Raw genomic sequence first — 90,375 nt, forward strand, 5'->3', positions numbered from 1 at the left:
TGAGGCGCCGGCCGTGGCCCGGGCGGCGGCGGTCGTGCCGGCCGCCGGGCCCCGGCCGGGACCGGAGCCGGCGGAGCCGGTCAGCGGTCCACCGCTGCGCCGGGCCGCCGAGGAGGACGCGGCCGAGGAGGCCGCCGGCCCGGGTGGGCTGCGCGGCGCGCGTTCGGAGCTGCGCCAGCGGGTACGGGAGCGTCGCCGGCTACGGCTCGGCATCCTGGTGCTGGTCAGCGTGGTGCTGCTCGGCGCGATCCCGCTCTTCTTCGGCATCCGTACGCTCAGCCGCGACCCGGTCTTCGACGCCCTCGACCAGCTGGACGTGCCGGGCTGGGCGACGGCGGAGACGGTGGACAACGTCAGCGGCAGCCGCTGGTGTCTGCAGGACTGCCGGCTGCGCGAACGCACCGCGGAGTCGGAGCGGGCGCCGGAGGAGACCGCCCGGGTCTACGAGCGGGCGCTGGCCGCCGACGGCTGGCAGCCGTGGAAGGTGACCCGCTGCCCGGAACGGCCGGCCAAGGGCAGCTACACCTGCTGGCGCCGCGACGAGCTCACCCTCGACCTGTGGGTGCGGGAGCCGACCTGCGTACCGCCGCCGGTCGACGGGGAGCCGGCCGTCCCACCGTCCCGGGCCGCTTCGGCCGCCCCGCCCGCTGCGGGAGAGTGCGCCGGATCGTTGGTGTCGGTGAAGGTGCGCAACGCGATCGACGACGAGCGGACCCGACCACAGCCGAGCACCGACCCGTCACTGACCGGTGAGGATCCGTACCCGACGTTCAGCGGTGACCCGCTCGGCGAGTTGACACGCTCACCGTCCTGAGCCGGTTTCCATCACGGACGGTAGGGTCTGGGGCTGGCGGGCCCGCCCGCGCCCGCTGACCGCCGGCGGGTCGGCGGGTGCCGGAGTGGGCGGGACGGTCGCGCGTTCCGGGGCATCGGGCCCCGGAACGCCTGCTTGAGGAGGACATGCGCGTGGATGGTGGACAGATCGCTGCGCTGATCGCGGCCGGCGCGTTCCTGATGCTGGTGCTCGTGCTGGCGGTGCCGATCCTGCGGCTGCGGCACACCGTGGACGCCACGACCCGGATGATCAACGACCTGAACGAGCAGACCACCCCGCTGCTGGGCGACGTCAACATCACCGTCAGGAACGTCAACACGGCGCTGGAGCAGGTGCAGACCTCGCTGGACGGGGTGAACCTCCAGCTCGCCAAGGTCGACACCATGACCAGCCACGCGCAGAACGTCACCGCGAACGTGGCGAACCTGGCGACCGTCGTCTCCGCCGCCGCGGCCAACCCGTTGGTCAAGGTGGCCGCCTTCGGCTACGGCGTCCGCCGGGCCGCCTCGGCCCGCCGGCACGCCGAGACCGAGCGCGAGGTGCGCGACACCATCAAGCAGCAGCGTCGCGCCGCCAAGCGCGGCAACCGCTGAGCCGGCCGGCGACGAGCGGGAGGAACTGAGACATGAGGCGACTGTTCTGGCTGGGCATCGGCCTGGCCGTGGGCGTGGTGGTGGTCCGCAAGGCCACCCGCACCGCGCAGGCGTACACGCCGGCCGGGATCGCGAGCGGGCTGTCCGAATCCGCTGGCAGCCTGGTCGAGTCGCTGCGTAGTTTCGTGGAGGACGTACGGGCCGGGATGGCCGAGCGCGAGCAGGAGATCCACGAGGCGTTCGCCCGGGGCGAAGCGTTCGACGACCAGTTCGCCGAGCTGCGGGAGGACCCGCGCATCGGTGACCGAGAGATCTTTCCGGAGGAACACCAGCGATGAAGACGGCGGAGATCAAGCGGCGGTACCTCGCCCATTTCGAGGCGAACGGCCACGCCGTGGTGCCGTCCGCTCCGCTGCCCGCCATCAGCGACCCGAACCTGCTGTTCGTCAACGCCGGCATGGTGCAGTTCGTTCCCTACTTCCTCGGGCAGCAGACCCCGCCGTACCGGCGCGCGGTCAGCGTCCAGAAGTGCATCCGCACCCCGGACATCGACGAGGTCGGCAAGACCAGCCGGCACGGCACGTTCTTCCAGATGAACGGCAACTTCTCCTTCGGTGACTACTTCAAGGACGGGGCGATCCCGCTCGCCTGGGACCTGGTCACCAAGCCGGTCGCCGAGGGCGGCTACGGGTTGGACCCGGAGCGGATCTGGCCGACGGTCTACCTCGACGACGACGAGGCGTTCCAGATCTGGCGCTCGGTCGGCGTCCCCGCCGAGCGGATCGTGCGGCGCGGCAAGGCCGACAACTTCTGGTCGATGGGCATCCCCGGTCCGTGCGGCCCCTGCTCGGAGCTCTTCTACGACCGTGGCCCCGAGTACGGCCGCGAGGGCGGTCCGGCGGTCGACGAGGACCGCTACATGGAGTTCTGGAACCTCGTCTTCATGCAGTTCGAGCGGGGTCCGGGCACCGGCAAGGAGAACTTCCCGATCCTGGGCGACCTGCCGGCGAAGAACATCGACACCGGCATGGGCCTGGAGCGGATGGCCTCCATCCTCCAGGGCGTCGACAACCTGTACGAGATCGACGAGGTCCGGCCGATCCTGGACCGGGCCGCCGAGCTGACCGGCAAGCGGTACGGCGCGCACTCCGGGCACGTGGCCAGCGAGTCGCACCCGGACGACGTACGGCTGCGGGTGGTCGCCGACCACGTCCGCACCGCGCTGATGCTGATCGGCGACGGGGTCACCCCGTCGAACGAGGGCCGCGGCTACGTGCTGCGCCGGATCATGCGCCGCGCCATCCGGGCGGTGCGGCTGCTGGGCTGGCAGGAGCGGGCGCTGCCCGAGCTGCTGCCGGTGGCCCGGGACTGCATGGCCCCCTCGTACCCGGAGCTGGCCGAGGAGTTCGACCGGATCTCGCAGTACGCGTACGCCGAGGAGGACGCCTTCCTCTCCACGCTGCGGGCCGGCACCACGATCCTGGACACCGCGATCGCCGAGACCAAGTCGGCCGGCCGGCCGGCGCTCTCCGGTGACAAGGCGTTCCAGCTGCACGACACCTACGGCTTCCCGATCGACCTGACCCTGGAGATCGCGGCCGAGCAGGGCCTGAAGGTCGACGACGAGGGCTTCCGCCGCCTGATGGCCGACCAGCGCAACCGGGCCAAGGCCGACGCGCAGGCGCGCAAGACCGGGCACACCGACGTGTCGGCGTACCGGTCGGTGCTGGACGCGGGCGGGGCCGTCGAGTTCACCGGCTACACCGAGCTGAACCGGGAGTCCCGGGTGCGCGCGGTGCTCGCCGACGGCGCCCAGGTCGGCGCGGCGGTCGAGGGCGACACGATCGAGCTGGTGCTGGACACCACCCCGTTCTACGCCGAGGGCGGCGGCCAGCAGCCCGACCAGGGTCTGATCACCGTGGGCGGCGGCCAGGTCGAGGTCTTCGACGTGCAGCAGCCGGTGCCCGGGCTGATCGTGCACCGGGCCAAGGTGCTCCGCGGCGAGGTCCGCGCCGGCGAGACCGGGTACGCCGAGATCGACGTGACCCGGCGCCGGGCCATCTCCCGCTCGCACACGGCGACGCACCTGGTGCACCAGACGATGCGCAACTTCCTCGGTGAGTCGGCGACCCAGGCGGGTTCGCTGAACGCGCCGGGCCGGTTGCGGTTCGACTTCAACACCCCCACCGGGGTGGCGGCGAGCGTGCTGCACGACGTGGAGCAGCAGGTCAACGAGGTGCTCCTGGCCGACCTCGAGGTGCACGCCTTCATCACCACGCAGGAGGAGGCGCGTCGGATCGGCGCGATGGCGCTCTTCGGCGAGAAGTACGGCGAGCGGGTCCGGGTCGTCGAGGTCGGCGACTACGCCCGCGAGCTGTGCGGCGGCACCCACGTGGCCCGGTCGGCCCAGCTCGGCCTGGTGAAGATCCTCTCCGAGGCGTCGGTGGGTTCGGGGGTACGCCGGATCGAGGCGCTGGTCGGCATGGACGCCTTCGGCTTCCTGGCCCGCGAGCACCTGCTGGTCTCCCGCCTCGCCGAGCTGTTCCGGGTGCCCGGCGACCAGGTCGCCGACCGGGTCGAGCAGACCGTGACCCAGCTGCGGGACGCGGAGAAGGAGCTGGAGAAGCTCCGCGCGCAGCTGGTGCTGGGCGGCGCGGCGGCGCTGGCCGGGCAGGCGAAGGACGTCCGGGGCGTCGCGTACGTCGGCACCGAGGCGCCGGAGGGCGCGGCCGGCAACGACGTGCGTACCCTCGCGCAGGAGATCCGCGGCAAGATCGACCCGGCGCGGCCGGCGGTGGTCGCCGTGGCGGCCCGGTCGAACGGCAAGGCGTCCCTGGTGGTGGCCGTGAACGGGGCGGCCCGGGCTCGTGGCCTCGCGGCGAACGACCTGGTGAAGGCCGCCTTCTCCGGCCGAGGCGGGGGTAGCCCCGACGTAGCCCAGGGTGGTGGCCTGCCGGCGGCGGAGGCTCCGAACCTGCTGCTGACGGTCGAGAAGGCGATCGCCGAGGCGTGATCACGCATCTTGGCAGGCAGGGCGGACCGACCCGGTCCGCCCTGGCCCGTCATGCCCGGGGAGTGCCCGGTGGCGGGTGAGTCGAGCAGGGGCGTCCGCCTGGGGGTGGACGTCGGGCAGGTCCGGGTCGGGGTGGCCCGGTCGGACCCGCACGGCGTGCTCGCCACCCCGCTGGTCACCCTCGCCCGGGATCTGACGGCGGCGCCGGACGAGGTGCCGAGCGACATGGCCGAACTCGCGCACCTGGTCGCCGAGCACGAGGCGGTGGAGGTTGTCGTCGGCCTTCCGGTCAATCTCGCCGGCAAGCACGGACCGGCGGCCCAACACGTGACGGTGTACGCGAACCGTTTGGCCGATGTAATAGCGCCAGTTCCGGTAGCGCTCACCGACGAGAGGATGTCGACCGTCGTCGCGTCTCGTAGGCTGGCGGAGCGAGGCGTCCGGGGAAAGCGCCAACGCGCGGTGGTCGACCAGGCCGCCGCGGTCGAGATCCTGCAGAGCTGGCTAGACGCGCAGCGGAGGCGGACACAATGATCGACGATCTGGACCTGGGGTTCGACGAGCCGGAGAGGGGTGAGAAGGGCCGGCACCGGCGCGGTTTCATGAATCGGCGCAACGGCGGCGGTTCGGGCGGCCGGGGCAAGACGGTCTTCGCCCTGCTGATGGCCCTGGTCCTGTTGGGTGGCATCGGTGGCGGGGCCTTCTACGGCTTCGACCGGGTCCAGAACTATTTCGTCACCCCCGACTACGACGGCGCCGGCACCGGCGAGGCGATGGTCGAGGTGAAGCAGGGCGCGCTGATCGCCGACATCGGCGACGCGCTGGTCGCCGCCGACGTGGTGAAGAGCACCAAGGCCTTCATCGAGGCGGCCGAGGAGAACGCGCTCAGCAAGAACATCCAGCCCGGGCTGTACAAGGTCCGCAAGCAGATGAGCGCGGAGAAGGCGCTCACCATGCTGCTGGACCGGAAGAACAAGGTCACCAACCAGGTGACCATCCCCGAGGGCCGCACCGCCAAGGACAGCTACAAGCTGCTCTCCGAAAAGACCAAGATCCCGGTCAAGGAGTTCGAGACCGCGGCGAAGAACCCGAAGGCGCTCGGGGTGCCGGATTCCTGGTTCGTCCGCAAGGACGGCAAGAAGGTGACCAGGTCCATCGAGGGTTTCCTCTACCCGGACACCTACGAGATCGCGCCGAACGCGACCGCCGAGGGCCTGCTCAAGAACATGGTCGGCAACTTCCTCAGCGTCACCGAGGAGATGAAGTTCGCCGAGCAGGTGGCGGAGAAGCGGGGCGGGATCAGCCCGTACGAGGCGTTGATCGTCGCCTCGATGGCGCAGGCGGAGGCCGGCAACGCCGACGACCTCGGCAAGATCGCCCGGGTCGCCTACAACCGTGCCTACTCGGGCAAGTTCCCGTGCAGCTGCCTGGAGTTCGACGTGTCGGTCAACTACTACTGGCAGCTCACCGGCAAGAAGACGAAGGCGTCGAAGGACATGACCACCGCGGACATCCGCGACCCGGACAACCCGTACAGCACGCACGCCCACCCCGGCCTGACGCCGACCCCGATCAACAACCCCGGCAAGCAGGCGTTGCAGGGGGCGATGGACCCGCCGGAGGGCGGCTGGCTCTTCTTCGTCGCGATCGACAAGGAGGGGCACTCGGCGTTCGCCGAGACCAACGCCCAGCACGAGCGCAACATCGAGAAGGCCAAGCAGAACGGCGTCCTCTGAGTCGCTACGCTGCCCTGGTCCGAGCGTGTCCGCCGACGGGGGAGTGACGTGACGGTGCACCGAGCCGCGGTGGTCGGCAAGCCGATTGCGCACTCCCTCTCCCCGGTGATCCACAACGCCGGCTACGCCGCCGCCGGGCTCACCGGGTGGTCGTACACCCGGATCGAGTGCGCGGCGGCGGAGCTGCCGGACCTGGTCGGCGGCCTCGGCCCGGAGTGGGCCGGGCTGTCGGTGACCATGCCCGGCAAGGAGGCGGCGCTCGCGGTGGCCGACGAGGCCGCGCCGGTCGCCGCCGCCGTCGGCGCGGCGAACACCCTGGTACGCCGCCCCGACGGCTCCTGGTACGCCGACAACACCGACGTCGCCGGCATGGTCGAGGTGCTCACCGCGGCCGGGGTGACGCCCGGCGCCACGGTGACCGTGCTCGGCGCCGGTGGCACCGCCCGCGCGGCCCTGGCCGCCGCCGCCCGGCTAGGCGCGACCTCGGTGGCCGTGGTGGCCCGGCGGGCGGTGGCGGTCGACGAGCTGCGGCCGGTGGCGACGGCGGTCGGGGTGGAGCTGACTCCGGTGGCCTGGGAGCACGCGACCGCGTGGACCGGCGCCGACGTCGTGGTCTCGACCGTGCCGAAGGGCGTCGCCGACCCGCTCGCCGGCACGGTCCACTGGCGACCGTCCACCGTGCTCTTCGACGCGCTCTACGACCCGTGGCCGACACCGCTGGCCGCGTCGGCGCTCGCCGCCGGCTGCCGGGTGGTGTCCGGGCTCGACCTGCTGCTCGCCCAGGCGGTGGGCCAGTTCGAACGGTTCACCGGGGTGCCCGCGCCGGTCGAGGCGATGCGGGCGGCGCTCGCCGCGGCCCGGCGCTGAGGTGGGCGGCGCCGTCCGGGTCCGCCGACCGGGTGGGCGTAACCGGCGCCCCGCCAGGTCGTTTGCCGGCTCCACGGCCCCGTACCGGGCCTCTCTTATCCTTTGGTTAAGTCGGGTCGTAGGTCTGGTTTCCTGCCGGCCACGAATGTCGCCGGTCGATACGCTGCTGCCGGTAATCGCCGCCTAGACAGGGAGTGTTCCTTGAGCAGGCACGGAATTCACCGCGCCGCACCGGGTGCAGGAAAGCGACGCAAGGCCGTCGTCCTCAGTGTCCTGAGTGCCGGCGTGGTCGCCGGCGTGGTCGCCACGATGATGCCGCTGACGGCGGCCGAGGTGCCACCGATCGTGCTGAGCGCGGCGGCGGACACCACCGCCACGCAGGTCCCGCAGGACGGCGACAACGGTGTCAAGACGACGCTGGCCAGCTGCCCGCGACTCTGCGACGGGAACCGCAACGGCCAGCGCGACGCGCTGCTGGAGTTCGCGGTGGGCGGCCTGCCCGCCGACGCCGTGAACGTCCGGGCCACCCTGCGGGTGTACGCCTGGCAGCAGTTCGCCTCCCGGGTGCGGGCGCACCCGGCGCAGGGCAGCGCCGCCGGGGCGGGGGCCTGGGCCGAGCGGCCTCCGATCGGCGCGCCGCTGGCCACCGTCGACCAGGTCCGGCAGGGCTTCAACGAGTGGGACGTGTCCCGGTCGGTGACCGGCAACGGCCCGGTCTCCTTCGCGCTGACCCAGGAGAACTGGAACACGCGCATCTACTGGGCGTCGCGGGAGAACAGCCGGGCGGCCATCCGGCCGCAGCTGCTGCTGACCTACGAGCGGAGCGGTAAGCCGCCGGCGCGGCCCTCGACCCCGCCGCCGCCCCCGCCGACCACCACCGCGCCGGCGCCGGTGCCGTCGCCGACCCGTACCGCGTCGCCGACCCCGACCCGGACCGTCACCACGGCCCCGCCGACCACCACCCCGCCCGCCCCCTCGCCGACGCCGACCGTGCCCCCCGGCACGCAGGTCCCGGGTTGGCGGCTGGTCTGGGCGGACGAGTTCGACGGACCGTCGGTCGACCTGTCCCGGTGGAACCTGCGCGACAACGAGGGCCGCAGCATCGACCGCGGCTGCAACGTCGACGACGCGGAGAACACCTTCGTCTCCAGCGGCGTGCTCACCCTGCGCGCCCTGCGGGAGACCGCGGTGTGCAGCTCGCAGACCCGGCAGTACACGCAGAGCTACCTGGACACCATCGGAAAGAAGTCGTTCCAGTACGGCCGCTTCGAGATGCGGGCCCAGTCGCCCAACGGACCGACCGACTCCCGCGGGCTGTGGCCGGCGTTCTGGCTGCGCCCGGACGACGGCGGCAAGGGTGAGATCGACGTGGTGGAACTGCCCGGCGGCAGCCAGTACCACCACGCGGCCACCCAGGCGATCTTCTACGACTACAGCCCGGTCAAGCAGGACCAGCGCTGGGATCTGCCGACCGGCTACCCGGGGGACGGCTTCCACACGTACACCACCGAGTGGGAGCCGGGCGTGATCCGCTGGTACATCGACGGGCGGCAGGTCTGGCAGCGCGACCGGAGCACCACGCCCTGGTTCGACGAGGCGTTCAACAAGCCCTACAACCTGCGGCTGAACTTCCAGGTCGGTGGCTGGTTGGGTGACCCGGACGCGGCCACCCGCTTCCCGGCCGACTTCCGGGTCGACTACGTCCGCGTCTGGCAGCGCTGACCCGTCCCGCGCCGACGAAACGCCCGGCGGGCCTCGGCCCGCCGGGCGTTTCCTTGCCCGCTGCCCCTATCGTGTCCGCCAGCGCGCGCGGGCGGATGGGGGCGGCATGACGGTGGCGGATCCACGGGAACGCCAGGACGGGCTGGGCTGGGTGAGCCGGGCGATCTTCGGCGACCCCCGGCTGTGGTTGCACGTCGGCGCCGGGCCCGCCGCGGTGCCGCCGGGTCACCGCCCCGCCGCCCGGTACGCCGTGGTGCCCTCGGTGGAGCGGGCGAAGTTCCTGCTGCCGTTGGCGTCGCGCCGGGTGGGGGCCGCGTCGACGCTGGCGTACAACGCGCTGCGCCCGCCCCGGGTGCGGGTCAACCGGCTCGCCGTCGGCCTGCTGGCCGGTCTGGGCGCCACCGGCCGGGTCCGGATGCCGGTGCTGACCGTCGCCGTGCCGGACGGCGTCGAGCCGGAGGAGCTGCTCCTCGCCGAGCACCTCGGCCGGGTCGAGGGACGCCGGTTGCACGCCGCGATCGGCATCCGCCCGCCGGACCCGCACCACAAGCCGACGTTGCAGCTCTTCGACGACCGGGGCGTCGCCCGGGCGTACGCGAAGATCGGGTGGAACGACGCGACCCGGGCGATGGTCGCGGCGGAGGCCGACGCGCTACGGGAGCTGCCCCGCGACGGCGGCGACTTTCCCGACGTGCCGCGGCTGCTGCGCCGGCTGCGCTGGGGTGACCTGGCGGTGACGCTGGTGGAGCCGATGCCGGCCCGGGTGCGCCGACTGCCCCGGCCGGACCGGCCGCGGGTGGCGGCGATGCTGGCGGTGGCCCGCCGCGGCGGCCCGGCCCGGCCGCCGCGCCCGCTGGCCGGTTCGCCCTTCCTGGCCGACCTGACCGACCGGGCCGAGCGGGCCGGCGGCCCGGTGGTCGCGGCGGTGGCGGCGTTGACCGCGCGGGACGGCGCCACGGAGCTGGAGTTCGGCCACTGGCACGGCGACTGGGTGCCGTGGAACCTGGGCACCCACCGCGGTCGGCTGGTCGCCTGGGACTGGGAGAACAGCGGCACCGACCGTCCGGTCGGCTTCGACCTCGCCCACCAGGGCTTCCAGAGCGCGCTGTCGCTGCGCGGGCGGCCGGTGCCGGAGGCGACCGGTGAGCTGGTCGCGGCGCTGGACCGGCACGGCGAGGCGTTCGGCCTGGACGCGGCCCGGCGGCGGCTCCTCGCCGACGCCTACCTCGTCGAGCTGTGGCTGCGCACCGCGGAGCTGGCCGCCGGGGGCGGCGGCTGGAGCGCGAAGCTGCATCCCGCCCTGCTGCACGTGCTCGCCGACCGGCTGCCATCGGCCTGATCCCGCCCCGCCGACCGCCCCGCAGTGGGGTGACGTGTCGGGGTGCCGACCGGGAAAAGCGGGGAAAAGCGGCAGGCCAGACACGGCCGCTACCGCCGTGGCCTGCCCTTCCACTAAGGTTTCCCCACTCAATCACCAGCCGCCGGCGGCGGCGGGATCGAGCCGGTCCGGGGACGGCGTGTGGCGCCTCCGGGCCGAGGCGGTGGGCAGCTCCGGCCGGTGGCCGGCGGGTCAGGGGGAACGATGACATCGTCAGGCAGCACCGTGCGGCCGACCGCCGGGCGGGACCGGGCCATCCGGCGCCGTGACCTCGGTGGCCGCCGGTGACCCTCATCTACGCGCTCGGCGCGCTCGCGGTGCTGCTGCCGGCCGTCCTGGTGCCCGTGGCGGCGACCCGCTGGGTGCCCCGGCTCCGGACCGGCCGGGCGGCCGAGCGGCTCCGCGCGGCCGTCGCCGGCCTCACCGCCGCCCTCGGCCGGGTGGGCGCCGCGCTCGTGGTGCTGCTCGCCGGGTCCGCGGCCGTGGTCGCGATCTGCTGGCCGCTCGGCGAGGCGCTGTCCCGGCTCGAACCGTCCGTGGACCACCCGATCTTCGACTACGTCCACGCCCGACGCGTCGAGGCCTGGGCCGACCTCAACTCGTTCTACACCGCGATCGGTGACCGGTACCCGCTCAAGTGGGTCACCGTGGTCGCCGCCTGCTTCTTCGCCGTCCTCTGGCGGCGGCGCCAGTGGTGGATCCCGCTGGCCGCGATGCCCCTGCAGTTCGTCATCGAGCAGTACACCCAGGCGATCCTCGCGACCATGGTGGACCGCGGCCACCCCCCCACCGACCTCGGCACCTACCCCTCCGGCGGCTGCGCCCGGGTGCTGCTGACCTTCGGCACCATCGCCGTGCTCGCCGCGCTGACCTGGCGGATCCCGCGGCCCGGCCGGATCGCGATGGCGACCGTGGTCGCGCTCATGGTGTCGCTGGAGGGCTACACCCGCATCTACGCGGAGAAGCACTGGTTCACCGACGTGATCGGTGGATGGATCTTCGGCCCGCTGCTCTTCGGGGTGCTGGCGCTGACCGTGCTGGTCGCGGCCGGCCGGGTCCGACCGCCGATCGGGTCGGCCGCCGCGCCGGCCGACGACCGGGTGCTGACCCGCACCTGAACCCCTCCCGGGCGCGGTGCCCGCCGCGGCGGACCCCGACCGGCCGCTCCTCGAACGGAAGTAGGCAACGACGTGACCACCCTGCTCGTCGCCTCCACCGGCGGACACCTCGCCGAGCTGCACGACCTGGTCCCGCGGCTGGGCGTGCAGGACGACTGCGTCTGGGTCACCTTCGACTCGCCGCAGAGCCGGTCCCTACTGGACGGGCAGGAGGTCATCCACGTACCGCCGGCCACCACCCGGGACGCGGTGGGCGCGCTGCGCGACCTGGTCGCCGCCCGGCGGGTGCTGCGCGGCGGGCGGTTCCGGCAGGTCGTCAGCACCGGCGCCAGCGTGGCCATGTCGTTCTTCCTGCCGGCGGCGCGGCACGGACTGAGCTGCCACTACATCGAGAGCGCCACCCGCACCGAGGGGCCCTCGCTGACCGGCCGGCTGGTCGCCCGGGTGCCCCGGACCCGGCTCTACACCCAGTACCCGGGCTGGGCCCGCGGCCGGTGGCGCTACGGCGGCTCCATCTTCGACGGATACCGCGCCACCCGGCTGCCGGCGCCCCCGCCGGTGACCCGGATCGTCGTGGCCCTCGGCACCCACGAGCGGTTCGGCTTCCCCCGCCTGCTGGCCCGCCTGGTGGCTGTCCTGCCGCCGACGGCGGAGATCCTCTGGCAGGTCGGCTCGACCGAGATCCCCCGGATGCCGCCCGGCGCCCGACGGCAGGTGCCGTACGCGGAGATGCAGCAGGCGATGCGGGAGGCCGACGTCGTCGTGACGCACGCCGGGGTCGGCTCCGCGCTGGCCGCGATGCGGGCCGGCCGGCGGGCCATCTACGTGCCGCGCCGCAGCGGGCACGGCGAGCACGTCGACGACCACCAGGTCGAGATGGCCAGGGAACTGGACCGGCGGGGGCTGGTGCTGGCCCGCGAGGCCGACGCGGTCACCGCCGAGGACCTGACCGAGGCGGCATCGTGGACGGTCACCGGTACCGGTACCGTCACCCCGTTCCAATGGGGGACCTGACCCCGGACCCGGCGGATCCGTCCACCGGACGATGCGCCATCCTCATCCTCCACGGGCCGTCCGGATGCGACCGTACGGCCGGACCGGACCGAGGCGCCGACCGAGCGGACCGGTCGGTCGATGGTGCGAAATGTCCGCACGCAGCAAGCTACGCCTGATTCCACTTCTCCTTGGGGGCGCCAGTGCTTCACAGAACGTCGTCTCGACCGGTGTGGAGGCGGTGGTCCGCCGCGCTCGCCGCGTCGGTGCTCGCCGTCGGCCTCCTCGCCGCGCCCGCCCGCGCGGTGAACCCTCCGCCGGTCACCAGCACCCTGACCTCGCCGAACCCGGCCGACACCATCCCGCACGCGCAGAACGGCGACACCAAGGCGTTCGCGGAGATCGGGAACACGGTCTACGTCGGCGGCAGCTTCACCTCCGTCAAGGCCGCCGGCGCCGCGAGCTGGACCCCCCGCAACTACCTCTTCGCGTACGACAAGACCAGCGGCGCGTTGAAGACCGGCTTCACCCCCGTCGTCGACGGCGTGGTGCACGCCCTCGCGGTCAGCCCGGACGGCAAGCTCATCGTCGGCGGCGCCTTCGTCAACGTGAACGGGGTGAGCCGCAAGAACCTGGTGCAGCTCGACCCGGCCACCGGCGCGACGGTGGGAGGCTGGGTCGGCCGCAGCGACGGCGGCCTGGTCCGGCGGACCGTCGTGGTGGGCAACAAGCTCTACATCGCGGGCGCCTTCCACTGGGTCAACGGCACCCAGCACAGCCTGCTCGCCCGCCTCGACGCCACCACCGGCGCGATCGACCCGACCTTCCAGATCGACGCCAGCGTCGCCCGGGCCAGCAGCGAGCTGGTCTGGGGCCTGGCGGTCTCGCCGGACGGCAGGACGCTGGTCGCGGTCGGCAACTTCACCCAGGTGAACGGGCAGCCCCGCAACCAGGTCGTGGTCGTCGACCTCGCCGGCACGCCGGCGGTCGCCAACTGGAGCACCCAGCGCTACGTGGCGCCCTGCTACAACTGGTCCTTTCCGTTCTACGCCCGCGACGTCGACTTCTCCGACGACGGCAGCTACTTCGTCATCATCGCCGACGGGGGCCGGGGCGACGGAGCGTACTGCGACGCGATCGCCCGGTTCGAGACCGCGACCCGCGGCGCCGGCCTCGACGCCACCTGGGTCAACTACACCGGCAGCGACTCGGTGACCTCCGTCGAGGTGGCCGACAACGTGGTCTACGTCGGCGGCCACTTCCGCTGGCTGAGCAACACCAACGGCAACGACTCCGCCGGCGCGGGCGCGATCAACCGGTTCGGCCTGGGCGCGCTCGACCCGATCAACGGCATGCCGCTGAACTGGAACCCGACCCGCTCGGGCGCCCCGGCGGGCACCACCAGCTGGGGCCCGATCATGTGGGAGCTGTGGCGCGGCAGCACCGGCCTGCTGGCCGGCTTCGACTCCGACGGCCTCGGCAACGAGTACCACGGCCGGATGGGCCTGTTCCCGCTCGCCGGCGGCCGTACGGTCCCGGCGGTCAACGCGCCGTCGGCCGCCTCCGGCTACCTCTACCTGGGCACCGCCAACGGGCAGGCGACCAAGGTGCCGTTCAACGGCACCACGCTGGGCACCCCGGTGGCCAGCAGCCAGCCGAACCTCACCTCCGCCGGCGCGTCGTTCTCCATCGGCAACAAGCTCTACTGGTCCAAGACCGACGCGACCGCGCCGAGCGGCAGCTACCTCGACGTGTCGATCTTCTCGGGCGGCTCGGTGGGCGCGCCCTGGGTCAGCAGCGGCTACAACAACTGGTTCAACGCCGCGTCGATGAGCGGGGCGTTCTACCTCAACGGTCGGATGTACTACACCAGGGCCGGCACGAACGAGCTCTTCTACCGCTACCTGGAGCCGGACGGCTACCTCGTCGGCTGCACCGAGTTCACGCTCCCCAGCCAGGGGATCGCCTGGGGCAGCGTGCGGGGCATGGCCTGGGTGAACGGCAAGATCGTGTACGGGCACACGGACGGGGCGCTGCGCGCGGTCCCGTTCGACGAGGCCGCCGTCGACGGCGCGGCCGTGGTCCGGGTCGCGGCGGCCAGTGCCGGCGCCACCTGGTCGAGCCGGACGCTCTTCTTCGCCACCTCCTGATCCGCACCCTCGTCCGGGCGGTCCGCCGGTGTTCCCGTGACACCGGCGGACCGCCCGTACGCAGGGGGCCGGTCGGCTGTCGACCGCAGGTCAACGGTCGGCGACAATGGGACCACCACCCGGGGTGTCCCGGCCGTCGTCCGGCCCGCGCCGTCCCGCCGAGCCCGCATCGCAAGAGGACCTGACTGATGGACGTGACCGACGTCGCTTCCGCCCGGCAACGCCCGGTCGGCCTGGCCGAGCTGGCCCGCATTCCGCTGCGGCGGTGGCGCACGGTGCTCGCCAGCACGGGGCTCGTGCTGCTCGCGGTGGTCGGCTACCTGGTGCTGCTGCCGGCCACCTACACGGCGACGACCGCCGTGGTGGTCCGCGCCGTGGTCACCGACCCCTTCTCGGTGCCCTCCGGCGGCGCCGACCGGGCGGTCAACATGACCGCCGAGAGCGGCATCGCGACCAGCAACGACGTCATCGACAAGGTCGCCGCGATCACCGGGCGGGACACCGAGGACGTGGCGGAGGCGCTCGAGGTGGAGACGCCGGTCGGCGGCCAGTTGATGCGCTTCAGCTATGCCGGGCAGAGCGAGGGCGAAGCGGTGGACGGCGCGAACGGGGGCGCCCAGGCGTACCTCGACCTGCGCCGCGGAATCTACGAGAACCAGCGGGCCGGGGTGCTCAAGTCGTATGACGACACGATCGCCCTGGTGACCACCCAGCGCGCGACGACCCAGAAGTCGCTGCCCGCCAATCAGAGTTCGAGTAACCCGTCGCCGCGTACCAGCGCGCTGCTGGACCAGCTGCGGGCACTCAACGACCAGCTCGCCACCCTCGCCGAGCAGCGTTCCAAGATCGCCTCGGCGGACCTGAGCCCCGGCTCGGTGACCAGCGCCGCCCGCGCGCCGGTGCCCTCCAGCCGCGACGCGGCGCCGCTGATCCTCGCCGCGGGGCTGCTCGGCGGCCTGCTGCTCGGCGGGCTGGTGGCCTTCGTCCGGGAGTCCCTGGACCGCCGGGTCCGCACCGCCGAGGAGGCCAGCTCGCTGGTGGGCGCCCCGCTGCTCGGGACGGTCGGTTGGGAGCGGGCCGGCCGGCCCGCCGAGTCGGACCTGCGCTACCTCGTGCTGGCTCTCGGCAAGTGGGTCGACGGGCCGCAGCGCGCCCCGCTGGTGCTGCTCTCCACCGCCGCCGACGAGGGACGCGAACAGCTCACCGCCGGTCTCGCCGCGGTGCTGGCGCAGGCCGGCCACGACGTACGCCTCGGCACCACCCCGGAGAGCCGGGACCGGATCCGCCCGCTGCTGCAGGACGCCCAGCGCCGGCATCCCGCCGTCGAGCCGGCCCGCGCCCCGGTGCCGCGACCCCGGCCGCTGCCGAACACCGCTGCCACGCCCGACCGGGCGACCACCGCCAGCCCCGACGAGACCATGGTCATCCAGGCGGTGCGCAAGCCCCGCCCGTTCCCCACCCAGGATGCGAAGAACGGCGCGGTGTACCGGTCCACCACCACCGAGGCCGACAAGACCGAGGTGATCCCGCGTGCGATGCCGTCGGCGCCCGGCAACTCCGCCTCCGGCGGGGAGCAGTTGCGGATCGGCTCCGGGTCGGTGCGCCTGGTCGAGCTGGACGCGCCGGCCGTCGGACTCACCGTCCTCGACGCGCCCCCCGCGCTGCACGACGAGCGCGGCGTCCGGGCCGCCCGCGAGGGCCGGGCGGTGCTGGTGACGGCCCGGGACCGCACCCACACAGGTCGGCTGGGCCAGCTGGTGGAGCGGCTGCGCGCCGTCGGGGTGGAGCCGGTCGGTCTCGTGGTGACGGGGGAGAAGCGTGACTGACCGGGGCCGGCCGGAGCACCCGCCGGTGACCGTCGTGGTGGCCACCCGGGACCGGCCCGGGCTGCTGGAGCGGGCCGTCCGGGCGGTGCTCGACCAGGACTATCCCGGGCCGGTCGAGTGCGTGGTGGTGTACGACCACACCGACATCCGGCCGCTCGACCTCGAGGTGCCCGCCGGCCGTACCCTGCGCTACGTCAACAACACCCACCGGCGTGGCCTGCCGGGGGGCCGCAACACCGGGGCGGACGAGGCGACCGCCGACCTGATCGCGTTCTGCGACGACGACGACTTCTGGCTGCCGGCGAAGCTGCGCCGCCAGGTGGAGCTGCTGGCCTCCCGCCCCGACGCGGCGGCCGCGAGCTGCGGCATCCGGTTGGAGGGCCCGGGCATCGCCAAGGAGCGCCGCCTCGACCGGGCCGAGGTGGGCCTGCCCGACTTCGTCGAGGACCGGGTCATGGAGGTGCACTCCAGCACCGTCCTGGTCCGGCGCTCCACCTGGGACGCGGTCGGCCCGGTCGACGAGGAGCTGCCCGGCGGCTACGGCGAGGACTACGAGTGGCTGCTGCGGGTGGCGGCGCACGGCCCCGTGGTGATCGTGCCCGAGGTGCTGGTCGTGGTGGACTGGCACGGCGGATCGTTCTTCTTCGGCCGCTGGGCGATGATCGTCGAGGCGACCCGCTACCTGCTGGACAAGCATCCCGAGCTGGCGGGCAGCCGGACGGGGCTGGCCCGGCTGCACGGCCAGATCGCCTTCGCGCTCGCCTCCGGCCGCCGACGCCGGGAGGCGGTGCGCGAGCTGGGCCGGGTGCTTCGGCTCAACCCGCGCGAGAAGCGGGTGCTGGTCACCGTGCCGGTGGTGCTGGGGCTGCTCTCCGGGGAGCGCGTGCTGCGCCTGGCCCAGCGCCGGGGGCGGGGTGTCTGACCGGCGGCCCGGGGTGCGCGCCGCGCCGCCCGGGCCGCCGCCGCTGCCCACCTGGCCGCTGCTGGCCATGTTCGGCCTGGTGCCGCTCTGGTGGGCGCTCGGCGCGTTCTATCTCGGCTGGACGGTCTTCGGAGTCGTGCTGCTGGCGCTGCTGGTCACCCGGGGACGGGTGGCGTTGCCGGCGGGCACCGCGACGTGGCTGGTCTTCCTCGCCCTGGTGCTGCTCAGCGTCACCCGGCTGGACCGGGTCACCGCCTACCTCACCTTCGGCCTGCGCTTCGGCTTCCTGCTCACCGCCCTGATCGTCTGCGTGTACGTGTACACCCTGGTCCGCGAGGGTGTCCCGTGGGACAAGGTGCTGCGCCCGCTGGGCTGCTACTGGCTGGCGGTGGTCGCGCTTGGCTGGCTGGGCGTGCTGATGCCCACGTTCGCCCTGACCACGCCGGTGGAGATGCTGCTGCCGGGGAACATCTCCGGGGAGCGGTTCATCCAGGCGCTCACCCACGTCCGGGCCAACGAGTTCAACCCGGTGTCCCGGAACCCGATCTACCGGACGGCGGCGCCCTACCCGTACACCAACAACTGGGGAACGGCGTACGCGCTGCTGGTGCCCTGCGTCCTGGCGTACCTGACCTCGGTGCGGACCGGGCGGTTCCGGGTGGCGCTGATCGTGTCCCTGCCGCTGTCGCTGGTGCCGGCGTTCATGACCCTCAACCGGGGGATGTTCCTCGGCCTCGGCCTCGGCCTGTGCTACCTGGGCCTGCGCGCCCTGGTCCGGGGCAACGCCCGGCTGATCGCCTCGATCGTCGGGCTGGTGCTGCTGGTCTGGGTGGTCAGCCTGGTGGTGCCGGTGCAGGAGCTGATCGACGCCCGGGTCAGCACCACCGACACCAACGTCGACCGGATGGACCTCTACGTCCGTACCTGGCAGGCGGTGGAGCGCTCGCCGCTGCTCGGGTACGGCGCACCGAACAGCGTCGACACCACCCTCGCCGAGGAGCCGCTGGGCACCCAGGGCATGGTCTGGCAGGTGCTGTACAGCCACGGCATCCCGGCGCTGCTGGCGTTCCTGCTCTGGATGGTGCTGGTCGCGAAGCGGCTCGCCGCCGCGGTCTCCCCGGCCGGCCAGTGGCTGAGCACCATCCCGGTGATCGCCCTGGTGGTGATCCCGGTCTACGCCTACATCGATCCGAACATGTCGATTATTTTCTTCGCGGCGGGGGCGGGGCTGGCGGCGGTCAGCGGGCCGGTCAACCGGCCGGGCTCGGCGCCGGCCGCCGGTGCCACCCCACCGGTGGCGGCACCCACGGCCCCGCCGGTCCGCGCCACCGGGGCGGCCGCCGTCCCGGCGCGGGCCACCGCCGCCGTCCCGCCGCCCGCCCCGGCCGAACCGCTGGTCGCCCGCGCTGCCGTGCCGGCCCCGAGGGTTGACCCGGAGCGGACCGGTGCGCCGGTGACCGCGTCGGCGTCCGTGCCGAGACCGGCGGGCCCGGTCGATGCGGAGACGACCCGTCCCTCCGGGCCCGGTCCGGTGCCGGAGCGGACCGGTGCGCCGGTGACCGCGTCGGCGTCCGTGCCGAGACCGGCGGGCCCGGTCGATGCGGAGACGACCCGTCCCTCCGGGCCCGGTCCGGTGCCGCAGCGGACCGGTGCGCCGGTGACCGCGTCGGCGTCCGTGCCGAGACCGGCGGGCCCGGTCGATGCGGAGACGACCCGTCCCTCCGGGCCCGGTCCGGTGCCGCAGCGGACCGGTGCGCCGGTGACCGCGTCGGCGTCCGTGCCGAGACCGGCGGGCCCGGTCGATGCGGAGACGACCCGTCCCTCCGGGCCCGGTCCGGTGCCGCAGCGGACCGGTGCGCCGGTGACCGCGTCGGCGTCCGTGCCGAGACCGGCGGGCCCGGTCGATGCGGAGACGACCCGTCCCTCCGGGCCCGGTCCGGTGCCGGAGCGGACCGGTGCGCCGGTGACCGCGTCGGCGTCCGTGCCGAGACCGGCGGGCCCGGTCGATGCGGAGACGACCCGTCCCTCCGGGCCCGGTCCGGTGCCGGAGCGGACCGGTGCGCCGGTGACCGCGTCGGCGTCCGTGCCGAGACCGGCGGGCCCGGTCGAGCCGGGCAGGACCGGCCCGGTGGAGCCGGCGCGGGCCCCGGCGCCCGGGGCCCCCGGCGCACCGGCGCCGACGCCCGCGCCGTCCGGGGCGACACCGTCCGGTGTGCCGTCGAGCCGGCCCACGCCGCCCGCGGCGCAGCCGGTCGCCGGGCGTGCGGTGGTCGCGCCGACCGCCGTGCGACCCGAGGCGGCCGTGGGCCACGCGCCGCAGCCGGCCGCCGCGCGGGGCGTGGACGCGCCGACCGTGATCCAGCCGGTACGTCGGGACCCGGCGGCGGGCCGGGCCGATCCCGGCGCCGGGGCGCGACCGCTGGTCCGCGAGCAGTCGCCCCCTGCGCAGCAGCCGGCGGCCCGGGTGCCCCGGCAGATCGGACCTCCCGAACCGGCGCGGCCCGAACCGGCGCGGCAGGAGGTGGCCACCCCGCCGATGCGGGTGCCGGCCGGGCGGCCGGAGGAACCGGTCGCGGGCGGCGAGGGGGAGCGGGCATGAGTCAGCCGGGCACCGGGACGTCGCCGGCGACGGCGGTCGCGCCGCCGGTCCACCGGGACGCGAACGTCTCCGCCGTGACCTGGGGCGGGCCGGGGGAGTCGACCGGGCCGGGCGAGGTTCGGCGCAGCGCCCGCAGCGGCGCGGTCGGGCTGGCCGGCGCGGCCGTAAACGGCGCGCTGGGTTTCGTGCTGACCGTGGTGATCGTGCGCGGCTTCGGCGCCGCCGGCTCCGGCGCGCTCTTCACCGCGATCGGGGTGGTCTCCATCCTCGGTGCGGTCTGCTGCGCGGGCGCCGACACCGCCCTGGTCTGGGCGATGCCGCGTCGGCGCGCCGGGGCCGGCGGCGCCGCCGCGCGGCTACTGCCGGTGGCGCTGCTGCCCGTGCTGCTGCTCAGCGCCATCGTCGCCGTGGCGGGCGCGCTCGCCGTGGACCGGCTCGCCCCGGTCCTGTTCGACAGCCCCGACGGGCCGGCGCTGCTGCGGCTGGCCTTCCTGGCCCTGCCGGCGACCGTCGCGATGACGGTGCTGCTCGCGGCCGTACGGGCGGTCCGACCGGTGGCCGCCGTGGTCGGCATCCAGTACGTCGGGGTGCCGCTGGCCCGGCCGGCCCTGCTGCTCGCGGCGGTGGCGGCGGGAGCCGGCGTCGCGGTCGGCTTCGCCGGCTGGCTGCTGCCGGTGATCGCCGCCGTGGTGGCCGCCGCCGTGCTGCTGGTCCGCCCGCTCGGCCTGCTCGGCGGCGCGCGGCTGCGCCCGGATCGGGCGGACTGGCGTACCCTCTGGGGTTTCGCGCTGCCCCGCGCGGTGTCGGCGGCGATCGACGCGAGCAGCATGTGGGTCGGGGTGCTGCTCACCGCCGCGCTGGCCGGTGCGACGCAGTCCGGCGTCTTCGGCGCCGTGGGCCGCTACGCGCTGGCCGGACTGCTGATCATGCAGGGGCTGCGGGTGGCGGTCGCGCCGCAGCTGTCCCGCCTGCTCGGGCAGGGCCGTTCCGCGGACGCGGCGCTGGTCTACCGGCGGGTCACCATGGTGATCATCATGCTCTCCTGGCCGGCCTACCTGCTGCTCGCCGTCTTCGCGCCGGCCTTCCTGAGCCTCTTCGGCGACGGCTTCGCCGCCGGCGCCACCCCGCTGGCGGTGCTGGCCGGCGCCATGATGGTCAACTCCGGGGTCGGCATCGTGCAGACGATGCTGCTGATGAGCGGCAACAGTCGCCGCCACCTCCAGGCCACCCTGGTGGGCCTGACCCTCACCGTGGGCCTGGGCGTGGTGCTGATCCCCGACCACGGCGCGCTCGGCGCCGCGTACGCGTGGACCGCCGGCATCGTCGCGGAGAACGTGCTGGCCGCGCTGGCCGCCCGGGTCGCCGTCGGGGAGCCGCTGCTGACCCGCTCGGTGGGGCGGACCGCCGCCGCGGTGGGCGGGGGCGCCGCCGTGATCGCGCTGCTCAGCGCCCTGCTGGCCGGGCGCGGTGTCGCCGGCCTCGCGCTGGCCCTGGCGGTGCTGGCGGTCACCGTCGCGGGGCTGCTGACGAACCGGCGGGTCCGCCGGACGGTGCGCGCCGCCGTGACGATGCTCCGGCCTCGACCGGCGTGAGGAGAGGGGAACGATGACGATCCGCGACCGGCTCAAGGGTGCGGTGCCGCGCCAGGTCACCCACCAGGTGCGCAGCTCGCTGGTGCGCTACGGCGAACGGACCGCCGACCGGCGGCCGCTGCCGGACTTCCTGATCACGGGAACCAAGCGCGGCGGCACCACCTCGCTCTGGCGCTACCTGCTGGAGCACCCCCTCGTGCCTCGGCTCTTCCCGGCCTGGAACACCAAGACCTCGCACTACTTCGAGGAGAACTGGGGACGCGGCGAGACCTGGTACCGGTCGCACTTCCCGACCGAGCGCCAGCGCCGGGCGCTGGAGAAGCGGCACGGCGGGCCGGTCCGGGTCGGTGAGGCCGCCCCGCTGTACATGTTCCACCCCCTCGTCCCGCAGCGGGTGGCCGACCTGCTGCCCGACGTGCGGCTGATCTTCCTGCTCCGCGACCCGGTGGAGCGGGCGTACTCGCACTGGAAGGAGCGGCGCACCGAGGGCAGGGAGCCGCTGGACTTCGCCGAGGCGCTGGCCCGCGAGGAGGAGCGGACGGCGGGGGAGCGGGAGAAGCTGATCGCCGACCCGACCTACTTCAGCGAGGCGTACGACTGGTACACCTACCGGGCCCGGGGCCGCTACCTGGAGCATCTGGAGCCGTGGCTGGCCCGCTTCGACGCCGGGCAGCTGCTCATCCTGCCCAGCGAGACGCTCTACGCCGAACCGGCCGCCACCCACGCCCGGGTGCTGGACTTCCTCGGCCTGCCGCCGCACCGGCTGGCGACGTACGAGGCGCACAACCACCGGCGCAGCAGCAAGATGGACGAGGGCGTGCGGGCGGAGCTGAGCGAGTACTTCGCGCCGTACAACGCGGCGCTGTCGGAGCGCCTCGGGATGCGTTTCGACTGGTCCTGACCGACGCCGGTGACCTGCCCCGCGGACGTCCGCGTCCGCAGGGCGGGACGCGCCGGGCACGGCGTCGCGGCGGGTACCGGGCGTGACAGACTGACCGCTGTGTTGCGCTGGCTGACTGCAGGTGAATCGCACGGTCCCGCCCTGGTGGCGTTGCTGGAGGGCGTCCCCGCCGGGGTGACGGTGACCTCCACCGACATCGCCGGTGAGCTGGCCCGGCGCCGGCTCGGCTACGGCCGCGGCGCGCGGATGTCGTTCGAGCAGGACGAGGTCGAGATCATCGGCGGGGTACGGCACGGCCGCACCCTCGGCAGCCCGGTGGCGATCCGGGTCGGCAACTCCGAGTGGCCGAAGTGGCGGACGGTGATGGCCGCCGACCCGGTCGACGCCGACGAGCTGGCCCGGCAGGCCCGCAACGCGCCGCTGACCCGCCCCCGGCCCGGCCACGCCGACCTGGCCGGCATGCAGAAGTACGGCCACACGGACGCCCGGCCGATCCTGGAGCGGGCCAGCGCCCGGGAGACCGCGGCGCGGGTCGCCGTCGGCACGGTCGCCAAGGCCCTCGTCCGGCAGGCGCTCGGCATCGAGATCGTGTCGCACGTGGTGGAGCTGGGCCCCGTCGCCGCCAAGCCGGGCCTGCGGCCCCGGCCGGAGGACGCCGAGCGGATCGACGCCGACCCGCTGCGCTGCCTCGACCCGGAGGCCAGCGCCCGGATGGTCGCCGAGGTCGACGCCGCGAAGAAGGCCGCCGACACCCTCGGCGGCGTGGTCGAGGTGCTGGCGTACGGGGTGCCGCCGGGCCTGGGCAGCCACGTCCAGTGGGACCGCAAGCTCGACGCCCGGCTGGCCACCGCGCTGATGTCGATCCAGGCCATCAAGGGCGTGGAGATCGGCGACGGCTGGCAGCAGGCCCGCTCCCGTGGCTCGGAGGCGCACGACGAGATCATGCCGACCGCCACCGGTGTCCGCCGGGTCACCGACCGGGCCGGCGGCCTGGAGGGCGGCATCACCACCGGTGAGCCGCTGCGGGTCAAGGCGGCGATGAAGCCGATCTCGTCGCTGAACCGGGCCCTGGCCACCGTCGACGTGACCACCGGCGAGCCGGCCACCGCGATCAACCAGCGCTCCGACGTCTGTGCCGTTCCGGCGGCGGCGGTGGTCGCCGAGGCGATGGTCGCCCTGGTGCTCGCCGAGGCGGCCACCGAGAAGTTCGGCGGCGACTCGGTGGCCGAGATCCGCCGCAACCTCGACGGCTACCTCGACGCGCTGGTGATCCGGTGATCGGCCGGGCGACGCCGGGGCGGAGCGTGGTCCGGTGACGAAGCCGCTCTGCGTGCTGGTCGGGGCGCCCGGCTCCGGAAAGACCACCATCGGTGAGAAGCTGGCGGCGCTGCTGGGCGTCGAGTTCCGCGACACCGACACCGACATCGAGCGGCTCGCCGGCAAGCCGATCCCGGAGATCTTCATCGACGAGGGGGAGGCGCACTTCCGTACCCTCGAACGGGCCGCGGTGGCGGCGGCGCTGGCCTCGCACGGCGGTGTGCTCGCGCTCGGCGGCGGCGCGGTCCTCGCCGAGGAGAACCGCGCCGCGCTGGTCGGGCACACGGTGGTGCACCTGTCGGTGGAGCTGTCCGACGCGGTGAAGCGGGTCGGGCTGGGCGCCGGCCGGCCGCTGCTCGCCATCAACCCCCGGGCCACCCTGAAGTACCTGATGGACCAGCGCCGTCCGCTCTACGCCGAGGTGGCCACCGCGACCGTGGTCACCGACGGGCGCACCCCGGCGGAGCTCGCCGGCGAGATCGCCGCCCTGCTCAGGCCCTGATCCGGGCGGGTCAGCCCCGGGCGATGGTGTCGAGCAGGTCCGCGAGGGCCTTCGGCTCGCTCAGCATGGGCCAGTGACCGGTCGGCAGCCCGTGCAGCTCGGCGCCGGCGAGCCCGGCGAAGAACGGGTGACCGTCGTCGATCATCGCGCCGACCACCTCCAGCGGGAAGGTGCACGCCACCAGCGCGGTCGGCACCGGCCGCCCGCCGGTGCGCCGCACCGGACCGGTCGCCGCGCCCAGCGGATGCCCGGTGGACCGGCGGCGCAGCAGCGCCAGCGCGGCGTCGTCCAGACCGGCCAGGTTCTGTGGGTCCTCGGCGGGTTCCCAGGCCGGCGGCGGCAGCAGGTGCCCGTCGCTGATCAGCGCGCGCAGCCGCTCCTGCTCCTCCGGCGGGTTGCAGTCGAACTGGGACACTCCGTCGGGCAGCGGTCCGCTGTCCACGTAGACCATTCGGGCGATCCGGTCCGGCAGCCGGTCGGCCGCCTGGGTCACCGGCATCCCGCCGCCGGAGTGCCCGACCAGCACCACCTCGCGCAGCTCCTCCGCCTCGATCAGTGCGGTGAGGTCGGTGGTGTGCGTCTCCAGGTCCACCTGCGGGCCGGCCAGGTGCGCCCGCTCGGCCACCCCGGTCAACGTCACCGGGTACACGTCGTGGCCGCGCCGGCGCAGGTCGGCGGTCACCTCCCGCCATGCCCAACCGCCCAGCCAGAACCCCGGCACCAGCACGAACGTCGCCATCTCGGATCTCCCTTTCTCGATGTCCCCGGACACCGTAGGCTCGAATCCGGACGAGTTCCGCCCGGTATCGTGAGGTGGCCCGTGTCACATCCCGCCGGTCGGGTGCTGGCGATGCTCGAACTGCTCCAGAGCCACCACCGACTCACCGGCGCCGAGCTGGCCGACCGGCTGCGCGTCGACGAGCGGACGGTGCGCCGCTACGCCACCACCCTGGCCGACCTCGGCATCCCGGTCACCGCCGCACGCGGCCGGTACGGCGGCTACCGGCTGCGCCCCGGGTACAAGCTCCCGCCGCTCATGCTCACCGACGACGAGGCGGTGGCGGTGCTGCTCGGCCTGGTCGCGGCGGAACGGCTCGGGCTGGGCACCGAGGAGCCGGCCACCGTCACCGCCCTGGCGAAGATCCGGCGGGTGCTGCCGGCGCCCCTCGCGGAGCGGCTCGCCGCCGTCCAGGACCACCTCGGCTTCACCCTGCGCCGCACCGACCCGGCGCTCCGACCGGCTGCCGGAACGCTGCTCACCCTCGGCGCGGCCACCCGGCAGCGGCGCCGGGTGACGCTGGACTACCGCTCCTGGAGGGGGGAGCCGTCGCGGCGGCAGGTCGACCCGTACGGGCTGGTCTTCCACGCCGGCCGCTGGTACGTCACCGGCCACGACCACCTCCGGGAGGAGGTCCGCACCTTCCGGCTGGACCGGATCGGCGCGGTCACCACCGGCCCGGAGACCTACGCCGTGCCGGACGGCTTCGACCCGGTGGCCCAGGTGACCCGGTCGCTGGCCGGGGTGCCGTACGCGCACACCGTCGAGGTGCTGTTGGAGACCGACCTGGCCGCCGCCCGTCGCCGCGTCCCGCCCAGCGTCGCCGAGCTGACCGAGGTCGCCGACGGGGTGCTGCTGCGGGCCCGCGCCGAGCACCTCGACGGGATGGCGCAGCTGCTCGCCGGGCTGGGCTGGCCGTTCACCGTGCTCGCTCCCGACGCGCTGCGCGACGCCGTCCGCGCCCACGCGACCCGGCTGGCCGGCTGGGCCGACCGGGCCGCCCCCAGCAGCGGAGCGGCTCGGTGAGGTGATCCCTTCCAGCACCAGTTCGGCCCCGGCGCCCTCCGACCGACGGCTCCCGACCAGGCCGGGGCCGAACGGCCGCTACCCGCCGTCACTGGGGCGGGCACCGGACACCCCAACGAGCCTGATACCTCAGAGGCATATTGATGCCTCTGAGGTATCACGCTTACTCAGCCAACCGCCTTCCGGCGCCGCCGACGACACGCACCCAGCCGATCATGAATCGCTCACGCCGGCCGGGATCGGGGGCGGCGGGACGGGCGCGCCGGGGCGCTGGGCGCCAGGTGGCCAGCAGGGCCAGGGCGAGCAGGAGTTCGGCCAGGTCGCCGCCGTAGTACATCAGCGTCGCCGCCGCCCGGAGCTGCTCCGCCGGCGCGGCGGTGTCGACCAGGCCGGCGTACATCAGTTGGGCGAGGGTGGCGTGCGCGGCCACCGACAGCCCCAGCACCACCAGGCGGACGGGCACCCCGGGCCGGTGCGGGCCCGGGTCGGGGCCGGCGATCGCCCAGCAGAAGAGGTATCCGCTGGCCAGAAAGTGCAGCAGCACCAGCGCGTGCAGGCCCGGGTTGCTCTGGACGGTGCGGTGCAGCGGGGTCAGGTGCAGCAGGTAGAGCCCACCGGCGGTGAGCAGCAGGCCGGTGACCGGGTGGGCGAGGGTCCGCGCCACCGGGTGGCGCAGCAGCCGCAGCGCCGCGCGTCCGGTGCGCCGGCGTACCGTGCGCAGCGCCAGGGTGCCCGGCGCGCCGAGCACCAGTCCGAGCGGCGCGACCATCCCGACCAGCAGGTGCTGCCACATGTGCCCGACCAGGTCGTGGCCGGGGACCACCACGGCCACCGCGAGCAGCGCGGCGCCCGCGCCGAAGCTCGCGGTACGCCAGTGGCTCCACCCGCCGTGGTCGCGCTGCCGCAAGGCGGCGGCCAGGTAGACCCAGAACAGCACCGGCGGTACGAGCAGCAGCGGGCCGACGACGGTCGGCGCGTGTGCGGTCATCGCCGGTCGGCGCAGGTGTCCACCACCGTGGCCCGCCGCTGCACCGCCCAGCCCACCGCGATCAGCGCCACGCCGAGCAGCAGGAAACCGATGTCCCAGGCGGTCTGGTGCGGTCCGCCGCGGACGTGGTGGATGCCGAGCAGGTGGTGGTCGACCACCCCCTCGACCAGGTTGAACGATCCCCAGCCGACCAGCGCCCAGCCCCACAGGGCGGGGGAGCGCCAGAGCCGGCCCCGGGACCGGGTGACCCGGGCGTACAGCAGGGCCAGGCCGGTGAGCACCGCGATCCAGGTGACGACGTGGAAGAGCCCGTCCCAGAGGGTGTTCATCTCCAGGCCGGGCACGGTGTCCACCGGATACGCCCGGAGCCCGAGGTTGTCGCTGCCGGTGCTGCTGAGCAGGTGGTGCCACTGGAGCACCTGGTGCAGCAGGATCCCGTCGACGAGCCCGCCGAGCCCGACGCCGAGGATGGTGGCGGGCAGCCGGATGTCCGCGCCGTCGATCGTGCCGGCCATGGGCCACCTCCGCCGTCGTGGGTCGGTCGTTCCGCCGGTGCCCCCGCTGCGCCCGGCTAAACGTCGGTCCCGGCCGGCGCGTCCCCGGCGCCATCAGGTGGACAGCGCCCGTCCGGGGCCCGCAACTGCACTAGGCTGCGCTGCGATGGACGAGGTGACCCGGATTCCGGTCGGCGGCGACCAGCCGTACGACGTACTGGTCGGACGTGACCTGCTCGCGCCGCCGCCGCGGCTGCTGCCCGGCGCGGATCGGGTGGCGGTGCTGTACGCCGCCCCGCTCAAGGGGCTGGTCGACGCGTTCGGCGAGCAGTTGCGCGCCGTGGGTGTCGCCCCGCTGCCGATCGAGGTGCCCGACGCCGAGGCGGGCAAGCGGATCGAGGTGGCCGCGCACTGCTGGGACCGGTTGGGCGAGGCCGGCTTCACCCGTACCGATGCGGTGGTCGGGGTGGGCGGCGGCGCGGTGACCGACCTGGCCGGCTTCGTCGCGGCCTGCTGGCTGCGCGGGGTGCGCTGGGTGCCGGTGGCGACGTCGCTGCTCGGCATGGTCGACGCCGCGGTCGGCGGCAAGACCGGCGTCAACACCGCCGCGGGCAAGAACCTGGTGGGCGCGTTCCACCCCCCGGCCGGGGTGATCTGCGATCTGGCCACGCTGGACAGTCTGCCGCCGGCGGATCTGGCCGCCGGGCTGGCCGAGGTGGTCAAGTGCGGCTTCATCGCCGACCCGGTGATCCTCGACCTGGTCGAGCGGGACCCGGCCGCCGCCACCGATCCCCGCGGTCCGGTGGCCCGGGAGCTGATCGAGCGGGCGATCCGGGTGAAGGCCGACGTGGTCTCCGGTGACCTGCGCGAGTCGGGGGTGCGGGAGGTGCTCAACTACGGGCACACCCTGGCGCACGCCATCGAGAAGGTGGAGGGCTACCGCTGGCGGCACGGGCACGCCGTCGCCGTCGGCACCGTCTACGCGGGCGCCCTGGCCCGGCTGGCCGGACGCCTCGACGCGGCCACCGCGCAGCGGCACCGCACCGTGCTGGCCGCGCTGGGCCTGCCCACCAGCTATCCGGCCGAGGCGTGGCCCCAGCTGCTGGCCACCATGCGGGTCGACAAGAAGGCGCGGGGGAGCACGCTGCGCTTCGTGGTGCTGGACGGCCTGGCCCGGCCGGCGATCCTGGAGGGCCCGGACGACGAGCTGCTGCACGCCGCCTACCGGGAGATCTCCTCGTGAGGGTGTACGTGCTCAACGGCCCGAACCTGGGCCGGCTGGGCTCCCGGCAGGTGGACGTGTACGGGGTCACCAGCTACTCGGACCTGGTGACGCTCTGCGTCGACACCGGCCGCGAGCTGGGTCTGGACGTCACCGTCCGGCAGACCGACGCCGAGCACGAGCTGCTCGGCTGGCTGCACGAGGCCGCCGACGAGGGTGCGGCGGTGGTGCTGAACCCGGCCGCCTGGTCGCACTACTCGATCGCGGTACGGGACGCCTGCGCGATGCTGCGCGCCCCGCTGGTCGAGGTGCACATCTCCAACATCCACGCCCGGGAGGAGTTCCGGCACCACTCGGTGGTCTCCGCCGTGGCGACCGGGGTGATCTGCGGCCTGGGCGTTGACGGCTACCGGCTCGCCCTGCGCCACCTGGCGACCCGCCTCGACGCGGGGGGCGGCGGGTCGGCCGGCGGCCAGTGGCCGAGTGGACGCAGCTAGTAGACTTGTCAGGTCTGTCCGCCAATTGATGATCAAGGCAGGAAATGGCATCCACCAACGACCTCAAGAACGGCCTGGTACTCAACCTCGACGGGGAGCTCTGGGCCGTCGTCGAGTTCCAGCACGTCAAGCCCGGTAAGGGTGGGGCGTTCGTCCGCACGACGCTGAAGAACGTGCTGTCCGGCAAGGTCGTCGACAAGACCTTCAACGCGGGCACCAAGGTCGAGACCGCGACCGTGGACAAGCGCACCATGCAGTACCTCTACGCCGACGGCGAGGACTACGTCTTCATGGATCTGGAGACGTTCGACCAGATCACCGTCCCCGGCGGCACCGTCGGCGAGGCCGCCAACTACCTCCTCCCGGAGGCCGAGGCGACCGTCGCCACGCACGAGGGTGTCCCGCTCTACATCGAGCTGCCCACCTCCGTCGTGCTGGAGGTCACCTACACCGAGCCGGGTCTGCAGGGCGACCGTTCGACCGGCGGCAACAAGCCGGCGACCGTCGAGACCGGCGCGACCGTGCAGGTGCCGCTCTTCATCACCACCGGCGAGAAGATCAAGGTCGACACCCGCGACGGCCGTTACCTCGGCCGCTCCTGATGGCCGAGGGTCCCAAGCAGCAGATGCCGTCGCGCCGCAAGGCGCGCAAGCGGGCGCTGGACGTGCTCTACGAGGCCGACCTGCGTAAGCGGCCCCCGGTCGAGGTGCTCGCCGGCTACGTCGAGCGGATCGAGAAGCCCCGCCCGGAGCACCTCGGCTACGCGGTCAGCCTGGTCGAGGGGGTCGCCGCCCACCTCGACCGGATCGACGAGCTGATCGCCAGCTACGCCGAGGGTTGGACCCTGGACCGGATGCCGGTGGTCGACCGCAACCTCGCCCGGATCGCCGTGTACGAGCTGCTCCACGTCGACGAGATCGACGACGCGGTGGCGATCAGCGAGGCGGTGGAGCTGGCCCGGCAGATGTCCACCGACGACTCGCCGCGCTTCCTCAACGGCATCCTCGGCCGGATCGCCGAGTACGCCACCCGCTGACCGGCGCTGCCGCATCCCGTACGAACGAAAGGGCCCGTGCCTGGCGGCACGGGCCCTTTCGGTGCGACAGCGTGGATCAGGACGCGAAGAACGCCCGCGGGTCGGCGACGAGCACGCCGTGCTCGGTGAGCCGCTCGATCAGGCCGGACGGCGAGGCGTCGTAGACGATCGCCAGGGCGCGCAGGTCGTCGGCGCGGATGGAGAGCACCCGGCCGTTGTAGTCGCCGCGCTGCTGCTGGATGGCCCGGGCGTAGCGGGCGACGTACGCGAGGTCCTCGGAGGCCTCGTCGTAGAGCCGCTCCAGGTCCAGGACGATCTTGCTGGTGGGCTCGTGCCGCACCCCGCTGCCGTCGGGCAGCAGCTCCGAGACGGGTACGCGGTAGAAGTCGGCCAGCTCCGCCAGGCGGGACACGGTGACGGCCCGGTCGCCGCGCTCGTACGAGCCGACCACCACGGCCTTCCACCGCCCGTTCGACTTCTCCTCCACCCCTTGCAGGGACAGACCCTGCTGCTGGCGGATGGAGCGCAGGCGGGCGCCCAGCGACTTGGCGTATTCAGAGGGCATTCGGACACTCCCAGTGCTGTGCTTTGGGGTTCTCCCAGCGATCGCTACGGAGCGTGACGGTACGGGGATTGCGACACCGGGTCAAGTGGTCGTGACCTTACCGTTGGGGAGCGCGGGGGGACTTATCCCCTTTTCACCGACCTGATCAGGGGATCAGTGGGTGCCGACGATCGACCTGGTGACCGCTGGTAACGTGGCGTGAAGCTCCGACCCGGGCCGCCCGCGGCCCGGCCGGAGACCCCAGACGTCCTTTAACGACCCGTCCCGTGAGGCGGGGAAGGAGGTCCGCCGTGGCCTGCCCACCGGCTGCCCAGTCATCGCCCCCGCGACAACCCTCGGTGAAGGTGATCCTCGCCAGCGCCGACGTGCAGCGCGTCGTCGACCGGATCGCCCACCAGATCCTGGAGAAGACCCAGGGCGCCGCGGACGCCGTCCTGCTCGGCATACCCACTCGCGGAGCTCCGCTCGCGAGGCGCCTCGCCGCCCGGATCAGCACCTTCGAGGACGTCGACGTCCCGGTCGGTGTGCTGGACATCACCCTCTACCGCGACGACCTGCGTCGGCACGCCACCCGCGCGGTCGGACCGACCCAGCTCCCGCCGGGCGGCATCGACGGCAAGCGGGTCATCCTCGTCGACGACGTGCTCTTCTCCGGCCGCACCGTGCGGGCCGCGCTCGACGCGCTCAACGACGTCGGCCGCCCGGCCACCGTGCAGCTCGCCGTCCTGGTCGACCGCGGCCACCGCGAGCTGCCGATCCGCGCCGACTACGTCGGCAAGAACATCCCGACCTCCCTCGCCGAGAGCGTCAAGGTCACCCTCGCCGAGACCGACGGCGCCGACGAGGTCAAGTTGTACGGGGGTACTCCTTCATGATCCGGCACCTGCTCTCCGGGGCCGACCTGGACGCGGCCACCGCCACCCAGATCCTGGACACCGCCGCCGAGATGGCCACCGTCGCCGGCCGGGAGGTCAAGAAGCTTCCCGCGCTGCGCGGCCGGACCGTGGTGAACCTCTTCTACGAGGACTCCACCCGGACCCGGATCTCCTTCGAGGCGGCCGCCAAGCGGCTCAGCGCCGATGTGATCAACTTTTCCGCCAAGGGCTCCAGCGTGACCAAGGGGGAGAGCCTGAAGGACACCGCGCTCACCCTCCAGGCGATGGGGGCCGACGCGGTGGTCGTGCGGCACCCCGCCTCCGGCGCCCCGCACCGGCTGGCCAACTGGGTGGACGGGTCGGTGGTCAACGCCGGCGACGGCACCCACGAGCACCCCACCCAGGCGCTGCTCGACGCGTACACGATGCGCTCCCGGCTGGGCCGGCTCGCCGGCCTGCACGTCGCGGTGGTCGGGGACGTGCTGCACTCCCGGGTGGCCCGCTCCAACGTGCTGCTGCTCTCCACCCTCGGCGCCAAGGTCACCCTGGTCGGCCCGCCCACCCTCATCCCGGTGGACATCTCCGCCGCGCTCGCCCCCGGCACCGATGTCTCCTACGACCTCGACGCCGTTCTCCCTGATGTGGACGTGGTGATGATGCTGCGGGTGCAGCGCGAGCGGATGGGCGACTCCTACTTCCCCTCCGCCCGCGAGTACGCCCGCCGCTACGGCCTCGACGGCCCGCGCATGCGGCGACTGCCGGAGCACGCGATCGTCATGCACCCCGGCCCGATGAACCGGGGCATGGAGATCACTCCCGAGGTCGCCGACTCACCCCGCTCCACCATCGTCGAACAGGTCGCCAACGGGGTCTCCGTGCGGATGGCCGTGCTCTACCTGCTGCTCGGAGGGAACAACCGGTGACCGCGTACCTGATCAAGAACGTGAGCGTCGTCGGCGCCGCGCCGACCGACCTGCTGATCCGCGACGGCGTCGTCGCCGAGACCGGCGCGGGCCTGACCGCGCCGGACGCCACCGTCCTCGACGGGACCGGGCTGGTCGCCCTGCCCGGCCTGGTCGACCTGCACACCCACCTGCGTGAGCCGGGCCGGGAGGACGCCGAGACCGTCGAGTCCGGCTCCCGCGCGGCGGCGCTGGGCGGCTACACCGCCGTCTGCGCCATGGCCAACACCTCTCCGGTCGCCGACACCGCCGGCGTGGTCGAGCAGGTGTGGCGGCTCGGCCGGGAGGCCGGGCTGGTCGACGTGCAGCCGATCGGCGCGGTCACCGTCGGGCTGGCCGGCGAACGGCTGGCCGAGCTGGGCGCGATGGCCGACTCCGCCGCCCGGGTGCGGATCTTCTCCGACGACGGGCACTGCGTCGCCGACCCGAAGCTGATGCGCCGGGCGCTGGAGTACGTCAAGGCGTTCGACGGGGTCATCGCCCAGCACGCCGAGGAGCCGCGGCTCACCGAGGGCGCGCAGATGCACGAGGGCGAGGTCTCCACCCGGCTCGGGCTCACCGGCTGGCCGGCGGTCGCCGAGGAGGCGATCATCGCCCGCGACGTGCTGCTGGCCGAGCACGTCGGCAGCCGGTTGCACGTCTGCCACGTCTCCACCGCCGGCAGCGTCGAGGTGCTCCGGCACGCCAAGGCGCGCGGGGTGCGGGTCACCGCCGAGGTGACCCCGCACCACCTGCTGCTCACCGACGCCCGGGCCGAGACCTACGACCCGGTCTACAAGGTCAACCCGCCGCTGCGCACCGAGGCCGACATCGCCGCGCTGCGCGCCGCGCTGGCCGAGGGCGTCATCGACATCATCGCCACCGACCACGCCCCGCACGCCGTGGAGGACAAGGAGTGCGAGTGGGCGTACGCCCGGCCGGGCATGCTCGGCCTGGAGACGGCGCTCTCCATCGCGCTGGAGGTGCTCGGCCCCGAGTGGGACCTGATCGCCGAGCGGATGTCGCGCGCCCCGGCCCGCATCGCCGGTCTCGACGGGCACGGCCTCGACCCGGCGCCCGGCGTGCCGGCCAACCTCACCCTGGTCGACCCGGCCGCCCGCCGGGTCATCGAGCCCGCGGAGCTGGCCAGCCGCAGTCGCAACACCCCGTACGCCCGCATGACGCTGCCGGGTCGCATCGTGGCGACCTTCCTGCGCGGCGAGCCGACGGTCCTGGACGGAAAGGCAGTCAAGTGATCCGAGCGAGGAGTGCAGCGAAGCGGAGCCCCGCAGTCCGGATCGGAGGTGCAGCATGACCCGCAGACGTTCCGCGATCCTCGTCCTGGAGGACGGCCGGACCTTCCACGGCGAGGCGTACGGCAGCGTCGGGGAGACCTTCGGTGAGGCGGTCTTCAACACCGGCATGACCGGCTACCAGGAGACCCTCACCGACCCGTCGTACCACCGGCAGGTGGTGGTGCAGACCGCGCCGCACATCGGCAACACCGGCGTCAACGGCGAGGACGACGAGTCCGGCCGGATCTGGGTCGCCGGTTACGTGGTGCGCGACCCGGCCCGGATCGGCTCCAACTGGCGCGCCACCGGCGGGTTGGAGGACCGGCTCGCCGCCGAGGGCGTGGTCGGGATCAGCGGTGTCGACACCCGGGCGCTCACCCGCCACCTGCGTGAGCGCGGCGCGATGCGGGTCGGCGTCTCCAGCGTCGAGGACGACCCGCGCGCCCTGCTGGCCCGGGTCCGCCAGTCACCGCAGATGGTCGGCGCGGACCTCTCCGCGCAGGTCACCACCGAGAAGCCGTACGTGGTCGAGGCGGTCGGCGCGCACCGGTTCACCGTGGCCGCCCTCGACCTGGGCATCAAGCGCAACGTGCCGCGCCGGCTCGCCGCGCGGGGGGTCACCACCCACGTGCTGCCCGCCTCGTCCGGCATCGACGACCTGCTCGCCACCGGCGCGGACGCGGTCTTCTTCTCGCCCGGCCCGGGCGACCCGGCCACCGCGGACGGTCCGGTCGCGCTCGCCCGGGAGGTGCTCCGCCGTCAGGTGCCGCTCTTCGGCATCTGCTTCGGCAGCCAGATCCTCGGCCGGGCGCTCGGCTTCGGCACCTACAAGCTCGGCTACGGCCACCGGGGCATCAACCAGCCGGTGCTCGACCGGTCCACCGGCAAGGTCGAGGTGACCAGCCACAACCACGGCTTCGCCGTCCAGGTGCCGGGCGCCGGGCCGGGCGTGGTCGTCCCCGACCAGGTGATCGAGACCGACTTCGGCGGCGTCCAGGTGTCGCACGTCTGCCTCAATGACAACGTGGTCGAGGGGCTGCGGGCCCGGGACGTGCCCGCCTTCACCGTCCAGTACCACCCGGAGGCAGCGGCCGGTCCGCACGACGCGGACTACCTCTTCGACCGCTTCGCCGAGCTCATCGAAGGCGGTAGGAATGCCTAAGCGCAACGACCTCAAGCACATCCTGGTGATCGGCTCCGGGCCGATCGTGATCGGGCAGGCCTGCGAGTTCGACTACTCCGGCACCCAGGCCTGCCGGGTGCTGCGCAGTGAGGGGATCCGGGTCAGCCTGGTCAACTCCAACCCGGCGACGATCATGACGGACCCGGAGTTCGCCGACGCCACCTACGTCGAGCCGATCACCCCGGAGTTCGTCGAGCTGGTCATCGCCAAGGAACGCCCGGACGCGATCCTGCCCACCCTCGGCGGGCAGACCGCGCTGAACACCGCGGTCGCCCTGCACGAGGCCGGCGTCCTCGACAAGTACGGCGTGGAGCTGATCGGCGCCAACATCGACGCGATCAACCGCGGCGAGGACCGGCAGCTGTTCAAGGACATCGTGGCCAAGGCCGGCGCCCGGCTCGGTGTCGAGGACCCGGCCGCCCTGGTGCCCCGCTCCCGGGTCTGCCACTCGATGGACGAGGTCGAGGCCACCGTCGCCGAGCTGGGCCTGCCGGTGGTGATCCGACCGTCGTTCACCATGGGCGGCCTCGGCTCCGGCATGGCGCACACGCCGGAGGACCTGGCCCGGATCGCCGGCGACGGCCTGACCGCCAGCCCGGTGCACGAGGTGCTCATCGAGGAGAGCGTGCTCGGTTGGAAGGAGTACGAGCTCGAGCTGATGCGCGACCGCCACGACAACGTGGTGGTGGTCTGCTCCATCGAGAACGTCGACCCGATGGGCGTGCACACCGGCGACAGCGTCACCGTCGCCCCGGCCATGACGCTCACCGACCGGGAGTACCAGCGCCTGCGCGACCTGGGCATCGCGGTGCTCCGCGAGGTCGGGGTGGACACCGGCGGCTGCAACATCCAGTTCGCGGTCAACCCGGCCGACGGCCGGATCGTCGTGATCGAGATGAACCCCCGGGTGTCCCGCTCCTCGGCGCTGGCCTCGAAGGCCACCGGCTTCCCGATCGCCAAGATCGCCGCCAAGCTGGCCATCGGCTACACCCTGGACGAGATCCCCAACGACATCACCCTGAAGACCCCGGCGGCGTTCGAGCCGACCCTGGACTACGTGGTGGTGAAGATCCCCCGGTTCGCCTTCGAGAAGTTCCCCGGCGCCGACCCGGAGCTGACCACCACGATGAAGTCCGTCGGCGAGGCGATGAGCCTGGGCCGCAACTTCACCGAGGCGCTCAACAAGGCGATGCGCTCGATGGAAACCACCTCATCGGGTTTCTGGACCACCCCGGACCCGGCGGGGGCGACGAAGGAGAACACCCTCGCCGCGCTGCGGATGCCGCACGACGGCCGGCTCTACACCGTCGAGCGGGCGCTGCGCCTCGGCGCGTCCATCGCCGAGGTGGCGACGGCCTCCGGCGGGATCGACCCCTGGTTCCTGGACCAGATCGCCGGCCTGGTCGAGCTGCGCGCGGAGATCGTGGACGCCCCGGTGCTCGACGGGGAGCTGCTGCGCCGGGCCAAGCGGGCCGGCCTGTCCGACCGGCAGCTGGCCGCGCTGCGCCCGGAGCTGGCCGCCGAGGACGGCGTCCGTACCCTGCGGCACCGCCTCGACGTGCGGCCGGTCTACAAGACCGTGGACACCTGCGCGGCCGAGTTCGAGGCCACCACGCCGTACCACTACTCGACGTACGACCAGGAGACCGAGGTCGTCGCCTCGGACCGGCCCAAGGTGCTCATCCTCGGCTCGGGCCCGAACCGGATCGGCCAGGGCATCGAGTTCGACTACTCCTGCGTGCACGCGGTGATGGCCCTCCGTGCGGTGGGCTACGAGACCGTGATGGTCAACTGCAACCCGGAGACGGTCTCCACCGACTACGACACCGCCGACCGGCTCTACTTCGAGCCGCTGACCTTCGAGGACGTGCTGGAGGTCTGGCACGCCGAGGACTCGTCGGGCAGGGCGGCCGGCGGGCCGGGCGTGGTCGGCGTGATCGTGCAGCTCGGTGGGCAGACCCCGCTGGGGCTGGCCCAGCGGCTCAAGAACGCCGGTGTGCCGGTGGTCGGCACCTCGCCGGAGTCGATCCACCTCGCCGAGGAGCGGGGCGCGTTCGGCGCGGTGCTCGCCCGGGCCGGGCTGCGCGCCCCGGCGCACGGCATGGCCACCTCGTACGACGAGGCGAAGGAGATCGCCGACGAGATCGGCTACCCGGTGCTGGTCCGGCCGTCGTACGTGCTCGGTGGGCGGGGCATGGAGATCGTCTACGACGACGCCACGCTGCGCGACTACATCGGCCGGGCCACCGACATCTCCCCGAACCACCCGGTGCTGGTGGACCGCTTCCTCGACGACGCCATCGAGATCGACGTGGACGCGCTCTGCGACGCCGACGGCGAGGTCTACCTCGGTGGCGTGATGGAGCACATCGAGGAGGCCGGCATCCACTCCGGCGACTCGTCCTGCGCGCTGCCGCCGATCACCCTGGCCGGCTCGCACCTGGCCCAGGTGCGTCGCTACACCGAGGCGATCGCCCGGGGCGTCGGCGTGCGCGGGCTGCTCAACGTCCAGTACGCCCTCAAGGACGACATGCTGTACGTGCTGGAGGCGAACCCGCGGGCGTCCCGGACGGTCCCGTTCGTCTCCAAGGCCACCGCGGTGCCGCTGGCGAAGGCGGCGGCCCGGATCGCGCTCGGCGCCACCATCGCCGAGCTGCGCGCCGAGGGGCTGCTCCCGCCCACCGGGGACGGCGGCGTGATGCCGGCGGACGCCCCGATCGCGGTGAAGGAGGCGGTGCTGCCGTTCAAGCGGTTCCGCACCCCGTCGGGCAAGGGGATCGACTCGCTGCTCGGCCCGGAGATGAAGTCCACCGGCGAGGTGATGGGCATCGACACCAACTTCGGGCACGCCTTCGCCAAGTCCCAGTCCGCCGCGTACGGCTCGCTGCCCACCAGTGGCAAGATCTTCGTCTCGGTGGCGAACCGGGACAAGCGCGGCATGATCTTCCCGATCAAGCGCCTGGCCGACCTGGGCTTCGAGATCGTCGCCACCACGGGCACGGCCGAGGTGCTGCGCCGGCACGGCATCGCCTGCGAGCAGATCCGCAAGCACTACGAGGCCGGCGAGGGCGAGGACGCGGTGTCGATGATCCTCGGCGGGGACGTCGCCCTGGTGGTCAACACCCCGCAGGGCTCGGGTGCCAGCGCCCGCTCCGACGGCTACGAGATCCGCAGCGCGGCGGTCACGGCGGACATCCCCTGCATCACCACGGTCCCCGGCGCGGCGGCCGCCGTCATGGGCATCGAGGCGAGGATCCGCGGCGACATGCAGGTCCGCCCCCTCCAGGAGCTGCACGCCGCCCTGCGAGCGGCCGAGTGACCGCCCCCGTCACCGCGGTGATCATGAAGTTGGCGGCAGTCGAGGAGATCGACTTCGCCGTCAACTTCATGATCACCGAGCCGGGGGGAGCCGGGGCGTGATCTTCGGAAAGGTGGTGCGGCCGGCGTTGTTCCGCATCGGGGGCGGGGACGCGGAGGCGGCGCACGAGTGGACGTTGCGGCGGCTCGCCGGGGTGTCCCGGCGGCCGGCCGTGCTGCGGGCGCTGCGGGCCCGGTACGCGGTGCGGGCGCCGCGGACGGTCTTCGGGGTCGAGTTCCCGAACCCGGTCGGGCTGGCCGCCGGCATGGACAAGGACGGCGCGGCGCTGCCGGCCTGGCCGGCGCTGGGGTTCGGCTTCGTCGAGGTCGGCACGGTGACCGCGCACGCCCAGCCCGGCAACCCCCGTCCTCGGCTGTTCCGGCTGCGCGACAGCGAGGCCGTGGTCAACCGGATGGGCTTCAACAACGCCGGCGCCGAGGCCCTCGCGGCCCGGCTGGCGGCGCTGCCCCGCCCGATCGGGGTGCCGCTGGGCATCTCGCTCGGCAAGTCCAAGGTGACCCCGCTGGACGAGGCGGTCGAGGACTACCTCGCCTCCTACCGGGCGCTGCGCGGGCACGGCGACTACTTCGCGGTGAACGTCTCCTCGCCGAACACCCCGGGCCTGCGGTCCCTTCAGGACAGGGCCCACCTGGACGCCTTGCTGGCGGCGCTGGTGGGGGAGAAGCCGGTGCTGGTGAAGATCGCCCCGGACCTGACCGAGCCGGCCGTCGCCGAGCTGCTGGAGGTCTGTCTGGCCCGGGGAGCGGCCGGGGTGATCGCCACCAACACCACGCTGGCCCGCGACGGGCTCGCCCCGGCCGACCGGGAGCGCGGCGCGGAGACCGGCGGCCTCTCCGGCCGGCCGCTGGCCGCCCGGGCCCGCGAGGTGGTCGCCTTCGTGCACCGGGAGACCGGCGGCCGGCTGCCGGTGATCGGGGTCGGCGGCATCGTCGACCCCGACGACGCCACCCGCATGTTCGACGCCGGCGCCACCCTGGTCCAGCTCTACACCGGCTTCATCTACCGGGGTCCCGCCCTGGTCCGCGCCGCCGCCGGCGCGTCGGCGGGCGCCACCGCGCCGGTGCCGGCCGGGTGAGGCGTCCCGGCCGGGCCACCCCAGAGGGTACGAAGGAGAGCGTGTGACGCCCGAGGAGATCCTGGCCGCTGACCGGGCGCACGTGTGGCACCCGTACGCGGCGTCGCCGCCGGCGGCGACGCCGTACGTGGTCCAGAGCGCCCGGGGGGTGCGGCTGCGGCTGGCCGACGGCCGGGAGCTGGTTGACGGGATGTCGTCCTGGTGGGCGGCGATCCACGGCTACCGGCACCCGGTCCTCGACGCGGCGGTCACCGACCAGCTCGGCCGGATGAGCCACGTGATGTTCGGCGGGCTCACCCACGAGCCGGCCGTCCGGCTGGCGCGGACCCTGGTCGAGCTGGCGCCGGAGGGGCTGGAGCACGTCTTCCTGGCCGACTCGGGCTCGGTGGCCGTCGAGGTCGCGATCAAGATGTGCCTGCAGTACCAGCGGGCCACCGGCCGGCCCGGCCGCCGCCGGCTGGGCACCTGGCGGGGCGGCTACCACGGCGACACGTTCCACCCGATGAGCGTCTGCGACCCGGTGGGCGGCATGCACCACCTCTGGGGTGACGTGCTGCCCCGGCAGGTCTTCGCCCCGCCGCCGCCCGGCGGCTTCGACGACCCGCCGGACCCGGCGTACGTCGCCGCGCTGACCGACGAGGTGGCCCGGCACGCCGACGAGCTGGCGGCGGTGATCGTGGAGCCGGTGGTGCAGGGCGCCGGCGGGATGCGCTTCCACCACCCGGGGTACCTGCGCGCGCTGCGCGAGGTGACCCGGGAGCACGGGGTGCTGCTGATCTTCGACGAGATCGCCACCGGGTTCGGCCGGACCGGGACGATGTTCGCCGCCGAGCACGCCGGGGTGAGCCCGGACGTGCTCTGCGTCGGCAAGGCGCTCACCGGCGGCTACCTGACCCTGGCCGCCGCGCTCTGCACCGCGGAGATCGCCCGGGGCATCTCCGCCGACGGGGTGCTGGCGCACGGGCCGACCTTCATGGGCAACCCGCTGGCCTGCGCGGTCGCCAACGCCTCCCTGGGGCTGCTGCGCGCCGGCGACTGGGCCGCCGAGGTGTCGAGGGTGGGTGCCGGGCTGCGGGCCGGCCTGGAGCCGCTGCGCGGTGCTCCCGGGGTCGCCGACGTGCGGGTGCTGGGCGCGATCGGGGTGGTGCAGCTCGATCACGAGGTGGACCTGGGCGCGGCGACCGCGGCGGCGGTGGCGCAGGGGGTCTGGCTGCGCCCGTTCCGCGACCTGGTCTACACCATGCCGCCGTACGTGACCGACGACGTGGACCTGGCGCGGATCACGGCCGGGATCGCCGCGGCGGTCAAGGCCGGCTGAGGACGGCCGGGGGTACGGCCGGCTCGGGGCCGGCCGGGGTGCGGCCGACGACGGGTACGGCCGCTGTCGGGCGCCCCCGCGCGGGCGTGTCCGAGCGGTGGCGGGTTCCCCGGGCGACGGAGAGGACGGGCCGGCGGTCGCCGGTGTCGAGCGAGGAGAGAGGTACGCCGATGGAGAGCTTCGGGACCCGGCTGCACCGGGCCATGGCGGAGCGTGGGCCGCTCTGTGTGGGCATCGACCCGCACCCGGGGCTGCTGGCCCGCTGGGGGCTGCCGGACGACGTCGACGGGCTGGAGCGGTTCGCCCGGATTGTCGTGGAAGCCGTCGGTGACCGGGTTGCGGTCGTCAAGCCCCAGTCGGCCTTTTTCGAGCGCTTCGGTGCCCGAGGTGTCGGGATTCTTGAGTCAACTATCCGACAGTTACGAGAATGTGGCTCGCTCGTTCTGCTCGACGTCAAGCGCGGCGACATCGGTTCGACGGTCGCCGCGTACGCCGCGGCGTACCTCGATCCATCCAGCCCGCTGTATGTCGACGCGGTGACGGCGAGCCCCTACCTCGGGGTCGGATCGCTGGCGCCGATGTTCGAGCTGGCGCGGACCCACGGCGGCGGAGTCTTCGTGCTGGCGCTCACCTCCAACCCCGAGGGGGCGCAGGTCCAGCGCGCCGTCGCGGCCGACGGGCGGACCGTCGCGCAGACCGTGATCGACGAGATTTCCCAGCTCAACGCGGGTGCCGAACCCCTCGGCAGTTTCGGGCTGGTGGTCGGGGCGACCATCGGTGAGACCGGTCACGACCTCTCCGGCGTGAACGGTCCGCTGCTCGCCCCGGGGCTCGGCGCGCAGGGCGCGACGGCGGCGGACCTGCGTACCGTCTTCGGCTCCAGCCTGCCCGCGGTCCTCCCGTCGTACTCCCGGGAGGTGCTCAACGCCGGTCCCGATCCGGCCGCCCTGCGGGCCGCCGCGGACCGCGCGCAGGCCGAGTGTCGGGCTGTTCTGGCGGTTTCGTGACTGACTGAGGGGTCGGTCATTTTTTGTTGATCTTCGCGCGCCCACGTTGCCGAAAGTGCCCGCGACCGCTAGTTTTCCCCGCGCTGGGAACCACGGACCCCTTTGGTTGCCAGCGACACCACGTTTCACAGAGCGGTGGTGCGCCCCGCCCGCCGCGATAGGGACCTGAGGAGAACTGGTGCCGCTCCCGTCACTGACCCCCGAGCAGCGCGCTGCCGCGCTGGAGAAGGCCGCGGAGATCCGCAAGGCCCGTGCTGAGCTGAAGGAGCAGCTCAAGCAGGGCAAGACCACCCTCGCCGCCGTCCTCGAGCGGGCCGAGGCCGACGACGTCGTCGGCAAGCTCAAGGTTTCGGCCGTGCTGCAGGCGATGCCGGGCATCGGCAAGATCCGGGCCACCCAGATCATGGAGAAGCTCAAGATCGCCGACAGCCGTCGTCTGCGTGGCCTGGGCGAGCAGCAGCGCAAGGCTCTGCTTGGAGAGTTCGCCGCCAACTGAACGCCGCAACGTGTAGAAACAAGCGGTGAGCACGGATGACGAGGCGCGCCCGGCGGCTCGGCTCACCGTCCTGACCGCACCTTCGGGTGCCGGCCTGGGCGGTGTCGTCGAGCTCGTCCGGGCGCGTTCTCCGTCCGTGTGGGTGCCGGTGCCGGCCACCACCCGGCCGCGCCGCCCCGGCGAGCGGCACGGTGTCGACCGGCTCTTCTGCGCCCCGGCCGAGTTCGACCGGATGATTGCCGCCGAGGAGCTGCTGGAGTGGTCGCGGATCGGCGCGTACCGGCGGGGCACGCCGCGCGCGCCGCTGCGGGCCCGGCTGGCTCAGGGCCGGCCGGTGCTGCTCCCGCTGGACCTGCCCGGAGCGCTCGCGGTCCGGGTCGGCTGGCCCGACGTACCACTGGTGCTGCTCGTCCCGTCGCGGCACCGCCCGGACCCGGCCGTCGTCGCGGCGGTCGGACACACCGTGGCACATGACCTCACCGAGCGCGCCGCCGACGAACTGGTAGGCTTGCTCGGTTCTTCCTATCTGGCTCCCGCCCAGCCGCGACTGCGCGGTTGAGCGACCAGCCGCGCTCGCGCGGACACTCTAGACGCAGAGGGTTATTTCGTGGGATCCATCGCCAACCCCGAGGGCATCACCAACCCGCCGATCGACGAACTGCTCGAGAAGACCACCTCGAAGTACGCCCTGGTGATCTTCGCCGCCAAGCGGGCGCGCCAGGTGAACGCCTACTACAGCCAGCTCGGCGAGGGCCTGCTCGAGTACGTCGGCCCGCTCGTGGAGACCACTCCGCAGGAGAAGCCGCTCTCGATCGCCATGCGCGAGATCAACGGGGGCCTGCTCACCGCAGAGCCGACCGACCAGCCGTAACAGTCGTCCGCCCCGATGTCCGCCGAGATCGTTCTCGGGGTCGGTGGCGGCATCGCCGCCTACAAGGCGTGTGAGCTGCTGCGGCTCTTCACCGAGTCGGGCCACCGGGTCCGGGTCGTGCCGACCGCGTCGGCGCTCCGCTTCGTCGGGGCGCCGACCTGGGCGGCCCTCTCCGGCCACCCGGTCGCCGAGGACGTCTGGTCCGACGTGCACGAGGTGCCCCACGTCCGGCTCGGCCAGCGGGCCGACCTGGTGGTCGTCGCCCCCGCCACGGCGGACCTGCTCGCCAAGGCCGCCCACGGGCTCGCCGACGACCTGCTCACCAACACCCTGCTCACCGCCCGGTGCCCGGTGGTGCTCGCCCCGGCGATGCACACCGAGATGTGGGAGAACCCGGCCACCGTCGCCAACGTCGCCACGCTCCGCTCCCGGGGCGTCCGGGTGATCGAGCCGGCCGTCGGCCGGCTCACCGGCGCCGACACCGGCAAGGGGCGGCTGCCCGACCCGGCGGAGATCTTCGCCGTCGCCCGGCGCGCCCTCGCCCGCGGCGTCGACGCCCCCGCCGACCTGGCCGGCCGGCACGTGGTGGTCACCGCCGGCGGCACCCGCGAGCCGCTGGACCCGGTCCGCTTCCTCGGCAACCGCTCCTCCGGCAAGCAGGGGTACGCCTTCGCCCGCGCGGCCGTCGCCCGGGGCGCCCGGGTCACCCTGATCGCGGCGAACGTGTCGCTGGCCGACCCGGCCGGGGTGGACCAGGTCCGGGTCGGCACCACCGAAGAGCTGCGCGAGGCGACCGTCGAGGCGGCCGCCGACGCCGACGCGGTGGTGATGGCGGCGGCTCCGGCCGATTTCCGGCCGGCGACCTACGCGCCTGGCAAAATCAAGAAGTCGGACGACGGCAGCGCGCCCACCATCGCGCTCGTCACCAACCCGGACATCGCCGCCGAGCTGGGGCGACGCCGTCGTCCGGAGCAGGTGCTGGTGGTGTTCGCCGCCGAGACCGGCGACGCCGAGGCCAACGGTCGGGCCAAACTCGCCCGCAAGCGGGCGGACCTCGTCGTGATCAACGAGGTCGGCGTCGACAAGGTCTTCGGCGCCGAGACCAACGCGGCGACCGTCATCGGAGCGGACGGCGCGGTGCACCCCATGCCCGAGCAGTCCAAAGAGGATCTGGCCGACGGCGTCTGGGACCTGGTCGTGGCGCGGTGGGCCGCTCGATCCTGAGCAGTGAGCAGAGACTCGCCCGATCGAGTGGTCCGTGCCGTGGTGACTAGACTGCCGCGGAACAACTTTTCAAAGAGCTTAGGAGTGCCGTGACACGCCGCCTCTTCACTTCCGAATCGGTCACGGAAGGCCACCCCGACAAGATCGCCGACCAGATCAGCGACGGCATCCTCGACGCCCTGCTCAGCCAGGACCCGCACAGCCGGGTGGCGGTGGAAACCATGATCACCACGGGCCAGGTGCACATCGCCGGGGAGGTGACCACCAAGGCGTACGCCGACATCCCGACCATCGTCCGGGAGACCATCCTGGGGATCGGGTACGACTCGTCGAAGAAGGGGTTCGACGGCGCCTCGTGCGGCGTCAGCGTCTCCATCGGCCAGCAGTCCTCCGACATCGCCCAGGGTGTCGACAACGCCTTCGAGCTGCGTACCGGGGCGTCGGAGAGCGCGCTGGACGCCCAGGGCGCCGGCGACCAGGGCATGATGTTCGGCTTCGCCTGCTCGGAGACCCCGGAGCTGATGCCGCTGCCGATCGCCCTGGCGCACCGGCTGGCCCGCCGGCTCGCCGCGGTCCGCAAGGACGGCACGATCCCCTACCTGCGCCCGGACGGCAAGACCCAGGTCACCATCGAGTACGAGGGCCTGCGCCCGGTCCGGCTCAACACGGTGGTCGTCTCCAGCCAGCACGCCGCGGACATCTCGCTGGAGTCGCTGCTCACCCCGGACGTGCGCGAGCACGTCATCGCCCCGGAGCTGGAGAGCCTCGGCCTGGACACCGACGGCTACCGGCTGCTGGTCAACCCGACCGGCCGGTTCGAGATCGGTGGCCCGATGGGTGACGCCGGCCTGACCGGCCGCAAGATCATCGTCGACACCTACGGCGGGTACGCCCGGCACGGCGGCGGCGCCTTCTCCGGCAAGGACCCGTCCAAGGTGGACCGCTCGGCCGCGTACGCGATGCGCTGGGTGGCCAAGAACGTCGTCGCCGCCGGCCTGGCCGAGCGGTGCGAGGCGCAGGTCGCGTACGCGATCGGCAAGGCCCACCCGGTCAGCCTCTTCATCGAGACCTTCGGCACCGAGACCGTGCCGGTCGCCTCGATCGAGAAGGCCGTCACCGAGGTCTTCGACCTGCGCCCGGCCGCCATCATCCGGGACCTCAACCTGCTCCGCCCGATCTACCAGCAGACCGCCGCGTACGGCCACTTCGGCCGCGAGCTGCCGGACCTGACCTGGGAGAGCACCGACCGGGCCGCCGACCTCAAGTCGGCCGCGGGAGCCTGACCGGCACCAGGCGCAGCGACCGGCGACCCGCTGACGGGTCGCCGGTCGCTCGTGTCTGCGTGGACGTGCCCCTGCCGCACCTGGACCGCCCCTTCGACTACCTCGTCCCGGCCGAGCTGGACCCGGCAGCGGTGCCCGGGAGCCGGGTCAAGGTGCGTTTCGCCGGCCAGCTGGTCGACGGCTGGCTGCTGGAGCGGGTCGACTCCTCCGACCACCCCCGGCTGGCCTACCTGGAGAAGGTCGTCTCACCGGAGCCGGTGCTGGCGCCGGAGATCGCCCGGCTGGCCCGGGTCGTCGCCGACCGGTACGCCGGCAACCTCGCCGACGTGCTCCGGCTCGCCGTCCCGCCCCGGCACGCCCGGATCGAGAAGGAACTCCGCGCCGCCGGGGACCAGCCGACCGCCGCCGCTCCGGCCGCCGCCGCTCCGGACCAGCCGGTCGCCGCTCCGACGGCCGCTGTGCCGGACCAGCCGCTGGCCGCTCCGGCGGCCGTCGACCCGGCCGTCGATCCGCGTGGCTGGCGGGACTATCCCACCGGGCCGGCCCTGCTCCGGGCGCTCACCGACGGCCGGGCGCCCCGCGCCGTCTGGTCGGCGCTGGCCGGGGAGGACTGGGCGGCCCGGTACGCCGACGCGGTCGCCGCGACCGTGGCCGGTGGGCGGGGCGCCGTGGTCGTGGTCGCCGACGCCCGGGACCTGGACCGCCTCGACGCCGCGTTGACCCAGCTCCTCGGCCCGGGACGGCACGCCTGCCTCTCCGCCGCGCTCGGCCCGGCCCGGCGCTACCGGGCCTTCCTCGCCGCCCGGCGCGGCGACGTGCCCGTGGTGATCGGGACGCGGGCGGCGATGTTCGCCCCGGTCGAGCGGCTCGGCCTGGTGGCGATCTGGGACGACGGCGACGACCTGCACGCCGAGCCGCGCGCGCCGTACCCGCACGCCCGGGAGGTGCTGCTCACCCGGGCCCAGCTCGCCGGGGCCGGCGCCCTGGTCGGCGGGTACGCCCGTACCGCCGAGGCGCAGTTGCTGCTGGAGACCGGCTGGGCGCGCGAGGTCGTCGCGGACCGGGCCACCCTGCGGGCGCGTACCCCGGCCATCGCGCCGACCGGCGACGACCCGCAGCTGGCCCGCGACCCCGGCGCCGCGACCGCCCGGCTGCCCAGCCTGGCCTGGACCACCGCCCGGGACACCCTGCGCGCCGACGCGCCCGTGCTGGTGCAGGTGCCCCGCCGCGGCTACCTCCCCTCGGTCTCCTGCGCGGACTGCCGCACCCCGGCGCGCTGCCCGCACTGCGCCGGCCCGCTGGCGCTGCGCTCCGCCGACGCCCCGCCCGCCTGCCGCTGGTGCGGCCGGATCGCCGCCGGGTACGCCTGCCCGGAGTGCGGCGGGCGCCGGCTGCGCGCGGCCGTCACCGGCGCCCGGCGCACCGCCGAGGAGCTGGGCCGGGCCTTTCCCGGGGTGCCGGTACGCACCTCCGGTCGGGAGGAGGTGCTGACCACCGTGCCCGGCGGCGCCGGCCTGGTGATCGCCACGCCGGGGGCCGAACCGGTCGCCGAGGGCGGCTACGGGGCGGTCCTGCTGCTGGACTCCTGGGCCCTGCTCACCCGGGCCGACCTGCGGGCCGGTGAGGAGACGCTACGGCGCTGGCTGAGCGCCGCCGCGCTCGCCCGGCCGGCCCCCGCCGGCGGGCGGGTGGTCGTGGTGGCCGACGGCGCGCTCGCCCCGGTGCAGGCGCTGCTGCGCTGGGACGCCGCCTGGTTCGCGGCCCGGGAGCTGGCCGAGCGGCGGGAGCTGGGCTTCCCGCCGGCGATGAAGATGGCCAGCCTCACCGGTCCGGCCGACGCGGTGGCCGACCTCCTCGCCGCCGCCCGGCTACCCGAGGACGCCGAGGTGCTCGGCCCGGTCCCGGCCGACGAGGACCGGGAGCGGATGCTGGTCCGGGTGCCGCGTGCCCGGGCCGGCGCCCTGGCCGAGGCGCTGCACTCGGCGGCCGGGCAGCGCAGCGCCCGCAAGGCGGCCGTCCCGGTCCGCCTCCAGGTCGACCCGCTCAGCCTGTTCTGACCGCGCACCAGGGTGATTCCGGCCACGATCCGGCCCGCCCGGCCCGCGGCGGCGGGGTGGCGTCGCACACCGCGTGCGGCAAATCGCTGGCGGCGGGGTGATAGCATCGCCCGTCATGCCCGGGCGCCCGGATGGCGCGACGATGGCGGGGAACGCGTCGATCCGACGCAGATCGATGATGTCAATCAGCCGGTGAGCAGGGGTGGACCAGTCGTGACCGTTCGTCAATCGATCGTCTTCAACGGTGACCTCGGCAGCGGCAAGAGCACCGTCTCCGTCGAGATCGCCAAGCGGCTCGGGCTGCGCCGGGTGAGCGTCGGCGACCTCTACCGGCAGATGGCGCAGGAGCGGCAGATGACCGCGCTCCAGCTCAACCTGCACGCCGAGCTGGACCAGGCCGTCGACGGCTACGTCGACCAGCTCCAGCGGGACATCGCCGCCTCCGGCGAGTCGCTGGTGATGGACTCCCGGCTGGCCTGGCACTTCTTCACCGACGCGCTCAAGGTGCACATGATCACCGAGCCCGGCGAGGCGGCCCGGCGGGTGCTGCTGCGCCCCTCCGGCCCGGCCGAGAGCTACACCTCGCTGGAGGAGGCGGAGGCCAAGCTGCGGGAGCGCAGCGAGAGCGAGCGGAACCGGTTCATCCTCCGCTACGGCGTCGACAAGGCCCGGCTGCGCAACTACGACCTGGTCTGCGACACCACCCGGGCCTCCGCGTCCGAGGTGATCGAGCACATCGTCGACGCGTACGAGGGCCGGCTCGGCGCCGAGGTGCTGCGCGACGCCCCGCCGCTGCTGCTGCTCGACCCGGCCCGGATCTACCCCACCGAGGACATCGCCGCGCTGCGCGGACTCTGGGACTCCGAGTTCGTCGGTGAGGTGGCCGAGGCCGGCGACGAGGCCCTGGAGCCGCTGCGGATCGGCTACACCGGGGAGTACTTCTTCGTGGTCGACGGCCACCGCCGGCTCAGCGCCGCCCTGCAGAGCGGCTTCCCGCTGGTGCCCGCCCAGCTGGTGGCCGAGGTGGAGGAGCCCGTCGTCGGTGGGCTGAACGCGATCGACTACTTCGCCGCCAACGTCCGGCCGAGCATGATCTACGACTGGGCGGCGGCGCACGGCACCGCCCTGCCGCTGCCCGAGCACGCCCTGCTCGGCGGGGACACCGTGCTCGCCGGCGAGCCCGGCAGCGGCGCCTGACCGAAGGGCCCCGGCGGTCGGGGTCGCCCGCCGGCGGGCCGGCGCGCATGATGGAGCCTTCCGACGCATCGACGCGGGAGGCCGGTTATGGACGCCGCCGAGGCACTGACCCTGCTCATGTCACCGCAGGGGCGGGTGGATCCCTACCCCACCTACGACCGGCTGCGCGGGTACGGGCCGGTGGTGCGCTCCGGCCCGGCCTTCTTCGTGGTGACCGGCTACGCCGAGGCCGACGAGATCCTCCGCGATCCCCGGTTCGGTGTGCTCGACGACGTCCTGCGTGACCAGTTCCTACCCGGCTGGCGGGACAGCCCCGCCGTCGTGTCGATCTCCCGGTCGATGCTGCGCACCAACCCGCCCGACCACAGCCGGATGCGCCGGCTCGCGGCCGGCGCGTTCACCCCACGCCGGATCGCCGCCCTGCGCGACGTGGTCGAGGTCCAGGCCGACGCGCTCGTCGACGACATGCTCGCCCGGGCCTGGGCGGGGGAGCCGGTCGACTTCATGGCCGAGTTCGCGTACCCGTTGCCGGTGGGGGTGATCTGCGCGTTGCTCGGCGTCCCGGCGGCGGACCGGCCGCTCTTCCGGCGCTGGGCGGCCGACCTGACCGGGGTGCTGGAGCCGGAGATCACCCGGCAGGAGCTGGCCGTCGCCGACCGGGGCGCGACGGAGCTGCGCGACTACTTCACCGCGCTGGTCGAGGCCCGTCGCCGCGCGCCGGCCGACGACCTGACCACCGCCCTGGTGCAGGTGCACGACGCCGACGGCGACCGGCTCTCCGGCGACGAGCTGCTGGCCAACCTCGTGGTGCTGCTGGTGGCCGGCTTCGAGACCACCACCAACCTGCTCGGCAACGGACTGGTGGTGCTGCTGGCGCACCCCCGGGAGGCCGACGCGCTGCGCGGCCGGCCCGACCTCGCCCCCGCGTACGTCGAGGAGCTGTTGCGTCACGACTCGCCGGTGCAGCTCACCTCCCGGGTGAGCAGCGCACCGGTGACCTGCGCTGGCGTCGACATGCCGGCGGGGAGCTGGGTGCTGCTGCTGCTCGGGGCGGCCAACCGGGACCCCCGCCGCTACCCGGAGCCCGCCCGCTTCGACCCCGGGCGGGCGCAGCCCCACCCGCTCTCCTTCGGGGCCGGGCCGCACTACTGCCTCGGCGCCGGCCTGGCCCGGCTGGAGGCCCAGGTCGCCTTCCCGCTGCTGCTGCGCCGGCTGCCAGGGCTCGCCCTGGCCGCCCCGCCGCGGCACCGCACCCGGCTGACCCTGCGCGGGTACGAGCGCCTCCCGGTGACCATCGACACGGAGGCGGCGGCCGCGCGTCCCGGTACGCCGGCCGGCGCGGCCATGGGCACTCCGTAGACTGGTACCGCACCATCCGTCCAGCCGAAGGAGCCACACCGAGTGACCGTCCAGCCCATCCGTCTGTTCGGGGATCCGGTGCTGCGCACGCCGGCCGATCCGGTCGTCGACTTCGACGCCGAGCTGCGTAGGCTCATCGCCGACCTCACCGACACCATGCGGGAGCAGAACGGCGCCGGCCTCGCCGCGCCGCAGCTCGGCGTGGGCCTGCGGGTGTTCACCTTCGACGTGGACGACGTGCTCGGCCACCTGGTCAACCCGGTGCTGGAGTTCCCGGACGCCGAGGAGCAGGACGGCCCGGAGGGCTGCCTCTCCATCCCCGGCCTCTACTTCGACACCAAGCGTCGGCAGAACGTGATCGCCAAGGGGTTCAGCGCCTTCGGTGACCCGGTGCAGATCGTGGGCAGCGGCCTGATGGCGCGCTGCGTCCAGCACGAGACCGACCACCTCGACGGCGTGCTCTTCGTCGACCGGCTGGATCCCGAGGGGCGCAAGGAGGCCATGAAGGCGATCCGCCAGGCCGAGTGGTACGACCAGGCCGCCCCGCCGGTGGTCAAGCTCAGCCCGCACCTGACCAATCCGTTCGGGCTGGGTCGGTGAGCCGCCGGTGCGCCTGATCTTCGCCGGTACGCCGGCCGTCGCCGTCCCCGCCCTGGCCGCCGTGGCCGCCTCCGGGCACGAGCTGCTGGCCGTGGTCACCCGCCCCGACGCCCCGGCCGGGCGCGGTCGTGGCCTGGTCCGCTCGCCCGTCGGCGCCTGGGCCGACGAGCACGGCATCGAGGTGCTCACCCCGGCGAAGCCGCGCGAGCCGGAGTTCCTCGACCGGCTGCGCGAGCTCGCCCCGGACTGCGTGCCCGTGGTCGCGTACGGCGCGCTGGTGCCGCCGGTCGCCCTGGAGATCCCCCGGCACGGCTGGGTCAACCTGCACTTCTCGCTGCTGCCCGCCTGGCGCGGCGCGGCGCCGGTGCAGCACGCCGTGCTGCACGGCGACGAGCTGACCGGCGCCAGCGTCTTCCAGCTGGAGCAGGGGCTGGACACCGGCCCGGTCTACGGCACGCTGACCGACGAGATCCGCCCGACGGACACCTCCGGGGACCTGCTGGAGCGGCTCGCCCACTCCGGCGCGGGCCTGCTGGTGGCCGTCCTCGACGCGATCGGGGCGGGCACCGCCCGGGCCGAGCCGCAGCCGGCCGACGGGGTCTCCCTGGCGCCGAAGCTGACCGTCGAGGACGCCCGGGTGCGCTGGACCGACCCGGCGTTCGCCGTCGACCGGCGGATCCGCGCCTGCACGCCGGCCCCCGGGCCGTGGACGACCTTCCGGGACGACCGGGTCAAGCTCGGCCCGGTGACCCCGGTCGGCAACGGCCCCGAGTTGAAGCCCGGAGAGCTGCTGGTGGAGAAGTCCCGGGTGCTGGCCGGCACCGCGACCGTGCCGGTGCAGCTCGGTGAGGTGCGCGCGGCGGGCAAGAAGGCGATGGCGGCGACCGACTGGGCGCGCGGCGTCCGGGTCGGCGCCGGCGAGGTGCTCGCGTGAGCGCCCCCTCGGACCGTCCCGACAGCTCCCGTGCCGACCGGCCTCGCGACGACCGGCCCGCCGACGGCTCCCGTGGTGACCGGTTCGACCGGTCCGCGCCACGACGCTCCGACGCGCCGCGCGGCGACCGCCCGGCCGGCGGCGGCTTCCGCGGCGACCGGTCGGCCGGCGGCCGACCCGGCTTCGACCGGCGCGGCGGTCGTCCCGCCCGCCCGGCCGTGGACCTGCCCCGACACGTCGCCTACCAGGCGGTCGCGGCGGTGCACCGCGACGACGCGTACGCCAACCTGGTGCTCCCGTCGATCCTGCGGGACGAGGGGCTGACCGGTCGGGACGCCGCCTTCGCCACCGAGCTGACCTACGGCACGCTGCGTCACACCGGCACCCTCGACGCGATCATCACCGACGCCGCCGGCCGGGACGTCGGGCGGATCGACCCGCCGGTGCGCGACGCCCTGCGGCTCGGCGCGTACCAGCTGCTGCACACCCGGGTGCCGGCGCACGCGGCGGTCTCCTCGACCGTGGACCTGGTCCGCTCGGTGGCGCCGGGGGCGACCGGCTTCGCCAACGCGGTGCTGCGCGAGGTCGCCGGCCGGGACGCTGACGCCTGGGTGGCGAAGCTCGCCCCGCCGATGGAGACCGACCCGATCGGGCATCTGGCGCTGGCGTACAGCCATCCGCAGTGGATCGTGCGGGCCTTCTCCGAGGCGCTCGGCGGCGACCTGGGCGAGACCACCCGGCTGCTGATCGAGGACAACGTCCGCCCGCCGGTGCACCTGTGCGCCCGGCCGGGCCGGGCCGATCCGGTGGAGCTGGCCGACGAGGTCGGTGGCGCCCCCGGCGCGTTCTCCCCGTACGCCGTCTACCTCGGCGGCGGCGCTCCCGGTGACCTGCCGGCGCTGGCCGAGGGGCGGGCGCACGTGCAGGACGAGGGTTCGCAGCTGGTCGCCGACGCCCTGGCGGTGGCGCCACTGGACGGCCCGGACGGCCGCTGGCTCGACCTGTGCGCCGGTCCCGGTGGCAAGTCGGGGCTGCTCGGCGCGCTCGCCGCGCAGCGCGGCGCGCGGCTGACCGCCGTGGAGGTCTCCGAGCACCGGGCCCGGCTGGTCGAGCAGGCCACCCGGGGCCTGCCGGTGACCGTGCTGCACACCGACGGCCGGACGGTCGGCGCCGACCCGAAGCTGCCGGAGGGGCACTTCGACCGGGTGCTGGTGGACGCCCCGTGCACCGGGCTGGGCTCGCTGCGCCGCCGGCCCGAGTCGCGCTGGCGCAAGCAGCCCTCGGACCTGCCGCCGCTGACCCGCCTGCAGCGGGAGTTGCTCACCGCGGCGTTGCGGGCGACCCGGCCGGGTGGCCTGGTCGCCTACGTCACCTGCTCTCCGCACACGGTGGAGACGCACGTGACGGTGACCGAGGCGGCCCGGCGCGCCGAGGTGCCGGCGGACTTCGTCGACGCCCGTACGCTGCTGCCGGCCGGTATGCCGGGGCTGGGGGACGGCCCGACCGTGCAGCTCTGGCCGCACCGGCACGGCACGGACGCGATGTTCCTCGCGGTGCTGCGCCGCGGCTGACGGACGCGGGGTCGGGCCGCCGGGCCCGGCCCTGCCGCGTCCGGCGCACGCCGGGCATCGGCGGCCGGGGCTCAGCGGATCGGCAGGCCCTTCGGGCCGACGCCCTTGACTGACCGGGTGAGGGTGCGGTCGGCGACCCAGACGAAGCACTGCACCCCGCGGTTGCCGCTGCGCCACTCCCGCTCCAGCGGATGGTAGAAGATCGATCCGGCCCGGAACCGCAGGTTGCCGTCGTTGGGCACGCCGGTGTACCGCGCCACCAGCGCCGCGCAGCCCCGGTGTACCCGGGTGCCGCCGCGGGCCAGCTCGGACCAGCTCAGCTCGGGGGCCTGCCACACGCCGACGAACTCGGCGTGATGTCTCGCCGCGCAGGACGCCGGGACCATCGCCTCGACGTCGTCGCCCCTGACCTTCGGGTTGAAGCAGCGCAGCCGCAGGTCGGTGTCGCCGGTCAGGGCGCCCCGCAGGGAGCCGGTGCGGGTGCGCGCCCCCGGCTCGTCGATGCTCCTGATCTCGGTCAGGTCGCAGCGGAACCAGCGCGCCCCGCCGGTCCAGGCCGGCGGGGAGGGGAAGACGACGGCGAGGCCGAGCCGCGCGGAGCGCCAGTCGCCGCCGACCGCCCGGCGGATCTCCCGGTCGCACTCGCCGCGGGCGGCCAGCATCCCGGCCGAGCCGACGGGCGGGGGAGCGGCACCCGCGGCGGCGGCGCCGGTCAGGGTGCCGACGTGGAGGGTCTCGGCGCGGTGCGGGCCGGCGCAGTCGACCGGGTTCCAGCCGCCGAGCCAGCCGACGTCCTGCACGCCGGGGTGGCAGGCACCGACGGCGGGGACGAAGCCGGCCGGGGCGGCCAGGGCCGGCCAGTCGTCGGTGAGGTCACCGTCCCCGCCGGCCGGGGTGTCGCAGCCGGTCAGCGCCAGGGCCGCCAGGCCGCTCACGGCCACCGCCCGCCACCACCGCCGCAGCACACCCGACCTCCCGCCGACCGTGACCCCGGACGCGCCGCCCGACGGGCGGCACGGTGCGGGAGCATACGGCACCCGGGGTCAGATGGCGGGTAGTCCCTCGGGGCCGGCGCCGCGCATGGACCGGGTCAGCTTCCGGTCGTCGCTCCACAGAAAACAGCGGATGCCGCGGTCGCCCTCCTCCCACTCCCGCTGTGAGGGCGGATAGAAGATCGACCCGGCCCGGTACGGCAGGTCGCTGTTGTTGGGCACCGCGGCGAAGGCGGCGATCAGCGCCATGCACCGGCGGTGCACCTGCTGGTTGGCCCGGTTGAACTGGGCCCAGGTCATGTCCCGTTCCAGGTAGACGCCGACGAACTCGGCGCGGTGCGGCTCCGAGCAGAGCACCGGCGCCATGTAGTTCAGGTTGTTGCCGATCAGCTTCGGGTCGAAGCAGCGGTGGGTGAGCGGGTTGTCCCCGATCAGCGCGCCGCGCAGGCTGCCGGTGCGGTTCACCGGCCGGGTGTTGTCGATGCTGTCGGTCTCGCTGAGGTCGCAGCGGAACCAGCGGGCGCCGCTGTTCCACGCCGACGTGGAGGGCAGGGAGATGTTCAGGGTGAGCCGGGCGGCGTGCCAGTCGCCGCCGAGCACCTCGCGGGCCCGCTGGTCGCATTCGGAACGGGCGGTGCCCAGCGCGGGGGAGCCCGGCTGGGGCCGGGCCGGGCCGGCGGCGGCGCCCCGGAAGGCGCCGACGTGGATCGCCTCGGCCAGGTGGCTGCGGGCGCAGTCCACGGTCTCGTAGGTGCCGGCCTGCACCACCGCGGTGATCCGGGGCAGGCAGGCGTCCGTGGCGGGCACGAAGAGCTGCGGCACGGGCAGCGCCGGCCAGTCGTCGGTCAGGTCGCCGTCGGCCCTGTGCTGTTGGAGGCAGCCGCTCAGCGCCACCGTCGTCGTGCCGGCCAGCGCCAGCGCCACGAGCCACCGTCGCATCGTCCGCCCTTTCCGGGAATGACGGTCGGTCGCCGCGACCCGCGTGGCCTTGCCCCGCCGCCGGGCGTACGGCACCTGAAACCGTCCCTGATGGAGTGTCGCCGTGTTTCCGTCGAACGGCTAGTCGCCGCTGGCCTTTCGTCCGGTTTACCGTTCCGAGAGGGCCAATTCTGCACCACCGGTCACGCCTGGGTCACAGCGCGTTCCCGGTGGAGCCGCGATGTCCGCGGTGGGTCGCCACGTTCGTACACTGGCCCCGTGACCGTACCGCCGCCGATCGTCGCGCCCAGCATCCTCGCCGCCGATTTCGCCCACCTCGCCGATGAGGTCCGTGCCGTGGAGAACGCCGCGGACTGGCTGCACGTCGACGTGATGGACAACCACTTCGTACCGAACCTGACCATCGGGCTGCCGGTGGTGCAGAGCCTGCGGGCGGTGACCCAGATCCCGTTCGACGTGCATCTCATGATCACCGATCCGCGCCGCTGGGCCCCCGGCTACGCCGACGCGGGCGCCTACAACGTCACCTTCCACGCGGAGGCCTGCGACGATCCGGTGGCCCTGGCCAAGGATCTGCGCTCGGCCGGCGCCAAGGCGGGGCTGGCGATCGACCGGGACACCCCGATCGAGCCGTACCTGGAGCTGCTGCCGAGCTTCGACACCCTGCTGATCATGACGATCAAGGCCGGGTTCGGCGGGCAGCGGTTCATCCCGCAGTTGCTGGACAAGGTCCGCGCCGCCCGCCGGCACGTCGACAGCGGTCACCTGGAGCTGCGGATCGAGGTCGACGGCGGGATCGCCGCCGACACCATCGAGCAGGCCGCGGCGGCCGGCGCCGACGCGTTCGTGGCCGGCACCGCCGTCTACGGCGCGGCCGACCCGGCGGAGGCGGTCCGCCGCCTGCGAGGGCTCGCGGAACGCGCGGTCACCGGGGCCTGAGGTGGACCCGGCCGGCGACCGACCCGACGTCATCCTGGTCGTCGACGACGATGAGGACATCGCCCGCTTCGTCGAGTTCAACCTGCGGTTGCACGGCTTCGAGGTGATCCACGCCGGCGACGGCCAGGAGGCGCTCGAGATGATCGAGCAGCACCGGCCGGACCTGGCCGTGGTGGACCTGATGATGCCGCGGATCGACGGGCTGGAGCTGACCCGCCGGTTGCGCGCCGACCCGATGACCTCCGCCCTGCCGGTGATCATGCTCACCGCCAAGGGGATGACCGTGGACAAGGTGCACGGCCTCAGTGCCGGCGCCGACGACTACCTGGTCAAACCCTTCGACACCGCCGAGCTGGTGGCCCGGGTCAGCTCCACGCTGCGCCGCAACAAGGAGTTCCGCGAGGTCTCCCCGCTGACCGGGCTGCCCGGCAACAGCCGGATCCGCCGGGAGATCAGCGACCGGGTGCGCAGCGGGGTCGACTACGCGGTCGGCTACATCGACATCGACCGGTTCAAGAGCGTCAACGACCGGTACGGCTTCGTCCGTGGCGACGAGTTCATCTCCGCGCTCGCCCGCAGCCTGCACCGGGCGGTGGTCGCGATCGGGCTGCCGCCGGCCTTCCTCGGTCACGTGGGCGGGGACGACTTCGTGATCGTCTGCACCCCGGAGCAGATCCGCCCGCTCACCTCCCGCGCGGTGGTCGACTTCGAGAAGTCCGCCGACACCCTCTACGACCCGACCGACCGGGAGCGCGGCTTCGTCGAGCTCAAGGACCGGCGCGGCAACATCCGCCGGGCCGCTCTGGTCACCCTCTCGATCGGCGTCTCGCTCTCCGACGCCACGAAGCGCTTCACCGACCCGCTCGCCGCCATCGCGGTGGCCTCGGAGATGAAGACGGTCGCCAAGAGCCAACCCGGGTCGTACGTCGCGGTCGACCGGCGCCGCGCCGACGGGGTGTGAGGTACCTCGCGCGGGTGGCGCAACGGCGCCCGGAACGTGTAAGACTTCGCTTGTACCCACCACGCGCTGGCGGGGCTCGGTGAAATTCCGAACCGGCGGTGATCCACGGTCAGACCGTGGTAAGCCCGCGACCCGGACGGCTCAGGCCGCCCGGTGGACCTGGTGAGAATCCGGGGCCGACGGTTGGGAGCGGGAGGTTTTCCGCACCCAGAAAGTCCGGATGGGAGACAGCGCGCGGGACGGGGCGACCCTGCGCGCTTGTCGCTGTCATCCAGCCGTGCGTGGGTTCCCCGGGGCCGGCTGTGCCGTTCCCGGCTCTCGCCGCCGCCTGCCCACTGCTCCTCCCGTCACCGCCACGCGCGTGAACCGGCGAGTGAGAGGGCAAGGTCATGGCCGCGGACCACGTCGACGAGGCGATGCGTCGCGCCATCGTGCTCGCCGCCCGCGGGCTCGGCGCCACCAGCCCCAACCCGGTCGTCGGCTGCGTCCTGCTCGATCCGGACGGCACGGTCGTCGGGGAGGGTTTCCACGCGTACGCGGGCGGACCGCACGCCGAGATCGTCGCGCTGGCCCAGGCCGGAGAGCGCGCCCGCGGCGGCACCGCGGTGGTCACCCTCGAACCCTGCGACCACACCGGCCGCACCGGCCCGTGCAGCCTCGCGCTGATCCAGGCCGGGGTCGCCCACGTGGTGATCGCCGTGCCGGACCCCAACCCGGTCGCCTCCGGCGGGGCCGCCACCCTGCGCGCCGCCGGGATCCAGGTCGAGTTCGGGGTACGCGCCGACGAGGCGGAGGCCGGCAACGTCGCCTGGCTGACCTCGATGCGTCGCGGCTGGCCGTACGTGATCTGGAAGTACGCCGCCACCCTCGACGGCCGGTCGGCGGCGGCCGACGGCACCAGCATGTGGATCACCTCGGAGGCGGCCCGGATCGACGTGCACGCCCTGCGCGGCACGGTCGACGCGGTGATCGCCGGGGTGGGCACCGTGCTGGCCGACGACCCCCGGCTCACCGCCCGTAACCTGCGCGACGGCAGCCTCGCCATCCGGCAGCCGCTGCGGGTGGTGGTGGACAGCTCCGGGCGTACCCCGGTCGGGGCCCGGGTCCGCGACGGCGCCGCCCGCACCTGGATCGCCACCGCGGCGGAGGTCGGGGCCGGCCCGGACGGCCGGGTCGACCTGCCGGCGCTCCTGGCCGAGCTGCACCGCCGCGGGGTACGGGCCGCGCTGCTGGAGGGCGGCCCCCGGCTGGCCGGCGCGTTCCTCGCCGCCGGGCTGGTCGACAAGGTGGTCGGCTACGTCGCGCCGAAGCTGCTCGGCGCCGGCCCGACCGCGCTGCTCGACGCCGGCGTGACGACCATCGCCGACGCCATCGAATTGCAACTCACCGATGTTACGCAGGTCGGTCCCGACCTGCGGATCACCGCGCTGCCCCGGAAGAGGGAGGCCTGACATGTTCACCGGCATCGTCGAGGAGTTGGGCGAGATCGTCCGGATCGCCGACACCGGGGGTGACTCCGCGCTGGTCGCGATCCGCGGCCCGCTGGTCACCTCCGACGCCCGGCACGGCGACTCCATCTCCGTCAACGGGGTCTGTCTCACCGTGGTCGACGTCGACGGCGGGGTCTTCACCGCCGACGTGATGGGGGAGACGCTGCGCCGCTCGGCGCTCGGCGCGCTGCGCCCGGGCGACGCGGTCAACCTGGAGCGGGCCGCCGCGCTGGGCAGCCGCCTCGGCGGCCACCTGGTGCAGGGGCACGTCGACGGGGTCGGCGAGATCGTCGGGCGGGAGCCCGCCGAGCAGTGGGAGACGGTCCGCTTCCGGCTCCCCGCCGCCCTGGCCCGGTACGTGGTGGAGAAGGGCTCCATCACCATCGACGGCGTCTCGCTGACCGTGGCGGCGGTCGGCGACGACTGGTTCGCCGTCGGGCTGATCCCCACCACCCTGAAGCTGACCACGCTCGGCGCCAAGGGCGTCGGCGACCCGGTCAACCTGGAGGTCGACGTGCTGGCCAAGTACGTGGAGCGGCTGCTCGGCGACCGTCTCGCCGGCGGCGCCGGGCTCGCGGGCGGTGAGCGCTGATGGGCCCGCTCGGCTGGCTGCTCGAGGCCCAGGTCCAGATCGCCGGCTCGCCGGTGCTGGTCCGGGAGATCGTCGGCAACGTCTTCGGCCTGGCCTCCGCGCTGCTCGGCCTGCGCCGGCTGGTCTGGGCCTGGCCGGTCGGCATGATCGGCAACGCGCTGCTGTTCACCGTCTTCCTCGGCGGCGTCTTCCTCACCCCGCAGGCGCACGACCTCTACGGCCAGGCCGGCCGCCAGGTCTTCTTCTTCGCGGTCAGCGTGTACGGCTGGTGGCGCTGGTCGCGCAACCGCCGGGCGGGCGCGGACGGCGAGGGGGCCGCGGTGACGCCGCGCTGGGCCACCGGCCGGGAACGGCTCGGCCTGCTGCTGGCCGCGGTGCTCGGCACCGCCGCCGCGTACCCCGTGCTCGCCGCGCTCGGCTCGTGGGGTCCGCTGCCGGACGCCTGGATCCTCACCGGCAGCCTGCTCGCCACCTACGGGATGGCCCGCGGCTGGGTGGAGTTCTGGCTCATCTGGATCGCCGTCGACGCCGTCGGCGTGCCGCTGCTGCTGCGCGGCGGGTTCTACCCGTCGGCCGCCATGTACCTGCTCTACGGGGCCTTCTGCGTCTGGGGGATGGTCGCCTGGTGGCGCAGCTCGCGGGCCCCCCGGCCGGCGTCCCGGCCGGTTCCGTCCACCTACTCGGAGGTCGTCGCATGACCACGTTCGCCAGCATCGAGGACGCGGTGGCCGACATCGCCGCCGGCCGGCCCGTCGTCGTGGTCGACGACGAGGACCGGGAGAACGAGGGAGACCTGATCTTCGCGGCCGAACTGGCCACCCCGGAGCTGGTCGCGTTCATGGTCCGCTACACCTCCGGCTACATCTGCGCGCCGCTCACCGAGAGCGAGTGCGACCGGCTGGACCTGCCGCCGATGCACCACACCAACCAGGACCGGCGCGGCACCGCCTACGCGGTGACCGTGGACGCCCGGGAGGGGATCAGCACCGGCATCTCCGCCGCCGACCGGGCGCACACCATCCGACTGCTCGCCGACCCGTCCACCGGCCCGACCGACCTGGCCCGCCCCGGCCACGTGGTGCCGCTGCGCGCCCGCGCCGGTGGGGTGCTGCGTCGGCCCGGGCACACCGAGGCGGCCATCGACCTGACCCGGATGGCCGGGCTGCGCCCGGCCGGCGTGCTCTGCGAGATGGTCAACGACGACGGCACCATGATGCGCCTGCCGGACCTGGAGAAGTTCTGCGCGGAGCACTCGCTGACCCTGATCACCATCGCCGACCTGGTGGCGTACCGGCGGCGGCACGAGAAGCAGGTCGAGCAGGTCGCCGACGCCCGGATGCCCACCCCGTACGGGGTGTTCCGGGCGCTGGGCTACCGCGCCGAGCACGACACGGCCGAGCACGTCGCGATGGTCTACGGCGAGATCGGCGACGGGCGGGACGTGCTGGTGCGGGTGCACTCGGAGTGCCTGACCGGGGACGTCTTCGGCTCGCTGCGCTGCGACTGCGGCCCGCAGTTGCAGGCCTCCCTGGCCCGGGTGGCCCGCGAGGGGCGGGGGGTGGTGCTCTACGTGCGCGGCCACGAGGGTCGCGGCATCGGGCTGCTGCACAAGCTCCAGGCGTACCAGCTCCAGGACCAGGGGCGGGACACCGTGGACGCGAACCTCGACCTGGGGCTGCCCGCCGACGCCCGGGACTACGGCACCGGCGCGCAGATCCTCTACGACCTGGGGGTGCGGTCGATGCGGCTGCTGACCAACAACCCGGCCAAGCGGGCCGGGCTGGAGGGGTACGGGCTGACCATCACCGGCCGCGAGGGGCTGCCGGTCCGGCCGCACCCGGAGAACGTGCGTTACCTGCGTACCAAGCGGGACCGGATGGGTCACCTGCTGGACGAGTTGGACGAGGTGACCGAGGCCCCGATGGGCCGGCCGGTCGCCGGTGGTGAGATCGACGAGATCGGAGCGTAGCGATGGCGGGATTCGGTGAACCCGGGGTGACCACGGTGGACGCCGCCGGGCTGACCGTCGGGGTGGTGGCGGCGCGCTGGCACGCCGACCTGACCGACCACATGCTCGACCGGGCGGTGGCGGCGGCGGAGGCGTGCGGCGCGCGGGCGGTCGTCGCCCGGGTGGCCGGTTCGGTGGAGCTGCCGGTGGTGGCCCAGGCGCTGGCCCGCCGCTGCGACGTGGTGGTCGCCCTCGGGGTGGTGGTCCGCGGCGCGACCGCGCACTTCGACTACGTCTGCCGGTCGGTGACCGACGGCCTCACCCGGGTGGCGCTGGACGAGGGGAAGCCGGTGGCCCACGGGGTGCTCACCGTGGAGAACATCGAGCAGGCCCGGGACCGGGCCGGGCTGCCCGGCTCGGCGGAGGACAAGGGCTGGGCGGCGACCGTCGCCGCCCTCGACGCGGCGCTGGCCATCCGGGACGCGGTCGCGGCGAACGGCCACCGGGTCGGCTTCGGCCGCTGACCCCGACCGGTCGTCGACCGGCCTCATTCACGGCGTGTCGCGCTGTCCCCCGTCGGGGACACCGCGACACGCCGTAAATGTGTGGGTGGGGCTCGACCTTCCGGTGGGAAACGCCGACACGGCCGGACCCGGAGCGCGCGTCGCCGCACGGTGACTGGAAGAATCGCCTCCCGTGAAGACGTTCGAGGAGTTGTTCGCCGAGCTGCAGGCCAAGGCCGCCGCCGGCACCCCGGGCTCGGGCACGGTCGCCGCCCTGGACAAGGGTGTGCACTTCATCGGCAAGAAGGTCGTCGAGGAGGCGGCCGAGTCGTGGATGGCCGCCGAGCACGAGGGGCCGGAGCGGACCGCCGAGGAGATCTCCCAGCTGCTCTACCAGGTCCAGGTGCTGATGCTCGCCAGCGGTCTCGAGCTCAAGGACGTCTACCGACATCTCTGAGTGCGCCCCGTCGTTGATCACCTGATCGAAGGAGCACTCCCGTCATGCTGCGTGTCGCCGTACCGAACAAGGGCGCCCTGGCCGAGAAGGCCGCCGAGATGCTGCGCGAGGCGGGCTACCGCCAGCGCAGCGACCCGAAGGACCTGGTCTGCCGGGACGAGTCCAACGACATCGAGTTCTTCTACCTGCGCCCCAAGGACATCGCCACCTACGTCGGCTCCGGCGACCTCGACGTCGGGATCACCGGCCGGGACCTGCTGATCGACTCCGGCGCGCCGGCGGAGGAGGTGATGGACCTGGCCTTCGGCCGGGCCACCTTCCGCTTCGCCGCCCGCCCCGACGACGTCCACTCGGTGCAGGAGCTGGGCGGGCACCGGATCGCCACCGCGTACCCGGGGCTGGTCGAGCGGTACCTCGGCGACGTGGGCGTCAAGGCCGACGTGATCCGCCTGGACGGCGCGGTGGAGAACGCCATTCGGCTCGGCGTCGCCGACGTCGTCGCCGACGTGGTGGAGACCGGCGCCACCCTGCGCCAGGCCGGCCTGGTCGTCTTCGGCGACCCGCTGCTGCGCTCGTCGGCGGTGCTGGTCCGGCGCACCGGGGCCCCGAACCACCCGCAGGCCGAGCAGTTGGTGCGCCGGCTGCACGGGGTGCTGGTCGCCCGCCGCTACGTGATGCTCGCCTACGACGTGCCGGCCGGCCTGTTGGACCGGGCCAGCTCGCTGACCCCGGGCATCGAGTCGCCGACCGTCTCCCCGCTGCACCGGGAGGGTTGGGTCGCCGTCCAGGCGATGGTGCTCAGCGAGGACGTGCACCGGATCATGGACGAGCTGTACGACCTCGGCGCCCGCGCCATCCTGGTCACCAACATCCACGCCTGCCGGCTGTGAGACCGCCGCCGTCCGGGGTGGCCCTGGCCCTGGTCGCCCTGGGCGGGGTGGCCGGGGCCGCGCAGGGCGTGGTCAACGCCGAGCTGGGCGAGCGGGTCGGCAACGCCACCCTCGGCGCGGTGGTCAACAACCTCGGCGGGGTCCTGCTGGTCCTGGTGGGGCTGGCGCTGCCGTCCATGCGGGCCGGCCTGGTGGCGCTGCGCCGGGCCCGGCCCCCGTGGTGGTCGTACCTCGGTGGGTTGGGCGGCGCGGCCATTGTGCTGCTCGGCGCCTACGTCGTGCCGGTGCTCGGGGTGGCGCTCTTCACGATCGCCCAGGTCGCCGGGGGCAGCGTCGGCGGGTTGGCGGTGGACCGGGCCGGGCTCGCCCCGGTCGGCCGGCTGCCGCTGACCGGTCCGCGGCTGGCCGGCGCGCTGCTCGGGGTGGTGGCGGTCGCCCTGGCCCAGGCCGGCCAGCCCCTGGGCGACCTGGCCGTCGGTCTGGTGCTGCTCGCCGTCCTCGGCGGCGTCGCCGTCGCGCTCCAGTCCGCCCTCAACGGCCGGATCTCCGCGGCTGGCTCGCCCGCCGCCGGGGTGGCGGTCAACTTCGCCACCGCCACCCCGGTCGTGCTGCTCGTCGCCGCGCTGGCGGGTGCGTTCAGCGGACCGGGGACGACCTGGCCGGACGACTGGTACCTCTACGTCGGGGGACTGCTCGGCGTCGGCATCGTGGCCAGCCTGGTGATCGGCGTCCGCGCGGTCGGGGTGCTGCGGACCGGCCTGGCGCTGGTCGCCGGTCAGCTCGGCGGTGGGCTGCTGCTGGACCTGCTGCCCGGCGGCCCGGGGCTGCGCTGGCCGGTGCTGGCCGGCGCGGTGCTCACGCTGGTCGCGGCGGTGGTGGCGGGTCGGGGTGCGCCCGGCGCCCGGACCGCGCCGGCGCCGGTCGAGCCCGCCGAACGGCCGGCCGCGCTGCGCCGGTGACCGCCTTCCGCGCCCGGCCGCCGGCAGGCCGACGACGTGGCCCGGGGTCGGGTCGTCGGCGGGCCGACGAGGTGGCGGGGGTGCCGGCCGGCGGACGCGGGCCCGTGTGGCGGCGGAACGCCGGCCCGCAGCGGGTGGCAGACTGGTGGGGTGAGCGACACCGAGCTGATCCGCCTCAAGCCCCGCCGCGTGCGGGTGGTCTGCTGGGCCTCGGCCGCCGCGCTGCTGGTGGTCTTCAGCCTGGTCGCCACCTCGTTGACCGGCCCGACCGGTAACGGCTACGGCAGCTTCCAGCGCGGCGACCAGCTCGCCATGATCGGCCTCGGTGTGCTCGGCGCGCTGGGCATCCTGCTCTTCACCCGCCCGCGGGTGGAGGCGGACGCCCGGGGTGTGCGGGTACGCAACGTGGTCGGCTCCTACGAGCTGCCCTGGGAGGTCGTCCGCGGGGTGCGCTTCGACCGGGGCGCCCCCTGGGCCAGCCTGGAGCTGCACGACGACGACCTGCTGCCGATGGTCGCCCTGCAGGCCGCCGACAAGGAGATCGCGGTCGAGGGGGTCCGCGCGCTGCGTCGGCTGCACCAGGCGCACCTGGCGGCGCTCGCCGGCGACTCGACCCCCCGCTGAGCTGCGAGCCCGGTTTGGGGCTGACCGCGGTGAGGGTGTAGTGTTGCCGAGTCGACCAGACTGCCCCCGTTCCGACGTGCGGGCGGTCTCGAAGCGGAGCGCCTGCTCCCACCCGAGTTGCCCCTGACGGCGGCCGGGTCCGGTCACCGGTTCCGGGGACATCCCGGTTCCGGATGCGCGATCATGTGATCGTGCCGACCGGTCGAGCGGGCCCTGGCATGCGCCGGGGCCTTCTGCTTTCCGGGCGGCTCCCACCCGGGAGCCCACGGGGTCGCCGCACGCAGGAGAACCGACTCGAGGAGGCCCCATCAGCGTCGAACCACGCGTGAACGAGCAGATCCGGGCACGTGAGGTCCGACTGGTCGGCCCTGAGGGTGAGCAGGTGGGCATCGTCCCGCTGGAGCGCGCCCTGCAGCTGGCCGCGGACGTCGACCTGGACCTGGTCGAGGTTGCGCCGATGGCGCGCCCGCCGGTGTGCAAGCTCATGGACTTCGGCAAGTTCAAGTACGAGAGCGCACTCAAGGCGCGCGAAGCGCGGCGTAACCAGCAGCAGACCGTCATCAAGGAGATGAAGCTCCGGCCGAAGATCGACCCGCACGACTACGAGACCAAGAAGGGTCACGTGGTGCGGTTCCTCAAGGCCGGCGACAAGGTCAAGGTGACGATCATGTTCCGCGGTCGCGAGCAGAGCCGCCCGGAGCTGGGTTACCGGCTCCTGCGTCGGCTCGAGTCCGAGATCACGGAGCTGGGATACGTCGAGGCCGCACCGAAGCAGGACGGCCGAAACATGATCATGGTTCTCGCTCCGCACCGGGCCGTCAAGGCCTCCGCGGTCGCCGCGACGGCGTCCCGCGGTGCTCCCCGGGACCGGGCCGCGGAGGAGTCCGCCGCCCCGGCAGCTGGCGAGACCCCGGCGGCCGGCGAGACCGCAGCAGCCGGTGAGACCGGCACGACCGCCGACACCAGCGGTCAGTAACAGGGGAGAGACGTTCCACATGCCGAAGATGAAGAGCCACACGGGTATGGGCAAGCGGGTCAAGGTGACCGGCAAGGGCAAGATCGTTGCCCAGCAGGCCGGCCTTCGCCACAACCTGGAGAAGAAGCCCTCCCGGCAGACCCGGCGGCTGACCGGCACGATCGAGCTGGCCAAGGTCGACGTCAAGCGCATCAAGAAGCTGCTCGGCCGCTGACGCGCGCCACCTGAACCGAAGAAGGAGTTGAGATGGCACGCGTCAAGCGGGCTGTGAACGCCCAGAAGAAGCGTCGTACCCTGCTGGAGACCGCGAGCGGTTACCGCGGTCAGCGCTCCCGGCTGTACCGCAAGGCCAAGGAGCAGGTGCTGCACTCGATGCAGTACGCCTACCGGGACCGTCGCGACCGCAAGGGCGACTTCCGGCAGCTCTGGATCCAGCGCATCAACGCTGGCGCCCGGGCCAACGGCATGACCTACAACCGGCTGATCCAGGGCCTGCGCCTGGCCGGCATCGAGGTCGACCGCAAGATCCTGGCCGACCTGGCCGTCAACGACGCCGCGGCGTTCGCCGCGATCGTCGAGCTGGCCCGCGCCGCCGTGGCGGCCGAGGGCACCGGTGGCGCCGCGGCTCAGGCCGCCTGATCCACCCGCAGCAGATCGAGGCGTCTCCCATGCAGTCACCATCGCGCGGGAGGCGCCTCGACGCTGTCTCCGGCCCGTTCACCCCGCGTACCCCGCGGGTCGTCGCCGCCCGCCGGCTCCAGCGCCGCCGGGACCGCGACGCCGCCGGCCGGTTCCTGGCCGAGGGACCGCAGGCCGTCCGGGAGGCCCTGGCCCGCCCCGACACGGTCACCGAACTCTTCGGTACGCCGGCCGCCCTCGACCGGTACGCCGACCTCGCGGCCGAGGCCGCCCGGGCCGACGTGCCCGTCTCCGAGGTGACCGACGAGGGGCTCGCCGCGCTCGCCGAGACCGTCGCCCCGCAGGGCCTGGTCGCGGTCTGCCGGCACCTCGACGTACCCCTGGACGCGGCCCTGGCCCGGGAGCCCCGGCTGGTCGCGGTGCTCGCCGGGATCCGCGACCCGGGCAACGCCGGCACGGTGCTGCGCACCGCCGACGCGGCGGGCGCGGGCGCGGTGGTCTTCGCCGGCGACGCGGTCGACCCCTACAACGGCAAGTGCGTGCGCTCCTCCGCCGGCAGCCTCTTCCACGTCGACGTGGTCCGCGCCCCGGACCCCCGCGCGGTGGTCGACGCGCTCCGCGCGGCCGGCCTCTCCGTCTTCGCGACCACCGGGTACGGCGACAGCGACCTCGACGATCTCATCGACTACGGGCGGCTCGCCGCCCCCACCGCCTGGCTCTTCGGCTCCGAGGCGCACGGGCTGCCGGAGGAGTTGACCGCCGCCGCCGACGCCCGGGTCCGGGTGCCGCTGCACGGGCGCGCGGAGAGCCTCAACCTGGCTGCGGCCGCCGCGGTCTGCCTGTACGCTTCAGCCAGAGCACTGCGCTGACCTTCGTCGCGCACCCGCGCCAGACAGGGGAGTCGTCCCGATGATGAACGCGCCACGGCGTTCGTTTAGCCAGCCCGCCGGTGTCGGCGGGCGGCGGGCCTGACCCTTCCTCCTGCGCAACTCCCACCGGCGGGCAGCGGCACAGCCGCGCGTCCGTAGACTCGCCTAGCCGCCCGTGAGGGCCGGCGCCGCCGTGAGGGAGTGCCCGTACGCCATGAGCTACCGCAACGATCCGTACGACCCGAAGCAGGTCGCCCTGCTGGACCCGGCCGCCCTGGCCGAGGCCGTGGCCGACGCCGAGAAGGCGTTCGCCGGGGCCGCCGATCCCGACGCGCTGACCGCGCTGCGTCCCGCGCACCTGGGTGACCGGGCGCCGGTCTCCCTCGCGCGCCGGGAGATCGGCGCGCTGCCGCCGGCCGCGAAGTCCGACGCGGGCAAGCGGGTCAACGAGGCCCGCCGGTCGATCGAATCCGCGTACGCCGCCCGCCAGGAGGTCCTGGAGCGGGAGCAGGCCGCCCGGGTGCTGGTCGAGGAGCGGGTCGACGTGACCCTGCCGTACGACCGCCGTCCCCGGGGCGCCCGCCACCCGCTGGCCACCCTGATGGAGCAGATCAGCGACCTCTTCGTCGGGATGGGCTACGAGGTGGCCGAGGGCCCCGAGGTCGAGCTGGAGTGGACCAACTTCGACGCGCTGAACATCCCCGCCGACCATCCGGCGCGCGGGCTGATGGACACCTTCCACATCGCACCCGCCGACGGCTCCGGCCTGGTCCTGCGCACCCACACCTCCACCGTGCAGGCGCGCACCATGCTCAGCCGCAAGCCGCCGATCTACGTGATCTGCCCGGGGCGGGTCTACCGCACCGACGAGGTGGACGCCACCCACAGCCCGGTGTTCCACCAGGCCGAGGGGCTGGTGGTCGACAAGGGCATCACGATGGCGCACCTGCGCGGCACCCTGGACCACTTCGCCCGGGCGATCTTCGGGCCGGAGGCGAAGACCCGGTGGCGGCCGCACTACTTCCCCTTCACCGAGCCGTCGGCCGAGTTCGACGTCTGGTTCCCGGAGCACCGGGACGGGCCGCGATGGGTCGAGTGGGGCGGTTGCGGCATGGTGAACCCGCGGGTGCTGCGCGCCTGCGGGATCGACCCGGAGGTCTACTCCGGATTCGCCTTCGGCATGGGCATCGACCGGACCCTGATGGTCCGGCACGGGGCCGGTGACATCCGGGACCTGTTCGAGGGCGACGTGCGGTTCACCCGCGCGCTCGGCACCGGGGCGGCGTAGGCGATGCGGGTACGAGTCATGGAGACGGTGGTCTGAGTCATGCGAGTTTCTGTCAGTTGGCTGCGGGAGTACGTCGACCTCCCGGCCGACCTGCCCACCGAGGACCTGGAGCAGTCCCTGGTCGACCTCGGCATCGAGGTCGAGTCGATGGTGGACCTGCGGCGGACCGTCACCGGTCAGCTGGTGGTCGGTGAGGTCCGCGAGATCGAGGAGCTCACCGGCTTCAAGAAGCCGATCCGCTACTGCCTGGTCGACGTCGGCGCCGCCAACGGCACCGGCGAGCCGCAGCAGATCGTCTGCGGGGCGCGCAACTTCGCCCCCGGCGACAAGGTCGTGGTGATCCTCCCCGGCGGCGTGCTCCCGGGGAACTTCACCATCGGCGCGCGCAAGACGTACGGGCGCATGTCCGCGGGCATGATCTGCTCGGCGAAGGAGCTGGGCCTCGGCGACGACCACTCCGGCATCATCGTGCTGCCGGCCGACAGCCCGGCCAAGCCGGGCGACGACGCGCGCCCCGTGGTCGGGCTCGACGACGTCGTGGCCGAGCTGGAGATCACCCCGGACCGGGGGTACGCGTCGAGCGTGCGCGGCATCGCCCGCGAGCTGGCGCACGCCCTCGGCCTGTCGTTCCGCGACCCGGGCCTGGCGCCCGCCCCGGCCGGCACCGACGCGCCGGCGTACCCGGTCGAGGTGCGCGACACTGTCGGCTGTGACCGGTACGCGGCCCGGATGGTCCGCGGCGTCGATCCCACCGCGCGGACCCCCGGCTGGATGGCGCAGCGGCTCACCGTGGCCGGCATCCGCAGCATCTCGCTGCCGGTCGACATCACCAACTACGTGATGCTCGAACTGGGCCAGCCGATGCACGCCTTCGACGCCGCCCGGATCACCGGCCCGCTGGTGGTCCGCCGCGCCGAGGCGGGGGAGAAGCTGACCACCCTGGACGGTGTCGCCCGCACGCTCACCGCCGAGGACATGGTCATCTGCGACGACACCGGGCCGATCTCGCTGGCCGCGGTGATGGGCGGCGAGACGAGCGAGGTCGTCGCCGGCACCACCGACGTGCTCTTCGAGGCCGCGCACTGGGACCCGGTGATGGTGGGCCGGACCGCCCGGCGGCACAAGCTGTTCAGCGAGGCGGCGAAGCGGTGGGAGCGGGGTGTCGACCCGGCGCTGCCGCTGGTCGCCCTGGAACGTGCTGTCGGCCTGCTCATCGAGCACGGCGGCGGCGTGGCCGGCGACGAGATCCTCGACATCGACCACGTGCGGCCGATGCGGCCGGTCGTCCTCCCGGTCGACCTGCCGTCGCGGCGGATCGGGGTCGACTACCCGGCGCAGCGGGTGGTCGACCTGCTGGAGCAGGTCGGCTGCACCGTCGTGCGGGGCGCCGACCGGCTGGGCGAGGACCCGGGCGAGGTGGGTGTCGCCGCGGGCACCGGTGACGTGCTCACCGTGACCCCGCCGACCTGGCGGCCCGACCTGACCGACCCGGCCGACCTGGTCGAGGAGGTGGTCCGCCTCGACGGGTACGACCGGGTGCCGTCGGTGCTGCCGACCGCGCCGGCCGGCCGCGGCCTGACCGCCGCGCAGCGCCGCCGCCGCGCGGTGGCCCGGGCGCTGGCCGAGCGGGGCTACGTGGAGGTGCTCGCGCACCCGTTCGCCGCGCCGGAGCTCGCCGACCAGCTCGGCCTGCCCGCCGACGACCCGCGGCGGTCGGCGGTGCGGCTGGCCAACCCGCTGTCGGAGGAGGAGCCGCTGCTGCGCACCACGCTGCTCGGCCCGCTGCTCGGCATCCTGAAGCGCAACCTCGGCCGTGGTCACCGCGACCTCGCGCTCTTCGAGGTCGGGGCGGTCTTCCACCCGCGTCCCGGCGTCGGCAGCCCGCCGGCGATGGGCGTGGACCGGCGTCCCACCGACGCCGAGTTCGCCGCCGCCGACGCGGTGGTGCCCGACCAGCCCCGGCACGTCGCGGTCGTGCTGGCCGGCGACATCGAGCCGGCCGGCTGGTGGGGCGCCGGCCGGGCGGCCGGCTGGGCGGACGCCGTGGAGGCCGGCCGGGACGTGCTGGCCGCCGCCGACCTTCCGGCCGACCGGATCGAGGTCCGCGCCGCCGAGTACGCGCCCTGGCACCCGGGCCGCTGCGCCGCGCTGCTGGTCGACGGCGTCGTCGTCGGTCACGCCGGCGAGCTGCACCCGTCGGTCGTGGCGGGGCTGGAGCTGCCGCGGCGGACCTGCGCGATGGAGCTGAACCTGGACGCGCTGGCGGCCGCGCCGGTGGCGCCCGCGCCGACCGTCTCCGGCTTCCCGCCGGCGCTGATCGACGTGGCGCTGGTGCTGGACGCCTCGGTGCCGGCGGAGCAGGTGCAGCAGGCCCTCGTGGACGGCGCCGGGGACCTGCTGGAGGGGGTCCGGCTCTTCGACGTGTACGCCTCGGAGCAGCTCGGCGCGGGACGCCGGTCGCTGGCGTACAAGCTCACCTTCCGGGCGCCGGACCGCACCCTGACGGTGGAGGAGGCGGTGGCCGCCCGGGACGCCGCGGTCGCGGTGGTCACGGAGCGCTTCGGCGCCACCCTGCGGGGCGCCTGACCGGCGGGGGGACGGGCCCCTTCCCGACGCCTCGGGCGCGGGGGAGGGGCCCGTCCCGACCTCCCGGTCGGTCGCCGGGTCACCGCCGCCGGGGAGGCTCGTCCCGACTCCTCGTCGCGCCAGCGTGAGCGGGTGGCGACGGGCGGTGACGCATCGGCCGAAAGGCCACCGGCGACGACTCGTTCGGCTACCCACGGGTCACATGGGAGGGGTTAGCCTGCTTGGACTCCGGCTACCGCCCGGATCGCCCCACCCCGCCACCCCCCACGGGAGTTCAGTCATGTCCGAGGAAACGGGCCGCCCGCCCATCTCCGTCGACGTCTGCATCGTCGGCGGCTGCGGTCGGGTGGGCCTGCCGCTGGGCATCGCCTTCGCCTCCCGCGGCCTCTCCGTCGTCCTGTACGACATCAACGCCGACGCCGTCGCCACGGTCAACGCCGGCACGCTGCCCTTCGCCGAGCCGGGCGCGGCCGAGGTGCTGGCCGAGGCGGTCGCCGCCGGCCGGCTGCGGGCCACCACCGACCCGGTCGCGGTGGGCGCCTCCGAGCACCTGGTGGTGGTGGTCGGCACCCCGGTCGACGAGCACCTCAACCCGGATCTGGGCGCGGTGCCGCGGGCCCTGGAGCGCTGTGCCGAGCATCTGCGCGACGGGCAGCTGGTGGTGCTGCGCAGCACCGTCTACCCGGGGGTGACGGCGCTGACCGAGAAGCTCCTCGCCGGCAAGGGCATCCGCGCGGACGTGGCGTTCTGCCCGGAGCGCATCGCCGAGGGCCGGGCGATGACGGAGCTGTTCACCCTGCCGCAGATCGTCGCCGCGCGGACGCCGCACGCGCTGGCCCGGGCGGAGAAGCTGTTCCGGCACCTCACCGAGCAGATCGTCCCGCTAGAGCCGGAGGAGGCGGAGCTGGCGAAGCTGTTCACCAACACCTGGCGCTACATCAAGTTCGCCACCGCCAACCAGTTCTGGATGATGGCCAACGACTTCGGGCTGGACTTCGCCCGGATCCGGCACGCGGTGGCCCACGACTACCCGCGGGCGGCGGACCTGCCGATGCCCGGTTTCGCCGCCGGGCCGTGCCTGTTCAAGGACACCATGCAGCTGGCCGCGTTCAACCGGAACAACTTCGTGCTCGGCCACTCCGCGATGCTGATCAACGAGGGGCTGCCGCTGTACCTGGTGTCCCGGCTGGAGGACCGGTTCGACCTGTCCGAGCTGACCGTGGGGATCCTCGGGATGGCCTTCAAGGGCGGCTCGGACGACCCGCGGGAGAGCCTGGCGTACAAGCTGCGCAAGATCCTGGCGTTGAAGACCCGGGAGACCCTCTGCACGGACCCGTACGTCGCCGACGAGCGCCTGGTCGGCCTGGACGAGGTGCTGCGCCGCGCCGATCTCCTGGTCATCGCCGCCCCGCACGAGCAGTACGCCCGCCTCGACACCGACAAACCGGTGATCGACATGTGGGGCCTGACCGGGACGGGGGTCCGGGTGTGAAGCCCCGGGTCTCGGTGATCGTGCCGGTCTACAACGAGGGCGAGGCGATCCTGCGCTGCCTGGAGCGGATGCTGCGGGAGATGCTGCTTCCGGCCGAGGTGCTGATCGTGCACGACATGCCGGAGGACACCACCGTCCCGTACGTGGAGCGGATCGCCCGGGTCGACCCGCGGGTGCGGGCGGTGCTCAACACGTACGGCCGGGGCCCGGCGAACGCGATCCGGTTCGGCATCGACGCCGCGCTCGCCCCGGTCGTGGTGGTGACGATGGCCGACGGCTGCGACGACCCGCGCCAGATCGACGAGCTGGCCCGGCTGGTGGACCGGGGCGTGGTGGTCGCCGCGGCCTCCCGCTACATGCCCGGCGGTCAGCAGGTGGGTGGCCCCCGGCTGAAGCGGATGATGTCGCGTTGGGCCGGGCGCAGCCTCTACACCCTGGCCCGGGTCGGCACCCGGGACGCCACGAACAGCTTCAAGGCGTACGACACGGCCTTCGTGCGGGAGGTCGGGATCGAGTCGCGCACCGGCTTCGAGATCGGGCTGGAGCTGACCGCGAAGGCGACCCGGCTGCGCCTGCCGGTCGCCGAGATCCCCACCATCTGGCTGGACCGGCCGCTGGGGGAGTCCCACTTCGACCTGGGCCGGTTCCTCCCCGGCTACCTGCGGTGGTACTTCTTCGCCTACGGTCGACGGCTGAGCCGGGAGAAGCTCGCCGCCCGCGGCGCCGCGGTGGCCGTGCCGGCCCCGCGTCACCCGCAGGGCGACAGCACCGAGTACGAGAAGACCGTTTAGGAGCGCACGTGGCGAAGGTCCTGGTAACTGGTTCGGCCGGCTTCATCGGCGGTTACCTGGTGCAGGAGTTGCTGGACCGGGGCCACGAGGTGGTCGGGATCGACAACTTCTCGAAGTACGGCCCGGTCACCCACAGCTACGACGACCACCCGCGGTTCCACTTCACCGAGGGCGACGCCCGCGACGTCGACCTGCTCACCGAGCTGCTGGACGGCTGCGACCACCTGGTCGCCGGCGCGGCGATGATCGGCGGCATCTCCTACTTCCACGCCTACGCCTACGACCTGCTCGCCACCAACGAGCGGATCATGGCGGCGACCTGCGACGCGGCGATCCGCGCCCACCGCGAGGGCAGCCTGGCGAAGGTCACCTACCTCTCCTCCTCGATGGTCTTCGAGTCCACCGAGCACTGGCCCAGCAAGGAGGGCGACGAGCGGCGCATCCCGCCGCCGCTGTCGTCGTACGGCTTCCAGAAGCTGGCCGTGGAGTACTACGCCCGGGCGGCCTGGGAGCAGTACCAGCTCCCGTACACGATCGTCCGGCCGTTCAACTGCGTCGGGGTGGGGGAGGGGCGGGCGCTCGGCCAGGCCGAGGTGCTCTCCGGCAACGTCAAGCTGGCCATGTCGCACGTGGTGCCCGACCTGGTGCAGAAGATCGTCAAGGGGCAGGACCCGCTGCACATCCTCGGCGAGGGCCACCAGGTGCGGCACTACACCTACGGTGGGGACCTGGCCCGGGGCATCGCGACCGCGGTGGAGCACCCGGCGGCCCGCAACGAGGACTTCAACCTCTCCACCGCCGAGTCGACCAGCGTGCTGGAGCTGGCCGAGCTGATCTGGCACAAGATCAAGGGCCCGGACGTGCCGTTCCGGCACGTCTCCGACGAGCCCTTCCGGTACGACGTGCAGAAGCGGGTGCCGGACGTGACGAAGGCCCGCGAGGTGCTCGGCTTCACCGCCACCACCTCGTTGGACGAGATGCTCGACGAGGTCGTTCCGTGGGTGACCCGGGCGGTCGAGGAGGGACGTCTCTAGCCTCCCGCGCCGTTCGTCCCGGCCCGGCCCGGTTCGCCCCCCGCGAACCCGGCCGGGCTCTTTCGTGTCGGTTGACCGGCGTTATGGCTTCATGCTCATGCGGAGTGATGTATGAACTTGCAGTAGAGGGGTTACGTCGCTAGCCTTTCTGCATAGTCATGCGGAGGTGAGTATGGGCATTCGAGTCGCGATCGCCGGAGCGAGCGGGTACGCCGGTGGCGAGCTGCTGCGTCTGGTCGCCGGGCACCCGGACTTCGACCTGGTCGCCGCCACCGCGCACCGGCAGGCCGGCCAGCCCGTCACCGCCGTACACCCGCAGCTCGTGGGCCTGGACCTGGTCCTCGGGGCGACCGACCCGGCCGCCCTGGCCGACGCGGACCTGGTCTTCCTGGCCCTGCCGCACGGCGAGTCGGCGGCCCTCGCAGCCGCCCTGCCCGAGACGGTCCGGGTGGTCGACCTCGGTGCCGACCACCGGCTCGCCGACGCCGACGCCTGGGCCCGCTACTACGGTGGCCCGCACGCCGGCACCTGGACCTACGGCCTGCCCGAGCTGCCCGGCCAGCGGGCGGCCATCGCCGCCGCCACCCGGGTGGCGAACACCGGCTGCTACGCCGTGGCGACCACCCTGGCCCTGGCCCCGCTGATCGCCGCCGGCGCCGTCTTCCCCACCGACGTGGTGGTGGTCGCCGCCTCCGGCACCTCCGGCGCCGGCCGGGCCGCCAAGGCCCACCTGCTCGGCAGCGAGGTGATGGGCGACCTGTCGCCCTACAAGGTCGGCGCCCACCAGCACGTGCCGGAGATCAAGCAGGCCACCGGCGCGACCACCCTCTCCTTCACCCCGGTGCTCGCGCCGATGCCGCGCGGCATCCTGGCCACCGTCACCGCCGTGCCCACCGGCGACGTCGACCCGCGCGCGGTCCTCGCCGCGGCGTACGCCGACGCCCCGTTCGTGCACCTGCTGCCCGAGGGCGCCTGGCCGCACACCGCCGCGACGGCCGGCGGCAACTCCTGCCACCTGCAGGCCACGCTGGACGTCGACTCCGGCCGGGTGATCGTGGTCAGCGCGATCGACAACCTCGGCAAGGGCGCCGCCGGGCAGGCCGTGCAGAACGCCAACCTCCTGCTCGGCCTGCCCGAGACCACCGGCCTTTCTGCCTTCGGAGTCGCGCCATGACAGTCACCACCCCCCGGGGCTTCCGGGCGGCCGGGATCGCCGCCGGCCTCAAATCCAGCGGCGCCGCCGACGTCGCCCTGCTCGTCAACGACGGCCCCGACGCCACGGTCGCCGGTGTCTTCACCACCAACCGGGTGAAGGCGGCGCCGGTGCTCTGGACCCAGCAGGTCGTCCGCGGCGGCGTGGTACGGGCCGTCGTGCTCAACTCCGGCGGCGCCAACGCCTGCACCGGCCCGGCCGGCTTCCAGGACACCCACGCCACCGCCGAGCACACCGCCGCCGCGCTGACCTCGGTCAGCCCCCGGCTGATGCTCGGCGCCGGCGAGGTCGCCGTCTGCTCCACCGGGCTGATCGGCGAGCGGCTCCCGATGGACAAGCTCCTGCCCGGGGTGCGGACCGCCGTCCGGGGGCTCGCCCGGGACGGCGGCGCCGCCGCGGCCGAGGCGATCATGACCACCGACACCCGGCCGAAGAGCACCGTCGCCCGGGGCAGCGGCTGGACCGTCGGCGGCATGGCCAAGGGCGCCGGCATGCTCGCCCCGGCCATGGCGACCATGCTCTGCGTCCTGACCACCGACGCGGTGGCCGGGCCGGAGGCGCTCGACGCGGCGCTGCGGGCGGCGACCCGGCTCACCTTCGACCGGATCGACTCCGACGGCTGCATGTCGACCAACGACACGGTGCTGCTGCTGGCCAGCGGCGCCTCCGGCGTCGAGCCCACCGGGGCCGAGCTGACCGCGGCGGTCACCGCCGCGTGCCACGACCTGGCCCAGCAGCTCATCGCCGACGCCGAGGGCGCCACCAAGCAGATAGCCATCGAGGTCATCGGCGCCGCCACCGAGGACGACGCCGTCGAGGTGGGCCGCAGCGTGGCCCGCAACAACCTGGTCAAGACCGCCCTGTTCGGCAACGATCCCAACTGGGGCCGGATCCTCGCCGCCATCGGCACCACCACGGCCGCCTTCGAGCCGGACGGCGTGGACGTCGCGGTCAACGGGGTCTGGGTGTGCCGCTTCGGCGCCGCCGCCGAGGACCGGAGCAAGGTCGACCTCACCGGACGGGACGTCACCATCCGGATCGACCTGCACGCCGGCTCCGCCGCGGCGACGGTCTGGACCAACGACCTGTCGCACGCGTACGTGCACGAGAACTCGGCCTATTCCTCATGAGCCTCTCCGCCGACCTCACCCGGGCCCAGGTCAAGGCCGAGACGCTGATCGAGGCGCTGCCCTGGCTGGCCCGCTTCTCCGGCGCCACCGTCGTGGTCAAGTACGGCGGCAACGCCATGGTCGACCCCGCCCTCCAGCGGGCCTTCGCCGCCGACATGGTCTTCCTCCGGTACGCCGGCCTGCGGCCGGTCGTCGTGCACGGCGGCGGGCCGCAGATCTCCGCGATGCTCGGCCGGCTCGGCATCGCCAGCGAGTTCCGGGGCGGCCTGCGGGTCACCACGCCGGAGGCGATGGACGTCGTGCGGATGGTGCTCGTCGGTCAGGTCGGGCGGGAGCTGGTGGGGCTGATCAACGCGCACGGCCCGTTCGCGGTCGGCCTCTCCGGCGAGGACGCCCGGCTCTTCACCGCCGTGCGCCGCCCGGCGTACGTCGACGGCGAGCCGGTCGACGTCGGGCAAGTCGGCGACGTGGAGTCGGTCGACGTCTCCGCGGTCACCGACCTGATCGCGGCCGGCCGCATCCCGGTCATCTCCACCGTCGCGCCGGACGCCGACGGGGTGCTGCACAACCTCAACGCCGACACCGCTGCGGCGGCGCTCGCCGTCGCCCTGGGCGCCCGCAAGCTGGTCGTCCTCACCGACGTCCCCGGCCTGTACGCCGACTGGCCCGACACCGACAGCCTGGTCAGCGAGATCGACGCCGAGCACCTGGCGAAGCTGCTGCCGTCGCTGGAGTCGGGGATGGTCCCGAAGATGGAGGCCTGCCTGCGGGCGGTGCGTGGGGGAGTGCCCGCCGCGCACGTCGTCGACGGCCGGGTCGCCCACTCCACGCTGCTCGAGGTCTTCACCTCGGAAGGATTCGGAACGATGGTGATCGACTCATGAGCACCCTGGTGGAGCGCTGGAACGCGGCCATGATGGACAACTACGGCACCCCGCCGCTGGCGCTCGTCTCCGGCTCCGGCGCCGTCGTGGTCGACGAGGCCGGCCGCGAGTACGTCGACCTGCTCGGCGGCATCGCGGTCAACGCCCTCGGCCACGCCCACCCCGCCGTGGTGGCCGCCGTCGCCCGGCAGGTCGCCACCCTCGGGCACGTCTCCAACCTCTTCGTCGCCGAGCCGCCGGTCGCCCTCGCCGAGCTGCTGCTGGCCCTGGCCGGCCGCACCGGCCGGGTCTTCTTCGCCAACTCCGGCGCCGAGGCCAACGAGACGGCGTTCAAGCTCTCCCGGCTGACCGGCCGGTCGCACGTGGTCGCGGCGCACGGCGGCTTCCACGGCCGGACCATGGGCGCGCTGGCGCTCACCGGCCAGCCGGCCAAGGTCGACCCGTTCCGCCCGCTGCCCGGCGACGTCACCCACGTCCCCTACGGCGACGCCGCCGCGCTGGCGGCGGCGGTGACCGACCGGACCGCGATGGTGATCCTCGAGCCGATCCAGGGGGAGAACGGTGTGGTCGTGCCGCCCGCCGGCTACCTGGCCGAGGCGCGGCGGGTCACCACCCGGCACGGCGCCCTGCTGGTCCTCGACGAGGTGCAGACCGGGATCGGCCGGACCGGACACTGGTTCGCCCACCAGGCCGACGGCGTCGAACCGGACGTGGTGACCCTGGCCAAGGGGCTCGGCGGTGGGCTGCCCATCGGCGCCTGCCTCGCCTTCGGCCGGGCCGCCGAGCTGCTGCGCCCCGGATCGCACGGCACCACCTTCGGCGGCAACCCGGTCAGCTGCGCCGCCGCGCTCGCGGTGGTCGCCACCATCGCCAACGAGGGGCTGCTCGACCACGTCAAGCGGGTCGGCGAGCGGCTGCGCCGCGGCGTCGAGGCGCTCGGCCACCCGCTGGTCGCCCGGGTGCGCGGCGCCGGCCTGCTGATCGGGATCGCGCTCACCGCGCCGGCCTCCGGCCCGGTGACCGCCGCGCTGCGCGACGCCGGCTTCCTGGTCAACCCGGTGCAGCCCGGCGTGGTACGGCTCGCCCCGCCGCTGATCCTCACCGCCGCCCAGGTCGACGCCTTCCTGGCCGCCCTGCCCGGCGCGCTGGACGCGGCCGCGCCCCGCGCCGCGGAACCGGCGGCGCCCCTGACGGATTCCATCCGCACCACGATCCCGCCGACGAGCCCGACCACGACGGAGACGAAGGCATGATCCGGCACTTCCTGCGCGACGACGACCTGACGCCCGCCGAGCAGTCCGCCGTGCTCGACCTCGCCGCGCGGATGAAGGCCGACCGGTTCACGTTCACGCCGCTGGCCGGGCCGCGGTCGGTCGCGGTGCTCTTCGACAAGCAGAGCCTGCGCACCCGGATCTCCTTCGACGCCGGCATCGCCGAACTCGGCGGCCACCCGCTCGTGGTGGACACCCAGGTCACCCACTTCGGCCGCGGCGAGACGCTCGCCGACGCCGGCCGGGTGCTGTCCCGCTACGTCGCGGCGATCGTGCTGCGCACCCACGGCGACGACCGGATCGCCGAGGTGGCCCACGGCGCCACCGTGCCGGTGGTCAACGCCCTCACCGACGACTACCACCCCTGCCAGCTCCTCGCCGACCTGCTCACCGTCCGGGAGCGGTTCGGCGCCACCGCCGGCCGGACCCTGGCCTACGTCGGGGACGCGGCGAACAACATGGCCCACTCCTACCTGCTCGCCGGGGCGACCGCCGGGATGCACGTCCGGGTCGCCGGGCCGCTCGGTTTCCACCCCGACCCCGAGGTGCTGGCCCGGGCGGAGAAGATCGCCACCGGCACCGGCGGCTCGGTCCGCGCCCTCGTCGACCCGGTGGCGGCGGTCTGCGGCGCGGACGTGGTGGCCACCGACACCTGGACCTCGATGGGGCAGGAGAGCGACGGGCTGGACCGCATTACCCCGTTCCTGCCGTACCAGGTCAACGAAGCGCTGCTGGCCCACGCCGCCGAGGCGGCGATCGTGCTGCACTGCCTGCCGGCGCACCGGGGTGAGGAGATCACCGACGAGGTGCTGGACGGGCCGCGCAGCGCGGTCTTCGACCAGGCGGAGAATCGCCTGCACGCCCAGAAGGCGCTGCTGACGTTTCTCCTGGAGGCATCCACATCATGACCGCCCCGCTGACCCGTGCCGCCCGGCACGCCCGCATCGTCGAGCTGATCCGCGACAAGACCATCCGCTCGCAGACCGAGCTGGCCGACCTGCTCGCCGGTGACGGCGTCCAGGTCACCCAGGCCACCCTGTCGCGGGACCTGGAGGAGCTGGGCGCGGTCAAGGCCCGCGGCGGTGACGGGCGGGCCGTCTACCTGATCCCCGAGGACGGCCACCGGCCGCTGCGCGACGCCGAGGCGGCCCCCGCCCGGCTGGTGCGGCTGCTGCGCGAGCTGCTCAACGGGGTCGACTCCAGCGGCAACATCGCCGTACTGCGCACCCCGCCGGGCGCGGCCCAATACCTGGCCAGCGCGTTGGACCGAGCGGGCCTGCCCGACGTCGTCGGCACCATCGCCGGCGACGACACCATTCTCGTCGTGGCCCGCGAGGCCGTCGGCGGGGCCGCGCTCGGCGACAAGCTCGCCGGGTGGGCCCGCCGGGAAGAACATATCGAAGGGAGCAGCACATCATGACCGAGCGGGTCGTCCTTGCCTACTCCGGAGGTCTCGACACCTCCGTCGCCATTCCGTACCTCGCCGAGCAGACCGGCGCCGAGATCATCGCGGTGGCCGTCGACGTCGGACAGGGCGGAGAGGACCTCGACGCCATCCGGCAGCGCGCGCTGGACTGCGGCGCCGTCGAGTCGGAGGTGGTCGACGCGCGCGACGAGTTCGCCGCCGACTACTGCCTGCCGGCGATGCGGGCCAACGCCCTCTACATGGACCGCTATCCGCTGGTCTCCGCGCTGTCCCGGCCGCTGATCGTCAAGCACCTGGTCGCCGCGGCCCGCAAGCACGGCGGCACGATCGTCTCGCACGGCTGCACCGGCAAGGGCAACGACCAGGTCCGCTTCGAGGTCGGCCTGGGCGCGCTCGCCCCCGACCTGAAGATCATCGCGCCGGCTCGGGACTTCGCCTGGACCCGGGACAAGGCGATCGCCTTCGCCGAGGAGAAGGGGCTGCCGATCGACGTGTCGGCCAAGTCCCCGTACTCGATCGACCAGAACCTCTGGGGCCGGGCCGTGGAGACCGGCTTCCTGGAGGACATCTGGAACGCGCCCATCGAGGACCTGTACTCGTACACCGCCGACCCGGCCGAGCCGCGCGACGCCGACGAGGTCGTGATCACCTTTGACGCTGGCAACCCGGTGGCGATCGACGGCGAGACGGTCACCCCGTACCAGGCGATCCTGGAGCTCAACCGGCGCGCCGGCGCCCAGGGCGTCGGCCGGCTCGACATGGTCGAGGACCGGCTCGTCGGCATCAAGAGCCGCGAGGTGTACGAGGCCCCCGGCGCGATCGCGCTGATCACCGCCCACCAGGAGCTGGAGGCGGTCACCGTCGAGCGGGACCTGGCCCGGTTCAAGAAGGGCGTGGACCAGCGCTGGGGCGAGCTGGTCTACGACGGTCTCTGGTTCTCCCCGCTGAAGGACTCCCTGGACGCCTTCATCGACGACGCGCAGCGGCACGTCTCCGGCGAGGTGCGGCTCGTCCTGCACGGTGGTCGGGCGACCGTCACCGGCCGGCGCTCCGAGGCCAGCCTCTACGACTTCGGCATGGCCACCTACGACACCGGCGACACCTTCGACCAGTCCCTGGCCAAGGGCTTCGTGCAGCTGTGGGGCCTGCCCAGCAAGATGGCCGCCGAGCGGGACGCCCGGATGGGTGGCTCCTGATCGTGGGTGCGAGCGTGAGCACTGCCACAATGGGCCGGGTGGACGACAAGAGCCTGACCGAGAACAGCGCCCCCGCCAACCGGACGAGCCTGTGGGGTGGCCGGTTCGCCGGTGGTCCCGCCGAGGCCCTCGCGCGGCTGTCGGTGAGCGTCCAGTTCGACTGGCGCCTCGCCCCGTACGACATCGCCGGCTCCCGGGCGCACGCCCGGGTGCTGGCCGGCGCCGGCCTGCTCGACCCGGAGGAGCTGGGCCGGATCCTCGCCGCGCTGGACGACCTGGAGGCGGCCTGCGCGTCCGGGCAGTTCCGCCCGACCATCGACGACGAGGACGTGCACACCGCGCTGGAACGCGGCCTGCTGGAGCGGCTCGGCAGCCTCGGCGGCAAGCTGCGCGCCGGCCGGTCCCGCAACGACCAGGTCGCCACCGACCTGCGGCTCTACCTGCGCGACCACGCCCGCGGCGTGGCCGGCCGGCTGGTCGAGCTGGCCGAGGCGCTGGTGGAGCAAGCCGAGCGGCACGTCGACACGGCCGCGCCCGGGATGACCCACCTCCAGCACGCCCAGCCGGTCACCTTCGGGCACTGGCTGCTCGCGCACGTGCAGCCGCTGCTGCGCGACCTGGAGCGGCTGCGCGACTGGGACCACCGGACGGCGGTCAGCCCTCTCGGCGCCGGTGCCCTCGCCGGCTCCGGCCTGCCGCTGGACCCGGTGGCCGTGGCCAAGGAGCTGGGCTTCCGGACGTCCTTCGCCAACTCGATGGACGCCGTGGCCGACCGGGACTTCGTCGCCGAGTTCCTCTTCACCACCGCGCTGATCGGCGTGCACCTGTCCCGGCTCGGCGAGGAGGTGGTGCTCTGGACCTCGCACGAGTTCGGCTGGGTCGAGCTGGACGACGCCTTCGCCACCGGCTCGTCGATCATGCCGCAGAAGAAGAACGCGGACATCGCCGAGCTGGCCCGGGGCAAGTCCGGCCGCCTGGTGGGCGGGCTGATGAGCGTGCTCACCATGCTCAAGGGCCTGCCCATGACGTACGACCGGGACATGCAGGAGGACAAGGAGCCGGCCTTCGACGCGGTCGACACCCTGGAGCTGCTGCTGCCCGCGCTGGCCGGGATGATCTCCACGATGACGGTCCGGGTCGACCGCCTGGTGGCCGCCGCGCCGGTGGGCTACTCGCTCGCCACCGAGGTCGCCGACTGGCTGGTCCGCAAGGGCGTGCCGTTCCGCGACGCGCACGAGATCACCGGCCGGCTCGTCGCGCTCTGCGCCGCCCGCGACTGCGCCCTGGACGAGGTCTCCGACGACGACCTGACCACGGTCAGCGAGCACCTCGACCCGAGCGTGCGCGACGTGCTCTCGGTCCGCTCGGCGCTCGCCGCCCGGACCACCCCCGGCTCCACCGGCCCCGGGCCGGTCGCCGACCAGCTCGCCGCCGCCGCGGACCGGCTGGCCGGCTGGCGGGAGTGGGCCGCCGAGCGGGTCGTACCCCGCTGAGGTGACCGGTCGCGGCGCGCGGGCAGGTCCGCCCGCGCGCCGCGCGCCGTCACCGCCGTCGTGTCTCCCAGGCGCGCTCGCCGCAGAGCGCCAGCGCCGCCGGCTGGCCACCACGCCGGCGCTGCGCCCGACGCCGTCCACGATGGCCTGCCCGGCGCTTCGTCACCACCGCGTCGCGCGACAACCAGTGCCCCCACCGGGGTCGCGCCGACGCCTATTCTCGGCAGGTGCGGGATCGACGGGTGGTGCTGTCGTGGGCGGGGTTCACGCTGACGGCGATGGTGTCCGTCGCTCTCGTCTGGCGACGTGAGGATCGCCTCTCCGACCTGCACATCTACGTCGGGGCCCTGACCGACCTGCGGGCCGGGCGCCCGCTCTACGAGTACGTCGCGGACAACGGCGGCCCCTTCACCTACCCACCGTTCGCGGCGCTCGTGCTCTGGCCGGTCACCGCCGCGTCCGAGTCGGTGGTGCAGGTGATCTGGCTGGTGATGACCTGCGCGGCGGTGGCCGCCATCGCTGTGCCGGTCGGTCGCGTGCTGGTCTCCGAGCGGTCCCGGCGGCCACTGGTCACGGCGGCCGTGGCCACCGCGCTGATGCTCTCCGCGCCGGTGCAGAGCAACCTGCGGTTCGGTCAGGTCAGCATCTTCATCGTGCTCCTGGCACTCCTCGACGGCATGGGCGTCCTGCCGCCGCGACTGCGGGGCGTGCTCGTCGGAGTGGCGGCGGCGATCAAACTGACCCCTCTGCTGTTCGTGGTGTACTTCCTGGCGACCGGTCGCTTCCGGGACGCGGGCCGCGCTGCTGGCACCTTCCTGGCCTGCGCGGGGCTCGCCGCGGCCGTGCTGCCCACGGAGAGTTGGACCTACTGGACCGCCGCCGTGCGGCAGACCTCCCGGATCGGCAACCTCGCGTCGCTGGGCAACCAGTCGCTGCACGGAATGCTGCTCCGGATCGGGGTGGACGCGACGTCCCTACCGCTGATCTGGGCCGGCCTGGTGGCCGTCATCTGTACGGTCGCGCTGCTGCGCGCGCGCCAGCTCGCGGCACACGGCCGTCCCGGGCACGCCGCCGTACTCGTCGGGTGCGCCACCGTGACCGCGTCCCCGGTCTCCTGGACCCATCACCAGGTCTGGCCGGTGCTGGCCGCGATGCTGCTGATCGGCGCGTCCGGGGTGGCTCGCAGGGTGGCCGGTGTCGTGCTGCTGGTGGCCATGGTGGTGTCGTTGGGGGCGGTGCTGGCGCCGGTGTCGATGAGGCCGGGGGTCCAGTTCCTTTTCGAGAACGCCCGCGCGCTCGGCGTCTGCGTGCTCTGCCTGGCCGGATTCGGTGGGATGGCGGTGCTGGCGACGCGGACGGACCGGCGACCGCCGCCGCGGCGGGTGTGGCTGCGCGGGGGCGTGGCGGCCACGGCGGCTCTGGCTCTCCTCGCCGCGCAGCCGCTCCCGGCGGGGGCCGATCCCACGTTCAAGGCCTACACCCTGGACGACCTCGACAACCCGCGCTACTTTTTCGCCTGCCGGGGGCCGGTGCAGTGCGCCTCCTACGGCACCGACGCCCCGGTGACCTTCGCCATGCGGAGCGAGAAGACCAAGGTACGGGTCAACGGAGTGGTGTCCCCACGGGTGACGCGCCTGGAGTACCACTCCGCCCCCGGCGGCGCGCCCCGGGTCATACCGCTGCTGGCCGCCTACCCCGGTTCCCGGACGTTCTCGTTCCGATCGGCGACCATGGTGCACGGCCGGCTCGTCGCCTACGGGGCCGATGGCCGTCCGGTCGCCACGTACGAGGAGGAACTCGCCGCCGTGCTCCCCGGCGACCGCCCGTAGCGTCGGGTCGCGTCACGAGCCCGTGGGGCGCTCCCGCTTCGGCAGCTTCGCCACCACCGCGTCGTACGAGCCGTCGACCGCCTCGACCAGCTCGTCGTCGGGGATCTCCCCGTCGAGCCGCAGCGAGTTCCAGCCCGACCGCCCGATGTACGGCGACGCCTTCGCGTCGTCGGGGAAGCGGTGCAGCCACTCGTCGGCCACCTCCCGGGACGGACCGCACTTCACCCCCACCCGGGGGTCGCCGTCCGGGGCGCCGAGGAAGGCGAAGATCCGGCTGCCCACCTTCACCACCTCGTCGCCCTCCCACGGCCGGTCCAGCCAGGCGCCCGGCTTGGCCAGGCAGTACGCCAGCATCTCCTCGCGGGTCATACCGTTCTCCCGTCGTCCCGCCCAGTCTCACCGAGACCGGCGACATCCGGGGCCCCGGACGGGAGTCAACCGGTGCGGGCGGCGAGGCGTTCGGCGGGTTGCCGGTCGTCCCGGGCGCGGCGCCGGCGGCCGGCGACCCAGGCCCAGGCCCGGTTCACCAGCGTGGCGTACCCGATGCCCAGGGCCAGGGACGCGGCCAGCGCGACCAGCGGCAGGTCCCGCAGGTGCGGATAGACCTGCCAGTGGGTGAGGTAGATGTAGAGCGAGCCGGCGGCCAGCACCCCGGCGACCCGGTTGACCACGGCCAGGCTCGGCACGGTGGGCAGCCAGATCAGCAGCGCCAGTCCGGCCACGATCAGCGCCTCCCGCTGCGGCTGGCCGAAGAAGCCCGGCACGGTCGCCGCCGCGGCGGCCGTGACCAGCAGCCGCTGCCGCACCCCGTCGGCGCGGGCGGCGGCCCAGCCCAGTGTGAACAGCCACCCCGCCACCAGCGCCGACGGCAGGTCGTAGCGGGCGTCGAGGCCGAACACGTCGTACCGGCCGAGCAGCGCGACCGCGGTCAGGCCGAGCGGGAAGGCGAACGGGAACCGTCGTTCCAGCCGGTCCACCCGGCGCAGGCCGAGCAGGGCGGCCAGGGCCACCAGAAGGTGGACCACCGCCTCGATGAACCAGAAGTGCCACTGGGTCTCGCCGTTCTCCGGCCCGGCGATGCTGTTGAGCAGCAGCAGGGTGCTGAGCTGGTAGTCGTCGCGGACCAGCATCACCGCCCCGATCCAGGCGGTCGTCGGCAGCACGATCCGGGTCAGCCCGGCGCGGATCTGGCGCAGCCGGTCCCGCCGGTCGGCGTCGGTGAGCTGGAACCGGGCGAAGTTGAAGCCGGCCACCCCGAGCAGCAGGTGGGCGCCGCCGGTGATGGTGAAGAGCGGGATGTGCGAGCCGACGATCAGCACGATCGCCACCGCGCGCAGCGCGACGCTGGTCTCCAACGCCCGGCGTCGGCCGGTCCGGCGGGCCGGCGCGCGCAGGTCGGCGATCGGCAGCACGTGCCAGTTCGCCGGCAGGTGGCCCAGCACCTGCTCCAGGCGGACCGACATCTCCACGTACGACAGGGAGTCCCCGCCGAGGTCGACGAAGCTCAGCTCCGGGGTGACGTCGGTGCTGTCCAGCACCTCCGCGTAGAGCCGGCACAGATCGTCGGCCGGCACCTCCGCCGCCGGCGCGGTCGCCGCGGCGGCGTCGGCCAGGGCGCGCAGGGCGGCCAGGTCGGGCTTGCCGCTGGCCAGCCGGGGCAGCTCGGCCAGCGGGAGCACCCGGACCGCGCGCGGCGGCAGGCCGATCTCGTCGGCGACGAGCCGGCGTACCCGGCGCGGGTCGCCCTGGCCGACCACGGCGACGACCAGCTCGTCGTCGCCGCCGACGCAGGTGGCGGCCACCCCGTGCGCCGCCAGCAGCGTCTCGATCTGCTGCGGGTCGACCCGCAGCCCGAGGATCTTGGCGAACCGACTGCGCCGGCCGACGATCTCGTACAGCCCCTCGGGGGTGCGCCGGGCCAGGTCGCCGGTGTGCAGCTCGTCCACCGTCCGACCCAGCGCCAGGTCGGCGGGGGAGCCGGCGTAACCGAGCATGACGTTCGGGCCGGCGTAGACCAGCTCGCCGACCTCCGGGTCGGGGTGGTCGGCGACCGGCGCGAGCCGGAACGCGCCGCCGGGCACCGGCACCCCGATCGCCGCCGGGTGGTCGACCGCCAGGTCCGGCGGGAGGTACGCCATCCGCGCGGTCGCCTCGGTCTGCCCGTACATGACGAAGAGGTCCCAGCCGTTGCGCCGGCCCAGCTCGGCGTAGCGGACCACCTGGGCCGGGGCGAGCCGGCCGCCGGCGGCGGTGACGTAGCGCAGGTGCGGCAGGTCCATCGCGGCGAAGCCGACCCGGTCCAGCAGGTCGAAGGTGTACGGCACGCCGGCGAAGCTGGTCCCCCGGGCCGCCCGGAACAGCTCCCAGAAGCAGGTGTCGGCGACCGAGTGGTCGGTGAGGATCAGCGCGGCGCCCCGGGCCAGGTGGCTGTTCACCACCGACAGGCCGTAGCAGTAGTGCAGCGGCAGGCTGGTCGCCGCCCGGTCGGTGTCCCGCACCGCCAGGTACTCGGCGATCGATTCGGCGTTGGCCTGGAGGTTCGCGGCGGAGAGCCGGACCAGCTTGGGGGAGCCGGTGGACCCGGAGGTGCTCAGCAGCAGCGCCAGGTCGGGGTGCGGCGTGTGGGCGCTGCCCCGGCGTCGCTCGGTGATCGTCCACCGGCCCTCGACCGGACCGACCACCACGTCCGGGTCGTACGCCTCGGTCAGCGCCGCGACCGCCGGGCCGTCGCCGGGCACCAGCAGGACGGGATGCCCGGCGCGCAGCCCGGCCAGGTACGCCACCAGGGAGTCGACGCTGTTCGCCCCGCTCACCAGGACCAGCCGCCGCCCGTCGCCGAGCCGCCGCGCGGTCTGGTCGACCCGGGCGGCCAGCTCCACGTACGACAGCACGCCGTCGGCGGTGACGACGGCGGGACGGTCACCGTGGGTGGCCAGGTCCCGGACGAACGGCACCGCGCGGACGGCCGGCAGCAGGTCAGGCGGGGGTGTCACGCGCCAACTCTAAGGTGAGGCTGCCCTAATTACGAGGAGGGGGTGGCGCAACGCACGGGTGGGTACCGTCTGGGTGTGAGCTGCGACGGAACCCCCTTCGTGACCGGCACCGACCCGGCCCCGCTGGCCGAACTGCTCGCCGGCGACGTGGTGCCGGCGGCCCGGGGGCTGCTCGGCTGCCGCCTGACCGCCGGTGGCGTCACCGTGCGGATCACGGAGGTCGAGGCGTACGCGGGCACGGCGGGTGACCCGGCTTCGCACGCGCACCGGGGTCGCACCCCGCGCAACGCGGTGATGTTCGGCCCGGCGGGGCACGCCTACGTGTACTTCACCTACGGGATGCACTGGTGCATGAACGTGGTCACCGGTCCGGACGGCGAGGCCTCGGCGGTGCTGCTGCGCGCCGGCGAGGTGGTCGACGGCCTCGACGTGGCGCGGGCCCGCCGTCCCGCCGTACGCCGGGAGGTGGATCTGGCCCGCGGCCCGGCACGGCTCTGCGCCACCCTGGGCATCGACCGGTCCGTCTACGGCCAGGACCTGCTCGGCGACGGCCCGGTCCGGCTGCGGCCGGCGGAGGCGCCGGTGCCCGACGCGGCGGTCTCCGCTGGTCCGCGGGTCGGGGTGACCGGCGCGCACGACGTGCCCTGGCGGTTCTGGATCACCGGCGACCCCACGGTGAGCAGCTACCGCCGGCACGTGCCCCGAAGCCGGTCCTGAACCCGCGGGGCGGCGTGGGCCCTCGGAATCTGTCGGAGGGTGTGGCCATAATCACGCCACCTGTACGGCGACGGATCGGAGGACGGTCGTGACCACCCTGCTCGCCATCGGCACCGCCAAGGGGCTCTTCCTCGCCACCAGCGACGGAGGGCGGAGCGGGTGGGAGGTGAGCGGCCCGCACTTCCCGATGACCGGGGTCTACGCGGTCGCCGTCGACGCCCGCCCCGGCGCTCCCCGGCTGCTCGCCGGCATGACCAGCTCACACTTCGGGCCGAGCGTCGCCACCAGCGACGACCTGGGCGCCTCGTGGGACGAGCCGGAGCAGGCGCCGGTGGCCTTCCCGGCCGACACCGGCGCCACCCTCGGTCGGGTCTGGCAGCTGGTCCCGGCCGGCCCGGACGAGCCGGGCGTGGTCTGGGCCGGCACCGAGCCGTCGGCGCTGTTCCGCTCGACCGACGGCGGACGCAGCTTCACCCTGGTCCGGTCGCTCTGGGACCATCCGCACCGGGAGCAGTGGGGCGCCGGCTTCGGCGGCCAGGCGGTGCACACCGTGCTGCCGCACCCGCGCGACCCGCAGCGGATCGTCGTGGCCATGTCCACCGGCGGGGTCTACCGCTCCGAGGACGCGGGGGCGAGCTGGTTGCCCGGCAACACCGGCATCCGGGCCTACTTCCTGCCCGACGAGTGGCCCGAGTTCGGGCAGTGCGTGCACAAGGTCGCCCGCGACGCCGGCAACCCCGAGCGGCTCTACGCGCAGAACCACCACGGCGTCTACCGCTCGGACGACGACGGCCGCACCTGGACGTCGATCGCCGCCGGCCTGCCCAGCGACTTCGGCTTCCCGATGGTCGCCCACCCGTCCCGCCCCGGCACGGTCTGGACGTTCCCGCTGATCGCCGACGCCCAGCGCTTCCCGGTGGACCACCGCTGCCGGGTGTTCCGCTCGGCCGACGCCGGCGGCAAGTGGGAGCCGCTCTCGGTGGGCCTGCCGGAGCAGCCGTTCTACCCGTCGGTGCTGCGGGACGCTATGTGCGCCGGCGAGGGAGGTGGGGTCTACTTCGGCACCCGCTCCGGCGAGGTCTACGCCAGCCGCGACGACGGTGACTCCTGGTCCCCGGTCGCCGCCCACCTGCCCGACGTGCTCTGCGTCCGGGCCGCGGAGATCTGAGATGGTCACCGTGCTGGTCCCGGGTCCGCTGCGCGGCGAGGTCGGCGGCGCGAGCCGGCTGACCGTGGAGGCCGCCGGCTCGGTTGGGGCGGTCCTGGACGCGCTCGCCGTCTCCTGGCCCCGGCTGGCCCGCCGCATCCGCGACGAACGGGGCGAGCTGCGCCGGTACGTCAACGTCTACGTCGACGGGGAGGACTGCCGGCACACCGGGGGAGTGGCCGCCCCGGTCGCCGACGGCGCCGAGGTGCGGGTGCTGCCGTCGGTGGCCGGCGGCTGAGCGCCTCCGCCGCCCGGGCCGACATCCCGGTCGGGTACCCCGCCCGCCGGGTAACCGGGCGCGCGGGGTGACCCCGGCCACCCGGGGCTGTGCCGCTGGCGGAATAGTTGACGAAGCAAATAAGTTGTGTGCGATGCCCGGGTGACCACCTCAGCCCCCCGGCCCGACACACGAGGAGCGGTCATGCAGTTCGGAGTCTTCACCGTCGGCGACGTCACGGTCGATCCGACCACTGGCCGGGAGCCGACCGAGCATGAGCGGATCAAGGCGATGGTGGCCATCGCGCTCAAGGCCGAAGAGGTCGGCCTCGACGTCTTCGCCACCGGCGAGCACCACAACCCGCCGTTCGTGCCGTCCTCGCCCACCACCATGCTCGGCTACATCGCGGCCCGCACCGAGCGGCTGCTGCTCTCCACCTCCACCACGCTGATCACCACGAACGACCCGGTGAAGATCGCCGAGGACTACGCGATG

Annotated in this window: 84 protein-coding genes and 1 riboswitch; of the genes, 76 read left to right on the plus strand and 8 right to left on the minus strand. The window is 74.0% G+C overall.

What is annotated here, in order from left to right:
- Positions 1-94 precede the first annotated feature (94 nt).
- The 19 genes from V6U79_RS25215 to V6U79_RS25305 all read left to right on the plus strand — a co-directional run bounded on the left by V6U79_RS25215 (position 95) and on the right by V6U79_RS25305 (position 24,064).
- On the plus strand, positions 95-814 hold the full coding sequence (locus tag V6U79_RS25215; protein WP_334531890.1) for a hypothetical protein: 720 nt from the start codon (positions 95-97) through the stop codon (positions 812-814).
- Positions 815-966: 152 nt separating this feature from the next.
- Complete coding sequence (locus tag V6U79_RS25220; RefSeq protein WP_334531823.1) at positions 967-1,428, plus strand: DUF948 domain-containing protein; 462 nt, start codon at positions 967-969, stop codon at positions 1,426-1,428.
- Between the two features lie 32 nt (positions 1,429-1,460).
- Positions 1,461-1,766, plus strand: coding sequence for a hypothetical protein (locus tag V6U79_RS25225; RefSeq protein ID WP_334531825.1), 306 nt, complete (start codon positions 1,461-1,463; stop codon positions 1,764-1,766).
- A complete protein-coding gene (gene alaS / locus V6U79_RS25230; protein WP_334531827.1) occupies positions 1,763-4,441 on the plus strand; it encodes an alanine--tRNA ligase in 2,679 nt (892 codons plus the stop codon). The genes V6U79_RS25225 and alaS overlap by 4 nt, the downstream gene beginning before the upstream one ends.
- Positions 4,442-4,492: 51 nt before the next feature.
- The gene (gene ruvX, locus V6U79_RS25235; RefSeq protein WP_334616057.1) at positions 4,493-4,975 is read left to right on the plus strand and encodes a Holliday junction resolvase RuvX; all 483 of its coding nucleotides are present in this window, start codon (positions 4,493-4,495) and stop codon (positions 4,973-4,975) included.
- A complete protein-coding gene (gene mltG / locus V6U79_RS25240) occupies positions 4,972-6,177 on the plus strand; it encodes an endolytic transglycosylase MltG (protein ID WP_334616058.1) in 1,206 nt (401 codons plus the stop codon). Before ruvX ends, mltG begins: the two co-directional genes overlap by 4 nt.
- Before the next feature lie 48 nt (positions 6,178-6,225).
- The gene (locus V6U79_RS25245) at positions 6,226-7,044 is read left to right on the plus strand and encodes a shikimate dehydrogenase (RefSeq protein ID WP_334531836.1); all 819 of its coding nucleotides are present in this window, start codon (positions 6,226-6,228) and stop codon (positions 7,042-7,044) included.
- 297 nt (positions 7,045-7,341) lie between these two features.
- Positions 7,342-8,766, plus strand: coding sequence for a family 16 glycosylhydrolase (locus V6U79_RS25250; RefSeq protein ID WP_334616059.1), 1,425 nt, complete (start codon positions 7,342-7,344; stop codon positions 8,764-8,766).
- A gap of 106 nt (positions 8,767-8,872) precedes the next feature.
- Positions 8,873-10,105, plus strand: coding sequence for a hypothetical protein (locus V6U79_RS25255; RefSeq protein ID WP_334531842.1), 1,233 nt, complete (start codon positions 8,873-8,875; stop codon positions 10,103-10,105).
- A gap of 323 nt (positions 10,106-10,428) precedes the next feature.
- On the plus strand, positions 10,429-11,262 hold the full coding sequence (locus V6U79_RS25260) for a phosphatase PAP2 family protein (protein ID WP_334531845.1): 834 nt from the start codon (positions 10,429-10,431) through the stop codon (positions 11,260-11,262).
- 72 nt (positions 11,263-11,334) lie between these two features.
- Positions 11,335-12,276 (plus strand): glycosyltransferase, encoded by a 942-nt coding sequence (locus V6U79_RS25265; protein WP_334616060.1) that lies wholly within the window; start codon positions 11,335-11,337, stop codon positions 12,274-12,276.
- Positions 12,277-12,485: 209 nt separating this feature from the next.
- Positions 12,486-14,405 (plus strand): delta-60 repeat domain-containing protein, encoded by a 1,920-nt coding sequence (locus tag V6U79_RS25270; RefSeq protein ID WP_334616061.1) that lies wholly within the window; start codon positions 12,486-12,488, stop codon positions 14,403-14,405.
- 188 nt (positions 14,406-14,593) lie between these two features.
- Positions 14,594-16,231, plus strand: a complete 1,638-nt coding sequence (locus V6U79_RS25275; protein ID WP_334531854.1) for a lipopolysaccharide biosynthesis protein — start codon at positions 14,594-14,596, stop codon at positions 16,229-16,231.
- Positions 16,224-17,153 carry a glycosyltransferase family 2 protein gene (locus V6U79_RS25280; RefSeq protein WP_334531857.1) on the plus strand — a complete coding sequence of 310 codons (930 nt, stop codon included), beginning with the start codon at positions 16,224-16,226 and terminating at the stop codon, positions 17,151-17,153. The genes V6U79_RS25275 and V6U79_RS25280 overlap by 8 nt, the downstream gene beginning before the upstream one ends.
- Positions 17,146-19,752: an O-antigen ligase family protein gene (locus tag V6U79_RS25285; protein ID WP_334616062.1), complete on the plus strand. Its 2,607-nt coding sequence runs from the start codon at positions 17,146-17,148 to the stop codon at positions 19,750-19,752. The genes V6U79_RS25280 and V6U79_RS25285 overlap by 8 nt, the downstream gene beginning before the upstream one ends.
- Positions 19,749-21,344, plus strand: coding sequence for a lipopolysaccharide biosynthesis protein (locus V6U79_RS25290; RefSeq protein WP_334531862.1), 1,596 nt, complete (start codon positions 19,749-19,751; stop codon positions 21,342-21,344). Before V6U79_RS25285 ends, V6U79_RS25290 begins: the two co-directional genes overlap by 4 nt.
- Positions 21,345-21,357: 13 nt before the next feature.
- Positions 21,358-22,245 carry a sulfotransferase domain-containing protein gene (locus V6U79_RS25295; RefSeq protein WP_334531865.1) on the plus strand — a complete coding sequence of 296 codons (888 nt, stop codon included), beginning with the start codon at positions 21,358-21,360 and terminating at the stop codon, positions 22,243-22,245.
- A gap of 99 nt (positions 22,246-22,344) precedes the next feature.
- The gene (gene aroC, locus V6U79_RS25300; RefSeq protein WP_334531868.1) at positions 22,345-23,523 is read left to right on the plus strand and encodes a chorismate synthase; all 1,179 of its coding nucleotides are present in this window, start codon (positions 22,345-22,347) and stop codon (positions 23,521-23,523) included.
- Between the two features lie 34 nt (positions 23,524-23,557).
- Positions 23,558-24,064 carry a shikimate kinase gene (locus tag V6U79_RS25305; protein ID WP_334531869.1) on the plus strand — a complete coding sequence of 169 codons (507 nt, stop codon included), beginning with the start codon at positions 23,558-23,560 and terminating at the stop codon, positions 24,062-24,064.
- A 10-nt stretch (positions 24,065-24,074) separates the two neighbouring features.
- On the opposite strand, the gene V6U79_RS25310 is transcribed toward V6U79_RS25305, so the two are convergent.
- Complete coding sequence (locus tag V6U79_RS25310) at positions 24,075-24,803, minus strand: alpha/beta fold hydrolase (protein WP_334531872.1); 729 nt, start codon at positions 24,801-24,803, stop codon at positions 24,075-24,077.
- Between the two features lie 81 nt (positions 24,804-24,884).
- On the opposite strand from V6U79_RS25310, the gene V6U79_RS25315 reads away from it, so the two are divergent.
- Positions 24,885-25,868, plus strand: a complete 984-nt coding sequence (locus tag V6U79_RS25315; protein WP_334531875.1) for a helix-turn-helix transcriptional regulator — start codon at positions 24,885-24,887, stop codon at positions 25,866-25,868.
- A 163-nt stretch (positions 25,869-26,031) separates the two neighbouring features.
- Here the strand turns inward: V6U79_RS25315 and V6U79_RS25320 are convergent, their stop codons facing one another.
- Together V6U79_RS25320 and V6U79_RS25325 are read right to left on the minus strand one after the other, a co-directional pair.
- Positions 26,032-26,856 carry a cytochrome c oxidase assembly protein gene (locus tag V6U79_RS25320; protein WP_334616063.1) on the minus strand — a complete coding sequence of 275 codons (825 nt, stop codon included), beginning with the start codon at positions 26,854-26,856 and terminating at the stop codon, positions 26,032-26,034.
- Entirely contained in the window at positions 26,853-27,371 is a 519-nt protein-coding gene (locus V6U79_RS25325) for a DUF2243 domain-containing protein (protein WP_334531881.1), read from the minus strand. The genes V6U79_RS25320 and V6U79_RS25325 overlap by 4 nt, the downstream gene beginning before the upstream one ends.
- A gap of 145 nt (positions 27,372-27,516) precedes the next feature.
- On the opposite strand from V6U79_RS25325, the gene aroB reads away from it, so the two are divergent.
- Genes aroB through nusB form a run of 4 tightly spaced genes read left to right on the plus strand, consistent with a single transcriptional unit; the run spans position 27,517 to position 30,105 of the window.
- A complete protein-coding gene (gene aroB, locus V6U79_RS25330; RefSeq protein ID WP_334531884.1) occupies positions 27,517-28,593 on the plus strand; it encodes a 3-dehydroquinate synthase in 1,077 nt (358 codons plus the stop codon).
- Positions 28,590-29,069 (plus strand): type II 3-dehydroquinate dehydratase, encoded by a 480-nt coding sequence (gene aroQ, locus V6U79_RS25335; RefSeq protein WP_334531887.1) that lies wholly within the window; start codon positions 28,590-28,592, stop codon positions 29,067-29,069. Before aroB ends, aroQ begins: the two co-directional genes overlap by 4 nt.
- Positions 29,070-29,113: 44 nt before the next feature.
- Positions 29,114-29,671, plus strand: coding sequence for an elongation factor P (gene efp / locus V6U79_RS25340; RefSeq protein ID WP_074318567.1), 558 nt, complete (start codon positions 29,114-29,116; stop codon positions 29,669-29,671).
- A 23-nt stretch (positions 29,672-29,694) separates the two neighbouring features.
- The gene (nusB, locus tag V6U79_RS25345) at positions 29,695-30,105 is read left to right on the plus strand and encodes a transcription antitermination factor NusB (RefSeq protein ID WP_334531893.1); all 411 of its coding nucleotides are present in this window, start codon (positions 29,695-29,697) and stop codon (positions 30,103-30,105) included.
- A 76-nt stretch (positions 30,106-30,181) separates the two neighbouring features.
- Here the strand turns inward: nusB and bldD are convergent, their stop codons facing one another.
- Positions 30,182-30,670 (minus strand): transcriptional regulator BldD, encoded by a 489-nt coding sequence (gene bldD, locus V6U79_RS25350; RefSeq protein ID WP_013285505.1) that lies wholly within the window; start codon positions 30,668-30,670, stop codon positions 30,182-30,184.
- Positions 30,671-30,960: 290 nt separating this feature from the next.
- Here bldD and pyrR point away from each other — a divergent pair, with 290 nt between their 5' ends.
- From pyrR to V6U79_RS25445, 19 genes are all read left to right on the plus strand, one after another.
- Positions 30,961-31,545, plus strand: coding sequence for a bifunctional pyr operon transcriptional regulator/uracil phosphoribosyltransferase PyrR (gene pyrR, locus V6U79_RS25355; protein ID WP_334616064.1), 585 nt, complete (start codon positions 30,961-30,963; stop codon positions 31,543-31,545).
- Positions 31,542-32,468 (plus strand): aspartate carbamoyltransferase catalytic subunit, encoded by a 927-nt coding sequence (locus V6U79_RS25360; protein ID WP_334531901.1) that lies wholly within the window; start codon positions 31,542-31,544, stop codon positions 32,466-32,468. Before pyrR ends, V6U79_RS25360 begins: the two co-directional genes overlap by 4 nt.
- Entirely contained in the window at positions 32,465-33,742 is a 1,278-nt protein-coding gene (locus tag V6U79_RS25365; RefSeq protein WP_334531903.1) for a dihydroorotase, read from the plus strand. Before V6U79_RS25360 ends, V6U79_RS25365 begins: the two co-directional genes overlap by 4 nt.
- Before the next feature lie 55 nt (positions 33,743-33,797).
- On the plus strand, positions 33,798-34,943 hold the full coding sequence (gene carA / locus V6U79_RS25370; protein ID WP_334531905.1) for a glutamine-hydrolyzing carbamoyl-phosphate synthase small subunit: 1,146 nt from the start codon (positions 33,798-33,800) through the stop codon (positions 34,941-34,943).
- Positions 34,936-38,283 (plus strand): carbamoyl-phosphate synthase large subunit, encoded by a 3,348-nt coding sequence (gene carB / locus V6U79_RS25375; RefSeq protein ID WP_334531907.1) that lies wholly within the window; start codon positions 34,936-34,938, stop codon positions 38,281-38,283. Before carA ends, carB begins: the two co-directional genes overlap by 8 nt.
- Positions 38,284-38,380: 97 nt before the next feature.
- Positions 38,381-39,418, plus strand: a complete 1,038-nt coding sequence (locus V6U79_RS25380) for a quinone-dependent dihydroorotate dehydrogenase (RefSeq protein WP_334616065.1) — start codon at positions 38,381-38,383, stop codon at positions 39,416-39,418.
- A 43-nt stretch (positions 39,419-39,461) separates the two neighbouring features.
- Entirely contained in the window at positions 39,462-40,736 is a 1,275-nt protein-coding gene (locus V6U79_RS25385) for an adenosylmethionine--8-amino-7-oxononanoate transaminase (protein ID WP_334616066.1), read from the plus strand.
- 170 nt (positions 40,737-40,906) lie between these two features.
- Positions 40,907-41,743 carry an orotidine-5'-phosphate decarboxylase gene (gene pyrF / locus V6U79_RS25390; RefSeq protein ID WP_334616067.1) on the plus strand — a complete coding sequence of 279 codons (837 nt, stop codon included), beginning with the start codon at positions 40,907-40,909 and terminating at the stop codon, positions 41,741-41,743.
- A 178-nt stretch (positions 41,744-41,921) separates the two neighbouring features.
- Positions 41,922-42,239 carry an integration host factor, actinobacterial type gene (mihF, locus tag V6U79_RS25395; protein ID WP_334531917.1) on the plus strand — a complete coding sequence of 106 codons (318 nt, stop codon included), beginning with the start codon at positions 41,922-41,924 and terminating at the stop codon, positions 42,237-42,239.
- Between the two features lie 25 nt (positions 42,240-42,264).
- On the plus strand, positions 42,265-42,798 hold the full coding sequence (locus V6U79_RS25400) for a nucleoside/nucleotide kinase family protein (RefSeq protein ID WP_334616068.1): 534 nt from the start codon (positions 42,265-42,267) through the stop codon (positions 42,796-42,798).
- Positions 42,799-42,846: 48 nt separating this feature from the next.
- Positions 42,847-43,110, plus strand: coding sequence for a DNA-directed RNA polymerase subunit omega (gene rpoZ, locus V6U79_RS25405; protein ID WP_074318577.1), 264 nt, complete (start codon positions 42,847-42,849; stop codon positions 43,108-43,110).
- Between the two features lie 15 nt (positions 43,111-43,125).
- Positions 43,126-44,334 carry a bifunctional phosphopantothenoylcysteine decarboxylase/phosphopantothenate--cysteine ligase CoaBC gene (gene coaBC / locus V6U79_RS25410; protein WP_334616069.1) on the plus strand — a complete coding sequence of 403 codons (1,209 nt, stop codon included), beginning with the start codon at positions 43,126-43,128 and terminating at the stop codon, positions 44,332-44,334.
- Between the two features lie 89 nt (positions 44,335-44,423).
- Entirely contained in the window at positions 44,424-45,617 is a 1,194-nt protein-coding gene (gene metK, locus V6U79_RS25415; protein WP_334531931.1) for a methionine adenosyltransferase, read from the plus strand.
- 59 nt (positions 45,618-45,676) lie between these two features.
- The gene (locus tag V6U79_RS25420) at positions 45,677-47,674 is read left to right on the plus strand and encodes a primosomal protein N' (RefSeq protein ID WP_334616071.1); all 1,998 of its coding nucleotides are present in this window, start codon (positions 45,677-45,679) and stop codon (positions 47,672-47,674) included.
- 213 nt (positions 47,675-47,887) lie between these two features.
- Positions 47,888-48,871, plus strand: a complete 984-nt coding sequence (locus V6U79_RS25425; protein WP_334531936.1) for an AAA family ATPase — start codon at positions 47,888-47,890, stop codon at positions 48,869-48,871.
- An 87-nt stretch (positions 48,872-48,958) separates the two neighbouring features.
- The gene (locus V6U79_RS25430) at positions 48,959-50,230 is read left to right on the plus strand and encodes a cytochrome P450 (protein WP_334616073.1); all 1,272 of its coding nucleotides are present in this window, start codon (positions 48,959-48,961) and stop codon (positions 50,228-50,230) included.
- 42 nt (positions 50,231-50,272) lie between these two features.
- A complete protein-coding gene (def, locus tag V6U79_RS25435; RefSeq protein ID WP_334531941.1) occupies positions 50,273-50,830 on the plus strand; it encodes a peptide deformylase in 558 nt (185 codons plus the stop codon).
- A 7-nt stretch (positions 50,831-50,837) separates the two neighbouring features.
- Positions 50,838-51,764, plus strand: coding sequence for a methionyl-tRNA formyltransferase (gene fmt, locus V6U79_RS25440; protein ID WP_334531944.1), 927 nt, complete (start codon positions 50,838-50,840; stop codon positions 51,762-51,764).
- Positions 51,761-53,335 (plus strand): RsmB/NOP family class I SAM-dependent RNA methyltransferase, encoded by a 1,575-nt coding sequence (locus tag V6U79_RS25445; RefSeq protein WP_442933820.1) that lies wholly within the window; start codon positions 51,761-51,763, stop codon positions 53,333-53,335. The genes fmt and V6U79_RS25445 overlap by 4 nt, the downstream gene beginning before the upstream one ends.
- A gap of 71 nt (positions 53,336-53,406) precedes the next feature.
- On the opposite strand, the gene V6U79_RS25450 is transcribed toward V6U79_RS25445, so the two are convergent.
- Both V6U79_RS25450 and V6U79_RS25455 read right to left on the minus strand, forming a co-directional pair.
- A complete protein-coding gene (locus V6U79_RS25450; RefSeq protein WP_334532226.1) occupies positions 53,407-54,297 on the minus strand; it encodes a septum formation family protein in 891 nt (296 codons plus the stop codon).
- A gap of 81 nt (positions 54,298-54,378) precedes the next feature.
- Positions 54,379-55,266: a septum formation family protein gene (locus tag V6U79_RS25455; RefSeq protein ID WP_334532211.1), complete on the minus strand. Its 888-nt coding sequence runs from the start codon at positions 55,264-55,266 to the stop codon at positions 54,379-54,381.
- Positions 55,267-55,524: 258 nt separating this feature from the next.
- Here V6U79_RS25455 and rpe point away from each other — a divergent pair, with 258 nt between their 5' ends.
- The 29 genes from rpe (at position 55,525) to V6U79_RS25600 (ending at position 84,746) form a co-directional block, all read left to right on the plus strand.
- Positions 55,525-56,205, plus strand: coding sequence for a ribulose-phosphate 3-epimerase (gene rpe / locus V6U79_RS25460; protein ID WP_334532208.1), 681 nt, complete (start codon positions 55,525-55,527; stop codon positions 56,203-56,205).
- 1 nt (position 56,206) lies between these two features.
- Positions 56,207-57,166, plus strand: coding sequence for a GGDEF domain-containing response regulator (locus V6U79_RS25465; protein ID WP_334532205.1), 960 nt, complete (start codon positions 56,207-56,209; stop codon positions 57,164-57,166).
- A 61-nt stretch (positions 57,167-57,227) separates the two neighbouring features.
- Positions 57,228-57,402: riboswitch (FMN riboswitch) on the plus strand.
- A gap of 153 nt (positions 57,403-57,555) precedes the next feature.
- Positions 57,556-58,617: a bifunctional diaminohydroxyphosphoribosylaminopyrimidine deaminase/5-amino-6-(5-phosphoribosylamino)uracil reductase RibD gene (gene ribD, locus V6U79_RS25470; RefSeq protein ID WP_334532202.1), complete on the plus strand. Its 1,062-nt coding sequence runs from the start codon at positions 57,556-57,558 to the stop codon at positions 58,615-58,617.
- 1 nt (position 58,618) lies between these two features.
- Positions 58,619-59,248 (plus strand): riboflavin synthase, encoded by a 630-nt coding sequence (locus V6U79_RS25475; protein WP_334532199.1) that lies wholly within the window; start codon positions 58,619-58,621, stop codon positions 59,246-59,248.
- Entirely contained in the window at positions 59,248-59,946 is a 699-nt protein-coding gene (pnuC, locus tag V6U79_RS25480) for a nicotinamide riboside transporter PnuC (protein ID WP_334532196.1), read from the plus strand. The genes V6U79_RS25475 and pnuC overlap by 1 nt, the downstream gene beginning before the upstream one ends.
- Entirely contained in the window at positions 59,943-61,217 is a 1,275-nt protein-coding gene (locus V6U79_RS25485) for a bifunctional 3,4-dihydroxy-2-butanone-4-phosphate synthase/GTP cyclohydrolase II (protein ID WP_334532193.1), read from the plus strand. The genes pnuC and V6U79_RS25485 overlap by 4 nt, the downstream gene beginning before the upstream one ends.
- A 2-nt stretch (positions 61,218-61,219) precedes the next feature.
- On the plus strand, positions 61,220-61,720 hold the full coding sequence (gene ribH, locus V6U79_RS25490; protein ID WP_334532190.1) for a 6,7-dimethyl-8-ribityllumazine synthase: 501 nt from the start codon (positions 61,220-61,222) through the stop codon (positions 61,718-61,720).
- Positions 61,721-61,892: 172 nt separating this feature from the next.
- Positions 61,893-62,156, plus strand: a complete 264-nt coding sequence (locus V6U79_RS25495) for a phosphoribosyl-ATP diphosphatase (RefSeq protein ID WP_030335709.1) — start codon at positions 61,893-61,895, stop codon at positions 62,154-62,156.
- Positions 62,157-62,200: 44 nt separating this feature from the next.
- A complete protein-coding gene (hisG, locus tag V6U79_RS25500) occupies positions 62,201-63,046 on the plus strand; it encodes an ATP phosphoribosyltransferase (protein ID WP_334532187.1) in 846 nt (281 codons plus the stop codon).
- The gene (locus tag V6U79_RS25505; protein ID WP_334532184.1) at positions 63,043-64,005 is read left to right on the plus strand and encodes a DMT family transporter; all 963 of its coding nucleotides are present in this window, start codon (positions 63,043-63,045) and stop codon (positions 64,003-64,005) included. The genes hisG and V6U79_RS25505 overlap by 4 nt, the downstream gene beginning before the upstream one ends.
- Positions 64,006-64,155: 150 nt before the next feature.
- On the plus strand, positions 64,156-64,629 hold the full coding sequence (locus V6U79_RS25510; RefSeq protein ID WP_334532182.1) for a PH domain-containing protein: 474 nt from the start codon (positions 64,156-64,158) through the stop codon (positions 64,627-64,629).
- A 325-nt stretch (positions 64,630-64,954) separates the two neighbouring features.
- Positions 64,955-65,605, plus strand: coding sequence for a translation initiation factor IF-3 (gene infC, locus V6U79_RS25515; protein WP_334532179.1), 651 nt, complete (start codon positions 64,955-64,957; stop codon positions 65,603-65,605).
- Between the two features lie 19 nt (positions 65,606-65,624).
- Positions 65,625-65,819: a 50S ribosomal protein L35 gene (rpmI, locus tag V6U79_RS25520; RefSeq protein WP_334532176.1), complete on the plus strand. Its 195-nt coding sequence runs from the start codon at positions 65,625-65,627 to the stop codon at positions 65,817-65,819.
- A 32-nt stretch (positions 65,820-65,851) separates the two neighbouring features.
- A complete protein-coding gene (gene rplT, locus V6U79_RS25525) occupies positions 65,852-66,244 on the plus strand; it encodes a 50S ribosomal protein L20 (RefSeq protein ID WP_030335718.1) in 393 nt (130 codons plus the stop codon).
- A 29-nt stretch (positions 66,245-66,273) separates the two neighbouring features.
- Positions 66,274-67,113, plus strand: a complete 840-nt coding sequence (locus V6U79_RS25530) for a TrmH family RNA methyltransferase (protein ID WP_334616075.1) — start codon at positions 66,274-66,276, stop codon at positions 67,111-67,113.
- Positions 67,114-67,327: 214 nt separating this feature from the next.
- A complete protein-coding gene (pheS, locus tag V6U79_RS25535) occupies positions 67,328-68,401 on the plus strand; it encodes a phenylalanine--tRNA ligase subunit alpha (RefSeq protein ID WP_334532170.1) in 1,074 nt (357 codons plus the stop codon).
- A gap of 39 nt (positions 68,402-68,440) precedes the next feature.
- Positions 68,441-70,987, plus strand: coding sequence for a phenylalanine--tRNA ligase subunit beta (gene pheT / locus V6U79_RS25540; protein ID WP_334616076.1), 2,547 nt, complete (start codon positions 68,441-68,443; stop codon positions 70,985-70,987).
- A 280-nt stretch (positions 70,988-71,267) separates the two neighbouring features.
- A complete protein-coding gene (locus V6U79_RS25545) occupies positions 71,268-72,479 on the plus strand; it encodes a nucleotide sugar dehydrogenase (protein WP_334532164.1) in 1,212 nt (403 codons plus the stop codon).
- Positions 72,476-73,270 (plus strand): glycosyltransferase family 2 protein, encoded by a 795-nt coding sequence (locus tag V6U79_RS25550; RefSeq protein ID WP_334532161.1) that lies wholly within the window; start codon positions 72,476-72,478, stop codon positions 73,268-73,270. The genes V6U79_RS25545 and V6U79_RS25550 overlap by 4 nt, the downstream gene beginning before the upstream one ends.
- 8 nt (positions 73,271-73,278) lie before the next feature.
- On the plus strand, positions 73,279-74,304 hold the full coding sequence (locus V6U79_RS25555; RefSeq protein ID WP_334532158.1) for an NAD-dependent epimerase/dehydratase family protein: 1,026 nt from the start codon (positions 73,279-73,281) through the stop codon (positions 74,302-74,304).
- Between the two features lie 172 nt (positions 74,305-74,476).
- The gene (gene argC, locus V6U79_RS25560; RefSeq protein ID WP_334532155.1) at positions 74,477-75,478 is read left to right on the plus strand and encodes an N-acetyl-gamma-glutamyl-phosphate reductase; all 1,002 of its coding nucleotides are present in this window, start codon (positions 74,477-74,479) and stop codon (positions 75,476-75,478) included.
- Positions 75,475-76,647, plus strand: coding sequence for a bifunctional glutamate N-acetyltransferase/amino-acid acetyltransferase ArgJ (argJ, locus tag V6U79_RS25565; RefSeq protein WP_334616077.1), 1,173 nt, complete (start codon positions 75,475-75,477; stop codon positions 76,645-76,647). The genes argC and argJ overlap by 4 nt, the downstream gene beginning before the upstream one ends.
- The gene (argB, locus tag V6U79_RS25570; RefSeq protein ID WP_334532149.1) at positions 76,644-77,531 is read left to right on the plus strand and encodes an acetylglutamate kinase; all 888 of its coding nucleotides are present in this window, start codon (positions 76,644-76,646) and stop codon (positions 77,529-77,531) included. The genes argJ and argB overlap by 4 nt, the downstream gene beginning before the upstream one ends.
- Positions 77,528-78,784 (plus strand): acetylornithine transaminase, encoded by a 1,257-nt coding sequence (locus V6U79_RS25575; protein WP_334616078.1) that lies wholly within the window; start codon positions 77,528-77,530, stop codon positions 78,782-78,784. The genes argB and V6U79_RS25575 overlap by 4 nt, the downstream gene beginning before the upstream one ends.
- Positions 78,781-79,710, plus strand: a complete 930-nt coding sequence (gene argF / locus V6U79_RS25580; protein ID WP_334616079.1) for an ornithine carbamoyltransferase — start codon at positions 78,781-78,783, stop codon at positions 79,708-79,710. The genes V6U79_RS25575 and argF overlap by 4 nt, the downstream gene beginning before the upstream one ends.
- Entirely contained in the window at positions 79,707-80,222 is a 516-nt protein-coding gene (locus V6U79_RS25585; protein ID WP_334532140.1) for an arginine repressor, read from the plus strand. Before argF ends, V6U79_RS25585 begins: the two co-directional genes overlap by 4 nt.
- Positions 80,219-81,424 (plus strand): argininosuccinate synthase, encoded by a 1,206-nt coding sequence (locus V6U79_RS25590; RefSeq protein ID WP_334532137.1) that lies wholly within the window; start codon positions 80,219-80,221, stop codon positions 81,422-81,424. Before V6U79_RS25585 ends, V6U79_RS25590 begins: the two co-directional genes overlap by 4 nt.
- A 29-nt stretch (positions 81,425-81,453) precedes the next feature.
- Positions 81,454-82,917 (plus strand): argininosuccinate lyase, encoded by a 1,464-nt coding sequence (argH, locus tag V6U79_RS25595; RefSeq protein ID WP_334532223.1) that lies wholly within the window; start codon positions 81,454-81,456, stop codon positions 82,915-82,917.
- A 227-nt stretch (positions 82,918-83,144) separates the two neighbouring features.
- A complete protein-coding gene (locus V6U79_RS25600; protein WP_334616080.1) occupies positions 83,145-84,746 on the plus strand; it encodes a glycosyltransferase 87 family protein in 1,602 nt (533 codons plus the stop codon).
- A 12-nt stretch (positions 84,747-84,758) separates the two neighbouring features.
- Here V6U79_RS25600 and V6U79_RS25605 read toward each other — a convergent pair whose 3' ends face one another.
- Entirely contained in the window at positions 84,759-85,115 is a 357-nt protein-coding gene (locus V6U79_RS25605; RefSeq protein ID WP_334616081.1) for an MmcQ/YjbR family DNA-binding protein, read from the minus strand.
- Positions 85,116-85,180: 65 nt separating this feature from the next.
- On the minus strand, positions 85,181-87,739 hold the full coding sequence (locus V6U79_RS25610) for an AMP-binding protein (RefSeq protein WP_334616082.1): 2,559 nt from the start codon (positions 87,737-87,739) through the stop codon (positions 85,181-85,183).
- Positions 87,740-87,814: 75 nt separating this feature from the next.
- Between V6U79_RS25610 and V6U79_RS25615 the strand changes: the two genes are divergently transcribed.
- The 4 genes from V6U79_RS25615 to V6U79_RS25630 all read left to right on the plus strand — a co-directional run.
- Positions 87,815-88,456 carry a DNA-3-methyladenine glycosylase gene (locus tag V6U79_RS25615; RefSeq protein ID WP_334532125.1) on the plus strand — a complete coding sequence of 214 codons (642 nt, stop codon included), beginning with the start codon at positions 87,815-87,817 and terminating at the stop codon, positions 88,454-88,456.
- A gap of 88 nt (positions 88,457-88,544) precedes the next feature.
- On the plus strand, positions 88,545-89,624 hold the full coding sequence (locus V6U79_RS25620) for a WD40/YVTN/BNR-like repeat-containing protein (protein WP_334532122.1): 1,080 nt from the start codon (positions 88,545-88,547) through the stop codon (positions 89,622-89,624).
- Position 89,625: 1 nt separating this feature from the next.
- Complete coding sequence (locus tag V6U79_RS25625; RefSeq protein ID WP_334532119.1) at positions 89,626-89,901, plus strand: ubiquitin-like small modifier protein 1; 276 nt, start codon at positions 89,626-89,628, stop codon at positions 89,899-89,901.
- Positions 89,902-90,084: 183 nt separating this feature from the next.
- On the plus strand, positions 90,085-90,375 hold a 291-nt coding region (locus V6U79_RS25630; protein WP_334616084.1), incomplete at its 3' end, for an LLM class flavin-dependent oxidoreductase.

Source organism: Micromonospora psammae, assembly GCF_036902725.1.
Taxonomy (GTDB): Bacteria; Actinomycetota; Actinomycetes; order Mycobacteriales; family Micromonosporaceae; genus Micromonospora.

Coding starts and splice junctions, on each gene's coding strand:
- pyrF (WP_334616067.1), top strand. CDS start 40,907: ATGGAGAGCTTCGGGACCCGGCTGCACCGGGCCATGGCGGAGCGTGGG.
- V6U79_RS25255 (WP_334531842.1), top strand. CDS start 8,873: ATGACGGTGGCGGATCCACGGGAACGCCAGGACGGGCTGGGCTGGGTG.
- carA (WP_334531905.1), top strand. CDS start 33,798: ATGACCCGCAGACGTTCCGCGATCCTCGTCCTGGAGGACGGCCGGACC.
- V6U79_RS25545 (WP_334532164.1), top strand. CDS start 71,268: ATGTCCGAGGAAACGGGCCGCCCGCCCATCTCCGTCGACGTCTGCATC.
- rpmI (WP_334532176.1), top strand. CDS start 65,625: ATGCCGAAGATGAAGAGCCACACGGGTATGGGCAAGCGGGTCAAGGTG.
- V6U79_RS25590 (WP_334532137.1), top strand. CDS start 80,219: ATGACCGAGCGGGTCGTCCTTGCCTACTCCGGAGGTCTCGACACCTCC.
- argF (WP_334616079.1), top strand. CDS start 78,781: ATGATCCGGCACTTCCTGCGCGACGACGACCTGACGCCCGCCGAGCAG.
- bldD (WP_013285505.1), bottom strand. CDS start 30,670: ATGCCCTCTGAATACGCCAAGTCGCTGGGCGCCCGCCTGCGCTCCATC.
- pnuC (WP_334532196.1), top strand. CDS start 59,248: ATGGGCCCGCTCGGCTGGCTGCTCGAGGCCCAGGTCCAGATCGCCGGC.
- aroB (WP_334531884.1), top strand. CDS start 27,517: ATGGACGAGGTGACCCGGATTCCGGTCGGCGGCGACCAGCCGTACGAC.
- ribD (WP_334532202.1), top strand. CDS start 57,556: ATGGCCGCGGACCACGTCGACGAGGCGATGCGTCGCGCCATCGTGCTC.
- V6U79_RS25430 (WP_334616073.1), top strand. CDS start 48,959: ATGGACGCCGCCGAGGCACTGACCCTGCTCATGTCACCGCAGGGGCGG.
- pheT (WP_334616076.1), top strand. CDS start 68,441: ATGCGAGTTTCTGTCAGTTGGCTGCGGGAGTACGTCGACCTCCCGGCC.
- rplT (WP_030335718.1), top strand. CDS start 65,852: ATGGCACGCGTCAAGCGGGCTGTGAACGCCCAGAAGAAGCGTCGTACC.
- hisG (WP_334532187.1), top strand. CDS start 62,201: ATGCTGCGTGTCGCCGTACCGAACAAGGGCGCCCTGGCCGAGAAGGCC.
- V6U79_RS25530 (WP_334616075.1), top strand. CDS start 66,274: ATGCAGTCACCATCGCGCGGGAGGCGCCTCGACGCTGTCTCCGGCCCG.
- carB (WP_334531907.1), top strand. CDS start 34,936: ATGCCTAAGCGCAACGACCTCAAGCACATCCTGGTGATCGGCTCCGGG.
- V6U79_RS25605 (WP_334616081.1), bottom strand. CDS start 85,115: ATGACCCGCGAGGAGATGCTGGCGTACTGCCTGGCCAAGCCGGGCGCC.
- mltG (WP_334616058.1), top strand. CDS start 4,972: ATGATCGACGATCTGGACCTGGGGTTCGACGAGCCGGAGAGGGGTGAG.
- V6U79_RS25310 (WP_334531872.1), bottom strand. CDS start 24,803: ATGGCGACGTTCGTGCTGGTGCCGGGGTTCTGGCTGGGCGGTTGGGCA.
- V6U79_RS25225 (WP_334531825.1), top strand. CDS start 1,461: ATGAGGCGACTGTTCTGGCTGGGCATCGGCCTGGCCGTGGGCGTGGTG.
- ruvX (WP_334616057.1), top strand. CDS start 4,493: ATGCCCGGGGAGTGCCCGGTGGCGGGTGAGTCGAGCAGGGGCGTCCGC.
- pheS (WP_334532170.1), top strand. CDS start 67,328: ATGAGCTACCGCAACGATCCGTACGACCCGAAGCAGGTCGCCCTGCTG.
- coaBC (WP_334616069.1), top strand. CDS start 43,126: ATGTCCGCCGAGATCGTTCTCGGGGTCGGTGGCGGCATCGCCGCCTAC.
- argB (WP_334532149.1), top strand. CDS start 76,644: ATGAGCCTCTCCGCCGACCTCACCCGGGCCCAGGTCAAGGCCGAGACG.
- V6U79_RS25585 (WP_334532140.1), top strand. CDS start 79,707: ATGACCGCCCCGCTGACCCGTGCCGCCCGGCACGCCCGCATCGTCGAG.
- V6U79_RS25360 (WP_334531901.1), top strand. CDS start 31,542: ATGATCCGGCACCTGCTCTCCGGGGCCGACCTGGACGCGGCCACCGCC.
- V6U79_RS25275 (WP_334531854.1), top strand. CDS start 14,594: ATGGACGTGACCGACGTCGCTTCCGCCCGGCAACGCCCGGTCGGCCTG.
- V6U79_RS25485 (WP_334532193.1), top strand. CDS start 59,943: ATGACCACGTTCGCCAGCATCGAGGACGCGGTGGCCGACATCGCCGCC.
- V6U79_RS25295 (WP_334531865.1), top strand. CDS start 21,358: ATGACGATCCGCGACCGGCTCAAGGGTGCGGTGCCGCGCCAGGTCACC.
- V6U79_RS25575 (WP_334616078.1), top strand. CDS start 77,528: ATGAGCACCCTGGTGGAGCGCTGGAACGCGGCCATGATGGACAACTAC.
- ribH (WP_334532190.1), top strand. CDS start 61,220: ATGGCGGGATTCGGTGAACCCGGGGTGACCACGGTGGACGCCGCCGGG.
- argH (WP_334532223.1), top strand. CDS start 81,454: ATGGGCCGGGTGGACGACAAGAGCCTGACCGAGAACAGCGCCCCCGCC.
- V6U79_RS25320 (WP_334616063.1), bottom strand. CDS start 26,856: ATGACCGCACACGCGCCGACCGTCGTCGGCCCGCTGCTGCTCGTACCG.
- V6U79_RS25290 (WP_334531862.1), top strand. CDS start 19,749: ATGAGTCAGCCGGGCACCGGGACGTCGCCGGCGACGGCGGTCGCGCCG.
- alaS (WP_334531827.1), top strand. CDS start 1,763: ATGAAGACGGCGGAGATCAAGCGGCGGTACCTCGCCCATTTCGAGGCG.
- V6U79_RS25325 (WP_334531881.1), bottom strand. CDS start 27,371: ATGGCCGGCACGATCGACGGCGCGGACATCCGGCTGCCCGCCACCATC.
- efp (WP_074318567.1), top strand. CDS start 29,114: ATGGCATCCACCAACGACCTCAAGAACGGCCTGGTACTCAACCTCGAC.
- V6U79_RS25455 (WP_334532211.1), bottom strand. CDS start 55,266: ATGCGACGGTGGCTCGTGGCGCTGGCGCTGGCCGGCACGACGACGGTG.
- V6U79_RS25475 (WP_334532199.1), top strand. CDS start 58,619: ATGTTCACCGGCATCGTCGAGGAGTTGGGCGAGATCGTCCGGATCGCC.
- argJ (WP_334616077.1), top strand. CDS start 75,475: ATGACAGTCACCACCCCCCGGGGCTTCCGGGCGGCCGGGATCGCCGCC.
- argC (WP_334532155.1), top strand. CDS start 74,477: ATGGGCATTCGAGTCGCGATCGCCGGAGCGAGCGGGTACGCCGGTGGC.
- V6U79_RS25625 (WP_334532119.1), top strand. CDS start 89,626: ATGGTCACCGTGCTGGTCCCGGGTCCGCTGCGCGGCGAGGTCGGCGGC.
- nusB (WP_334531893.1), top strand. CDS start 29,695: ATGCCGTCGCGCCGCAAGGCGCGCAAGCGGGCGCTGGACGTGCTCTAC.